Here is a 115,343-nt window from a genome sequence, read left to right as displayed (position 1 = left end):
CTTATCCGACCTACAGTGAATCAAATGATGCCCAACCGTAGGCCGGACAAAGCATTCGCACCGCATCCGGCACTGCTACCAAACTCCAGCACCGCAGTAATGTCGGATGTGATGCTTACGCATCTTATCCGATCTACAGTGAATCAAATGATGCCCAACCGTAGGCCGGATAAGGCGCTCGCGCCGCATCCGGCACTGCTGCCAAACTCCAGCGTCGCAATAATGTCGGATGCGATGCTTACGCATCTTATCCGACCTACGTATTTGGTGTTACGCGAGGCGAATTTTTAACATTCCCATAAGTTACGCTTATTTAAAACGTCGTGAATTTAATGGCGTAAATCCCTGCTATTTATTCGTTTGCTGAAGCGATTTCGCAGCATTTGACGTCACCGCGTTTACGTGGCTTTATAAAAGACGACGAAAAGCAAAGCCCGAGCATATTCGCGCCAATGCGACGTGAAGGATACAGGGCTATCAAACGATAAGATGGGGTGTCTGGGGTCATATGAACGAACAATATTCCGCGTTGCGCAGTAATGTCAGTATGCTCGGCAAAGTGCTGGGAGAAACCATCAAGGATGCGTTGGGAGAACACATTCTTGAACGCGTAGAAACTATCCGTAAGTTGTCCAAATCTTCACGCGCTGGCAATGATGCTAACCGCCAGGAGTTGCTCACCACCTTACAAAATTTGTCAAACGATGAGCTGCTACCCGTTGCGCGTGCGTTTAGCCAGTTCCTGAACCTGGCCAACACCGCCGAGCAATACCACAGCATTTCGCCAAAAGGTGAGGCTGCCAGCAATCCGGAAGTGATCGCCCGTACCCTGCGTAAACTAAAAAACCAGCCAGACCTTAGCGAAGAAACTATCAAAAAAGCGGTTGAATCGTTGTCGCTGGAACTGGTTCTTACCGCACACCCAACCGAAATCACCCGCCGCACACTGATCCACAAAATGGTGGAAGTGAACGCCTGCTTAAAACAGCTCGACAACAAAGATCTCGCTGACTACGAACATCACCAATTAATGCGCCGTCTGCGCCAGTTGATCGCTCAGTCGTGGCATACCGATGAAATCCGCAAACTACGCCCAAGCCCAATTGATGAAGCCAAATGGGGTTTTGCAGTAGTAGAAAACAGCCTGTGGCAGGGCGTGCCGAATTACCTGCGCGAACTGAATGAGCAACTGGAAGAAAACCTGGGCTACAAACTGCCGGTAGAATTTGTTCCGGTTCGTTTTACCTCGTGGATGGGCGGCGACCGCGATGGCAACCCAAACGTCACCGCCGACATCACCCGTCACGTACTTCTGCTCAGTCGCTGGAAAGCAACTGACCTGTTCCTGAAAGATATTCAGGTTCTGGTCTCCGAGTTGTCGATGGTTGAAGCAACACCTGAACTGCTGGCGCTGGTCGGTGAAGAAGGTGCTGCAGAGCCGTATCGCTATCTGATGAAAAACCTGCGTTCTCGCCTGATGGCGACCCAGGCGTGGCTGGAAGCGCGCCTGAAAGGTGAAGAACTGCCAAAACCGGAAGGCCTGCTGACACAGAACGAAGAATTATGGGAGCCGCTCTACGCTTGCTACCAGTCACTTCAGGCATGTGGCATGGGGATTATCGCCAACGGCGATCTGCTCGATACTCTACGCCGCGTGAAATGTTTCGGCGTACCGCTGGTGCGTATTGATATCCGCCAGGAGAGTACTCGTCATACCGAAGCATTGGGTGAACTGACCCGCTACCTCGGCATCGGAGACTACGAAAGCTGGTCAGAGGCCGACAAACAGGCGTTCCTGATCCGCGAACTGAACTCTAAACGTCCGTTGCTGCCCCGCAACTGGCAACCAAGCGCCGAAACGCGCGAAGTGCTCGATACGTGTCAGGTGATTGCCGAAGCGCCGCAAGGCTCCATTGCCGCCTACGTGATCTCGATGGCGAAAACACCGTCTGACGTACTGGCTGTCCACCTGCTACTGAAAGAAGCGGGAATTGGATTCGCGATGCCGGTCGCACCGCTGTTTGAAACCCTCGATGACCTGAACAACGCCAACGATGTTATGACCCAACTGCTGAATATCGACTGGTATCGCGGTCTGATTCAGGGCAAACAGATGGTAATGATTGGCTATTCCGACTCAGCAAAAGATGCGGGCGTGATGGCGGCATCCTGGGCGCAGTATCAGGCACAGGATGCGTTAATCAAAACCTGCGAAAAGGCGGGTATTGAACTGACGCTGTTCCACGGTCGCGGCGGTTCCATTGGCCGCGGTGGCGCACCAGCACATGCAGCACTGCTTTCGCAACCGCCGGGAAGCCTGAAAGGCGGCCTGCGTGTGACCGAACAGGGCGAGATGATCCGCTTTAAATACGGTCTACCGGAAATCACCGTTAGCAGCCTGTCGCTGTACACCGGGGCGATTCTGGAAGCCAACCTGCTGCCACCGCCAGAGCCGAAAGAGAGCTGGCGTCGGATTATGGATGAACTGTCGGTCATCTCTTGCGATGTCTATCGTGGCTACGTGCGTGAAAACAAAGATTTTGTTCCTTACTTCCGTTCCGCTACGCCAGAACAGGAACTGGGCAAACTGCCGTTGGGTTCACGTCCGGCGAAACGTCGCCCAACCGGCGGCGTCGAATCACTGCGCGCCATTCCGTGGATCTTCGCCTGGACGCAAAACCGCCTGATGCTTCCCGCCTGGCTGGGTGCGGGTACAGCGCTGCAAAAAGTGGTCGAAGATGGCAAACAGAACGAACTGGAAACCATGTGCCGCGACTGGCCGTTCTTCTCAACACGTCTGGGAATGCTGGAGATGGTGTTCGCAAAAGCGGATCTGTGGCTGGCGGAATACTATGACCAACGCCTGGTCGACAAAGAACTGTGGCCGTTAGGTAAAGAGTTACGCAATCTGCAAGAAGAAGACATCAAAGTGGTGCTGGCGATTGCCAACGATTCCCATCTGATGGCGGATCTGCCGTGGATTGCCGAGTCTATTCAGCTACGGAATATATACACCGACCCGCTGAACGTGTTGCAGGCAGAGCTACTGCACCGCTCCCGCCAGGCGGAAAAAGAAGGTCATGAACCGGATCCCCGCGTAGAACAAGCGTTAATGGTCACTATTGCCGGGATTGCGGCAGGTATGCGTAATACCGGCTAATCTCTCCCTCTATCAACCCTCGTGCAATAGTGCGAGGGTTTTCTGAAATACTTCTGTTCTAACTCCCTCGTTTTCAATATATTTCTGTCTGCATTTTATTCAAATTCTGGATATCCCTTCAGATATCCTTAAGGTTTTGCCGATACATTCGGCGCTATTTTTTCGAGACAGGTTCTTACTATGCATTCCACAGAAGTCCAGGCTAAACCCCTTTTTAGCTGGAAAGCCCTGGGTTGGGCACTGCTCTACTTTTGGTTTTTCTCTACCCTACTACAGGTCATTATTTACGTCAGCGGCTACAGCGGTACTAACGGCATGCGCGACTCGCTGTTGTTTAGTTCGCTGTGGTTGATCCCGGTATTCCTCTTTCCGAAGCGGATTAAAATTATCGCCGCGATAATCGGCGTGATGCTGTGGGCGGCCTCTCTGGCGGCGCTGTGTTACTACGTCATATACGGTCAGGAGTTCTCGCAGAGCGTTCTGTTTGTGATGTTTGAAACCAACACCAACGAAGCCAGCGAGTATTTAAGCCAGTATTTCAGCCTGAAGATTGTGCTTATCGCGCTGGCCTATACAGCAGTGGCAGTTCTGCTATGGACACGCCTGCGCCCGGTCTATATTCCGAAGCCGTGGCGTTATGTTGTCTCTTTTGCCCTGCTTTATGGTTTGATTCTGCACCCGATCGCCATGAACACGTTTATCAAAAACAAACCGTTTGAGAAAACGTTGGATAATCTGGCATCGCGCATGGAACCCGCCGCGCCGTGGCAATTCCTGACAGGTTATTATCAGTATCGCCAGCAACTTAACTCACTGACGAAACTACTGAATGAAAATAACGCATTACCGCCGCTGGCTAATTTCAAAGACGAATCGGGCAACGAACCGCGCACCTTAGTACTGGTGATTGGCGAATCAACCCAGCGTGGACGCATGAGCCTGTACGGTTATCCGCGTGAAACCACGCCTGAACTGGATGCGCTGCATAAAACCGACCCAAACCTGACCGTGTTCAATAATGTGGTCACATCGCGTCCGTACACCATTGAAATCCTGCAACAGGCGCTGACTTTCGCCAACGAAAAGAATCCGGATCTGTACCTGACGCAGCCGTCGCTGATGAACATGATGAAACAGGCGGGTTATAAAACGTTCTGGATCACCAACCAGCAAACGATGACCGCCCGCAACACCATGCTGACGGTATTTTCGCGCCAGACCGATAAACAGTACTACATGAACCAGCAACGCACACAGAGTGCGCGTGAATACGACACCAACGTGCTGAAGCCGTTCCAGGAAGTGCTGAAGGACCCCGCGCCGAAGAAACTGATCATCGTTCATCTGCTGGGTACGCACATCAAATACAAATATCGTTACCCGGAAGATCAGGGCAAGTTTGATGGCAATACCGATCACGTGCCGCCGGGATTAAGCGCAGAAGAGTTGGAATCGTATAACGATTACGACAACGCCAACTTGTACAACGATCACGTAGTTGCCAGCCTGATTAAAGACTTTAAAGCTGCTGATACGAATGGTTTCCTGGTTTACTTCTCTGACCACGGTGAAGAGGTTTATGACACACCACCGCATAAAACTCAGGGGCGTAATGAAGACAACCCGACGCGCCACATGTACACCATTCCGTTCCTGCTGTGGACGTCGGAAAAATGGCAGGCGACTCATCCGCGTGATTTCTCGCAGGATGTCGATCGTAAATACAGCCTGGCTGAACTGATCCACACCTGGTCGGATTTGGCGGGCTTATCTTACGACGGTTACGATCCAACCCGTTCGGTGGTGAACCCGCAATTCAAAGAAACCACCCGCTGGATTGGTAACCCGTATAAGAAAAATGCGCTGATCGATTACGACACTCTGCCGTATGGCGATCAGGTGGGTAATCAGTAATTATCTACCAGGTGCTATTTGCCGGATGCGACGCTTGACGCGTCTTATCCGGCCTACAGATCGCGGCGGTAGGCCGGATAAGGCGTTTACGCCGCATCCGGCAATACAACTGCCGCAATGTTTACATCTCACTCCCATCAGGCCACACTTTTCAGGTGGCCTTTTTTCATAATGCCAGTTACTGTTTTCCCGTCTACATACCTGAGGGAATAACATGTATCACGACGTCAACTATCTGCTCTCCCGCCTAATCAACGGCCCGCTGTTACTCCGCCAGGTTTACTTCGCGAGCAGCAACGGCCCGGCCCCCGATCTCGCGTATAAGGTCGATTTTCCACGGCTGGAAATTGTGCTGGAAGGCGAGTTTGTTGATACCGGTACAGGTGCAACGTTAGTTTCCGGCGATGTACTGTACGTTCCCGCTGGCGGGTGGAATTTCCCACAATGGGAAACACCCGCCACGACATTTAGCGTTCTGTTTGGCAAACAGCAACTCGGCTTCAGCGTCGTACAGTGGGATGGCAAACAATATCAAAATCTGGCAAAGCAACACGTCGCCCGACGTGGCCCACGTATTGGCTCGTTCCTGCTACAAACGCTCAATGAAATGCAAATGCAGCCGCAGGAGCAACAAACAGCCAGGCTTATTGTCACCAGTTTGCTTAGCCACTGCCGCGATTTGCTCGGCAGCCAAATTCAGACAGCCTCTCGCAGCCAGGCACTTTTCGAAGCCATTCGCGATTACATCGACGAACGTTATGCCACCGCGCTGACCCGCGAATCTGTCGCGCAGGCGTTCTACATTTCACCAAACTACCTATCGCACCTGTTTCAAAAAACGGGGGCTATTGGCTTTAACGAATACCTGAATCACACGCGACTGGAACATGCTAAGACGCTACTGAAAGGCTATGATCTGAAGGTAAAAGAAGTGGCTCACGCCTGCGGTTTTGTCGACAGCAACTACTTCTGCCGTCTGTTTCGTAAAAATACCGAACGCTCGCCGTCGGAATATCGTCGGCAGTACCACAGCCAACTGACAGAAAAACCAACTACTCCAGAATAAGGTGCGTTTGCTGCGGCGCAGAAAGCACCTTACGAACAGCACTCATCACCCGATGAGGTTCGCGTAGAAAAGCGTAGATACCGCATTGTACATAGCGACAATGTTCAAAACGCTCGGCACCAGAAAGCTCGATATCTGTAATCAACAACACAACATCCGCGCGACGGATATTCTCGTCCGATAAGCGGTTCTCCGTCCCCAGCGCCCCCTGAGTTTCAATGCTGACGCTCCACTTTTCCTGCTGACACAACTTTTCCAGCCGTTCTGCCGCCATATAGGTATGTGCCACACCGCTAACGCAGGCGGTAACTGCAACCAGATATGCCATCCTACCCCCCAACCGTAACCTGAAAACCAGCCTGTTTAGCCATTTCACGCATCAATGCCACATCGGCTGACGACGGTGCCGGTATATCTTTCATCGACCATTCGCGCCCCAACAGACGGTATTTCGGTTCACCGTACTGATGAAACGGCAACAGGTGGATCTGCCTGATATTCAAAGGAATCAACACATCCAGCGCCTGCTGCATATTCTCTCTGCTGAGCGTATAGCCGGGGATCAGCGGCAAACGAGGGATCACATTGATACCTTCACTCACCAGCAAACGCAGATTCTCCAGCATGCGCGGCAGATTCATTTTCACCACGTCCCGCGCTCTTGTCGGGTCCATAATTTTTAAATCGAACAACACTTCATCGCACAATTTCGCCAGCGGTAGCAACCTGCTTGCTGGCGCGTCTCCGGCAGTTTCGATGGCACATGACACGCCCCACAGCCGCAGTCGTTGCAAAAAACGGGTAGCAAACTCCGCTTGCACCAACACTTCACCGCCAGAAAGCGTGACACCACCGCCAGACGTGCGAAAGAAAATGTCATCCTTCATCACTTCCCGTTCCAGAGCGTCGAGGCTGATATCACGACCAATCCGCTCAAATGCGCCGGAAGGACATTCATCTGCATCACGTAAACATTTCGCGCAATGCAGACATTTCGCCTCTCTACGCACCGTCTGGATTTTGCCGGAGATCGACTCCGGATTAGCACACCACGGGCACAGATGTGGGCAGCCTTTAAAAAAGACCACCGTACGAATACCCTCACCGTCATTCAGCGAATAACGCTGAATGTTAAAAATACGCGCCACATCCTCGCGGCGCGTTTCCACAACGTTACAACTGATGCGCTGTACGGCGGATAATGTCATCCTGAATTTCCTTCGAGAGTTCGACAAAGAAGGCGCTGTATCCGGCAACGCGTACCACCAGCCCCGCATAGTCCTGCGGGCGCAATTGGGCTTCACGTAACGTGTCGGCATTCACTACGTTAAATTGAACGTGCTGCAACTTAAGCTGAGTAAATGCACGTAAGAAGTCAGCCAGTTTGCGTAATCCCGCTTCACCTTCCAGGGTAGCCGGAGTGAATTTCACATTCAGCAACGTACCGTTAGAAAGCAACGTGTTATCAAGTTTACTTACTGACTTCAGCACCGCCGTTGGCCCTTGTCCGTCCTGACCCAACATTGGTGACAAACCACCATCAGCCAGTTGTTCTCCGGCGAAGCGGCCGTCTGGCGTCGCGCCAACCACCGACCCCAACGGGACGTGAGCAGAAACGGTATACGACCCCGGCGTGAAGTAGCCGCCGCGCGGGTTCTGGTATTTTTCCACTTCTTTGCAGTAATGGCGCAGCAATTCGGCGCTAATGTTATCCACCTCGTCGATATCGTTGCCGTACTTCTCAAAGCGGTTAATTAAACGAGCACGGATTTTTTCGCCTTCTGGCGTTTCGAAGTTTGCTTTTAATACCGACAACAATTCGTCAAAACTTAAACGTTGTTGATCAAAAACCATCCCTTTCAACGCATGGAGTGAATCACTCAGGTTAGCGATACCAATCCCCTGCACGCCGGAAAAGTTATAACGCGCGCCGCCGTCGGTAATATCGCGGCCTTTTTCCAGACAATCGCTGATAAACGAAGAGAGCAGCGGCACTGGTGCCCAGTCACGATGGCCGATATCGCAAATATTGCTGCCTTCAACCATCAGAGTGATGTAGTGGCTGATCTTCGCGCGAATTTGTTCCAGCAAACCGTCATAACTCAATGCGGAATTACCTTCATTCTCATGCAGGCAGATTTCCATCACTTTCAGCAGGTTAAACATCGCGATATCGTGCAGACCGTAGGTTCTGCCCGGAATGGATAATTCCACGCAACCGACCACTGAATAGTCGCGCGCATCTTCCAGCGAAACACCACGGTTGAGGAACGCGGGCACCACCACTTCATCGTTGAAGATTTGCGGAATACCAGTACCAAGACGAATGGTTTCTGCGGTTTTCATCAGGAACGGCGTGTCAATCAAGGCGTTAGTGCGCACACCGAGATTTGGCTGCGGCAACTGTACGCTTTGATAGGCGTCGAGACAGAGAAACGAAAGCACATTCACCGCGCTACGTCCGTTTTCCGTTAAACCACCGAGCAGTGCGGTATAGCCGGTCGGGAAACCTGCGAAATAGCGCGCGCTGCTGGTGGAACGTAACAGCACAATGTCATTACATTTCACCCACAGGGACTCGAGCAGTTCTTTCAGGAACGCCGGATCTTCACCCTGGGTCAGCGAGGCCTGATAGAACGACAACATATACTGATCGAAGCGCCCTAACGACAGCGAACTGGCGTTAGATTCATATTGCAGAATGATGTTCATGTACCAGAACAACTGGCACGCCTGCCAGAACGTCTGCGGCTTATGTTCGGCGTTATGACGGGAGATCTCCGCAATAGTCAGCAATTCTTCCCGACGTTGGGCATTAACGCAGCTTGCTGCCATCGTTTCTGCCAGTTCGGCGTAACGCAAAATATGTTTCTGCGAGGCTTCCAGCAATAACAGCGCAGCCTGATAAAAGTGATTATCCGGCTGTTGCTGGCAATGTTGCTGCATCTGCGCCACCAGCTCACCCAGCCCGTGATTCAGCAGGCGTGGGTAATCAATAATGATGTGCCCCTGGCCTTTATCCGTCTGGTTGATGCTGAAAATCTGCGTACTGGTCGCCGCTTTAACTTCGTCCGTCATCTGCCCATTGATGAAATCTTTCATCGAGCGTTTTTCCCAGTACGGGAACAACTCTTCGCGATAGATACGTTTATCTTCTTCACTAATGGCGAAGCGATCCTGCGGGCGTGTCGGGAATTGATCCAGCTCTTTCAGCAACCAGTAAGGATCCATTTCCGGCGACATAATCCCGGCGCGCGGTTTTACGGTGCGGTTACCGGCAATCAGTTCTTCATCACGAATCGAAATTTCAACATGTTCAAGGATATACGCTGTCGCTTTCGCCCGGCGCAATATCACCGGTTCGCCTTCGGTTTGCCGATGGCTGGCGGTATAAAGCAGCGCCCGCTCCAACGAGATTTCACGGGTATTGGCAAACAGTGCAGTTTTAAGGCGAGAGATACGATTCGTCATGAGGAACTCCTGTGGGAAAGCGAACCCGCCCTTGCGGGCGGGATAAGAACTTAAGCGGTTTGCGCCAGGTGAGCTTCAATTTTGCTCATAATGGCGTCAGCGCGTTTTACTGCGTCGCTGATGTTGACACGCACGATGGTCTTGCCAGCAAAACGCTCTTCAAACTTGATGCCGATATCTTTGGTCAGAATCACCATATCGGCGCTCGCCACGTCTTCCGCAGTCAGTTCGTTTTCCAGACCAATCGACCCCTGGGTTTCTACTTTCACTTCCCAGCCTTTTGCTTTCGCGGCACTTTCCAGCGCCTCTGCCGCCATATAGGTATGGGCAACACCTGAAGGACATGCGGTTACTGCAATAATTTTCGCCATGGCTCGTTCCTCAATTAATTAATTTCAAAATCCAGATCCAGGTCGTCTTCCTTCTCATCAGTTGAAGACCCATTTTTACGCGCCAGACTTTTCAGCACGTTAACGCAGATAGCCGTCGCTACAGCCCCAACAGCCACTGCCGCGATGTAACCCAACTTGCCTTCAACTACCGGCAGCACAATCAGACCACCCCAGCCTGCATAGCACTGCGCACCAACCAATGCCGCGGTGACCGTGCCACAAACAGTGCCCACCATGATGGAAGGGATCACACGCAACGGATCGGCGGCGGCGAAAGGAATCGCCCCTTCAGTGACACCAACACAGCCCATCACCAACGCCGCTTTACCGGTTTCACGTTCTTCTGCGGAGAAGTTTTTGCGACCAATCAGCGTCGCCAGCCCCATCCCCAGCGGCGGAACACAGATCCCTACTGCCGCGATCGCCACCACGGTATAAACACCCTGGGCGACACAAATCAGCATGAATGCATACGCCACTTTGTTAACCGGACCGCCCATATCGAACGCCAGCATCAGCCCCATAATGACCGCCAGCATGATAATGCTGCCCTGCTGCATTCCCTGAAGCCACTGGGTCAGAGTGTTAGTCAATGCGCCCACAGGCTCGCCCAGCCCCCACATCATGACGCCAGCGGTAATTAAGGTGCCGACGATCGGAATAATGAAGATTGGCATGACAGAACGCAGAACTTTATGCACCGGGATTTTCTTCAGGTAATGCACCACGATGCCGCCGATAATCCCGGCGATCAGCGCGCCAAAGAAGCCTGCACCAAAACTGTTACCGACCCAGGCACCAATAGCGCACGGAGCCAGCGCGGAACGTTCCGCAATGGAATAACCGATGTAAGCAGCAAGGAAAGGCACCATCAGCGTTAAGCCCGCGACGCCGATATCAAACAGTTTTTTCAGATTCGGATCGGCTACGGCATCTGGCACCGCACCTTTGCCGTACAGCATGACGGAAACCGCCAGCAAAATACCGCCCGATACTACGAAGGGAATCATGTGTGAAACGCCCGTCATTAAATGCTGACGAGTGTTTTTCAGTATCTGCACCAACTCATTCATAAGCTGCTCCTGGGCTTGCAAAAGCCCATGTCCATATTTTTTTGATGGGAGAAACAATAGGCAATCGCAAGCGGAGCAAACAGTGGATAAAAAGGCCATTTACTGGACTTTTGTAATGTCAGTACAAAAATGCGATCCGCCTCATAACTTGCGTTATCTCGGAATCATGCCGGAGTGGCGCGTCTTGTGAGACGCGTCGCAAATTGACGGTTACATTACATTTGTCCAGCTTTTGACAGATTTGTCACATGGCAGGCCGTTACCGTGCACTCTTATCCTGTAAACAGAAAACCTTACCGGGAGAGAGGCAATGGCCCTGATTGTGGAATTTATTTGTGAGCTACCTAATGGCGTACATGCACGTCCGGCAAGCCACGTTGAAACGCTGTGTAATACTTTTTCATCGCAAATTGAGTGGCATAACCTGCGTACCGATCGCAAGGGCAACGCCAAAAGCGCGCTGGCGCTGATTGGCACCGATACACTGGTGGGCGATAACTGCCAGTTACTGATTTCTGGAGCCGACGAACAAGAAGCACACCAGCGTTTAAGCCAATGGCTGCGCGATGAATTTCCCCACTGTGACGCGCCGCTGGAAGAAGTAAAATCTGACGAACTGGAGCCGCTGCCGGTTTCACTGACTAATCTGAATCCGCGCATTATCCGCGCCCGCACCGTGTGTAACGGTAGCGCAGGCGGCATCCTGACGCCGATTTCCTCTTTAGATCTCAATGCACTGGGTAATCTTCCTGCCGCTAAAGATGCTGACGCCGAACAATCTGCACTGGAAAACGGCCTGACACTGGTACTGAAAAACATTGAGTTTCGTCTGCTGGATAGCGACGGTGCCACCAGCGCAATACTGGAAGCCCACCGTTCGTTAGCGGGCGATACCTCTTTACGTCAACACTTACTGGCGGGTGTCAGCGAGGGATTAAGCTGTGCCGAAGCGATTGTTGCCAGTGCGAATCACTTTTGCGAAGAGTTCGCCCGTTCCAGTAGTAGCTACCTGCAAGAGCGTGCGCTGGATGTGCGCGACGTCTGCTTCCAGTTACTCCAGCAAATTTACGGCGAACAACGCTTCCCGGCACCGGGTAAATTGACGCAGCCAGCCATTTGTATGGCGGATGAACTAACCCCCAGTCAGTTCCTCGAACTGGATAAAAATCACCTCAAAGGTCTGCTACTGAAAAGCGGCGGCACCACCTCACACACGGTGATCCTTGCCCGTTCATTTAATATTCCGACGCTGGTCGGCGTGGATATCGAGACCCTTAGCCCGTGGCTGCAACAAACGATTTATATCGACGGCAACGCCGGGGCGATTGTGGTCGAACCGACAGAAGCGGTGGCGCGTTATTATCAACAGGAAGCGCGCGTACAGGACGCTCTGCGTGAGCAACAACGTGTCTGGCTGACCCAGCAAGCCCGCACCGCTGATGGTATTCGTATCGAAGTTGCTGCTAACATCGCTCACTCGGTAGAAGCACAGGCTGCGTTTGGCAATGGCGCAGAAGGCGTTGGTCTGTTCCGCACTGAAATGCTCTATATGGATCGCACCAGTGCACCGGGCGAAAGCGAGTTGTACAACATTTTTTGTCAGGCGCTGGAATCCGCCAACGGGCGCAGCATTATTGTGCGTACTATGGATATTGGCGGCGATAAACCCGTTGATTATCTGAATATTCCCGCAGAAGCCAACCCATTCCTTGGTTATCGCGCGGTGCGTATTTATGAAGAATACGCGTCACTGTTTACCACGCAATTACGGTCGATCCTGCGCGCCTCTGCTCACGGCAGCCTGAAAATCATGATCCCGATGATCTCCTCAATGGAAGAGATCTTATGGGTGAAAGAAAAGCTGGCGGAAGCCAAACAGCAACTGCGTAACGAACACATTCCGTTTGATGAAAAGATCCCACTCGGCATCATGCTGGAAGTACCGTCGGTCATGTTCATTATCGACCAGTGCTGCGAAGAGATTGATTTCTTTAGTATCGGCAGTAACGACCTGACGCAGTATCTGCTGGCGGTGGATCGTGATAACGCTAAAGTCACCCGTCACTACAACAGTCTGAATCCGGCATTCCTGCGGGCGCTTGATTACGCCGTTCAGGCAGTGCATCGCCAGGGTAAATGGATCGGCCTGTGCGGAGAACTGGGGGCAAAAGGTTCCGTACTGCCGCTGCTGATCGGTTTAGGGCTGGATGAACTTAGCATGAGCGCACCGTCAATTCCGGCGGCAAAAGCACGCATGGCGCAACTCGACAGCCGCGAATGTCGTCAGTTGCTTAACCAGGCGATGGCCTGCCGTACTTCACTGGAAGTGGAGCATCTGCTGGCGCAGTTCCGTATGACGCAACAGGATGCGCCGCTGGTTACCGCCGAGTGCATCACGCTGGAAAGCGACTGGCGCAGCAAAGAAGAAGTGCTCAAAGGCATGACCGATAACCTGCTGCTGGCAGGACGCTGTCGCTATCCGCGGAAACTGGAAGCCGATCTGTGGGCGCGTGAGGCCGTCTTCTCTACCGGACTGGGCTTTAGTTTCGCCATTCCACACAGCAAATCAGAACATATTGAGCAGTCGACCATCAGTGTGGCTCGTCTGCAAGCACCTGTGCGCTGGGGCGATGATGAAGCACAATTCATCATTATGTTAACCCTGAACAAACACGCTGCGGGCGATCAGCATATGCGCATTTTCTCGCGCCTCGCTCGCCGCATCATGCACGAAGAATTCCGTAACGCGCTGGTTAACGCCGCTTCCGCCGACGCTATCGCCAGCCTGCTGCAACATGAACTGGAACTGTAAAAGGAAACATCATGGAACTGTATCTGGACACCGCTAACGTAGCAGAAGTCGAACGTCTGGCACGCATATTCCCGATTGCCGGAGTGACGACTAACCCGAGCATTATTGCTGCCAGCAAGGAGTCCATCTGGGATGTACTGCCGCGTCTGCAAAAAGCGATTGGTGATGAGGGCATTCTGTTTGCTCAGACTATGAGCCGCGACGCACAGGGCATGGTAGAAGAAGCGAAACGTCTGCGCGACGTTATTCCGGGAATTGTGGTGAAAATTCCGGTAACATCCGAAGGTCTGGCAGCAATTAAATTGCTGAAAAAAGAAGGCATTACCACGCTGGGAACCGCAGTCTACAGCGCCGCACAAGGGCTATTAGCCGCACTGGCTGGCGCAAAATACGTGGCCCCCTATGTAAACCGCGTGGACGCTCAGGGCGGAGACGGCATTCGTACCGTACAGGAGCTGCAAGCGTTACTGGAAATGCACGCGCCAGAAAGCATGGTGCTGGCAGCCAGCTTTAAAACACCGCGTCAGGCGCTGGATTGTTTGCTGGCAGGATGTGAATCCATCACACTGCCCTTAGATGTAGCGCAACAAATGCTTAACACCCCTGCGGTAGAGTCAGCTATAGAGAAGTTCGAGCACGACTGGAATGCCGCATTTGGCAATACTCATCTCTAAAGGAGCAATTATGGACCGCATTATTCAATCACCAGGTAAATACATCCAGGGCGCTGATGTAATTAATCGCCTGGGCGAATACCTGAAACCGCTGGCAGAACGTTGGTTAGTTGTTGGCGATAAATTTGTATTAGGTTTTGCTCAGGCAACCGTCGAGCAAAGCTTTAAAGATGCCGGGCTGGTTGTTGAAATCGCACCCTTTGGCGGTGAATGTTCGCAAAATGAAATCGATCGTCTACGTGGCATCGCAGAAACCGCACAGTGTGGTGCAATTCTCGGTATTGGCGGCGGTAAAACCCTTGATACCGCCAAAGCACTGGCACATTTCATGGGTGTTCCGGTAGCAATCGCTCCGACTATCGCCTCTACCGACGCACCGTGCAGTGCGCTGTCTGTTATCTACACCGATGATGGTGAGTTTGACCGCTATCTGCTGCTGCCGAACAACCCGGAACGCGTCATTGTGGATACCAAAATTGTTGCTGGCGCACCTGCACGTCTGTTAGCGGCGGGTATTGGCGATGCGTTGGCAACCTGTTTTGAAGCACGTGCCTGTTCCCGCAGCGGCGCAACCACGATGGCGGGCGGTAAATGTACTCAGGTAGCACTGGCTCTGGCTGAACTGTGCTACAACACCCTGCTGGAAGAAGGCGAAAAAGCGATGCTTGCCGCTGAACAGCATGTGGTGACTCCGGCGCTGGAACGTGTGATTGAAGCTAACACCTATTTGAGCGGCGTGGGCTTTGAAAGCGGCGGCCTGGCGGCGGCGCACGCGGTGCACAATGGCCTGACGGCCATTCCGGATGCGCATCACTATTATCACGGTGAAAAAGTGGCATTCGGTACGCTGACGCAACTGGTTCTGGAAAACGCACCAGTTGAGGAAATCGAAACCGTAGCTGCGCTGTGCCATGCTGTCGGCCTGCCAATTACCCTGGCACAACTGGATATTAAAGAAGATATCCCGGCGAAAATGCGGATTGTCGCAGAAGCATCTTGTGCAGAAGGTGAAACTATTCACAACATGCCTGGCGGCGCCACGCCAGATCAGGTTTACGCCGCACTGCTGGTAGCCGACCAGTATGGTCAGCGTTTCCTGCAAGAGTGGGAATAACCTACGCCAAACTCCCGGCTTGTCCGGGAGTTTTTTATCCGCTTCTGGACATTTTCTCCACAGAACAATCGTTAGCCCGGAAGGTCGAATCTGTGACTCTTATTTTCACGGACGAAACAGATGAAAGCTTCACTGGCGTTGGTCAGCCTTCTAACGGCATTTACCAGCCACTCCTTAAAATCTCCCGCCGTTCCACCAACCGTGGTACAAATCCAGGCCAACACCAACCTTGCCATCGCAGACGGTGCCAGACAGCAAATTAGCAGCACGCTATTTTACGATCCGGCGTATGTGCAGCTTACCTATCCTGGCGGTGATGTCCCGCAGGAACGCGGCGTATGTTCTGATGTAGTGATCCGCGCATTACGCAGCCAGCAGGTAGATTTGCAGAAGCTGGTTCATGAAGATATGGCGAAGAATTTTGCCGAGTACCCGCAAAAATGGAAGTTAAAGCGCCCGGACAGCAACATCGATCACCGTCGGGTACCTAATCTGGAAACCTGGTTTATCCGCCACGATAAAACACGCCCCACCAGCAAGAACCCCAGTGACTATCAAGCGGGCGATATTGTCTCCTGGCGATTAGATAACGGGCTGGCACATATTGGGGTGGTTTCAGATGGCTTCGCCCGCAACGGTACGCCACTGGTGATACATAACATTGGCGCAGGCGCGCAGGAAGAAGATGTGTTGTTTAGCTGGCAGATTGTCGGGCACTACCGCTATTTTGCTAAATAAGCGATAGCGCCCAGGGAAGACGCTCTTCAGATTTTTTTTACGCTGACGGCTTCTTTTTTCTTACGGCTTACCAGCGCCAGTGCCAGCACAATCAGCACAATACCGCTGCCTTCAACCGCGCCGGGGTTTTCACCAAGCAGCCACCAGGAAAAGAGTACGCCGCAAACAGGAACCGCCAGCGTGCTTAAGCTGGCAATACTGGCAGGTAAGTTTTTCAGTACAAATAGCCACAAACTCCAGGCCAGTGCCGTCGCCAGAATCGCACTGTAAGCCAGCGCCCAGAACACCGTGGGCTGCCAGTCAATTTCACGTTGCGGCACCAGCCAGGCGACCACACTCATCACCAGCGCCGCATAAAGCATCTGCCAGGATGTTAACGACAATAAATCCACGCGCGGATAGCGGGCATAAAGGCGTTTAGCAACAATCGCACTCGCCCCCCAACTGATGCCGGAGAGGATTGCCAGGATGGCGCTTTTCATCGAGGAGAAATTGAGTTGCCACGGCTGTAACACCAGCAATAATCCAACGGCGGCAATCAGAATAGCGAAATATTGCCCGCGTCGCAGGCGTTCACCAAGAAACAGCGCCGCGAGAATCACCACCCAGAACGGCATGGTATAGCTCAGGATTGCCACCTTCCCTGCTCCGCCGCTCACCAACGCCCATTGCGCCAGTCCCACCATCCCGCAGGTTTGTAACAGGGCAATAGCTAAAGTGTATTTAAACGGCGTCGGACGCATACCGCGACCACGTAATAAAAGGACGATGAATAAAACGAGAGCGCCAAAAATGCAGCGTAAAGCAGTAAAGTCGAAGGCACCGATGTAGCTGGTGACTTGCTTCATGAAAATCCAGCTATAACTCCAGATAAGTGTGAGCACAACCAGGCCACTGATTGCCAGTGGGTTGCTCTTTCCTGCGGCAGACATGAGAGATCCAGTGTGTAGTTTTCCTGTGGACACTATACGCTGGTAAAGAAACTTCAGCGACCGCCTGAAAGGCAGTCGCTGAAGGAGTTCAGATTACAGCAGGTCGAAACGGTCGAGGTTCATCACTTTCACCCATGCCGCCACGAAGTCTTTAACAAACTTCTCGTGGGCGTCGCTGCTGGCGTAAACTTCTGCCAGCGCACGCAGGACGGAGTTAGAACCAAATACCAGGTCCGCACGGCTGGCAGTGTATTTCACTTCACCCGTTTCACGGTCACGGCCTTCGAACAGCTCTTTCGATTCGTCGGTCGCTTTCCACTCGTAACGCATATCCAGCAAGTTCACAAAGAAGTCATTGCTCAATACACCCACGCGGTCAGTAAAGACGCCGTTTTTGCTGCCATCGAAGTTGGCACCCAGTACGCGCATCCCGCCGACCAACACCGTCATTTCCGGTGCAGTCAGGGTCAATTGCTGTGCTTTATCGATCAACAGAGATTCAGTTGTAGCCTCACCCGCCGCAGCACGATAGTTACGGAAACCGTCGGCAACAGGTTTGAGCAGCTCAAACATCTCAATGTCAGTCTGATCCTGGCGCGCGTCTACACGGCCCGGTGTAAACGGAACATTAACGCTGATACCCGCCGCACTCGCCGCTTTTTCAACACCAACGACACCGGCAAGAACAATAATGTCGGCAAGCGACGCTGTATGGGAGGATTTGTAGATCCCTTCCAGCACCGGCAATGCACGTGCTGCTGCGGCATTAACTTCCCAGTCGCGCTGTGGAGCCAATGCCAGACGCGCACCATTCGCGCCGCCACGTTTATCCCCACCGCGGAAGGTGGAGGCGGAAGCCCAGGCAACAGAAACCAGCTCGCTCACGGAGAGGCCAGATTCAGCAATCGCCGCCTTAAGATTAAGGATATCTTCCTCGCTCGGGTTGAAGAACGCATGTGGCAGCGGATCTTGCCAGATCAGATCTTCTTTCGGCACTTCCGGTCCGATGTAGCGAGATTTCGGCCCCATATCCCTGTGCGTCAGTTTGAACCATGCACGGGCAAAGGCTTCGTTGAACGCTTGTGGATCATCGAGGAAGCGACGTGAAATCTTCTCAAACTCTGGATCAAAACGCAGAGTCAGGTCAGTGACCAACATCGTCGGCTTACGTTTCTTCGACGGATCGAACGGATCCGGGATAATTTCCGGTGCATCGACTGCTTCAAACTGGATGGCACCTGCCGGACTACGAGTCTGTACCCACTCATATTTGAACAGGTTTTCGAAGAAATAGTTGCTCCACTGAGTCGGCGTTTGCGTCCAGACCACTTCCAGGCCTGAAGTAATGGCATCGGCACCGACACCGGAACCAAAATCACTTTTCCAGCCTAAGCCCTGGTTTTCGATCGGTGCGGCTTCCGGATCAGGACCTACGTGCGTTGCCGGGCCTGCGCCGTGAGTTTTACCTAACGTATGACCACCTGCGATCAGCGCAACGGTTTCTTCGTCGTTCATTCCCATATTGCCAAATGTCGCGCGAATAGCTGCAGCCGCAGAAAGCGGTTCACCGCTGGCATTTGGTCCTTCCGGGTTAACGTAAATCAGCCCCATTTCGGTTGCTGCTAATGGCCGTTTTGCCAGCTCTTCCGGATTACGGTGGGCAAGCCAGGTTTTTTCATCACCCCAGTTTACGTCGAGATCCGGTTCCCAGACGTCTTCACGACCGGCACCAAAACCGAAAGTACGGAAGCCAGAATTTTCCAGCGCCACGTTACCCGCAAGGATAAACAGGTCGGCCCAGGAGATTTTCTGACCATATTTTTGTTTGATTGGCCACAACAGACGACGCGCTTTATCCAGGCTGACGTTATCCGGCCAGGAGTTGAGCGGTGCAAAACGTTGCTGACCACGCCCCGCGCCACCGCGACCATCGATTGAACGGTAAGTCCCCGCGCCGTGCCAGGCCATACGAATAAACAGACCCGCGTAGCTGCCCCAGTCTGCTGGCCACCACGGTTGGGACTCTGTCAGCAGCTCTTTCAGATCTTTTTTCAGGCCGTAGTAATCTAGCTTGCTAAATTCTTTGCGGTAGTCGAAGTCCTCACCCAGTGGGTTAGAACGGTTAGAATGTTGGTTTAACAGGTCAACACGGAGTTGTTTTGGCCACCAGTCATGAGTGGTTGTTCCCGCACCGGCGCTCTGGTCATGACCGCCATGATGGAACGGACATTTTCCGCTAGCTGTTGTGTTATGGATATCGTCAGACGTGCTCATCAATATGCTCCCTCTACAGTGTTACCCTTAAGATACACAGCGTTAGAGAGAAGTTATAATTGAATTAATCCACGGATGCGATAGTTGGGATCTTACATATCATTAGTTAAAGAGATGTAGATCAAAATGATCTTAAATAAGCCTTTTTGATTATGTCCGATTACGGATAAATACTTTATACAAAGAGGCTTTATCGCTGTTTTCTCCCTGTTCCTTTAAGGAATAAAGGAGAAAAAGCGAGTCAATAGTTTTGCTGGTCTGCCCCCTCGCTTCGAGGAGGCATTTTGTGCTTTGTTTTAATTTTGTGATCACTGTGTGATTTTCACCGAAACAAAAACACTTATAAACCCGGTCTAACACCCAGCGTATGGCAAATCGCGTAACTCATTTCAGCGCGGTTCAGAGTATAGAAGTGGAAATCTTTTACCCCTTCACGGCTTAAAATTTTCACCATATCCATCGCGATATTTGCACCCACCAGTTTACGGGTTTCGGCGTCGTCATCCAGGCCGTCAAACATTTGTGCCATCCACGCCGGAATGCGCACGTTAGTCATGTCGGCAAATTTCTTCGCCTGTTTAAAGTTAGAGACCGGCAAAATGCCCGGAATAATTTCCACATCAATCCCCGCAGAGACACAACGGTCGCGAAAGCGCAGGTAGCTTTCGACATCAAAGAAGAATTGAGTGATAGCGCGGTTGGCTCCAGCATCCACTTTGCGTCTCAGGTTGAGTAAATCCGCCTGGGCGCTTTTCGCTTCCGGGTGAACTTCCGGATACGCCGCTACTGAAATATCGAAATCCGCGACTTCTTTTAACAGCTCCACCAGGTCAGAAGCATACATTTCCGGCTTACCGCTTCCCGACGGCAGGTCACCACGCAGCGCCACGATATGGCGAATACCGTTATTCCAGTAGTCACGGGCGATGGTGCGCAGCTCGTCGGGAGTCGCATCAATGCAGGTAAGATGCGGTGCAGCTTCCAGACCAGTACGCTCTTTAATACCTTTAATAATACTGTGCGTGCGGTCGCGCTCGCCGGAGTTCGCACCATAGGTCACCGAAACAAATTTTGGTTTCAGGCTGCTAAGACGATCGATGGAGTTCCACAGGGTCTGCTCCATTTCACTGGTACGCGGCGGGAAAAACTCGAACGAAACGTTAATCTGCCCCTGGACTTCTGCCAGACTCTGATTCAGGGCATCCCGCTGGCTGGCGTGAAAAAAGCTCATACCTTACCTCATCAATCGCTTGTAGTTATATGTTGTGTTGTGAACACCTATCCGTTTAGACGTCCAGATGTAAAGATGAAGGAAAAGCGGAGGAGCGTCAACCGAAAAATGACCAATGATGGTGAGGAAAAATCAGGAAAGATGAGAAAAATTCAGGATGGTAAGGAAAAGAAAATCCGGAATGCAAGGCAGACCGGATTACAGATGCAGGCTGACAACGTACTTATTGCTTCTTGCCGGATGTAGCGCAAACGCTTCATCCGGCCTATAACCAAATGATAAATCAATATATTTAGTTAGAAACCATAGACACGAAAACATGTGTACCAGGCATTATTAGATTCCTGAAATTACAACAACTGCGCCAGGCGGTTAATATCTGACTGAATCGCCCCGGCGGTGACGTCGCGCCCAGCGCCTGGCCCACGGATCACCAGCGGGTTATCGCGATACCAGCGGCTTTCGATGGCAAAGACGTTATCGCACGGCAGCAGTGATGCCAGCGGATGGTCTTCACGCACCGCTTCTACACCAACACGCGCTTTGCCATTGGCATCGAAACGCGCCACGTAGCGCAGCACCAGCCCCATTTCGCGGGCGGCTTCCAGTCGTTGCACCATCTGCTCATTCAGTTCATCGCCGTTTTCAAAGAAGTGATCGATGCTGCCGCCTTCACAATGTGCTGGCACCAGCGACTCCACGCGCACCTGGTCCGGTTCAATGTTGTAACCCGCTTCACGCGCCAGAATCACCAGTTTGCGCATCACGTCTTTACCGGAAAGGTCATCACGCGGGTCAGGCTCGGTTAAGCCCTGTTGCCACGCCTGATCCACCAGTTCGGTAAACGGCACGCTGCCGTCGAATTGCAGGAACAGCCAGGAGAGCGTGCCGGAGAAGATCCCGCTGATCGACAAAATAGTGTCGCCGCTGTCGATCAGATCGCGCACAGTGTGGTTGATCGGCAAGCCCGCGCCGACGGTGGCGTTATACAACCAGTGACGTCCGGTCTTTTCGAAAGCGTCGTGGATCTGGCGATATTTGTTGCTGTCGCTGGCTCCCGCCAGTTTGTTGGCGCTGATAACGTGGAAACCGTGACTGGCGAAATCGAGATACTGGTCAGCAAGCTGCTGACTGGCGGTAACGTCCAGCACCACTAAATCATCATACGGATGGGCGCGCATCCACAGGAACAGCGACTCTTCATCCTGCTCGACGGCTTCATCATTGAAGAAGGCTAACGCGCGGCTGGCGTCCAGGCCATCATAGCTCAACAGGCTGCGGCGGCTGTCCACCACGCCTGCCAGCACAAACTCAAATCCGGTACGCGCCGAGAGCGTACTTTGCTCACGAGAGAACAGTTCCAGCCAACGCGAACCGATATTGCCCTTACCGAACAGGACCAGGCCGATGCGTTTTTCCGCGCGGAAGACGGACTGATGCAGTCCCTGAATAAGGCTTTCGGTCGGGCCGGTGCGTAGTACTGCCACCAGACTGATACCGTCATCCGACTGCCAGGTAAATTCGACCAGCTGACCTTTCAGTTGCTGCCAGAAACGGTGGCAATGCAGTGGGTTACGGGTGACACCTGCGCCTACCATCGCTACCAACGCCAGCCCCTGACGCAGACGCAGTTCGCCTGGCAATCCTGCTTCATCGAGAATTTTCAGGGCGCTATCAGCCACTTCGGAGGTGTAGCAAAATTGCAGCAACTGGCGATCGTTATGCACGCCAACTGCCAGCGGACGCACCTGAGCACGTTTCAAAATCTGGTCGATTTCTTTATGTGCCAGTTTGAAATCCTGGCGGGTTGGCACCTGAAACTCAATCAAACAGACATCGTCGTGGCTGGTGACAATTCGCGCACCAGTGCCGGAAGCCAGTACACGTTCAATACGCGTAGAACCTTGATCCGGCGTATAGCTACAGCGCAGTTGCAGGTCGATTTCGCTACCAGAAACGGGCTGTAAGGTACGGGCGTGGAGAACAGGGGCTGCCAGACGCGCCAGTTCGCTGGCTTCATCAAGACGCAGCAATGGCAGCAGACAGGCATCTTTCACTTTGCGCGGGTCGGCGCTGTATACCCCGGCGACATCGCTCCAGATAGTTACGCGGGAAACACCCGCCAGCGCACCGATTTGGGTGGCGGAATAGTCGGAACCGTTACGCCCCAGCAGTACCGTTTCACCGGCGTTGTTACGGCTGATAAACCCGGTCACAACCAGACGTTTGCCCGGATGCTGCACCAGCAATTGTTGCAGCAACGGATAAGACAGGCCTTCATCAACCTGCGGTTGTGCGGCGCGTTCAGCGCGTAAAAATTCACGGGCATCGAGCCAAGCCGCAGGCAGTCCTTGTTGGTTAAGCACCGCGGACATCAAACGCGCCGACCACACTTCACCGTGGCCTACCACTTCCGCATATACTGCGTCGGTGATACCGCTGTCGAGCTGCGCCGCCAGACGTTCCAGATCGCTGACAAAGGCGCTGATGAGGCTATCGGCTTCTTCGGCGGGTAACAGGCCGCTAATCAGATCGCACTGATAACGACGTAGCGTTTGTTGAACCTGATGCGCAGAGAGACGATCGGTCTGGCTTAGTTTCAACCAGTTAATCAACTGGTTAGTGGTGCTACCCGCGGCGGAAACCACCATCATATCGTCGGGCTGAGAGTACTCCGCCATAATGCCCGCAACACGCAAATAACACTTCACATCAGCCAGACTACTGCCACCAAATTTATGCAGTTGACGACCTTTCGCCCCTGCCTGCGCAATCACACTCATTTTTACCCCTTGTTTGCAGCCCGGAAGCCATTTTCCAGGTCGGCAATTAAATCTTCGCCATCTTCAATACCGGTGGAGATACGCAACAGCGTCTCGGAGATCCCGGCGGCAGCACGCGCTTCTGGTGCCATGCCTGCGTGGGTCATGGTTGCGGCGTGAGAGATTAAACTTTCCACTCCCCCTAATGATTCCGCCAGCGTAAATAACGACAGCCCGCCCAGGAAGCGACGCAGCATCTGCTCATCACCATCCAGTTCAAAACTCAACATTGCGCCAAAGCCTTTTTGCTGACGCACGGCAATTTCATGCCCCTGATTTTCCGGCAGCGACGGGTGATAAAGTTTTTTCACCAGCGGTTGGGTTTGCAGATATTTCACAATCGCCTGCGCGTTGCGCTGAGCCAGGTCCATACGCGGAACCAGAGTTCGCAGACCACGCAGCAACAAATAACTGTCAAACGCACCACCCGTCACGCCAATATTGTTTGCCCACCAGGCCAGTTCGGTGACCACATCCGGATCTTTAGCAATCACCACGCCAGCCACTACGTCAGAGTGGCCATTCAGATATTTCGTACATGAATGCAACACCAGATCGGCACCCAATGCCAGCGGATTTTGTAATGCCGGGCTTAAGAAGGTGTTATCCACCACGCTCACCGCCCCAACTTCCCTTGCCAGATGGCAGATTTTCGCAATATCCACGACGCGTAACAATGGATTACTGGGGCTTTCTACCAACACCAGTTTGGGCTTTTCTGCCAGTGCCGCTTGTAATGCCTGCTCATCACCTTGATCAACAAACAGCACGCGATAACAACCACGTTTCGCCAGACTGTCGAACAGACGATAGCTGCCGCCGTAACAATCGTGCGGCGCAACCAACAGATCGCCCGGCTTCAAAAAGACGGTAGTCACCAGATGGATGGCTGACATGCCGGTATTAGTAAGCACCGCGCCAGCGCCACCTTCCAGTTCTGCCAGCGCACGCTGCACGACATCGCGCGTCGGGTTGCCGCGACGCGAGTAATCATGCGCACGCGGTTCATTAAATCCGGTAAAATTATAGGTGCTGGAAAGATGGATCGGTGGGACAACGCAACCATACTGTTCGTCGTCATTTAACCCGCTACGCACTGCGATGGTGGCCTGTTTACGCGTCATGTGATGAAGTTCCCTGGGCTGAGTCGGTGAAAAGACAGGCACCAGAGTAAACATTGTGTTAATGGACGTCAATACATCTGGACATCTAAACTTCTTTGCGTATAGATTGAGCAAATCAGAAATTGCCGTTAAAATTACATGCATTATCACGCTGACAGGCGCATTACACGATGTCACGGTAGCGCCTGTACGGTAAACTATGCGGGTTTATGACCAGTAACCTTATTAATTGTACGGTCTGGTCTCAATTTATTGACGAAGAGGATTAAGTATCTCATGGCTGAATGGAGCGGCGAATATATCAGCCCATACGCTGAGCACGGCAAGAAGAGTGAACAAGTCAAAAAGATTACGGTTTCCATTCCTCTTAAGGTGTTAAAAATCCTCACCGATGAGCGCACGCGTCGTCAGGTGAATAACCTGCGTCACGCTACCAACAGCGAACTGCTGTGTGAAGCGTTTCTGCATGCCTTTACCGGGCAACCGCTGCCGGATGATGCCGATCTGCGTAAAGAGCGCAGCGACGAAATCCCGGAAGCGGCAAAAGAGATCATGCGTGAGATGGGGATTAACCCGGAGACGTGGGAATACTAAAGCGGAAAAGAGCGGCGTGGGGAGTGCTGCCAAAGGCAAAATCGCCTGATGCGCTACGCTTATCAGGCCTACGTCATATTGCAATCTATTGAATTTGCACGAACTTGTAGGCCGGATAAGGCGTTCACGCCGCATCCGGCATAAACAACGAGCACGTTGTCAGCGGCTCAGATCTAACCCACCGCCTTTTTATACATGGACGTTTAACGATGAAAATCAGGCTACTCATCCCCAGCCTGCTGGTTTCTGCGCCAGCCTTTGCCTGGCAGCCACAAACCGGCGACATCATCTTTCAGATCTCTCGCTCATCGCAAAGTAAAGCGATCCAACTGGCGACCCATTCCGATTACAGCCATACCGGTATGCTGGTGATACGCAATAAAAAGCCCTACGTCTTTGAAGCCGTCGGCCCGGTGAAATACACCCCGCTGAAGCAGTGGATCGCCCACGGTGAAAAGGGCAAATACATTGTGCGCCGTGTTGAAGGCGGGCTGAATACCGAACAACAGCAAAAACTGGCGCAAGCGACAAAACGTTATCTTGGTCAACCGTATGACTTCAGCTTCTCGTGGAGCGACGATCGCCAGTATTGTTCAGAAGTGGTGTGGAAGGTGTATCAGAACGCGCTGGGAATGAGCGTGGGCGAGCAGCAAAAACTGAAAGAGTTCGATCTTAGCAACCCGCTGGTCCAGGCGAAGCTCAAAGAACGCTACGGCAAAAATATCCCGCTTGAAGAAACGGTGGTTTCACCACAGGCCGTTTTCGATGCGCCACAACTCACTACCGTCGCTAAAGAATGGCCGCTGTTTTCCTGGTAATGGGCCAATCACCTCGTGACTGGCCCCCAAAATCTAATTTTTATTGGTCTGAAGCTCTTGCGAAAACGCAGCCACGTCATTTTGACGCTGTCGTTCCATAGCGACCGCGCCAAAGTGCGTTAGCGTACAGAAAATAATGCAACAGATAACACCAGCAAGCAGAAGATAAAAACCGCCATCCCAACCTACCTGATCGACCATAACACCAAACAAACTTGTACCAAGCGTTGCGCCAAGAATATAACTCATAAAACCACGCAAACCGACTGCGGAACCCACGGCAAAACTGGGGACAATTTCCATTGTCTGCACAGAAGCCAGGAACTGCGGAACATAGATAAGGCAGCCTACGCAAGCAGCAAAAATGGTAATAGAGAGCAGAGAGTCGCTTTTCCAGTAGCCCAGCAGGCAGAAGAAAATCAATACCATACTGATAATCGCGGGTGGCATACGGCGACCATGAAATAATTTATCACTCAACCAGCCAGCAAATAACGTCGTTGGAATAGCCGCCCATTCAAAAATTAAAAATGCCGTGCTCATTTCAGTCTTCGTAAAATGTTTCACGCTTAACAGGTAAATGGGCAACCAACTGATAATTCCGAAACGCACCATATAGACAAAAACATCAACGAAAGAGACGAACCATGCATTCTTGTTTTTTAGCACATAGGTACAAAAAATTTGCCAGGCAGTCATATCTTCTGGCGCACGATCATCTTTTGCTTTAATGCTGACGTCGTCCGGAACAATTTCGCTTAATGGTGGTAAACCTTCACTTACGGGAGAACCTTTACCTGTCATCAGCACGACTATAGCAATGACAACTGATACAATCGCTGGAACAACATACGTTGCTATTTTCCAGTGTTCAGTACCCAATACGGCAAATGCACCACCAACAATCGGAGCAACAATACCGCCCCCCACATTGTGCGAAATATTCCAGACCGCACCGACGATGCCCCGTTCTTTACGAGGGAACCAGTTGGCTATTGTAATAAACGAAGGGCCAACGCCCATCCCTTGAAAGAGGCCATTCAGAATGACAAGTCCCGCAAACATCCAAAAAGCAAAACTAAAACCAAGCGCCACGTTAACGAGGGCGCAAAGAACTAAACCCACAGCCATATAGACTTTAGGATTAGCTTTTGCCAGGCTACTCATTACCCCTTTACTAATACCATAGGCGATTAGCATACAACTGCTAAGTAGCCCTATTTGAGTCGCAGACAGATTAAGATCTTGTTTTAAATAAGGTGTGGAGAGAACAAAGTTATTCCTGACAATATAATACGAAAGATAACCGATAAACACGCTAAATAGCGCCTGCATACGATAACGATTATAGGTATTCTTTATTTCACTTTCAGGAACCTTATGTGTTGCCACTTGAGGTTTCAATAGAGAAAGCATACATCACCTTCCAGTTCATAGAGTTATTTTAAACAGCAATGCTAGTTGCTACTCTCTGATGAGTATTTCAAAAGCCCTTGCTTCATTGGTTTTGAAGATAGTGAAGCAAGAGAGTTTAAGTTACAATACAAGGCAAATGAGTCAAAATTGACTCAAAAATACAAATATCATGTTCCATTTCTTTCCCATTTTCACATCCCAAAATAGAATTCGGCTCTTATTTAAGTCTTAACGGGTTACAACAGCCCCAATATAAAAATAATTCCTTTTATTAATTTTTTCAGTTTTTGATGTCAGTCACATATTTTGTATCTATACACGTGATCATTGAAGATACTTGATTTTACCCTATCGGAGGATCATGCTGCGCAACATGAAAGTTTTCATCACCGCTCAACAACAAGGAGGACTTAAACATTTTCATGATATCCTTCATGACAAGCACATTTACGCTCGCATTAAAGCCATTGTTCCGGCGCATGAAGGCTGGCGCAAAGAAACAATAGAATCCGGTCATAACCTGAATCCGATAGCGCAAGTGTGGAAATTAATTACCGAGCATACCCATAACAATCGCTATTTCCGCAAGATACACGTGTTCAGAGGTGCAATATTGATCTTTTTTTAACAAACGCTTCCGGATATAGTGACGCTGGCTACATCCAAATTAATGATAATTTCCGATACTGACACAAGTGTCTTGCTGTTCATTGAGTATATTAGCGAACGGATAATGATATGAATTACAGCGTAAGAGTTTTTCTCTCGTTAATAGGATTTTTGACATGATTCGTATTATACAACGAACACTAATCTGTTGGCTTTTATGCGTCAACGTCACCTCAGCACAAGAGCTGGTGATTGCTACAACGCTTTCTTCGGAAGCGACAGAGCACATTATCAGTCAATGGCAAAAGCAACCCCTGGCAACCCAAATCCGAACACTCAACCGAACCAGTGCATCCATTGAGCGCCTGCTTGAAAATCCATTGGGTGAAAATATTGATCTGGTATTGAGTTCATCCCCCATGTTGCTACAGCGATTACAAAGTAAAAACCTGCTCCAGCCATTTAATAATCAGATAGAAACAAGCAGAAAGTTAGTCCCCGACTCTATTCGGTCAACCACCGTTGCAGTTGCAGTATCGGGCTATGGCATCCTGATCAATGTAGCGCATCTGGAAGATAAAAATGAGCCAGTACCTACTTCATGGAAGGAATTAAGCAGGTCACGTTATCAAGGAACCTTATTAATGAGTAGCCCTTCGCGTTCAGATACCACTCATCTGATGATTGAAGATCTCCTGCAACAACAAGGATGGAATAACGGCTGGAGCACACTACTGAAAATAGGCGGCAATCTCGCGACCATTTCATCACGTAGTTTCGGTGTAGCAAATAAGATCAGCACAGGGTTGGGAGACGCTGGTCCGATAATCGACAATTACGCTAACGTACTGCTTAATAATTCAACCTTACGTTTCAGTTATTTCCCAAACTCTCGCGCAGCACCTATGTTTATTGCTATCACAAACGGCAGTGAACATTCACAGGAGGCGGGTCGTTTTATTAATTTCTTATTGAGCCCGGAAGGACAACAAGCATTGAGCGATTCTGACTCAGGAAAATATCCGGTATACCCACTGCCCTCCGGCACTCCTCTCGCGGAGCAACAACTACGATTATTTTCCTCCCCTTCCCTTGATTATCCGTTGATTATGCAACGCCAAAAGCTCGTGCAATTGTTATTTGATAATGCGATTACTTTTCGCCTTACCGAACTTCAAAACACCTGGAAATCATTATATGCCGCAGAACATCGGCTTAAGCGTAAATTGCCAGATGTGCGCGCATTATTAACAGCCGTTCCTGTTACCCCACAACAGGCTATTAATTCCATGTACCAGCAGCAATTCGAACTGCAATCAGGCTTTCGTGAAGCTCAGATCATGGCATGGCAGCAGTTTTTCCTGCATCAACAGCAATTAGTGAACATGCAACTCGAGTCATTAAAGTGAAACAACTACATACTATAGGGACGAGCTTACGCCTCGCCTTTGTTTTTAGTGCCGTTCTTACGCTATTCGTTAGCGTAGTTAGCCTCTATTCGTGGTATGAACAAAATTCTCAGGTTCGCTACGCGCTTGATGATTATTTCCCGCGGATTCAGGCTTCATTTCTTTTTGAAGAAAACCTTACCGCATTGGTAAATGAATTCAATGAGCTACAACAGACAACCAATACCGTTAATCGTCTTCAGGTGAGGGAACAAATTGAACAACGGCTACAAAAAATTAAGGCCATTAATCCCCATCTTGATTCAGTACATCAAAATGCGCTTAACCAACAGGTTGCCAGTAGTCACAGATTGCTTAGCAAGCTCGATAGCGCGGTGAATAACAACAATCAAGAAAAAGGAAAACTCGACGTTATATCCTCAAGAGTTAACTGGTTACATGATGATTTCAATAATGAGCTTAACTCTCTGACTCAGGATTTAAGTTGGCAACAATCGTCGTTGCTCAATCAACTCAGCCAACGAAAAGATCTGCACGAAAATCAGGATTTGCAAAATGCTCAACAAACTATTCAAAAAGAATTACAACTTGTTTTCGAACTTTCACATATAGAAACCCAGATCGTCAGCACACTAAAGGAGATGCTTAACACACATAGTGGAGATATAGATTCGTTAAAACAACATATTCAATACCTGAATTTTTTGAAGCACAGCATTGACGAAAATGTGAGATCGTTATCGTCTTATTCCAGTACCATCACATTACATCAGACGGTTTATTCCTTGTGGGAGCTTGGTACTCAACAAAATTATCTGCCCGGAACCCTCGCTGCCTGGCAGCAAGCTCAACAGACTCTCATGAGTACTATCGGGGATAAAGAGCGTGTATTTACGCAAATACGCAACCAATTAGAAACTTAATTAGGAAATAGCCACCAACAACTACAAACATTCAATCTACGATTGGAAAAAATAATGCAAATCAGCGGGCTACTGATTTTGTCGGCTATGGTTACCGCCTTGCTGTTCGTCATTCTGGTAAATTACCTCTACATTCGTCCCAGAATGATCCGCCGATTTCAGTTACTGAATGATGCCGTCGTCAAGTTAAGCAATGGTGAACTCGATGCTGATATCCCTGTCTCCGGCAACGATGAACTTGGGAGAATTGCCAACCTGCTCCGCCAGACCATTGAACAAATTAATCAGCAACAACGTCAACTGGGGCAGGAAATATGCGATCGAATAGCGACTGAAAAAAACCTTCGTACTGCACAAAGTGAATTGATCCAAACCGCAAAACTGGCCGTAGTCGGGCAGACAATGACAACACTGGCACATGAAATTAATCAACCACTTAATGCATTATCTATGTATCTGTTCAGTGCCAACCGCGCTTTAGAACAACAAGACGTTGGTTTGGTAAAAAATTATATCGTCACTATGCGATCGCTGGTCGAACGCATGGATAACATCGTTAAACGACTGCGCAACTTCGCCCGCCGTCGTGATAGTGAATTAGCTGGCGGCGCAATCAATTTACAGCAGGTAATTTATTCATCCTGGGAACTTCTGGCATTGAAACATCGACCACTGAAAGCCTCTCTTCACTACCCGGATCATTTCCCTGCTGTGTATGGCGATGATGTTTTAATTCAACAAGTTTTAGTTAATTTATTTACCAATGCCCTGGAAGCCTGTCTGGAAGAACCGCCCACAATAACCATTAACTTTGAAGAAGAAGCCACCACTGTAACGCTATATATTGCTGACAATGGAAAAGGCTGGCCTGTGCTTCTGGCTGATCGACTATTAACACCTTTTACCACTGACAAAGCTGTAGGTTTGGGTATTGGCCTTTCGATTAGTCATTCTATTATGCGTCAGTGCCAGGGAGAGTTACATATCGCGTCTACTCTCGACCACCATGCGCTGGTTATTCTACGTTTCAGGAAGCTTTAAGCATGACAGACACTCACCCAACAATACTGTTAATTGATGACGATAATGATGTTCTGCAAGCCTACAGCGCTCTCTTACAGCAAGAGGGTTATGTAGTATGTACCTGTAGCAACCCTTCAGAGGCCCTACAATTGCTGCAAAATACCTGGGAAGGCATCGTTGTGTGCGACGTTTGCATGCCAGATATTTCAGGCATTACGCTGCTGGAAAAAATAACGCTGATCGACCCTAATCTTCCTATTCTGATGATCACCGGTCATGGCGATGTTCCTATGGCCGTTGAAGCGGTAAAAAAGGGAGCGTGGGATTTCCTGCAAAAACCGGTCAATCCGGAACAATTTCTATCACTTATCGAAAAAGCACTGGCAGAGCGTGAAGCTTATCTGGAACAAAAAAAATGGCGACACACTCAGTTTAATCGACACTTAATCGGTAACAGCGGCTGGATCCGCCAGACACGCCAACAACTTGAAACACTGGCAGAAACCGATCTTCCCGTCTGTTTTTACGGCGAACCGGGTACAGGGAGAACATTAGCTGCTCATTATCTTCATCAATTTAGTTCTCGCAAAGAAAGACCTTTAATTGAACGCACACTCAGCGCTAATAGTCAGCAACCGTTGGAAGAATGGGTGAAAGAGGCAGAAGGTGGCACGCTGTTATTAAAAGAACTTGAACATTTAACACAAGAAAATCAGCGTCTCTTGATTCAACTCCAGGAACGCCCACAGGATCGATCGTTTCGTCTGATGGTTGTTAATCAAAGCCCTCTGGCTGAACTGGCCGCCGCACAGAAAATCATTCCCGCATTGTATTTTCTTTTTTGAATGCCCACCACTAAGCCAACGACCGGGGGATATTGAACCTATTTTTCACCATTATCTGACACTCACCTGTAAACGATTAAATCGCCAACAGCCGTTGCTGGGAAAAACGTTTTATAAACGGCTGATGGCGCGTGCCTGGCCGGGTAATATCATTGAATTGGTGAATGCGGCAGAACTGGTTGCAGTAGGTGTTTTAATGCTGGACGATTCGGTCAATTTGCAGATGATGGAGACTGATCCAGCACCGCTGGATGAACGAGTAGAAAGTTATGAAAGACAAATAATTATTGATGCTCTCAACTTCCACCAGGGTCGTATAAACGACGTTGCAGATTACTTTCAGATACCCAGAAAAAAGCTGTATTTGCGCATGAAAAAATACGGTATCGATAAAATGGATTTTCGCGATGAAAGGAAAGATAAAAAAACACAAACTCAATGAGTTATGTTGCTGATGAAAGTTTTCAGGCACAAAAAAAGCGCCGTGCGGCGCTTTTTTCGGAAATCCGGTCTTATTTGCTGCCCGGGATGCTGAAACGCTTGTTGAAGCGATCAACACGGCCACCGGTAGCAACATCACGCTGTTTGCCAGTGAAGAACGGGTGGCACTTGCTGCACACGTCGAGGTTCAGGTCATGACCAACGGTGGAGCGGATTTTCATTACGTTACCGCAAGAGCAGCTAGCAGTAATTTCTTCGTATTTCGGGTGAATATCTTTTTTCATGGGAAAACCTCGGTTTAAGGCCGCGTCGCTCTTCCAGCCCTAACGCCAGACACCACGCGATGTTTAAAGTATAGTTTCAATACGATCATTTCGTATCAAAGGCGCCGAATCATACAGAAATTAACCAGCGTATGCAAACTGATCCGCACTCCTCTACGGCAATGTGTATACTGTTCCACCGAATTTCAAGTCAGGATGATGCTATGCCCGTTGCCCACGTTGCCTTGCCCGTTCCGCTCCCTCGTACCTTTGACTATCTGCTGCCTGAAGGCATGACGGTTAAAGCCGGGTGTCGCGTGCGCGTGCCGTTTGGCAAACAGCAAGAACGCATCGGGATTGTGGTGTCGGTTAGCGACGTCAGCGAGTTGCCACTCAACGAACTGAAAGCGGTGGGAGAAGTGCTGGACAGTGAGCCGGTGTTTACTCACTCCGTCTGGCGATTACTGCTATGGGCGGCGGATTACTATCATCATCCGATTGGCGATGTGTTATTTCATGCCTTGCCGATTTTACTGCGCCAGGGGCGACCTGCGGCGAACACGCCAATGTGGTACTGGTTTGCCACCGAGCAGGGCCAGGCGGTGGATATCAACAGCCTGAAACGTTCGCCAAAACAGCAGCAAGCGCTGGCAGCATTGCGGCAAGGGAAAATCTGGCGCGACCAGGTCGCCACTCTCGAATTTAATGATGCCGCACTACAGGCGCTGCGCAAAAAAGGTTTGTGTGAACTGGCAAGCGAAACGCCAGAATTTAGCGACTGGCGAACGGGCTATGCCGTTTCTGGCGAACGTCTGCGGCTGAATACTGAACAAGCCACCGCCGTTGGCGCAATTCATAGCGCGGCCGATTCTTTTTCTGCCTGGCTGCTGGCGGGCGTCACCGGTTCCGGTAAAACGGAAGTCTATTTAAGCGTGCTGGAAAACGTTCTCAGCCAGGGCAAGCAGGCGCTGGTAATGGTGCCGGAAATCGGCCTGACACCGCAAACTATCGCCCGTTTTCGTGAACGATTTAACGCCCCCGTGGAAGTTCTGCATTCTGGTCTGAACGACAGCGAACGCCTTTCGGCGTGGCTGAAAGCGAAAAATGGCGAAGCAGCGATTGTGATTGGTACGCGTTCCGCACTGTTTACGCCATTTAAAAATCTCGGCGTGATTGTCATCGACGAAGAGCATGACAGTTCCTACAAGCAGCAGGAAGGCTGGCGCTATCATGCCCGCGACCTGGCGGTATATCGCGCGCACAGCGAGCAAATCCCGATCATTCTCGGTTCGGCAACGCCTGCACTGGAAACGCTATGCAACGTGCAACAGAAAAAATATCGCCTGCTGCGCCTGACACGTCGGGCGGGTAATGCGCGTCCGGCAATTCAACACGTGCTGGATTTAAAAGGTCAGAAGGTGCAGGCGGGGCTGGCTCCAGCGTTAATCAGTCGTATGCGCCAGCATTTACAGGCCGACAACCAGGTTATTCTCTTTCTTAATCGCCGTGGTTTTGCGCCTGCGCTGCTGTGCCACGACTGCGGCTGGATTGCCGAATGCCCACGTTGCGATCACTACTACACGCTGCATCAGGCACAGCAACATCTGCGCTGCCACCATTGCGATAGCCAGCGCCCGGTGCCGCGCCAGTGTCCGTCCTGCGGCTCTACGCACCTGATGCCGGTGGGGCTGGGCACTGAGCAGCTTGAACAGACGCTTGCGCCGATGTTCCCTGGTGTAGCCATTTCACGTATCGACCGCGACACCACCAGCCGTAAAGGCGCGCTGGAGCAGCAACTGGCGGAAGTGCATCGCGGTGGCGCGAGGATTTTGATTGGTACGCAAATGCTGGCGAAAGGTCACCACTTTCCGGATGTCACGCTTGTGGCATTACTGGACGTCGATGGCGCGCTATTTTCTGCCGATTTTCGCTCAGCAGAACGTTTTGCCCAGCTTTACACTCAGGTCGCTGGTCGTGCGGGGCGTGCAGGTAAACAGGGTGAGGTGGTGCTGCAAACACACCATCCGGAACATCCTCTGTTGCAAACGTTGCTCTATAAAGGCTACGACGCCTTTGCCGAACAGGCGCTGGCCGAACGGCGAATGATGCAACTGCCACCGTGGACCAGCCATGTGATTGTGCGCGCAGAAGATCATAATAATCAGCACGCACCGCTGTTCCTGCAGCAGTTGCGCAATCTGATCCTCTCCAGTCCGCTGGCGGATGACAAACTGTGGGTTCTCGGCCCGGTTCCGGCACTGGCACCCAAACGAGGCGGTCGCTGGCGCTGGCAGATCTTGTTGCAACACCCTTCCCGCGTGCGCTTGCAGCACATCATTAATGGCACTCTGGCGCTTATCAACACAATACCGGATTCACGAAAAGTGAAATGGGTGCTGGATGTCGATCCCATTGAAGGCTAAACCGCTCACGATGCGAGGCGGATCGAAAAATTAAATATTCATCACACTTTTCATGAAAATTCTGTAACCGTTTTCACGCACTATCTGCTAAAAATGTTGCCGATATGAAGTAAACATGGATGTAGTACGCCTGACGTGCCAGGCGAGGAGTGAGTGTGAAAGCGAAGAAGAAGCAGGAAACTGCCGCAACCATGAAAGACGTTGCCCTGAAAGCAAAAGTCTCTACAGCGACCGTTTCCCGAGCATTGATGAATCCCGATAAAGTCTCCCTGGCCACTCGTAATCGGGTTGAAAAAGCCGCTCGGGAAGTGGGTTATTTACCACAGCCAATGGGACGTAACGTTAAGCGTAATGAGTCCCGTACAGTTCTGGTAATTGTCCCGGATATCTGTGATCCCTTCTTTAGCGAAATTATTCGCGGTATCGAAATTACGGCGGCAAGTCACAGATATCTGGTGCTGATTGGCGACTGCGCACATCAAAATCAGCAGGAAAAAACCTTTATCGATTTAATCATCACCAAGCAAATTGATGGCATGTTGCTGCTGGGTTCAAGGCTGCCGTTTGATGCCAGCATAGAGGAGCAACGTAATCTGCCGCCTATGGTGATGGCGAACGAATTTGCGCCGGAGCTGGAGCTGCCGACGGTTCATATCGACAACCTGACCGCGGCATTCGATGCGGTAAATTACCTGTATGAACAGGGACATAAACGGATTGGCTGTATTGCTGGTCCAGAAGAGATGCCGCTGTGTCACTATCGCCTGCAAGGCTACGTTCAGGCGCTGCGTCGCTGCGGAATTATGGTTGATCCGCAATATATCGCCCGAGGCGATTTCACCTTCGAAGCCGGAAGTAAAGCCATGCAACAGTTGCTCGACCTTCCGCAGCCGCCTACTGCCGTCTTCTGTCATAGCGATGTGATGGCGCTCGGCGCACTTTCACAGGCCAAACGTCAGGGGCTGAAAATCCCTGACGACCTTTCCATCATCGGTTTTGATAACATCGACCTGACGCAATTCTGTGATCCGCCGCTGACAACCATTGCGCAGCCGCGTTACGAAATCGGTCGGGAAGCTATGCTGTTATTGCTTGATCAAATGCAGGGGCAAACGGTCGGCAGTGGCTCACGTTTAATGGACTGCGAGCTTATTATCCGGGGATCGACGCGCACATTGACTTAAAGTAAACCTTTAAGACTTCCGTGACTGGTCAAAGGCCCGCCGCTTAAGTAACATGGCGGGCTGACGAACGAATAAATACAGCGAAACGATAGTGGCACAACGAGATTATGTACGCCGCAGCCAACCGGCACCTTCGCGGCGAAAAAAGAGCACCTCACGGAAAAAGCAACGAAATCTGCCTGCGGTTTCTCCCGCAATGGTCGCTATTGCTGCCGCCGTTCTTGTGACCTTTATCGGTGGTCTGTACTTCATTACGCATCACAAGAAAGAAGAGTCCGAGACGCTGCAAAGCCAGAAAGTGACCGGAAATGGACTACCTCCGAAACCGGAAGAACGCTGGCGTTACATAAAAGAGCTGGAAAGTCGCCAGCCTGGTGTGCGTGCGCCAACAGAACCTTCTGCCGGTGGTGAAGTGAAAACGCCGGAACAACTGACACCGGAACAGCGCCAGCTTCTTGAGCAAATGCAGGCCGATATGCGCCAGCAGCCAACGCAGCTAATTGAAGTTCCGTGGAATGAGCAGACGCCGGAACAGCGCCAGCAAACGCTACAACGCCAGCGTCAGGCGCAGCAGTTAGCAGAACAGCAACGTCTGGCCCAGCAGCCACGTGCAACAGAACAAAGCTGGCAGCAACAGACACGTACTGCGCAAGCCGCGCCAGTACAGTCTCAGCCGCGGCAGTCTAAACCTGCGTCCACTCAGCAACCGTACCAGGATCTGCTGCAAACGCCTGCGCATACTGCTGCACAGCCGAAACCACAGCAGGCTGCGCCCGTTGCTCGTGCCGCAGACGCGCCAAAACCGACGGCAGAGAAAAAAGATGAACGCCGCTGGATGGTACAGTGCGGTTCGTTCAGAGGCGCGGAACAGGCAGAGACGGTGCGTGCTCAACTGGCGTTCGAAGGTTTTGACTCGAAAATTACCACCAACAATGGCTGGAATCGTGTGGTCATTGGCCCGGTGAAAGGCAAAGAAAACGCAGACAACACCCTCAATCGTTTGAAGATGGCGGGTCACACAAACTGTATTCGGCTCGCCACCGGGGGTTGAAACCCTCAAAATCTCCCCCATCTATAATTGCATTATGCCCCGTACTTTTGTACGGGGTTTGTACTCTGTATTCGTAACCAAGGGGTCAGCTCGTGACAACTATAGTAAGCGTACGCCGTAACGGCCATGTGGTCATCGCTGGTGATGGCCAGGCCACGTTGGGCAATACCGTAATGAAAGGCAACGTGAAAAAGGTCCGCCGTCTGTACAACGACAAAGTCATCGCGGGCTTTGCGGGCGGTACTGCGGATGCTTTTACGCTGTTCGAACTGTTTGAACGTAAGCTGGAAATGCATCAGGGCCATCTGGTTAAAGCTGCCGTTGAACTGGCAAAAGACTGGCGTACCGATCGCATGTTGCGCAAACTTGAAGCACTGCTGGCGGTCGCGGACGAAACTGCATCGCTTATCATCACCGGTAACGGTGACGTTGTGCAGCCAGAAAACGATCTTATTGCTATCGGCTCCGGCGGCCCTTACGCCCAGGCGGCGGCGCGCGCGCTGTTAGAAAACACTGAACTTAGCGCCCGTGAAATTGCTGAAAAGGCGTTGGATATTGCAGGCGACATTTGCATCTATACCAACCATTTCCACACCATCGAAGAATTAAGCTACAAAGCGTAAGGATCTCCCATGTCTGAAATGACCCCACGCGAAATCGTCAGCGAACTGGATAAGCACATCATCGGCCAGGATAACGCTAAGCGTTCTGTGGCGATTGCACTGCGTAACCGCTGGCGTCGCATGCAGCTCAACGAAGAGCTGCGCCATGAAGTGACCCCAAAAAACATCCTGATGATCGGCCCGACCGGCGTCGGTAAAACTGAAATCGCCCGTCGTCTGGCGAAGCTGGCGAATGCGCCGTTCATCAAAGTTGAAGCCACCAAATTCACCGAAGTGGGCTATGTCGGTAAGGAAGTGGATTCTATTATTCGCGATCTGACCGATGCCGCCGTGAAAATGGTACGCGTCCAGGCTATCGAGAAAAACCGTTATCGCGCTGAAGAACTGGCAGAAGAGCGCATTCTCGACGTGCTAATCCCTCCGGCCAAAAACAACTGGGGACAGACCGAACAGCAGCAGGAACCGTCTGCAGCACGTCAGGCATTCCGCAAAAAACTGCGTGAAGGCCAGCTCGATGACAAAGAAATCGAGATCGATCTTGCCGCAGCACCGATGGGCGTTGAAATTATGGCACCCCCGGGAATGGAAGAGATGACCAGCCAGTTGCAGTCTATGTTCCAGAACCTGGGTGGTCAGAAGCAAAAAGCGCGTAAGCTGAAAATCAAAGACGCCATGAAGCTGCTGATTGAAGAAGAAGCGGCGAAACTGGTGAACCCGGAAGAGCTGAAGCAAGACGCTATCGATGCCGTTGAACAACACGGGATCGTGTTTATCGACGAAATCGACAAAATCTGTAAGCGCGGCGAATCTTCCGGTCCGGATGTTTCTCGTGAAGGCGTTCAGCGCGACCTGCTACCACTGGTAGAAGGTTGCACCGTTTCCACTAAACACGGGATGGTCAAAACTGACCACATTCTGTTTATCGCTTCTGGTGCGTTCCAGATTGCTAAACCGTCTGACCTGATCCCGGAACTGCAAGGTCGTCTGCCGATCCGCGTTGAGCTGCAGGCACTGACCACCAGCGACTTCGAGCGTATTCTGACCGAACCGAATGCCTCTATCACCGTGCAGTACAAAGCACTGATGGCGACTGAAGGCGTAAACATTGAGTTCACCGACTCCGGTATTAAGCGCATCGCGGAAGCCGCATGGCAGGTGAACGAATCTACCGAAAACATCGGTGCACGTCGTTTACATACCGTTCTGGAGCGTTTGATGGAGGAGATCTCCTACGACGCCAGCGATTTAAGCGGTCAAACTATCATCATTGACGCAGATTATGTGAGCAAACATCTGGATGCGTTGGTGGCAGATGAAGATCTGAGCCGTTTTATCCTATAATCGCGTTCAATCATTTTCATCATTGTTTGATGGGGCTGAAAGGCCCCATTTTTATTGGCGCGTATTATGACTGAACAACAAATTAGCCGAACTCAGGCGTGGCTGGAAAGTTTACGACCTAAAACCCTCCCCCTCGCCTTTGCTGCAATTATCGTCGGGACGGCGCTGGCATGGTGGCAAGGTCACTTCGATCCGCTGGTCGCTCTGCTGGCACTGATTACCGCCGGGCTGTTACAGATCCTCTCTAACCTCGCCAATGATTACGGTGATGCCGTTAAAGGCAGCGACAAACCTGACCGTATCGGACCACTACGCGGGATGCAAAAAGGGGTCATTACCCAGCAAGAGATGAAACGGGCGCTCATTATTACCGTCGTGCTCATCTGTCTCTCCGGGCTGGCACTGGTTGCAGTGGCGTGCCATACGCTGGCCGATTTTGTCGGTTTCCTGATTCTTGGCGGGTTGTCGATCATTGCCGCTATCACCTACACCGTGGGCAATCGTCCTTATGGTTATATTGGCCTTGGCGATATTTCCGTACTGGTGTTCTTTGGTTGGTTAAGCGTGATGGGGAGCTGGTATTTGCAGGCGCATACCCTGATTCCGGCGTTGATCCTTCCGGCTACAGCATGTGGCCTGCTGGCTACTGCGGTACTGAACATTAATAATCTGCGTGATATCAATAGCGACCGCGAGAATGGCAAGAACACGCTGGCTGTACGCTTAGGTGAAGTGAACGCACGCCGTTACCATGCCTGTCTGCTGATGGGGTCACTGGTGTGCCTGGCACTGTTTAATCTCTTTTCGCTGCACAGCCCGTGGGGTTGGCTGTTCCTGCTGGCGGCACCGTTGTTAGTGAAACAAACCCGTTATGTGATGCGTGAAATGGACCCGGTGGCGATGCGTCCGATGCTGGAACGCACTGTTAAAGGGGCATTACTGACTAACCTGCTGTTTGTTTTGGGGATATTCCTAAGCCAGTGGGCAGCATAACTGACAAATATCAATTAACAATTGATGATTTTGCCAACAACCCACATAGCGCGATATACTGAAAATTCTCGCAGCAACTGAATGTTAAGCCTATGAAATACGATACTTCCGAGCTTTGTGACATCTATCAAGAAGATGTCAACGTCGTGGAACCGCTGTTCTCCAACTTTGGTGGACGGGCGTCGTTTGGCGGACAAATCATCACGGTAAAATGTTTCGAGGACAACGGGTTGCTGTACGATCTGCTCGAACAGAATGGCCGTGGTCGTGTTCTTGTCGTCGATGGCGGTGGTTCTGTTCGTCGCGCACTGGTCGATGCTGAACTGGCGCGTCTGGCGGTACAAAATGAATGGGAAGGTCTGGTCATTTACGGCGCGGTGCGTCAGGTAGATGACCTGGAAGAGTTGGATATCGGCATCCAGGCGATGGCGGCAATTCCGGTTGGTGCCGCTGGCGAAGGCATTGGCGAAAGCGATGTCCGCGTCAATTTTGGCGGTGTTACCTTCTTCTCCGGCGACCATCTTTATGCCGACAATACCGGGATTATTCTTTCAGAAGATCCGCTGGATATTGAATAAGTATCTGCCATGCGTTAAAAGGGGAATTAAATTCCCCTTTTTTATACATGGACGTATTCATGCAGAATATTATTCTTTTATTTATATATTTATTACTTATAGCCGTTAACCATTTCCGCTACAAATTTCTTTTATCTGGCAACGCGGGTGAAATGATTTTATATTTTGCTAACGTATTTTTTAACCCACTTGCCTTATCATTTATTATCGCCACAATCATCTGTATAACGATAAAAAAAAGAAGCAGCCGCAGCTTTATTCGCGGCACTTGTTGGTTAATGGGATTATTTCTTATCTATAGCAGCTATACGGTGTGGGAACGACACAGCATATGGGATTATACTTTCCCGGAGCCAGGTATCACCGTCACGGTTCCGAGCAAACAGTGGGTTGCCAATATAGTAAAACAAGGACCAACCCTGGTGACCCGGGATGCCCATGCTATTTTAGCTATTGTTGCCTTCTCACAAAATGAACTCGGTGTGCATTCAATCGAGGAACTTACCGCGACTCAAAACGGAACTGCAGAAATGCATGTTTGTGATGTTCAGGGATTTGCCTGCGCTTATCAGGAAGGAGTGCAAACAATGAGTGATGGCAAAGTAAGACATGCTATTTTCATGACTCTACTGGATAACACTAATTTGATACAACTGGTCGCAGCTATCGACCCAGATTATTTGGACGAATATCAAGAAGAAGTAATGAAAATGATGCTTTCTGCTCGTCAATGATCTGATGTGCATGTTAATAATAATGGATTGATATGAGATACGTTATCTTATTAATACTATGGATAATAACTGTTTTTCTTAGTCATCTTCAGCACAGTAACTTGCTTACTGGAGATCCTGGGATGGTTGGCGAGTATATCGGTTCAGTACTTCTTGGGCCGTTATTACTTCCCGTGCTCGTGTCAGGTATTCTGTGCACATTCACTAAAAAAACGCGTAACTTCGCCAGTTTTACTCGCGGGTGCTGTTGGGTATTGGGAGTCCTGCTTTTATCCAACGTCGGCAATACGTTTCGTCTGTTCACCCCGTGGCACTATACGTTTGAGAAGGCAGCTATTTCCGTGACTGTCCCAAACCGACACTGGAATACGGTTTCTATTAGTACTGATAAAACCATTGATATAAGAAGTGAAGATAATAGCGTCTTTATTTCTGCTTTCCGCCTGCCCGCAGGACGTAGCGCCGATGACTCGCTGGAAGAGTTAAAGAAGATGCAGCGAGACAATCTCAAGGATCAATACAATGAAGAAACCTTCCAGTTTCATGATTGTAATGCCAAACATTTCACCTGTAAGTATCAGGATGTGTTGATAAATTTTGATGGTCAGCAGAAAAGAACCATCAGTGTTTATCTTGAAGACACCCCCAGGGCTGTGGGGATCATTGCATTAATGGAGCCAGATACGGCAGATAAATATCGCCAACAGGCGATGGAGATTATGTTGTCTGCTAAAAATACAGTGAAGTAAAAAATAAGGCGCCTTGCGGCGCCTCTGCGTGGAAGAGATTAAACCTCTTCCATGCGACCCAGCAGGGCCTGCAGACGTTCCTGCCAGCCGTTCTGCTGTTCTTTCAGATGGTTGTTCTCACGCTCCAGCTCTTCGCGCTGATGCTGGGCATTTTGAACTTCCTGCGACAGTGAGTTGTTTTTTTCTTTCAGCTCTTCGATTTCCATCTGCAACAGAGTGATGGTATCAATCGCCTGCTGTACTTTTGCTTCCAGTTTCTCAAACACTTCTAATGACATTGTCATACCTCTCCTGAATTGCAAGGCGTTGATGGATAAAAAATCCTCGTCCCGATTACCGGTGACGCCTTAATAAATACGAGCGCACTTTAGTTAGCTCCGATTGTATGAAGCCGCGCCATCGCTGTCCAGCGGCACGCCTTGCAGATTACGGTTTGCCACACTTTTCATCCTTCTCCTGGTGACATAATCCACACCAATCGAAAATGTTAATAAATTTGTTGCGCGAATGATCTAACAAACATGCATCATGTACAATCAGATGGAATAAATGGCGCGATAACGCTCATTTTATGACGAAGCACACACATTTTAAGTTCGATATTTCTCGTTTTTGCTCGTTAACGATAAGTTTACAGCATGCCTACAAGCATCGTGGAGGTCCGTGACTTTCACGCATACAACAAACATTAACTCTTCAGGATCCGATTATGAGTCAAACATCAACCTTGAAAGGCCAGTGCATTGCTGAATTCCTCGGTACCGGGTTGTTGATTTTTTTCGGTGTGGGTTGCGTTGCAGCACTAAAAGTCGCTGGTGCGTCTTTTGGTCAGTGGGAAATCAGTGTCATTTGGGGACTGGGGGTGGCAATGGCCATCTACCTGACCGCAGGGGTTTCCGGCGCGCATCTTAATCCCGCTGTTACCATTGCATTGTGGCTGTTTGCCTGTTTCGACAAGCGCAAAGTTATTCCTTTTATCGTTTCACAAGTTGCCGGCGCTTTCTGTGCTGCGGCTTTAGTTTACGGGCTTTACTACAATTTATTTTTCGACTTCGAGCAGACTCATCACATTGTTCGCGGCAGCGTTGAAAGTGTTGATCTGGCAGGCACTTTCTCTACTTACCCTAATCCTCATATCAATTTTGTGCAGGCTTTCGCAGTTGAGATGGTGATTACCGCTATTCTGATGGGGCTGATCCTGGCGTTAACGGACGATGGCAACGGTGTACCACGTGGGCCGTTGGCACCGTTGTTGATTGGTCTACTGATTGCGGTTATTGGCGCATCTATGGGTCCATTGACGGGCTTTGCCATGAACCCAGCGCGTGACATCGGTCCGAAAGCCTTTGCCTGGCTGGCGGGCTGGGGCAATGTCGCCTTTACCGGCGGCAGAGACATTCCTTACTTCCTGGTGCCGCTTTTTGGCCCTATCGTCGGTGCGATTGTAGGTGCATTTGCCTACCGCAAACTGATTGGCCGCCATTTGCCTTGCGATATCTGTGTTGTGGAAGAAAAGGAGATCACAACTCCTTCAGAACAAAAAGCTTCACTGTAATGTGACTACGGGACAATTAAACATGACTGAAAAAAAATATATCGTTGCACTCGACCAGGGCACAACCAGCTCCCGCGCAGTCGTGATGGATCACGATGCCAATATCATTAGCGTCTCACAGCGCGAATTTGAGCAAATCTACCCAAAACCAGGCTGGGTAGAACACGACCCAATGGAAATCTGGGCCACCCAAAGCTCCACGCTGGTGGAAGTGCTGGCGAAAGCCGATATCAGTTCCGATCAAATTGCAGCTATTGGTATTACTAACCAGCGTGAAACCACTATCGTCTGGGAAAAAGAAACCGGCAAACCGATCTATAACGCCATCGTCTGGCAGTGCCGTCGTACCGCCGAGATCTGCGAGCATCTCAAGCGCGATGGCATGGAAGAGTACATTCGTAATAACACCGGTCTGGTCATTGACCCATACTTCTCCGGCACCAAAGTGAAGTGGATCCTTGACCATGTAGAAGGCTCTCGCGAGCGTGCACGTCGTGGCGAGTTGCTGTTCGGTACGGTTGATACCTGGCTTATCTGGAAAATGACTCAGGGCCGCGTTCACGTGACCGATTACACCAACGCATCCCGTACCATGTTATTCAACATCCATACTCTGGACTGGGACGACAAAATGCTCGACGCGCTGGATATCCCGCGCGAGATGCTGCCAGAAGTGCGTCGCTCTTCTGAAGTGTACGGCCAGACCAACATTGGCGGCAAAGGCGGCACTCGTATTCCGATCGCTGGGATCGCGGGTGATCAGCAGGCGGCGCTATTCGGTCAGTTGTGCGTGAAAGAAGGGATGGCGAAGAATACCTACGGCACCGGCTGCTTTATGCTGATGAACACCGGCGATAAAGCGGTGAAATCAGAAAACGGCCTGCTGACCACCATCGCCTGTGGCCCAGGCGGGGAAGTGAACTATGCGCTGGAAGGTGCGGTGTTTATGGCGGGGGCATCCATTCAGTGGCTGCGTGATGAAATGAAGTTGATTAGCGACGCCGACGATTCCGAATATTTTGCGACCAAAGTACAAAACACCAACGGTGTATATGTCGTTCCGGCCTTTACCGGCTTGGGCGCACCGTACTGGGATCCGTATGCACGCGGGGCGATTTTCGGTTTGACTCGTGGCGTGAACGCTAATCACATTATCCGCGCGACACTGGAATCCATTGCCTATCAGACGCGCGATGTGCTGGAAGCAATGCAGGCTGACTCCGGTATTCGCCTGCACGCCCTGCGCGTGGACGGCGGCGCGGTGGCGAATAACTTCCTGATGCAGTTCCAGTCGGACATTCTTGGCACTCGCGTTGAGCGTCCGGAAGTTCGCGAAGTTACCGCCTTAGGTGCGGCGTATCTCGCCGGTCTAGCGGTTGGCTTCTGGCAAAATCTCGACGAACTGCAAGAGAAAGCGGTGATTGAACGCGAGTTCCGTCCAGGCATCGAAACTACCGAGCGTAATTACCGTTACGCAGGATGGAAAAAAGCGGTTAAACGTGCGATGGCGTGGGAAGAACACGAGGAGTAATGTCAGGCATCTGACCGATTGCCTGATGCTGATCGCCTGATGCGACGCTGACGCGTCCTATCAGGCCTACGAGCCGATGCCATTTTGTGTAGGCCGGATAAGGCGTTCACGCCGCATCCGGCATGTCGCAGACTATGGCTCCGTGCGGGGGCAATCCCCGCACACATCAATAATCCGCCCCCTCCCCTGTGCTACACTTCGCGCCATTCCTTACTGCTTAGAGTTTGCTATGAGACGAGAACTTGCCATCGAATTTTCCCGCGTCACTGAATCTGCGGCGCTGGCTGGCTACAAATGGTTAGGACGCGGCGATAAAAATACCGCTGACGGTGCGGCAGTAAATGCCATGCGTATCATGCTCAACCAGGTCAACATTGACGGCACCATCGTCATTGGTGAAGGTGAAATCGACGAAGCGCCGATGCTCTACATTGGTGAAAAAGTCGGTACTGGTCGCGGCGATGCGGTGGATATTGCTGTTGATCCGATTGAAGGTACGCGAATGACAGCGATGGGCCAGGCTAACGCGCTGGCGGTGCTGGCTGTAGGCGATAAAGGCTGCTTCCTCAATGCACCGGATATGTATATGGAGAAGTTGATCGTCGGACCTGGTGCCAAAGGCGTCATCGACCTGAATCTGCCGCTGGCGGATAACCTGCGCAATGTTGCAACGGCACTCGGCAAACCGTTAAGCGAACTGACGGTAACGATTCTGGCGAAACCACGCCACGACGCGGTTATCGCAGAAATGCAACAACTCGGCGTACGCGTGTTTGCTATTCCGGATGGCGACGTCGCCGCCTCCATTCTTACCTGTATGCCGGATAGCGAAGTTGATGTGCTGTACGGCATTGGCGGTGCGCCAGAAGGTGTGGTTTCTGCGGCGGTGATCCGTGCATTAGATGGTGATATGAACGGCCGTCTGCTGGCACGCCATGATGTCAAAGGTGATAACCTGGAAAATCGCCGCATTGGCGAACAGGAACTGGCACGCTGCAAAGCAATGGGTATTGAAGCCGGTAAAGTGCTGCGTCTGGGCGATATGGCGCGTAGCGATAACGTCATCTTCTCTGCCACCGGCATCACCAAAGGCGATCTGCTGGAAGGGATTAGCCGCAAAGGCAATATTGCCACCACTGAAACGCTGCTGATCCGTGGTAAGTCACGTACCATTCGTCGCATTCAGTCGATTCATTATCTGGATCGTAAAGACCCGGAAATGCAGGTGCATATTCTCTGATCGATTTGATCGATTGAGCCTTCCAGTCCTTCGGGACTGGAATTTTTTTGTTCGGAGAACGAAGATAAGGCAAGTCAATCAAAACAGGAGAAAAACATGGCTGATTGGGTAACAGGCAAAGTCACTAAAGTGCAGAACTGGACCGACGCCCTGTTTAGTCTCACCGTTCACGCTCCCGTGCTTCCGTTTACCGCCGGGCAATTCACCAAACTTGGCCTTGAAATTGATGGCGAACGCGTTCAGCGTGCCTACTCCTATGTGAACTCGCCCGACAATCCCGATCTGGAGTTTTATCTGGTCACCGTCCCCGATGGCAAATTAAGCCCGCGACTGGCGGCGCTAAAACCGGGTGACGAAGTGCAGGTCGTTAGCGAGGCGGCAGGGTTCTTTGTGCTGGATGAAGTGCCGGATTGCGAAACACTTTGGATGCTGGCGACCGGTACGGCGATTGGCCCCTATTTATCGATTCTACAATTGGGCAAAGATTTAGATCGCTTCAAAAATCTGGTACTGGTTCACGCCGCACGTTATGCCGCCGACTTAAGCTATTTGCCTCTTATGCAGGAACTGGAAAAACGCTACGAGGGAAAACTGCGCATTCAGACGGTGGTCAGCCGGGAAACGGTAGCGGGTTCACTTACCGGCCGGATACCGGCGTTGATTGAAAGTGGTGAACTGGAAAATGCGGTTGGCCTGCCAATGAACAAAGAGACCAGCCATGTGATGCTGTGTGGCAATCCGCAGATGGTGCGTGATACGCAGCAACTGCTGAAAGAGACCCGGCAGATGACGAAACATTTACGTCGTCGACCGGGCCACATGACAGCGGAGCATTACTGGTAAGCGGTTACTTATCGATAAACGGCACGATGAGTAGATCCGCATTCAACTTATTGATCATTCCGCGATATGCTGGCATCAAACGGTTGATAAACGAGTGGTGATGACCACAGACAAGGAGGTCGCACTGCTCTTTTTGCATAATTTCCAGCAGTGTTTCTGGCATTTCTCCGCGCTCAATGCGCAGTTTCGTCTTCGGCCACTGAATATTTTTCGTCAGTTTATACAGTTTGTTATCCGACTTATCTTTCAACAGTTGAAGAATATCTTCTGTTGCCGGAAAGTAGATACCCGGATACAACTCGCTTAAGCCATCATCGATATGAATTAACGTCAGGTGGGCATCGTTATGTCTGGCGAGATCCAGGGCTTTGTTCACCAGTAAGGCATCTTCTTCATTCCCGGAAATTGCCACGCCAATGTGTTTATAAGACATGTTTAACTCCATTAACCAAGTGAACGCAGTGATAACTCAAAAATAATCATCTCGGCCTGGCATGAGAAGGTGAAGGCCGCATCAAGCTCAACCTGCCCCTCCAGATCTTTAATCTTATAAGCCACGCTGGCCCCTTCATCCGCAGAGGATGCGGCAGCAGCAAGCTCTTTCAGTTTAGTCATAAAGGACTCTGCTTCTTCGCGGGTGGCAAAAAAGCGCGAAAGTTTGCTGGTACAGTTATCGTTATCAATAACCGTACCGATATCAATCGCACATCCTTTAGTACTGCATTTATCTACGACATCTTTCATAGGGCACCTCTGTATATTCGCCTCTCTGTCGATTGCCACTTAAGAATAATGCGCCGTTAAGAGAAGAACAAACAAGTAATGATCTTATGGATTACCATTTTTTTTGATATTGCTTAAGATGAGGAAATGAAGAAGATTTTCCGGGCATCGTCATTTGCAACGTGGAAATAACGATCCCGGATAAAAATAGCAATAAGAGATATATTAAGGACTAATGGCTTGATTTATTCTCGGACTTATACTTTACGTCCTGGGTGTCTTTTCCGTATTTATTTGCGCTTTGCGTGCCGACAAATGCGCCAAGATCAATAAGCATCATCACCAGAATCAACGTCGGAATAAAACGCCCTACCGCCCATTGCCAGACGCCCGGTAAAATCGCCCAGTTACCCGCCAGAAGCATCCACGCTACAATCATCAAAAATGCCCATGCGCCAGAACGGCCGCGATCGTGCAGCCGTTTCACCGTCACTGCCGCTGTCGGCCATAACAGGCACACAAGGCAAAACGCGGCGGTCTGGATATCGAGTAATTTTTTACCTGCCAGTGAGAAAAGCACCAGCATCCCAACGATCCAGAGGCCAATCCAAATCCAGAAATCACGGCGTCCAATACGCCCTTTAAACGAGAATAACCATTGCTGTATGGTCATGTAAGTTCCTTGATGGTTGTCTTTTCCAGGATTCTACCCTTTTGACAAGGGCGACAGATATCGTTTTAATCGAACCCAGTCATAACAAAAGGTACTGCCGATGAAGTCAGGGTGTTCACTGTTTTTTCTCTTATCTGTTGTGTTATCCGTTAGTGCAACGGTGCACGCACAATCGCCTAGCACGGCAACGACAGCGCCCTACCTGCTGGCTGGTGCCCCCACTTTCGATCTCTCCATCAGCCAGTTTCGAGAAGACTTTAACAGCCAGAATCCCAATCTGCCACTGAACGAATTTCGCGCCATCGACAGCAGCCCCGACAAAGCCAACCTGACTCGCGCCGCCAGTAAAATTAACGAGAACTTGTATGCCTCTACGGCGCTGGAGCGCGGCACTTTAAAAATCAAAAGTATTCAAATTACCTGGCTACCAATCCAGGGACCAGAGCAAAAAGCCGCTAAAGCAAAAGCCCAGGAATACATGGCGGCAATGATCCGCACGCTTACCCCGCTGATGACCAAAACACAGAGCCAAAAAAAGCTGCAATCACTCCTTACTGCGGGGAAAAACAAACGTTATTACACCGAGACAGAAGGCGCATTGCGCTATGTTGTCGCGGACAACGGCGAAAAAGGGCTAACCTTCGCTGTTGAACCGATTAAGCTGGCGCTATCTGAATCGCTTGAAGGGTTGAATAAATGACAAAAAGCAAAGCCTTTGTGCCGATGAATCTCTATACTGTTTCACAGACCTGCTGCCCTGCGGGGCGGCCATCTTCCTTTATTCGCTTATAAGCGTGGAGAATTAAAATGCGACATCCTTTAGTGATGGGTAACTGGAAACTGAACGGCAGCCGCCACATGGTTCACGAGCTGGTTTCTAACCTGCGTAAAGAGCTGGCAGGTGTTGCTGGCTGTGCGGTTGCAATCGCACCACCGGAAATGTACATCGATATGGCGAAGCGTGAAGCTGAAGGCAGCCACATCATGCTGGGCGCGCAGAACGTGGATCTGAACCTGTCCGGCGCATTCACCGGTGAAACCTCTGCCGCTATGCTGAAAGACATCGGCGCACAGTACATCATCATCGGTCACTCTGAACGTCGTACTTACCACAAAGAGTCTGACGAACTGATCGCGAAAAAATTCGCTGTGCTGAAAGAGCAGGGTCTGACTCCGGTTCTGTGCATCGGTGAAACCGAAGCTGAAAACGAAGCGGGCAAAACTGAAGAAGTGTGCGCACGTCAGATCGACGCGGTGCTGAAAACTCAGGGTGCTGCTGCATTCGAAGGTGCAGTAATCGCTTACGAACCCGTATGGGCAATCGGTACTGGCAAATCTGCAACTCCAGCGCAGGCTCAGGCTGTTCACAAATTCATCCGTGATCACATCGCTAAAGTTGACGCTAACATCGCTGAACAAGTGATCATCCAGTACGGCGGTTCTGTAAACGCCTCTAACGCCGCCGAACTGTTCGCTCAGCCGGACATCGACGGCGCACTGGTTGGCGGTGCTTCTCTGAAAGCCGACGCCTTCGCAGTGATCGTTAAAGCTGCAGAAGCCGCTAAACAGGCTTAAGTCTGACAGGTGCCGGATATCACATCCGGCACTTAACTCGCCTTAACGCAAAATCTCACACTGATGATCCTGAATTTCCTCGGCTGAAGCACGATTCAGCGTCAGGAGATTTCGTTGCGTCGCCAGCAATACAAACGAGTTATCACTCTGTCGTACCATCGCCAGCCCGTAACTTCCCATATGTTCCCGTGCCCCAGGCACTTCTTCCGCTAACATCATAAACGGACTACGTTGTACTAATTCGCTTTCAGTTACCCGACGCGCCAGGTATTCATGCCCCTGTAATCCGCCCGGCAGCGGCAACCAACGACTACTGATGTTCGCCAGATTGTTATCCAGTTGTTCGCGTACATCTGGACGAATACAAGAAATATGAATATGAAAATGATTTTGCGTGCGCCCGGTGCGGGAGTTAATCGCCAGAGATACCGCACGATCGGGAACCTGCTGACCGTATTTTTGGCTCATAAAATCACGCGCCTGCCAGGCCAACCAAAAGAAGTTAGGCGTTGAAGGATCGGTCAACAAAGGGCTTTCAGTACCGTTAATACGATACGTTGGCATCAACAGATATTGCAGTGGGCCGTTAATGTCTTTTAAAACCACATACCCGGCATTAGGTTTTACCTCCACACATGGCGAAGGGTTTTGGTTTTGCTGCTGATTGGGCAAACATTGCTCAAGGACAATCTTACGTAATACCTCCGAATCACCGGTAAATTTCCAGTAGCCGAAACCCGCAGCAACGGCGATAACTATCATCACCAAAATGAAAATAACCGTTTTTTTCATCGTTTTTTCCCTGTACCTCAAAGAGATGCAAGGGTAACGCAAAATCGTGACAAATAAAAAACCCGGTCGCAAGATGCCTCCGGGCCTGGTTACCTTCAACAAAATTAACGTTTGCTGATTTGGTCGAACGTACCACCGTTAGAAAAATGCTCTTTTTGCGCCTTCGTCCAGCCGCCAAACTCTTCATCGATGGTAAACAATTTCAGCTTCGGAAAAGCGTTTTCATATTTTTTCGCTATCTCCGGATCGCGCGGACGGTAATAGTTTTTGGCTGCAATCTCCTGACCTTCTGGGGTATAGAGATATTTCAGGTAGGCTTCTGCGATCTCTTTGGTGCCTTTTTTCTCCGCCACTTTATCGACAACCGACACCGTCGGTTCCGCGAGAATAGACTCGCTCGGCGTGACGATTTCGAATTTATCTTTCCCCAATTCATTCGTTGCCAGCAGTGCTTCGTTTTCCCAGGCTATCAGCACATCACCAATACCACGTTCGACGAAAGTATTAGTAGAGCCACGCGCGCCGGAATCCAGAACTTCAACGTTTTTATACAACGACCGCACGAAATCCTGTGCTTTCGCTTGATCGTTATTATTGTGATGCAGCGCGTATCCCCACGCTGCCAGGTAGTTCCAGCGTGCGCCACCAGAGCTTTTCGGGTTAGGCGTGATCACTGAAATACCGGGTTTAACCAGGTCGTTCCAGTCATGGATTTGCTTCGGATTACCCTTGCGCACCAGGAAGACAATGGTGGAGGTGTACGGCGCGGAGTTATCCGGCAGACGTTTGATCCAGTTTTTATCAATTCGACCACGTTCAGCAATCGCATCCACGTCGTAAGCCAGCGCCAGCGTCACTACATCAGCATCTATGCCGTTAATCACCGACGTTGCCTGTTTACCTGAGCCGCCGTGCGACTGACGAATCACTACGTTATCGCCCGTTTGCTGCTTCCAGTGGGCACTGAACGCTTTGTTGTATTGTTCGTACAACTCGCGCGTAGGATCATACGAAACGTTAAGAAGCTGAATATCCTTTGCCATAACGCTGGTCGCCGCCAGCAAAAATGTAAACCCTACGCCCCACTTGTTCATCGCCCGGTTCTCTTATGTTGTGTTGTGATAAGCAAAGCGTGCCAGAACGTGAATCAAACATTAAAGAATAAAAAAAGATTGGATATAACCTGAGGGTATATATGGGGGAGTAAAAAAGGCGGAATGAATCCGCCTCAAATTGCTGACAATGTACGCTTGTTCATGCCGGATGCGGCGTAACCGCCTTATCCGGCCTACAAAAATTTGCAAATTCAATAAATTGCAGAATTCATATAGGCCTGATAAACGAAGCGCATCAGGCATTTTTGCTTTTGTCATCGGTTTCAGGCAAAAGAAAGCTGCCTTTTCCCGATATCATTAATACAGTTTTTTCGCGCAGTCCAGCCAATCACCTTTGAACGGACGCTTCATGTTTTCGATAGCGTCGATGATGTCATGGTGAACCAGTTGTTCGTTCTGAATACCTACGCAACGACCACCGTAGCCTGCCAGCAGCAGATCAATCGCATATGCGCCCATACGGGAAGCCAGAATACGGTCATAAGGCACCGGAGAACCACCACGCTGGATGTGGCCCAGCACGGTTGCACGAGTTTCACGACCGGTTTCTTTCTCGATGAAATGCGCCAGTTCATCGACATCGCACATGTGTTCAGTGATCGCCACAATCGCGTGTTTCTTACCTTTCGCAATACCCGCTTTGATTTCGTTTACCAGATCTTCACGGCTGAATTCGACTTCCGGTACAACAACAAATTCACAACCACCGGCGATTGCTGCAGCCAGAGTCAGGTCGCCACAGTAACGACCCATTACTTCCACCACTGAAATACGCTGGTGAGAAGAAGATGTATCACGCAGACGGTCGATCGCTTCTACAACAGTGCTCAGTGCAGTGAAGAAACCGATGGTGTAGTCAGTACCTTTGATATCGTTGTCGATGGTGCCTGGCAGACCAATGCATGGGAAACCCATTTCGGTCAGACGCATTGCACCCATGTAGGAACCGTCACCGCCGATAACAACCAGCGCATCGATGCCACGTTTTTTCAGGTTTTCGATAGCCACCGCGCGGATGTTTTCGTCGCGGAATTCAGGGAAGCGCGCAGAACCGAGGAATGTACCACCACGGTTGATCATGTCAGACACACTGTAACGGTCAAGCTGAACCATACGGTCTTCATACAGGCCCAGATAGCCGTCATAAATCCCCATGACTTCCAGACCTTCCGACAGCGCCGCACGTACGACACCACGGATTGCTGCGTTCATGCCAGGCGCATCACCGCCACTTGTCAACACACCGATTTTCTTAATCATGACTACCTCTGAACTTTGGAATGCAAAATGAAATCTGTTGCCGGAAGTCGATTCTGCATATCGAACACCAAACGAATATGCAGATAGTATAACAACCACTGCCTGCTGAATTGATTCAGGTCAGGCCAAATGGCGGTAATTTATACACAAAATGCGGGTCTGGCTCTCTTTTCGCAAGCATTATGATAGCTCAAACCGTTTACCTTCCCTGGGCACGACGGAACAAGGGTCCTGATGAATAATGACATCCGAGCCTGGAAAACGCCGTAAAATAGCCTGCTCTACCTGATCAGCCACCATATGCGCCTGAACCAGAGGCAGAGAGTCTTCCATTTCCAAATGAATCTGAATAAAGCGAGTCGGCCCTGACTGCCGCGTGCGAAGATCGTGAGCGCCGCTTACTCCCGGCCAGGAAGTCACGATATCAATAATTTCCTGCCGCTCCTCATCGGGTAACGCGCGATCCAGCAATGACTGTACCGCCTCATACCCCATGCGTAACGCACTATATAAAATATAGATGCCAATACCCAAAGCAAACAGGGCATCTGCGCTATGCCAGCCGTACCAGGATAATGCAAGTGCCAGCAAAATCGCGCCGTTCATCATAACATCAGACTGATAATGGAGCATATCTGCACGCACCGCCTGACTTTGTGTACGGCGAACCACCCAACGCTGAAACGAGACAAGAACGATGGTGCAAACTAACGCGACAATTGTGACGATAATACCGACACCAGGATCATTCATTGGCGTCGGTGAAATCAGATGTTGGATCCCGGTTAAAAACAAAAACAACGCCGAACCAGAGATAAACATACTTTGCGCCAACGCAGCCAGAGATTCCGCTTTACCATGACCAAAAGTATGTTCGTCATCCGCCGGTTGCAACGAATAACGCACCACCAATAAATTGGTCAGTGACGCACCAATATCCACCAACGAGTCGACAAGCGCGGCGAGAATACTCACCGAACCGGTATACCACCATGCAAAAATTTTAATCAGCAATAGCAGCGAAGCCATCGCCGTCGCAGCAATCGCCGCCCGACTGACCAGCCGTCCATAAGATTGATTCATAAATACTCCCGCTATCAACTGACGGTAGTATAACGGAAGCAAATCATCTGCAATGCATTAAGCAACAGGCAAATTGAGGATAAAAAAACCCCCACATCATGTGGGGGAAGACAGGGATGGTGTCTATGGCAAGGAAAACAGGGTTTACTACTGGGAACGTGAGTTGCTACTACTCAATAGCTTCAACGATGAACTTTTTTGCCATTGCGTCACGTCGCGCAACTGCTCCATTCGCTGTTGATGTTTCTCGTTTAAAACCGCTTGCTGCTCCGGCGTTAACAGGTGATACATTTGGTTGCGGACTTTAGCCATCTCAACCTGGCGAGCGATCTGCTCTTTCGCCATTTTTTCTGCCTGAGCGCGCACAGCGTTTTCATCAAAATTTTCTGCGGTGACAAGGCGATGCATTGTCTCCACTTCGCTAACATTAACAGGAGGCTGTTCGTGCCGGGCCTGTTGCATAAGATCTCGCATCTGCTGACGCTGATGTTCGGTTAAACTTATGCCGTCGAACATATGGCTCTGCGTACTGCGCTGCGCAAGTTCTTCGCCCGGATGCCAGTTATCGCCTGAACCGACTTCAGCAGCGTGGCTTAGTGAACTGACTGCCAGCGTTGAGGCCATGACGGCAACGGTAACTATGCGCATCATTTGCTCCCAAAATCTTTCTGTCGCGATTCAACGATAGAGAGTTTACGATTCAGGCTGCAAACATGCGTCAGGGGGTGTAAAACAACGTAAAGTCATGGATTAGCGACGTCTGATGACGTAATTTCTGCCTCGGAGGTAATTAAAGAATGAATAAAATCTTGTTAGTTGATGATGACCGAGAGCTAACGTCCCTGTTAAAGGAACTGCTCGAGATGGAAGGTTTCGACGTGATTGTTGCCCATGATGGAGAACAGGCGCTTGATCTTCTGGACGACAGCATTGATTTACTTTTGCTTGATGTGATGATGCCGAAGAAAAATGGTATCGATACATTGAAGGCACTTCGCCAGACACACCAGACGCCTGTCATTATGTTAACAGCGCGCGGCAGTGAACTTGATCGCGTTCTTGGCCTTGAGCTGGGCGCGGATGACTATCTCCCGAAACCGTTTAATGATCGTGAGCTGGTTGCACGTATTCGCGCGATCCTGCGCCGTTCGCACTGGAGCGAGCAACAGCAAAATAGCGACAACGGTTCACCGACGCTGGAAGTAGATGCGTTAGTGCTGAATCCAGGTCGTCAGGAAGCCAGCTTCGACGGACAAACGCTGGAGTTAACCGGTACTGAATTTACCCTGCTCTATTTGCTGGCGCAGCATCTGGGCCAGGTAGTTTCTCGCGAGCATTTAAGCCAGGAAGTGCTGGGCAAACGCCTGACGCCTTTCGACCGTGCTATCGATATGCACATCTCCAACCTGCGCCGTAAGCTGCCGGATCGCAAAGACGGGCATCCGTGGTTTAAAACGTTGCGTGGTCGCGGCTATCTGATGGTTTCTGCTTCATGATAGGCAGTTTAACCGCGCGCATCTTCGCCATCTTCTGGCTGACGCTGGCGCTGGTGTTGATGCTGGTTTTGATGTTACCCAAGCTCGATTCACGCCAGATGACCGAGCTTCTGGATAGCGAACAGCGTCAGGGGCTGATGATTGAGCAGCATGTCGAAGCGGAACTGGCGAACGATCCCCCCAACGATTTAATGTGGTGGCGTCGCCTGTTCCGTGCCATTGATAAATGGGCACCACTTGGTCAGCGTTTATTACTGGTAACCACCGAAGGCCGCGTGATCGGTGCTGAACGCAGCGAAATGCAGATCATTCGCAACTTTATTGGTCAGGCGGATAACGCCGATCACCCGCAGAAGAAAAAGTATGGTCGCGTGGAACTGGTCGGGCCGTTCTCTGTGCGCGACGGTGAAGATAATTACCAGCTCTATCTGATTCGCCCGGCCAGCAGTTCTCAATCCGATTTCATCAACTTACTGTTTGACCGCCCGCTATTACTGTTAATTGTCACCATGTTGGTCAGTACGCCGTTGCTGTTGTGGTTGGCCTGGAGTCTGGCAAAACCGGCGCGCAAGCTGAAAAACGCTGCCGATGAAGTCGCTCAGGGGAACTTACGTCAGCACCCGGAACTGGAAGCGGGGCCACAAGAATTTCTTGCCGCAGGTGCCAGTTTTAACCAGATGGTGACTGCGCTGGAACGCATGATGACCTCCCAGCAGCGCCTGCTTTCTGATATCTCTCACGAGCTGCGCACGCCGCTGACGCGTCTGCAACTGGGTACGGCGTTACTACGCCGTCGTAGTGGCGAAAGTAAGGAACTGGAGCGCATTGAAACCGAAGCACAACGTCTGGACAGCATGATCAACGACCTGTTGGTGATGTCACGTAATCAGCAGAAAAACGCGCTGGTAAGCGAGACCATCAAAGCCAACCAGTTGTGGAGCGAAGTGCTGGATAACGCAGCGTTCGAAGCGGAGCAGATGGGCAAGTCGTTTACCGTTAACTTCCCGCCAGGGCCGTGGCCGCTGTACGGCAACCCAAATGCCCTAGAAAGTGCGCTGGAAAACATTGTCCGTAATGCCCTGCGTTATTCCCATACGAAGATTGAAGTGGGCTTCGCGGTAGATAAAGACGGTATCACCATTACGGTGGATGACGATGGTCCTGGCGTTAGCCCGGAAGATCGCGAACAGATTTTCCGTCCGTTTTATCGCACCGATGAAGCGCGCGATCGTGAATCTGGCGGTACGGGTCTGGGGCTGGCGATTGTCGAAACCGCCATCCAGCAGCACCGTGGTTGGGTGAAAGCTGAAGACAGTCCGCTGGGCGGTTTACGGCTGGTAATTTGGCTGCCGCTGTATAAGCGGAGCTAAACACCGCGCAGGGCAGCTTTTATAAGCCGGATAAGGCGTTTACGCCGCATCCGGCATTTGAGCGGATGCCTGATGCGACGCTGGTTGCGTCTTATCAGGCCTACTCTCCGCTTTTTATTTTCCCCACAAACGCCGCGAAAAATCTTCAATCTTGCCGCTAAGTCGGCGCTTCTGCATCGTCCGCGTCCAGCTTTTCGACAGCCCGGCAGCGGAGAGTAAACGGTGATACTGCTCATCATCAAACGGCATATGCCACGCAATGGCTATTGCCTCCTGCACGGTGACATCACTGACGCGGGAAACCAACTCCAGCGGCGCATCTGCAGATATCAACCCCGGCGCAATCACGCTATATAACCAGCCAGTTTTTCCGGCATTTTGCATCAACTGCGCCATATCGCTGATGTCAAAATGATAATTGAGTTTAAAGCACGGTGACCGCGGTTGGGTAACCTGAATCAAAGCCTCGCCCCAGCGGAAAATATCGCCAATATAAACATTGCTTTCCGTCAGACCGTCGGTTGAGAGGTTTTCACCAAACGCAGGCGCAACAAACAAATCCGCCTGTTCCGGAAATTCCCGCGCCCAATAAAGATAATGTTCACGAGGATAGTGACACAGCGCCCTGTCTGGTCCACCATGAATTTTCTTCTCTGCCTGCTCGTCACCTTCCAGCCCCAGCTCTGTCAACATCAACTCGCCATCGACCTGGATTTTCGCAATCGCACTTGGACGGCTTTCCGGATATTCCCGAACCTTGCCTGCGTATACATCAACTGGATATCGCATCTGTTCCCTCTCCACCGAGAAATTTCCCCATTAGACCATATTTATTTTACGTCAGGCGCGCAAAATGAGAGCACGGTTCAAATGATGACGCCTTAGAAATGTTATCAATGAGATGAATTTGAAACGCCATTTCATTATAAGGAGTGTTCAACGTGACCGAGCAAACACAGTTTTCTGGCGTCTGGTGTCCTTCCATTACGCCAATGGATAAAGACGGTAATGTGGATCTTAACGGGCTGAAGCGACATCTGCAGCGATTAAGGGGAGCCAACATTGATGTGATATTGCTGATGGGCAGCATTGGTGAATTTGCCTCTTTCACCCTCGAAGAGAGACTCATGCTTATCCGCGAGGCGCGTACCATGAGCACATTAAAAATGGTCGCTAACGTTTCTTCCACCTGCACTCACGATGTACTGGTGATGGCACAAGAAGCGTATCGCACAGGCTATGATGCAGTGATGATCCTGCCGCCTTACTACTACGGCCAGACGGCGAAGCAATTATTAAGCTATTTCCGCCATCTGGGTCGCGAGTTACGGGGAAAATGGTTCGCATATAACTTCCCGGCGCGGACCGGTTGTGATTTAACCCCAGACCTGGTCGCCACGCTGGCGAGTGAATTTCCTCACTTTGCCGGGATTAAAGACACTGTCGATTGCCAGTCACACACCCGCAGCATGATTCAGGCAACACAGTCTGTTCGTTCTGATTTTGCTGTACTTTCGGGCTATGACGAGTATTACATTCCTAATCTGCTAGCCGGTGGCGCGGGGATAATATCCGGCCTGAACAACGTTATGCCGGAACTGTTTGTCGAAGCCCGTGAAACCTTCAAACGCGGCGACCTGGCGGCTTTACAAGAGATTCAGCAACAGATTGGCACTTATATGTCCATCTACGCCATTGGTGAGGATTTTGTCACTACTATCAAGACGGTGGTATCGCGTAAGTTTGGTTATTGCACTGGAGTATCACGCAATGCGGGTGGCGAGTTAAGCGAAAGTGAATGTCGAACAATTGACGAGGTCTTTGTCAGATAACGCAAGAAGCCGGATGACGACAAACCATCCGGCCCCTTGATTTAAATGAATGGGGGATTATTTCACCGCACCTAATATTTCGATCTTCGCCACTCTGGCTTTAACTTTACGCGACCAGACAGAAGTCAAAATCGGCACCAGAATCGAAGTCACAATCACCGACGTTGCCACCAGTGAGGTTGCTGCTGGAGCCATAGGTTTAAAGGCCGGGATCATTTCTGCAATCAGTACCGGCGTAGCCACCGCAGCACCGGCAGAACTGGAAGCCGCAATTCCGGCAGTACCATCGCCACCACCAATCAACTTATCAGCAATAATCAATGGAATACCGGTCACGACAATCACCGCCACACCCAGCAAGATCCCCAGCAAACCAGTCTGAGCAATCACGGTTAAATCAATGGTATTGCCCAATGCAAAGGCAAAGAACGGGATCAGCGTCTGGACTGCTTTGCTGAAAAATTCTCGCAACTCAGGGTCAAGGTTCCCTAACGCAAAGCCTACGAGGAAAGGTAATACCGCACCGACAAAAACATGCGGTTCGAACGAGGCAATTCCGGCGGTTCCCAGAATAATCATCGTCATGAGCGGCCCGGACTCCAGCGACATCAACACAAACGCTCCGGCCTCTTCTTTGGTGCCATACTGTTGCATGATCGAAGCGTAAAGCCCGCCGTTGGTCATATCCATTGCCGCCACCAGCGCCAGCGTTGAAAGTCCGGCAAAGAATCCGACTTCAACGCCATGTTCGGGAATAATGCGCGAGGCAATTGCCGCAACCACCCATGCAACAGCAATTTTGGTTACCACCAACGTGCCGGATTTACGCAACACCGTTCCCGTCGCGCTTAATTTGATCGACGCCCCCATGCAGAAAAACCACACCGCCAGAATCGGCACCGTGCCGGTAATCATCCCGTTAGTGAATGAGCCAAAGTATTTTCCCGCCCCTGGCGAGAAGGTGTGACACAGTGCGCCAAGGAACAACGGGATGAGCATCATCCCCCCTGGGATTTTCTCTATCGTGCGTTTTATCTGCATTTTCATCACCTATCGGCATATTTTTATAGGCTGATGCATACGTCCTTCACGGTGCATCAGTGTTGATGGAAACGAAGATAGACATTCAACAGAGCAATAAAAGTGATCAAAACCACACCAATTGAAACGTTGTTTTATTTTTATAGGATCATTGTTTTTATTTTGAAATTGATCACAAAAAAACCACCGCTATCTGCGATGGTTTGTTTTTTATGCTGGCAAATGGCGTTAACGCCTCATTGCAGCAGGCAATATGCGATTATTTTTTCGCGGCGAAACGTGCCGCTGCTTCGTCCCAGTTCACCACGTTCCAGAACTCTTTAATGTAGTCCGGACGGCGGTTCTGGAATTTCAGGTAGTAAGCGTGTTCCCACACATCCAGACCCAGAACAGGGAAGCCGGAAGCGCCAGAGATAGCTTCGCCCATCAGCGGGGAGTCCTGGTTAGCAGTAGAAACCACCGCCAGTTTATCGCCTTTCAGCACCAGCCATGCCCAGCCGGAACCAAAGCGGGAAGCTGCCGCTTTCTCAAATTCTGCTTTGAAGTTATCAACGGAACCGAAATCACGTTCGATAGCCGCTTTCAGATCGCCCTGCAGGGTGGTGCCTTTTTTCAGGCCTTTCCAGAACAGGCTGTGGTTAGCATGGCCGCCTGCGTTGTTGCGCAAAACGGTTTTCTTGTCTGCTGGCAGTTGATCCAGCTTAGTGATCAGCTCTTCAACCGGCAGGTTGGCAAATTCTGGCAGGCTTTCCAGCGCCGCGTTAGCGTTGTTGACGTAGGCCTGATGGTGTTTGGTGTGGTGGATTTCCATGGTCTGCTTATCGAAGTGCGGTTCCAGGGCATCGTAAGCATACGGCAGGGATGGCAGGGTGTAGCTCATATTCATCTCCAGTATTGTCGGGCGGCCGATTGTTAATGCCGCGTAAGCAGTTGGTTCATTATAGTTAATTAAATGATATTGAAAATGATTATCAATGCCGTACTTTTCGTAAGGATATGGTTTTGCAGGAAAATGCCAGAGATGTGAGCCAAATCACCCACTTAATGCCGTGATTGCCAGTAAATCGGCAACGGCGGCAACAGGCGAAAGGTTAATCGACAGCACGATTTTTACACTCATCTCGTCGGAGATGTGACGCGACGAAAAATGATGAGGATAAGAAAATGAGTAACGCGATTACGATGGGGATTTTTTGGCATTTGATCGGCGCGGCCAGTGCAGCCTGTTTTTACGCTCCGTTCAAAAAAGTAAAAAAATGGTCATGGGAAACCATGTGGTCAGTCGGTGGAATTGTCTCGTGGATTATTCTGCCGTGGGCTATCAGCGCCATGCTACTACCTGATTTCTGGGCATATTATAGCTCGTTCAGCCTCTCTACCTTGCTGCCGGTATTTTTGTTTGGCGCAATGTGGGGGATTGGTAATATCAACTACGGCCTGACCATGCGTTATCTCGGCATGTCGATGGGGATAGGTATCGCCATTGGCATTACGTTGATCGTCGGTACACTGATGACGCCAATTATCAACGGCAATTTCGATGTGTTAATTAATACCGACGGTGGGCGAATGACGTTGCTCGGCGTGCTGGTAGCGCTGATTGGCGTGGGAATTGTGACCCGCGCCGGGCAATTGAAAGAGCGCAAAATGGGCATTAAAGCCGAAGAGTTCAACCTGAAAAAAGGGCTGGTACTGGCGGTGATGTGCGGCATTTTCTCTGCAGGGATGTCCTTTGCGATGAACGCCGCAAAACCAATGCATGAAGCGGCTGCCGCGTTGGGTGTTGATCCATTGTATGTCGCTCTGCCAAGCTATGTTGTCATCATGGGCGGCGGCGCGATTATTAACCTCGGTTTCTGTTTTATTCGTCTGGCAAAAGTGAAAGATTTGTCGCTAAAAGCCGACTTCTCGCTGGCAAAACCGCTGATCATTCACAACATATTGCTCTCGGCGCTGGGCGGTTTGATGTGGTATCTGCAATTCTTTTTCTATGCCTGGGGTCACGCCCGCATTCCGGCGCAATATGACTACATCAGTTGGATGCTGCATATGAGTTTCTACGTTCTGTGCGGCGGTATCGTCGGTCTGGTTCTGAAAGAGTGGAACAATGCGGGTCGCCGTCCGGTAACGGTGTTGAGCCTCGGCTGTGTGGTGATTATTGTCGCCGCCAACATCGTTGGTATGGGCATGGCGAATTAATCTTTCTGGGAACAGAGATGACGCCACTGGCTGGGCGTCATCCCGGTTTCCCGGGTAAACACCACCGAAAAGTAGTTGCTGTCTTCAAAGCCACATTCTGTCGAGATATCACTGATTAACAGGCGGCTATGCTGGAGAAGATATTGCGCATGGCACACTCTGACCTGCCGCAGATATTGATTGATGGTCATGCCGGTCTGCTGGCGAAATTGCTGACGCAGGACGCGTTCACTGCACGATGCCTCATCACAAAATTTATCCAGCGCAAAGGGACTTTTCAGGCTGGCCACCAGCCGGGTAATCAGCTTATCCAGCAACGTTTCGCTGGATGTTGGCGGCAACGAATCACTGGTGTAACGATGACGCTTCAAAAGCATCACCAACTGCCCAAACAGTAACTCCGCCATCTCGTTGGCGAACGGTGCATGCTGACTGCTTTCGTGCTCAAGCTGACCGATAACCTGCCGCGCCTGTGCCATGCCTACGCTACCTAAACGCCAGTGTGATTGTCCTGCGCTGGCGTTAAATCCCGGAATAGCCCCCTGCCAGTCAAGACTAAGCGTCAGTCGCTCCGGGCAATAAATAATGTTCTGCAACACCAGATCGTTAACAGAAGCGTAGGAGTGTTTATCATCAGCGTGAATATAAAAGAGATCGCCACGGGTAATGCGATAAGGGCGATCGTTGAGCACATGCAGACCATTACCGCGCCAGACGATCACCAGTTCACAAAAATCATGTGTATGTTCGGCAAAGACATCCTGCGGATAACGATCAGCAACAGCGACCGCCTGCTGTTCGCTGGCAAAAAAATCTTTTTTGCGAAGGATTAACTGATGAACCACCGTGCCACCTCAGCCAGAAAACGCATTTGATTATTCATAATCTGGCGTGGAAATACGTTGAGAAGATTCGCGTTATTGCAGAAAACCATCCCGCCCCTGGCGAATATCACGCGGTGACCAGTTAAACTCACGGCGAAACAGCGTCGAAAAGTGGTTACTGTCGCTGAACCCGCAGCGATATGCGATTTCGGTCACGCTGGCCTCGCTATGACGTAACAGATGACGCGCCTTCACCAACCGTAAACGGTTAAGGTAACGCTGGGGAGTCAAACCGGTTTGCTGTTTTAGCTGACGATGCAAAGTGCGTAGTGACAGAGAAAACTTATCCGCCACCGTTTCCCAATTCACCTCGTCGGCAAAATGCTCCTCCAGCCAGGCCAGGAGCAAGTTCAGACGTGATTCACGACTTTCCATACTCTCCTGCAAACTGTTTTTACGCAGCAAGAGCAGTAATTGCATAAACAAAATCTCGCGACTGGCTTTCGAGGGTAAATCACTCGCCCTTTCATGCTGTTCCAGTTGCGAAACCAGTTGCCGCACCTGCTGCAATACGCTTTGGCTCACGCGCCAGTGAGACGGATATTGCCCGTCCAGCTCTTGCGGAAGAAGCTGATGCAGCCCGGCGAGAAACTGAAATCGATCCGGTGAGCGATACAGCACATTGGTCAAACACAGATTGTCCGTATGTTCGTATAAATGCCGATCATGATCGCGCACGAAGCAGATTGTGCCACCGGAGATGGTATAAGGCTGCCCATTGAAAACGTGGATACCCGTGCCATGTTCAACAATCACAATCTCATGAAAATCATGGTGATGCTCAGGGAAATCAGCTTGCGGAAGCCGGGGTTCTATCGCCACGGACGCGTGACCAGACGGAAAAAAATCCACACTTTGTAATACGGTCATACTGGCCTCCTGATGTCATCAACATGGCGGAATAGTAATCAAGCGGTTTGGTTCTTACCTTAAATTTTTGACGGCAAAACTCGTAAAAAATGTCGATTTTTCAAGATACAGCGTGAATTTTCAGGAAATGCGGCAAACATCACACCACCACAATTCAGAAAATTGTGAACGCTATCACGTTCATCTTTCCCTGGTTGCCAGTGGTGTATTTTCCTGTCAGTAACAAGAAGGTAGCGAACTCGGGCGCTTTTTAGACTGGTCGTAATGAAATTCAGCAGGATCACATTATGACCTTTCGCAATTGTGTCGCCGTCGATCTCGGCGCATCCAGTGGGCGCGTGATGCTGGCGCGTTACTCCCGTGAATGTCGCAGCCTGACGCTGCGTGAAATCCATCGATTTAACAATGGACTGCATAACCGGAACGGCTATGTCACCTGGGATGTGGATAGCCTGGAGAGCGCCATTCGCCTTGGGCTAAACAAGGTTTGTGAGGAAGGGATTCGTATCGATAGCATCGGTATTGATACATGGGGCGTGGACTATGTACTACTCGACCAACACGGTCAGCGCGTGGGTCTACCTGTTGCTTATCGAGATAGCCGCACCAGTGGTCTGATGGCGCTGGCACAACAGCAATATGGAAAGCGCGATATTTATCAGCGTAGCGGCATTCAGTTTTTGCCCTTCAATACGATCTATCAGCTACGTGCGCTGACAGAGCAACAACCTGAACTTATTCCACACATTGCTCACGCTCTGCTAATGCCGGATTACTTTAGTTATCGCCTGACCGGCAAGATGAACTGGGAGTACACAAACGCCACCACCACGCAACTGGTCAATATCAATAGCGATGACTGGGATGACTCCCTGCTGGCGTGGAGCGGTGCCAACAAAGCCTGGTTTGGCCGCCCGACGCATCCGGGCAATGTCATTGGTCACTGGATTTGTCCGCAGGGTAATGAAATTCCTGTGGTCGCCGTTGCCAGCCATGACACCGCCAGCGCGGTTATCGCTTCGCCGTTAAACGGATCACGCGCCGCTTACCTCTCCTCCGGAACCTGGTCATTGATGGGCTTCGAAAGCCAGACGCCATTCACCAATGATGCGGCGCTGGCAGCCAACATCACCAATGAAGGCGGTGCGGAAGGCCGCTATCGAGTGCTGAAAAATATTATGGGCTTATGGCTGCTTCAGCGGATGCTTCAGGAGCGGCAAATCAACGATCTCCCGGCACTTATCGCTACGACACAGGCGCTTCCGGCCTGCCGCTTCATCATCAATCCCAATGACGATCGCTTTATTAATCCTGACGCGATGTGCAGCGAAATTCAGGCTGCGTGTCGGGAAACGGCGCAACCGATCCCAGAAAGTGATGCTGAACTGGCGCGCTGTATTTTCGACAGTCTGGCAGTGCTGTATGCCGATGTGCTGCATGAACTGGCACAGCTACGCGGTGAAGATTTCTCGCAACTGCATATTGTCGGCGGCGGCAGCCAGAACGCACTACTCAACCAGTTGTGCGCCGATGCCTGCGGTACTCGGGTGATCGCCGGGCCTGTAGAAGCTTCAACGCTCGGCAATATCGGCATCCAGTTAATGGCGCTGGATGAACTCAACAATGTGGATGATTTCCGTCAGGTGGTAAGCGCCACTGCGAATCTGACCACCTTTACCCCTAATCCTGACAGTGAAATTGCCCACTATGTGGCGCAGTTTCGCTCTACACGACAGACTAAGGAGCTTTGCGCATGACCACTCAACTGGAACAGGCCTGGGAACTGGCGAAACAGCGTTTCGCGGCGGTAGGGATTGATGTCGAGGAGGCACTGCGCCAACTTGATCGCTTACCCGTTTCAATGCACTGCTGGCAGGGCGATGATGTTTCTGGTTTTGAAAACCCGGAAGGTTCGCTGACTGGAGGGATTCAGGCCACCGGCAACTACCCGGGAAAAGCGCGCAATGCCGAAGAGCTGCGTGCCGATTTGGAACAGGCTATGCGGCTGATTCCGGGGCCGAAACGGCTTAATTTACATGCGATCTATCTGGAGTCAGACACGCCAGTCTCGCGCGACCAAATCAAACCTGAACACTTCAAAAACTGGGTTGAATGGGCGAAAGCTAATCAAATCGGTCTGGATTTTAACCCTTCCTGTTTCTCGCATCCGCTAAGCGCCGATGGCTTTACGCTCTCACATGCCGACGACCGCATTCGCCAGTTCTGGATTGATCATTGTAAGGCCAGCCGCCGCGTTTCGGCCTATTTTGGCGAACAACTCGGCACGCCATCAGTGATGAACATCTGGATCCCGGATGGCATGAAAGATATCACCATTGACCGCCTTGCCCCGCGCCAGCGTTTGCTGGCAGCACTGGATGAAGTGATCAGCGAAAAGCTGGATCCGGCGCACCATATCGACGCCGTAGAGAGTAAATTGTTTGGCATTGGCGCGGAGAGCTATACGGTTGGCTCTAATGAGTTTTATATGGGTTATGCCACCAGCCGCCAGACTGCGCTGTGCCTGGATGCCGGACACTTCCACCCGACTGAAGTCATTTCCGACAAGATTTCCGCCGCCATGTTGTATGTGCCGCAGTTGCTGCTGCACGTCAGCCGCCCGGTACGCTGGGACAGCGATCACGTCGTGCTGCTGGATGATGAAACCCAGGCGATCGCCAGCGAGATCGTTCGTCATGACCTGTTTGACCGGGTACATATCGGCCTCGACTTCTTTGATGCCTCCATCAACCGCATTGCCGCGTGGGTCATTGGTACACGCAATATGAAAAAAGCTCTGCTGCGTGCGTTGTTAGAACCGACAGCCGAACTGCGCAAGCTGGAAGCGGCAGGCGATTACACCGCGCGACTGGCGTTGCTGGAAGAACAGAAATCGTTGCCGTGGCAGGCGGTGTGGGAAATGTATTGCCAGCGTCATGATACGCCAGTGGGTAGCGAGTGGCTGGAAAGCGTGCGGGCTTATGAAAACACGATTTTGCGTCAACGCGGGTAAATACCGCTGAATGCGGCACAAGTGACTTATCCGATCTACAGGTCAGCAACAGTTATATGCCTGATAAGACGTATCAGGCATTGAGTGCCGGATGCGGCACAGGTGCCTTATCCGGCCTACAGGTCGTGCATCCGACAACACCGAATTTACAGGAACACAGAACATGCAAAACATTACCCAGTCCTGGTTTGTCCAGGGAATGATCAAAGCCACCACCGATGCCTGGCTGAAAGGTTGGGACGAGCGCAACGGCGGCAACCTGACGCTGCGCCTGGATGACGCCGATATCGCGCCTTATCACGACAATTTCCATCCACAACCGCGCTATATCCCGCTCAGTCAGCCAATGCCTTTACTGGCAAATACACCGTTTATCGTCACCGGTTCCGGCAAATTCTTCCGTAACGTCCAGCTCGATCCCGCTGCCAATTTAGGCATCGTAAAAGTCGACAGCGACGGTGCGGGATACCACATTCTCTGGGGGCTAACCAACGAAGCCGTTCCGACCTCCGAACTTCCGGCTCATTTCCTCTCCCACTGCGAACGCATCAAAACCACCAACGGTAAAGATCGGGTGATCATGCACTGCCATGCCACCAACCTCATCGCCCTCACCTATGTGCTGGAAAACGACACGGCGGTTTTCACCCGCCAACTGTGGGAAGGCAGCACCGAGTGCCTGGTGGTATTCCCGGATGGTGTCGGCATTCTGCCGTGGATGGTGCCAGGCACGGACGAAATCGGCCAGGCCACCGCGCAAGAAATGCAAAAACATTCACTGGTACTCTGGCCATTCCACGGCGTCTTCGGCAGCGGTCCGACGCTGGACGAAGCGTTTGGCCTGATCGATACCGCAGAAAAATCGGCGGAAGTGTTGGTAAAAGTGTATTCGATGGGCGGCATGAAACAGACCATCGGCCGTGAGGAGTTGATAGCCCTCGGCAAACGTTTCGGCGTTACGCCACTGGCTAGCGCGCTGGCGCTGTAAGGAGTAAACATGATCCGCAAAGCCTTTGTTATGCAGGTAAACCCCGACGCCCACGACGAGTATCAACGTCGGCATAACCCGATCTGGCCGGAACTGGAAGCGGTATTGAAATCTCACGGCGCGCATAACTACGCTATCTATCTCGATAAAGCGCGAAATTTGCTGTTTGCCAGCGTGGAAATTGAATCTGAAGAACGCTGGAATGCGGTTGCCAGCACTGACGTTTGCCAACGTTGGTGGAAATATATGACCGACGTTATGCCCGCTAATCCGAATAACAGCCCGATCAGTAGCGAGCTACAAGAAGTGTTTTATCTGCCGTAATCCATTGCGGTGCCGGACACCCCTCCGACACCGTAATTACAACTGATTAATATAGATTTTGCTAACGCAATTTATCCAACATCTCCCTGGTCAATTAAAAACGCCAGCTCACACCAGTGACAAACATAAAACTCTCATAACGATCGATCATTGGGCTGTCGGTAATCTCGTCCGGCAGCTTCGGCCAGAAACGCACTTCTGCTGGCGTAATCAGGATGATTGCGCACGTAGGTATCAATCTTGTTCAGTAACCCTTTCGGCATTGTAATATTGATTCGTTCAGCCCGACCTTCGAACTGATTCATATTGATATCTACCAGCAGCCATTGCCCGCCAATAAAGTCCTGCACCCGCTGAGCCAGATGTTTTGGTAGCAATCACGATAGCGCGATTTATATAGGCCGTCAGGTGGATAAAGTTGACTCAGGAATGTCGCTCGGAAGAAGAATAATGGTGTGCAGTAACTTGTTGAAAAGATGCGAGGATACTCGCAATTTAGTTCAATAAATATTCAGCTATTCAAGACGTAAACATTTGAACCGATAAGACGCGCAAGCGTCGCATCAGGCAATGAATACCCGATGCAACCCGTTTTTCACATCAGAACAGCCCCAACGGTTTATCCGAGTAGCTCACCAGCAGACACTTAGTTTGCTGATAATGCTCCAGCATCATCTTATGGGTTTCACGCCCAATACCCGACTGCTTGTAGCCGCCAAACGCCGCATGTGCCGGGTAAGCGTGATAACAGTTGGTCCACACGCGCCCAGCCTGAATGCCGCGCCCCATCTTATAGGCCAGATTGCCGTTACGACTCCAGACGCCTGCGCCCAGGCCATATGGCGTATCGTTGGCAATCTCCAGCGCCTCGTCCATCGTCTTAAATGTCGTCACCGCCAGCACCGGGCCAAAAATCTCTTCCTGGAAGACGCGCATATTATTCTGACCAAACAGGATCGTCGGTTCGAGGTAGTAGCCGTCTTTCAGTTCCCCTTCCAGTAGCTTACGCCGCCCGCCGGTAAACACATCCGCACCCTCTTTTTTACCGATATCAATGTAATTGAGGATGGTTTCCAGTTGCCCGTGAGAAACCTGCGCGCCCATTTGCGTCACGCTGTCGAGCGGGTTACCGCTACGAATGCTTTCAACACGACGGATGGCGCGTTCCATAAAGCGTTCGTAGATAGACTCCTGCACTAAAGCACGACTCGGACAGGTACAGACTTCGCCCTGGTTGAAGGCGAACAATGCAAAGCCCTCCAGCGCCTTGTCGAAGAAAGCATCTTCTTCATCCATGACATCAGCAAAGAATATATTTGGCGACTTACCGCCCAGCTCCAGCGTCACCGGAATAATGTTCTGGGTAGCGTACTGCATAATCTGCTGACCGACTTCCGTTGAGCCGGTAAATGCCACTTTAGCAATGCGTTTTGAGGTCGCCAGATATTCGCCAATTTCGCCACCAGCGCCGTTGACCACGTTGACTACGCCTGGCGGCAGTAAATCACCCACGATTTCCATCAGCAGCAGCACCGAAAGTGGAGTGAGTCGCGCCGGTTTCAGCACCACACAGTTGCCCGCCGCCAGCGCCGGAGCCATTTTCCAACTCGCCATCAACAGCGGGAAGTTCCACGGGATAATTTGCCCCACCACACCTAACGGTTCGTGGAAGTGATAAGCCACAGTTTCGCTATCCACTTCACTGATCCCGCCTTCCTGCGCCCGAATACACGAAGCGAAATAGCGGAAATGGTCAATTGCCAGCGGCACATCGGCAGCACTGGTTTCACGAATGGGCTTGCCGTTATCCCAGGTTTCTGCCGTCGCCAACAGTTCCAGATTTTGCTCCATCCGATCGGCAATCTTAAACAGAATCGCCGCGCGATCCTGCACCGAGGTATGCGCCCATTTATCTTTCGCTTTATGGGCTGCATCCAGCGCCAGATCGATATCGCGTTTGCCCGAAGACGCCACTTCGCACAGAAGCTGCCCGGTCACTGGCGTCAGGTTCTGGTAGTACTCGCCGTCGGCGGGCGCGACCCATTCGCCGCCGATAAAGTTGTCATAGCGGTTTTTTAACTTGAGGGGGAAACCATATTCGCCGGGCTTAATCTGTGCTGAAGGGGGATTGTTGGTCATGGTAGTCTCCTTGCTGTGTGAGGTATAACAAGGGTAGACATGGTTGGTGAAATCTTCGCCAGCCGGTGATAGCTTTACGACGGCAATCACAAATTTACAGGCAAGGATTACAGAGATAGTTGATAAAAAACGGCTGACAATTTGCCAGCCGTTACGGGAAGGTGATTACATCGCAGCGCGATAAATCGCCATAATTTCTTCGTGAGTTGCCTGAATCGGGTTAGTAAAACCGCAGGCGTCTTTCAGGGCATTGGTCGCCAGCACCGCAAAATCTTCCTCTTTTACGTTCAGGTCACGCAGACCCGCAGGGATATTCACTTTCTTCGCCAGTTCACGAATAGCGTTAATGCAGGCTTCTGCACCTTCCGCGTCGTTTTTACCCGTCACGTTCACGCCCATTGCCGCCGCGCAGTCACGCAGACGCGCACCGGCAACTTTGCTGTTGAACACCTGAACATGCGGCAGCAGAACGGCATTGCATACGCCGTGCGGCAGGTTGTAGAAACCGCCTAGCTGGTGCGCCATCGCATGAACATACCCCAGAGAGGCATTGTTGAACGCCATACCCGCGAGGAACTGAGCGTAGGCCATTGCTTCACGCGCTTTAACGTTGCTGCTATCTTCTACTGCTACTGGCAGGTTTTCGGCAATCATGGTCACTGCTTTCAATGCGCAAGCGTCGGTGATCGGCGTTGCCGCAATAGAAACATACGCTTCGATGGCGTGCGTTAAGGCGTCCATCCCGGTAGCGGCAGTCAGTGATTTCGGCATACCGATCATCAGCGAGGAGTCATTGACAGAAAGCAGCGGAGTCACGTGTTTATCCACAATCGCCATTTTGATGTGACGCGCTTCGTCGGTGATGATGCAGAAACGGGTCATTTCAGACGCAGTGCCCGCAGTGGTATTGATGGCAATCATCGGCAACTGCGGTTTTGCAGAGCGATCAACGCCTTCGTAATCGCGAATATCACCACCGTTGGCTGCCACCAGCGCAATACCTTTTGCGCAGTCGTGCGGAGAACCACCACCTAAGGAAATCACGCTATCACAATTATTTTCTTTTAGTAATTTCAAACCTGTCGCGACATTTTCCGTGGTTGGGTTCGGCTGGGTGCCATCATAAATAACGCTAAAAATATTGCGTTCTTCCAGTGCTTTTTGCACATCACCCGCCATGCCTAATTTCGTTAACATATTGTCAGTAACAATTAATGTACGGCGAAATCCATATTCTGCCATCATATTCATTGCATCATTCAATGAATCAGCACCGATGACATTCACTGAAGGAATAAAAAAGGTTGAAGCTGCCATAAAACACTCCTGGAAGAGTAAAAAGGGCTGGCAGATTACAAAGTATTTTCATTCGAAAATATGATCGACATTCCCGTTTATTAAAATATTTTTAATAAAAAGCACGTTATATTCATCATACAACGTGCTTCCTTAATATTAATAAGAACTTTGTATTAATTCATATTTATTATGAATTAATTATTTCCTTATTTTTCGGGAAATAATAATGCGTCACGTAATAAATGATCATTTCCACGGCGACGCGTAAAGCCAATCCGGTCAAAATATTCCAGAATTTGAATCGCCAGTTTTCGGCCAACGCCTAAGCGATCGCGGAAATCCGCCGCGCAGGTCGAGCCACACTCCTGATCGAGATCACGGATCATATTGGCAAACTCGACAATTCGATCATTGCGATAGTAACGATCTTTGACGATCGCCGTAATTATCCCCTGCTGTGCCGCCTGGCGCAGCGTCAGGCGCATTGCCTGCTCGTCGGTCCCCGTCTCTTTTGCCAGGTCGCGTACCCACCACGGCTCGTCGCCAAACAGCGGTTCCACTTTTTGCCAGATAGCCTGCTGCTCTTCGCTAAATCCGGCTTTGTGATCCGGCAGATGCAGCCAGCCGTGATGGCTGTGGATCTCGCCGCTTTCGCGCATCTTTTCAATCAGCAACAGTACCAGGGCTTCATCTTCCATCGGCAACGCCATGCGCCGCAGACGTTCGCGTCCCGGCCCTGGTTCGTCGCGATGCTGTTCATGATAAGCCGCTAATGTGTCGAGAATTTTACGCTGCCAGCGAGCAGCAACCGGTGCATTCAGCAAGCTATAACCGGCCTGAATATAGCCCGGCTGTTGCAGCAATTCGCGCATCCCTTCGCCGTTGAGCTGACGCGCCCATGCAAAATCCGCGAGATTCACCGCACCGCGCTCCAGGTGAACAGCCAGCGCTTCGGCATCATTCTGCACCCGTGCCAGTGACGCCAGCCATTGCAGATATTCCGGCTTACGTTTACCGCGGCGCGGCGGGTTGAGCATCACCACGCGGGCACCCGCCAGCGTATTGCGGGCCGAGATATCGCGTAGCACTAAGCGATCGTTATCCGCCAACCATAGCGGCGTGTCGAACACCAGTTCGGCAAGGTTATCTTCCAACAGCGAAACACGCCCCGTAACGTGGCTGGCGGCGTGGTGAATATGCAGCGGCTGCCACTGGGTCAGCGGCGTATGGGTTTGAAGCTCGACAATCACCCGCGTGAACGGATCTGGCGGCACATCTGCCAGCAGCCAGTCGCCTCGATTAATCTGTTCTTTCTCCGCATCACCGGCGATATTAAGCGCAATACGCTGCCCAGCATGGGCGGTTTCTGTTGGTTGATTTTGCGCATGGAGAGCACGCACGCGCATCGGTTTATTTACCCCCGTCAACCATAATGAATCGCCAACATTCACTTCCCCACTTAACGCCGTACCCGTCACCACCAGCCCGGCACCTTTTACGGTAAAAGCACGGTCGATAGCGAGGCGGAAACTGTGCTGACTGGCGTGTTCACGTTCCGGCAACTGAAGCAGATGTTCGCGCAGAGCATCAATTCCCCTTCCTTCAGTCGCTGCGGTGACAAACAGTTTTGCCTCAGCAAAACCGTATTTCCGCAGCACCTCCTTTACCTGGCGTTCAACCTCATCAACGCGCGCTTCGTCCACGCGATCGGCTTTGGTCAGCGCGACCGTCAGCATCGGGTTACCGGTAAGCTGCAAAATCGCCAGATGCTCACGGGTCTGTGCCATCACTCCGTCATCGCACGCCACCACTAACAGCGCATGATCGATACCACCAACGCCCGCCAGCATGTTGGAAAGAAACTTTTCATGGCCGGGAACATCAATAAATCCAGGAACGCGTCCATCCGGCTGCGGCCAGTAGGCATAGCCGAGATCGATGGTCATACCGCGCTTTTTTTCTTCCGGCAGACGGTCGGCATTTACGCCAGTAATCGCCTGTAATAATGTCGTTTTGCCGTGGTCAACGTGTCCGGCAGTCGCAATAATCATTTCAACAACATCTCCAAAAACCGTTGCTCATCTTCAAGGCAGCGTAAATCCAGCCACAGACGCCCGTCGTAAATGCGGCCAATCACTGGCACCGGCAATTCACGCCAGCGGGCGGCTAATGCCTCAAGGTGGCTACCGCGTCCATCATGAGGTGTAAACGTTAATGCCGCGCTCGGCAGGCGATCAACAGGCAGCGAACCACTGCCGATCTGCGACAAGCATGGCATAACTTGTACCGCAAACTCCGCGCCGTAATGTGCGGCAAGGGGAGCCTGTAAACGTTGCGCCTGGATTTGAATGACCTCTGCGCTGCGGGTAAGCAGACGCAGGGTCGGTAATTTTTCTGTCAGAGCCTCAGGGTGTAAATAAAGACGCAGCGTGGCTTCCAGCGCCGCGAGGGTCATTTTATCTGCGCGTAATGCACGCTTCAGCGGGTGACTTTGCAGCCGGACGATCATCTCTTTTTTACCGACGATAATCCCTGCCTGTGGCCCGCCTAACAGCTTGTCGCCGGAGAAGCTCACGAGGCTGACGCCCGCGGCAATCAACTCCTGTGGCATCGGCTCTTTCGGCAAACCGTACTGGCTAAGATCGACCAGCGAACCGCTGCCTAAATCAGCCACTACTGGAACATCCAGCTCTCTACCGAGCACCACCAACTCCGCTTCGTCTACCGCTTTGGTGAACCCCTGAATGCTGTAGTTACTGGTATGCACCTTCATCAACAGCGCGGTATTTTCATTCACCGCCTGACGATAATCATTAGCGTGGGTACGGTTGGTGGTTCCTACTTCATGCAGGGTACAACCTGCCTGACGCATTACGTCAGGGATACGAAACGAGCCACCAATCTCCACCAGTTCACCGCGAGAAACCACCACCTCTTTGCCGCTGGCAGTTGCTGCCAGCATTAACAGCACCGCCGCCGCATTGTTATTGACGATGCAGGCATCTTCCGCGCCAGTAAGGCGGCACAACAACTGTGCCAGCGCGCGATCGCGATGCCCACGTCCGGCGTCATCCAGATCATATTCCAGCGTCACCGGTGAACGCATAACTTGCGCAACAGCTTCCACCGCCGCTTCCGCCTGCAATGCCCGACCAAGATTAGTATGCAGCACCGTTCCCGTCAGGTTGATCACCGGACGCAGCGCGCTCTGCGCCTCTTTCGCCAGTCGGGCGTTGACTTCTTGCGCCCAGTTCTCACACCACGCGGGTAGCGTCTGACTGTCGCGAATTACTTCTCGCGCTTCGTCAAGCATCTGACGCAGCAACTCCACCACGCGAGTGTGGCCATAAGTATCACGTAAAGAAAGGAAGGAACTATCACGCAATAAGCGATCAATAGCGGGAAGCTGACTATAGAGGGAACGCGTTTCGGTTGTCATAGGAAACCAGGCTCATCAAGGCCCTCTCACACGGAGAAGGGCGTTTAACATAACCGCAGATTGTAACGTGAGAAGTGTCTGGAGGACATATCGCGCATCAAGCCTTTGGCGGTTCGGTGCGAGCGAAGCTTTCGCGGCTAAAGAGATTCTCGACCAGTTTGACTAAGTGTAGGCGGTCCACACACCAGCCTGGCGCAACGCGGCGGAAATTGAGATACCCGACGGCACAGGCAATAGCGATAGTCGCCAGATTGACCGTATCGGTTTTGAGCGTGCCATCGACCAGATATCCTTCCAGCACATCCAGACTGCGGTTGATTTTCTCCCGCTGGCGTAACAGCTCATCTTCAGACTGCTGCGCCGCCGGGCGCGCCTGCTCACGCACCGAAGCCAGCCCGGCATCCATAATGCCATCTGCCAACGCCTCAATCTTACGCACTCGCAACGACTCTAGCGGATCGCGCGGCAGCATCGCCGGAGCAACGTTCATTAATTCGATATATTCGGCAATGATTGGCGAATCAAACCAGCATTCGCCCTCTTCGGTCACCAGCACCGGCACTTTCCCTAACGGGTTAAATTTCGCCACGCCGTTGTCTACGTTATAGGGCAGTTCATTGATAAATTCGAAAGTAATGCCCTTTTCTAACAACAGAATAGAAAGTTTGCGTACAAACGGGCTGGTGTAGCTACCGATGAGTTTCATTATGTTTCCTTTTTGTTAACAAAATATGAGTATGACCCAGGGTTAAAAAAAAGGGCAGATGTTATTGATATGAGCGTGATGACAAACACAAGATGGCCCGATACGTACACATACCGGGCCTTGTAAATGAAACGATCTTTTTAAATATCAGAATGAATAGCGGATATTCGCATTGATAGCATTATCGACGTTGTACTTACCAAATGCTGATTTCTCAACGGTCAGGCCGATACGGGTATTGTCTTTAATGCGTGTATCAATCCCAATGTTGGCTAACATACGACCATCTTTACCGTTGTACACGGTGGACTCACCAGCAAAATCACGGTAAGTAGTGGTGCCAGAATTCCGCAGGTCAAACTGATAACTTAAACCTGCCTTCGCTGTAACCTGCCAGTCGTGACCATCCAGCGTTTTTCCGAATTCCACACCAGTACGGCCAATCAAGGGGTTTGCCGTTTTACGCTTCATGCTGATATCCATGCCGTTGTATTGCCAGTTAAAGGTATTGCCTGACAACGTGCCGTAGACCAGTTCAACCTGCGGTTCAATAAAGACATCAGGCTTCCACTGATAGTGCCAGCCGGTTTCTGCGCCTAAATACCAGGAGTGGGCAGTATCGTCTGCCTTTAATCCCATCGTTTGCAGCAAATAGTCGTTGCTGTGATGGACATATTTACCGATTACGTCAACATACACGCCTGAATCAAACAATGTCGATGCGTACAGTCCACCACCTACGGAACGGGTTTTCCCCTGATAACTTTCCGCGCTGGCTTTACTATCGGTAAAGGTCATCATGACGCCTGTAAAGAGGTCTCCCCCCTCAAAATGATGCTTTCTGTCGGCACCAACCTGCAGATGCATGTGGCGATCAGAGAATCCCCCCTCACCTGAACCAGAAGTGGTCATAAACCGTGCCCAGGCACCGGCTTCTCCTTGGGTATCGCGTAGATCACCCATACGTCGGTTAAGGTTATTCACCTCAGATAGGAAGTTTCTGTACCGGATATCCATAAAGCGCTGACTTTCACTGAGTGCAGCATTATTACGCTGAACATCGAATCCTTTCAGACGCCACTGTGTGGCACTGTCAGTATTTACCACCTCAATATCAGGGGTCATTGAGTGAAAACCCATTTGTTGAGTCACAGTTTTAAACGCCTGGGTATTGTTGGTTCCATTTTCTGCCGTGATCAACGGAATATCGCCGACAGACATTTCGTTAAGCGGTTTAGTCGGTTTCACATACAGAATATTGTTCTCTGTGATTAACTTATCAACAACCGTAATATTTAGCCGGACTCTCAAAAAATGCATGGAACTAAAACGGGTCTATTTACAGATATACAAGCACATCTTATTTCATTCGAAACTTCAAAAGTTACTTTGGTATTACACCGAAACAGTTTTCTCTCAAGGTAAAAAGAAAAAATTAAATGTCCACTTTCTGGTATCAGGGGAGCGTTTATATGCTCAGTGGACTAGACAAAAAGGACACGAGTTTCGCAGGCCGAACAGCGAATACTCATGTCCTGTATTTGCAACTTTTTTAGCTCTCAACCACATTTATGCGACTCAATACCCAACATTCAATGATCCAAATAAAGATAATGCATCCAACTGGTCATTCTCAGCAGCACCTTCCGCATTACTGAAACATGGCTGAAATGGTCGGAGTAAACCGCCACCTGGGCGTAGATGCCATCAGGTAAAGCATCAATATCAGCGTTAGGGTCCAGTTCGATGGTTCCCAGCACACCGTCAGTTCCAGGCACGACCGTTAATGATTGCAGTACCCCCTGCGCCTGGTACGAACCTCCAGGCACCACCGGCAAGATACTGGTCAGTTTGCCGTGGAATACCTGCCCCGGCAGCGCGTTAAATACCACTTCCGCATCATCGCCGGGTTTCAGACGCAACAGCGAGTTTTGCCGGAACTGGGCGACAATTTGCCGTTTTTGCTCAGGGATAAAGACCATCACCGGACGCAGCGGCAAAGCTGCCGCGTAAGTGCCTGGACGGATTAGCACCTGAGTAACATAGCCATTGCTCGGTGCACGAATAATGGTCTGCTCAAGGTTATATTTCGCTTCGGTAAGTTGCGCCCTTAAGCTGACAATCTGCGACTGCTCGCCGTTGACCATGCTGTCGAGTTGGCTCTGGATCTGCGCCTGCTCCGCCACGGAACCTTTCACCAGCGCATCCTGGGCGAGAAAATTTTGCCGCGCGTCGTCGATGTCACGTTCCGAAAACGGATTCACCGCCGCCTGGCTACCTTTCAGGTAACGTTGATAATTTTTAAACAGCCGGTCGCGCTCCGCTGAAACCTGAGTGGTGTTAGCCTGCGCTTCAGTGAGCTGCGCTTGCAGCGTCTTAATATTATGTGTCGCCGTCATCAGGTCGGCCTGAAGTCGGTCTACCCGCGCCTGATAACGCACCGGGTCGAGCTTAAAAAGCACCTCGCCCTTTTGAATAAGCTGATTATTTTTGTCCGTGACTTCAGTAACAATCCCTGTGACCTGGGGCGTGATGGGGATGGCAATCACCGCCTTTTGCGCCATAAAGGTGTAGGGATGGTTATAGTTCATCAATAAAATCAAACCACTCACCAGAAACACGCCACCGAGCGCCGCCGTCGCCAGCGTCCACTGATTCACCGGAATACGGAAGATTTTAAATATCGCCCACGCCAGCGCCACGTAAGTTAAGACAATCAACAGATCCATGATTAGATCTCCGGAAACGTGGAGTAGTCAGGTTTTTTCTCAGCAGCGAGTTGCTGCTCCAGCCGGGAGATGCGATCAGAAAGCGCGGCAATTTCTGGGTCAGGCGTTTTCTCTTGCGGTGTAATATGCGACTGCATCCCCCAGCCGCGCTCCGGTTGGTAAAGCGTGGCCCAGATCCACAGGAACGGCCAGATAATGTGGAGTGTAAATAAGCTGACCCACCCTGCGGTATGAATGGCGTCGGCATGAGGATGGTTGCGTTTTTTGGCAATCAAATAGGGGATGTCATGTATCGCGATGATTCCATAAAAGATCACCAGAAAGACGAAAATCAGCACTCCCAACGCGAAATAGTTTAGAAACATAGCTGCCTCGGATTCACGCTTATCAGAGTTGTTATGGGCTGGCAGCCAGATGGGCGTCGGGCTGATTATTTGACAATAATCCGGGTTTGCGATTCTCGCCATCACACCGAAGAATAATTTTAAGCGGTGATGAGTTACTCAGTGACATAGCGGCCTTAAGGCAGAGCCAGAACATGCCGTAGATCACATCGGGTGAACGACTTAAGAAAATATCTTGTGATTTAGATCACAAAGATTCAACAAACCATCAAAGAAAAAACGTGACAAACCTCACATTTAAATGCCATTTTTAGCGAAAATCACCGTCTTGTTGTTTTTTTACACAAGTATTTTGTGATGAATATCACGTCAATTACCTCTCTACCCCCTATATTTATGTGATTGATATCACACAAAAGACCGTCGACTGGACAGTTAACCGATTCAGTGCCAGATTTCGCAGTATCTACAAGGTCCGGCTACCTCTGCCGCCACATTAACAAAAAACCTCGGGCTTCCAGCCTGCGCGACAGCAAACATAAGAAGGGGTGTTTTTATGTCATCCGATATTAAGATCAAAGTGCAAAGCTTTGGTCGTTTCCTCAGCAACATGGTGATGCCAAATATCGGCGCGTTTATCGCGTGGGGTATCATCACCGCGTTATTTATTCCAACAGGGTGGTTACCGAACGAAACGCTGGCGAAGCTGGTCGGGCCGATGATCACTTATCTCCTGCCGCTGCTGATCGGTTATACCGGTGGTAAGTTGGTAGGTGGTGAACGTGGCGGCGTGGTCGGTGCTATCACCACCATGGGCGTTATCGTCGGCGCAGATATGCCGATGTTCCTCGGTTCTATGATTGCAGGCCCGCTGGGCGGCTGGTGCATTAAGCATTTCGACCGCTGGGTAGATGGTAAGATCAAATCCGGTTTTGAGATGCTGGTGAACAACTTCTCTGCCGGTATCATGGGGATGATCCTCGCGATTCTGGCATTCATGGGGATTGGTCCGCTGGTTGAAGCCCTGTCTAAAATGCTGGCTGCGGGCGTTAACTTCATGGTTGTCCATGACATGCTGCCGCTGGCGTCTATCTTTGTTGAACCGGCGAAAATCCTGTTCCTTAACAACGCCATTAACCACGGTATCTTCTCGCCGCTGGGTATTCAGCAGTCCCATGAGATGGGCAAATCCATCTTCTTCCTGATTGAAGCAAACCCGGGTCCGGGTATGGGCGTTCTGCTGGCGTACATGTTCTTTGGTCGTGGTAGCGCTAAACAGTCTGCGGGCGGTGCGGCAATCATCCACTTCCTGGGCGGTATCCACGAAATCTACTTCCCGTATGTGCTGATGAATCCGCGTCTGATCCTCGCCGTTATCCTCGGCGGTATGACTGGCGTGTTTACGCTGACTATTCTGGGCGGTGGTCTGGTTTCTCCGGCATCTCCGGGTTCTATCCTCGCGGTACTGGCGATGACGCCAAAAGGTGCTTACTTCGCTAACATCGCGGGTGTATGTGCGGCAATGGCGGTTTCCTTCGTTGTCTCTGCCATTCTGCTGAAAACCAGCAAAGTGAAAGAGGAAGACGATATTGAAGCGGCAACTCGCCGTATGCAGGACATGAAAGCTGAGGCTAAAGGCGCGTCTCCGCTGTCTGCTGGTGATGTGACTAACGACCTGAGTCACGTGCGTAAAATCATCGTTGCCTGTGACGCTGGTATGGGTTCCAGTGCAATGGGCGCAGGTGTGCTGCGTAAGAAAATTCAGGATGCCGGTCTGTCACAGATTTCCGTCACTAACAGCGCGATCAATAACCTGCCGCCAGATGTGGACCTCGTCATCACTCACCGTGATCTGACCGAGCGCGCTATGCGTCAGGTTCCGCAGGCTCAGCATATTTCGCTGACTAACTTCCTCGACAGTGGCCTGTACACCAGCCTGACCGAACGTCTGGTTGCTGCCCAGCGCCATACTGAAAACGAAGAGAAAGTGAAAGACAGCCTGAAAGACAGCTTTGACGATTCTAACGCCAACCTGTTCAAACTGGGCGCGGAGAACATCTTCCTCGGTCGTAAAGCGGCAACTAAAGAAGAAGCTATTCGCTTTGCTGGCGAACAACTGGTGAAAGGCGGTTACGTTGAGCCGGAATACGTACAGGCAATGCTGGATCGTGAAAAACTGACCCCGACCTATCTGGGTGAGTCTATCGCCGTGCCGCACGGTACGGTTGAAGCGAAAGATCGCGTGCTGAAAACTGGCGTCGTGTTCTGTCAGTACCCGGAAGGCGTGCGCTTCGGTGAAGAAGAAGATGACATTGCCCGTCTGGTGATTGGTATTGCTGCCCGTAACAACGAGCACATTCAGGTTATCACCAGCCTGACCAACGCGCTGGATGATGAGTCCGTCATTGAGCGTCTGGCACACACCACCAGCGTGGATGAAGTGCTGGAACTGTTGGCCGGTCGTAAGTAACCCATTCCCACCCTCTCCACATGGAGAAGGTGTGGCTAATTGCCTGATGCGCTACGCTTATCAGGCCTACAAAACAAAGTGCAATTTATTGAATTTACTCGTTCTTGTAGGCCGGATAAAGCGTTTACGCCGCATCCGGCAATATCTCGGCCCCTCTCCTCATGGAGAGGGTTTGGGTGAGGGAAATGCCTCACCCCAGCCCTCTCGGATAAAAACATTGATGAAGGTTAATACTATGAAAGCATTACATTTTGGCGCAGGTAACATCGGTCGTGGCTTTATCGGTAAACTGCTGGCTGATGCGGGTATTCAACTGACATTTGCCGATGTCAATCAGGTGGTACTTGATGCCCTGAATGCCCGTCATAGCTACCAGGTTCATGTGGTCGGTGAAACCGAGCAGGTCGATACCGTTTCCGGCGTTGATGCCGTCAGCAGTATTGGTGATGACGTGGTGGATTTAATCGCTCAGGTCGATTTAGTCACTACCGCCGTTGGTCCGGTCGTGCTGGAACGAATTGCTCCGGCGATTGCTAAAGGGCTGGTGAAACGCAAAGAACAAGGTAATGCATCCCCACTGAACATCATCGCGTGTGAAAACATGGTTCGCGGCACCACTCAGTTGAAAGGCCATGTAATGAATGCCCTGCCGGAAGAAGCAAAAGCGTGGGTTGAAGAACACGTTGGCTTTGTCGATTCCGCCGTTGACCGCATCGTGCCACCTTCTGCTTCTGCAACCAACGATCCGCTGGAAGTGACGGTAGAAACCTTCAGCGAATGGATTGTCGATAAAACTCAATTCAAAGGCGCGCTGCCAAACATCCCAGGTATGGAGCTAACCGACAACCTGATGGCATTTGTTGAGCGTAAACTCTTCACCCTGAATACGGGCCATGCTATAACCGCGTACCTCGGAAAACTGGCGGGTCATCAGACCATTCGTGACGCAATTCTCGATGAGAAAATCCGTGCGGTGGTAAAAGGTGCGATGGAAGAAAGCGGCGCGGTGCTAATCAAGCGCTACAGTTTTGATGCTGATAAACATGCTGCGTATATCCAGAAAATCCTCGGCCGTTTTGAAAACCCGTATCTGAAAGATGATGTGGAGCGTGTAGGCCGTCAGCCGCTGCGTAAACTGAGCGCCGGAGATCGTCTGGTAAAACCGCTGCTGGGTACGCTGGAGTACGGTTTACCGCACAAAAACCTGATTCAGGGTATTGCTGCCGCCATGCACTTCCGCAGTGAAGAAGATCCACAGGCTCAGGAACTGGCTGCGCTGATTGCCGACAAAGGGCCGCAGGCTGCGCTGGCACAGATTTCCGGGCTTGATGCCAACAGCGAGGTTGTCACAGAAGCGGTAACCGCTTATAACGCAATGCAATAATGGTGGACCAGGCGCAGGGGTCCCTGCGCCCGAATAACAGATTGTCAGATATGCAGGCAACAATGGAACAAACCCAGGCCTTTGAAAACCGTGTGCTTGAGCGTCTGAATGCTGGCAAAACCGTGCGAAGCTTTCTGATTACCGCCGTCGATCTCCTGACCGAGGCGGTGAATCTTCTGGTGCTTCAGGTATTCCGCAAAGACGATTACGCGGTGAAGTATGCTGTAGAACCGTTACTCGACGGCAATGGCCCGCTGGGCGATCTGTCCGTGCGCTTAAAGCTGATTTATGGGCTTGGCGTAATCAGTCGCCATGAATACGAAGATGCGGAACTGTTGATGGCACTGCGGGAAGAGCTGAACCACGACGGCAACGAGTACGCGTTTACCGATGATGAAATTCTTGGGCCATTTGGCGAACTGCATTGCGTGGCGGCGCTACCACCGCCGCCACAGTTTGAACCAGCAGACTCCAGTTTGTACGCGATGCAAGTTCAACGCTATCAACAAGCTGTGCGATCAACAATGGTCCTTTCACTGACAGAGCTGATTTCCAAAATCAGCTTAAAAAAAGCCTTTCAAAAGTAAGCAATGCTCGCTTACTGCTGCCCCTCTACCTGCTTCGGTCGATAAAGCCGACGATAATATTCCAGGCGTTGGAGATATAACGGCACGCTTTCCTCAGGTATATCGGACGGGATCGCGTTACGAGGGGGAAGTTTATTCAGATACTCCCGGAACGCCTGGCTAGATGCCATGAAATCTACGGCTTTATCGATAAAAAGCGGAACGTTTTCACCTATTTTGCCCATCATAATATCTCCGAATTACCCCGCGCCGGGAATGCGCGGCCGCCAATTTTAGTTTAGATCCCGGTAAAAATGGCATTAAGGAAAACGTGCGAAATCTACAACGTTTGTCCTTGCTTGCTTATTACTTTTTATTAATCAATAAATTACATTCTTTTCTGAACGCAAAATTGGTTACCCAGCAAAACTATTACAATACCATCGGTTGTGAACAAAGCACCCCGTCACGCATACTAGGACTATAAATTTATCTTTATCAGAAGCCATCACATGAAAGAAGTCGAAAAAAACGAAATTAAACGTCTTAGCGATCGCCTGGACGCCATCCGTCACCAACAGGCCGACCTGTCGCTAGTTGAAGCCGCAGACAAATATGCCGAACTGGAAAAAGAGAAAGCCACGCTGGAAGCTGAAATTGCTCGTCTGCGTGACGTTCACAGCCAAAAACTCAGCAAAGAAGCACAAAAGCTGATGAAAATGCCTTTCCAGCGTGCGATTACTAAAAAAGAGCAAGCGGACATGGGCAAACTGAAGAAGAGTGTTCGTGGGCTGGTGGTGGTGCACCCAATGACCGAGCTGGGCCGTGAAATGGGCCTGCAAGAGATGACAGGGTTCTCAAAGACCGCGTTTTAAGTTCCTTTCTGGTCGCTGTAATCACAGCCTCTCACGATTTACTCGCTCCTGCTGGCACATGCAGGAGCATGTACCTCTCATCAAATGAGATGTCTTTCTTAACATAAAATGTTTCAGTTTCCCCACTAGTTTGAGTGATTTTTGCAGGCTAAAATCTGAAAATGCGTTGCGCAATAACGTGCGATATATAAATCATAGTAATAAATCGCCGTATAATGACGCGTAATTATTTATATTTTTCCATCAGCATAGCAAACCTCATCACAAAACATCATTTATATGAATACAAAACTTCCCTATTCCCGTCAGCCTAAAATCTTGAACATTTGACATTGATTAATATCGCTCATTAAAATCCGTGCGATCAATATCGTTCGCTACAAAATGAAATCATTCGTCATTTAATGACATGTTCGCAATACCAATTATTTCAAAACTCTTCCATAAATTTTTATTGCGAATACATACACCGCAAGCATTCATCAGAAAAATGTTTGCGGTGTAATTATCAACATATTGGGGTTATGAAAAGGAATTCATCCTATGAACATAAAAAAAACACTTTTAAACGTGTTAACAATATTGTCATTCTGTACATTAACAGGCTGTGATTATATTGCGAAAGCGAACCTGATCGATGATTTAACCAAACAGCAAGAGTTGCAAAAAAGTAAAATAGAGGCGCTTGAGAAACAACAAGAGCAATACAACCACAAAATAGAACTATTTGAAAAACAACAGAATAACATCACAAACAGCACAAAACACTTGCCAGCATCGTAAAGGCTGTCAAAAACAAACAGGACGAATTTGTCTTCACTGAATTTAACCCAGCACAAACACAATACTTCATTTTAAATAACGGCTCAGTCGGTTTAGCAGGACGCATACTATCTATTGATGCCGTAGAGAATGGCAGCGTTATTCGGATTTCGCTGGTTAACCTGTTAAGCATTCCCGTATCAAATATTGGCTTCCATGCTACATGGGGTAATGAAAAACCCACTGATGCCAAAGCCCTGGCGAAATGGCAGCAATTACTTTTCAACACCACTATGAATTCCACTCTTCAATTAATACCTGGTCAATGGCAAGACATTAATCTGACATTAAAAGGCGTTTCGCCTAATAACCTGAAGTATCTGAAGTTGTCCATCAATATGACCAATCTTCAGTTCGGCATCATTCAACCTGCTGAAACTCGGCAACGAAAAAGCAAAAAATAAATGCGGCTTCTGCGCTTATATCAAGGAATAGAGAGCATCAATAATGAACAAAATCTTTAAAGTTATCTGGAACCCTGCAACGGGGAGCTACACTGTCGCCAGCGAAACGGCTAAAAGCCGTGGTAAGAAATCCGGGCGCAGTAAGCTGTTAGTTTCTGCATTGGTTGTTGGTGGGTTGTTGTCGTCGTTTGAGACCAGCGCAGGAAATCAGGCGGGTAAAGGTGTTGATACATTATCTACCTCGATAGGTGATATTTGGATTGCAATTGGTGAAGGTTCTCAAGCATCAACAGATGCATATAAAACATCTTCTATTGCAATTGGTCCTAAGGCTAATGCGCTAGCTTCAGGAGCAACAGCTATCGGCTATAACAGTTCTGCAGGGAATTGGGCTCTGGCTTTGGGACTAGACACGAATGCATCAGGCGACAGATCGACAGCAATGGGTAACTCTGCAACAGCCACTGGCCAATTTTCTTTGGCTCTCGGCGGGGGAACTACATCAACTGGTCAAGCTTCCATTGTAGTGGGAAGAGACTCGTCCGCAATAAATGACTACGCTACTGCGGTTGGCTACAAATCTAATGCAAATGGATTATATAGCCTTGCAATAGGTATGGAGACTAAAGCCACCGGAAATGACAGCCTCGCATTAGGCAGAAAAGCACTCACCAGCGCAGCAAACGCGATTGCTATGGGTGCTGAGAGCGAAGCCGCTGAAAATGCTACCGCTATTGGTAATAAAGCGCATGCAAAAGGGGAGAATAGCATCGCGATGGGCCCCGGAAGCCTTGCCAACAATGCTAATTCTATAGCACTGGGTAACGGCAGCCAGTCTCTGGCTGATAGCACAATCACCATAGGTCAAGGCAGCAAAACTAATGGCACTGATGCTATCGTTCTGGGTAATGGTAGCCAGTCGAGCGGCTTAAGCTCTATTGCCTTAGGTAATGCCAGTGTTGTAACTGGCGATAATAGTATTGCACTTGGTAGTAATACCAGTGTCAACGGAATTAACGCCGTCGCGCTGGGGGCTGGTTCGATTGCAGATCTGGACGATAGTGTTTCTGTCGGCAATGACTCATTAAAACGCAAGATCGTAAATGTGAAAAATGGCACGATCAAATCTGACAGTCACGATGCCATTAATGGTTCACAGCTTTATGCGATCAGCGATTCGGTAGCTAAAAGACTTGGTGGAGGCGCATCGGTAAATGTTGACGACGGTACAGTTAAAGCTCCCGCCTACAATTTAAAAAATGGTAACAAAAATAACGTTGGCGACGCGCTTACTGTACTTGATGAAAACACCCTGCAATGGAACCAAGCTAAAAGCCAATACAGCGCTGCTCATGGTAACTCAACTACCAGCGTAATCACCGATATTGCGAATGGCACGATTTCAGACACCAGTAAAGATGCGATTAACGGTTCACAACTGAAAGCCACCAACGATAATGTGACCACCAACACCACCAACATCACCAACCTGACCAATGATGTCGCGGATATCAACACCACAATCACAGGCCTGGAAGATGATGCACTGCAGTGGAATGGTACTGCGTTCAGCGCCAAACACGGCACTAACACCACCAGCAAAATCACCAACGTCATGGCCGGTAGCCTGTCAGACACCAGTACCGATGCCGTCAACGGCGCGCAACTGAAAACGACAAACGATAACGTTGCCACCAACACCACCAACATCACCAACCTGACTGATGATGTCGCGGATATCAACACCACAATCACAGGCCTGGAAGATGATGCCCTGCAGTGGAATGGTACGGCATTCAGCGCCAAACACGGCACTAACACCACCAGCAAAATCACCAACGTCATGGCCGGTGACCTGTCAGACACCAGCACCGATGCCGTCAACGGCGCGCAACTGAAAACGACAAACGATAACGTTGCCACCAACATCACCAACCTGACTGATGATGTCGCGGATATCAACACCACAATCACGGGCCTGGAAGATGATGCCCTGCAGTGGAATGGTACTGCGTTCAGCGCCAAACTCGGCACTAACACCACCAGCAAAATCACCAACGTCATGGCCGGTGACCTGTCAGACACCAGCACCGATGCCGTCAACGGCGCGCAACTGAAAACGACAAACGATAACGTTGCCACCAACACCACCAACATCACCAACCTGACCAATGATGTCGCGGATATCAACACCACAATCACAGGCCTGGAAGATGATGCCCTGCAGTGGAATGGCACGGCGTTCAGTGCCAAACACGGCACTAACACCACCAGCAAAATCACCAACGTCATGGCCGGTGACCTGTCAGACACCAGCACCGATGCCGTCAACGGCGCGCAACTGAAAACGACAAACGATAACGTTGCCACCAACACCACCAACATCACCAACATCACCAACCTGACCAATGATGTCGCGGATATCAATACCACAATCACGGGCCTGGAAGATGATTCCCTGCAGTGGAATGGTACGGCGTTCAGTGCCAAACACGGCACCAGCACCACCAACAAAATCACCAACGTCATGGCCGGTGACCTGTCAGACACCAGCACCGATGCCGTCAACGGCGCGCAACTGAAAACGACAAACGATAACGTTGCCACCAACACCACCAACATCACCAACCTGACTGATGATGTCGCGGATATCAACACCACAATCACAGGCCTGGAAGATGATGCCCTGCAGTGGAATGGTACTGCGTTCAGTGCCAAACACGGCACCAGCACCACCAACAAAATCACCAACGTTGCAATAGGTGACATCAATGCCAACAGTACCGACGCGATTAACGGCTCTCAACTCTACAGCTTAAGCAGTTCCGTCGCGACGTACCTGGGTGGCAATGCCGCAGTTGATGCCAGCGGTGCGTTAACCGGACCAACATATAATATTGACGGAACCGATTACAGTAACGTTGGTGATGCCCTGAACGCGATTAATACATCGATGGGTAATTCACTTGGTGATGCCCTGCTTTGGGACAGTCAAACCGGGGCATTTAGCGCCAGCCATAGTGGCAGCGCCAGCCAAATCACGAATGTAGCGGCAGGTGCGGTTGACGCAACCAGCAGCGATGCCGTAAACGGCTCGCAACTCTACACCATGAGTAACTCTGTCGCTGATGCTCTGGGAGGCGGTTCTACGGTGAATACAGATGGCAGCATCAGCGCGCCATCATACACAATTGCGAATGCCGATTACGATAATGTGGGCGACGCTCTGGACGCGATCGACTCAACTCTCGATGATGCCCTGCTCTGGGATGCAACCGCAGGTAACAATGGCGCATTCAACGCCAGCCACAACGGCACTGCCAGTGTAATTACTAACGTGGCAGACGGTCTGGTTGATGCTAACAGCAACGATGCAGTCAACGGTTCTCAGTTGTACGCCACAAATATGATGATCAACAACTTTGCCGGCGATACCAGCAATACCTATACAGAAGAAAATGGCACAGGTATTAACTATATTCGTACAAATGACACCGGTTTAACCTTCCACGATGCCAGCGCCACAGGCATTGGATCTACTGCTGTCGGTTATAACTCCGTTGCTTCCGGTGCCAGTAGCATCGCGATTGGCCAGGACAGCAGTAGCACTATTGATACCGGCATTGCAATAGGTAGCAACTCCGTTTCTGACCGTGTCATTGTGAAGAGTTCTCGTTCTACCAGCGTGACGAAAAATGGTGTGGTGATTGGTTATGACACCACGGATGGTGAACTGCTGGGTGCCTTGTCGATTGGCGACGATGGTAAATATCGTCAAATCATTAACATTGCCGATGGTTCAGAAGCACATGACGCCGTTACCGTACGTCAATTGCAGAACGCTATTGGCGCTGTAGCGACCACACCAACCAAATATTTCCACGCCAATTCAACAGCAGAAGATTCGCTGGCCGTAGGAACTGACTCCCTGGCAATAGGGGCGAAAACAGCCGTTAATGCTGACGCTGGTATTGGCATAGGTCTGAATACGCTAGTACTGACCGATGCAATCAACGGTATTGCTATCGGTAGTAATGCACGCGTAAATCATGCGGATAGCATTGCGATAGGTAATGGTTCTCAGACTACCCGTGGTGCTCAAAGCAACTACACCGCTTACAACATGAACGCGCCACAAAATTCTGTGGGTGAGTTTTCTGTTGGCAGTGGACAGGGTCAGCGTCAGATCACTAACGTCGCGGCGGGTTCGGCTGATACCGATGCCGTCAACGTTGGGCAGTTGAAAGTCACGGATGCACGTGTGGAGCAAAATACCCAGAGCATTACCAACCTCAACACTCAGGTAACAAATCTGGATACCCGCGTCACCAATATCGAAAATGGTATTGGTGATATCGTAACCACCGGTAGTACCAAATATTTCAAAGCCAACACCACTGGCGCAGATGCCAATGCCCAGGGTACAGATAGCGTCGCGATTGGTTCCGGCTCTATTGCTGCCGCTGACAACAGCGTTGCACTGGGTACGGGCTCTGTGGCAGACGAAGAAAATACGATCTCTGTCGGTTCTTCTACTAATCAGCGTCGTATCACCAACGTAGCCGCCGGTAAAAATGCTACCGACGCCGTTAACGTTGCGCAGTTGAAATCTTCTGAAGCCGGCAGCGTTCGCTACGACACTAAATCTGACGGTTCTGTTGACTACAGCAGCATTACCCTCGGGGGCGGCAATGGCGGCACAACACGTATTAGCAACGTTTCCGCTGGCGTGGAAAACAACGATGCGGTGAACTACGCACAGTTGAAGCAAAGCGTGCAGGAAACGAAGCAATACACCGATCAGCGCATGGTTGAGATGGATCACAAACTGTCTAAAACTGAAAGCAAGCTGAGCGGTGGTATCGCTTCTGCAATGGCGATGACTGGTCTGCCTCAGGCCTACACGCCAGGTGCCAGCATGGCTTCTATTGGTGGCGGTACTTATAACGGTGAATCGGCTGTTGCTTTAGGTGTATCGATGGTGAGTGCCAACGGTCGTTGGGTCTACAAATTACAAGGTAGTACCAATAGCCAGGGCGAATACTCCGCCGCACTCGGTGCCGGTATTCAGTGGTAATTATCCATTAACGAATGGGTAAACCCTGATGCGCTACGCTTATCCGGCCTACAGGAGGATTCCACAAATTCCTGTAGACCGGATAAGGCGTTCACGCCGCATCCGGCAAAATAAGGTGCACCAGGTCAACAATCTGCGGGCAATTCTCTGATGAGGATTGCCCTTTTCTTTACCAGACACCTTCCTCACCCCAAATTGGCCCTACCAATTCTTCCCTTATCTGGCCTCTGGTTCACAGTTCATCAATTCAAACTCACATTAACGTTGCTATTGCACAACATTTAGTTAACCATTCATTGTCATTATCCCTACACAACAAAATTGGCAGTGCCACTTTTACACAACGTGTGACAAGGCGATGAGCAACAGACTCATTACACGATGTGCGTGGCCTCCAGGAGACCTGCAATGAATCTCTGGCAACAAAACTATGATCCCGCCGGGAATATCTGGCTTTCCAGCCTGATAGCATCGCTTCCCATCCTGTTTTTCTTCTTTGCGCTGATTAAGCTCAAACTGAAAGGATACGTCGCCGCCACCTGGACGGTCACTATCGCTCTGGCGGTAGCTTTGCTGTTCTATAAAATGCCGGTCGCCAACGCGCTGGCCTCCGTGGTTTATGGCTTCTTCTACGGCCTGTGGCCGATCGCGTGGATTATTATTGCAGCGGTATTCGTCTATAAGATCTCGGTGAAAACCGGGCAGTTTGACATCATCCGCTCGTCCATTCTTTCAATAACCCCTGACCAGCGCCTGCAAATGCTGATCGTCGGTTTCTGTTTCGGCGCATTTCTCGAAGGGGCTGCAGGCTTCGGCGCACCGGTCGCGATTACCGCAGCCTTACTGGTCGGCCTGGGCTTTAAACCACTGTACGCCGCCGGGCTGTGCCTGATTGTTAACACCGCACCGGTGGCATTTGGCGCAATGGGTATTCCGATTCTGGTTGCCGGGCAGGTAACAGGCATCGACAGCTTTGAGATTGGCCAGATGGTGGGCCGCCAGCTACCATTTATGACTATTATCGTGCTGTTCTGGATCATGGCAATTATGGACGGCTGGCGCGGTATCAAAGAAACCTGGCCTGCGGTCGTGGTTGCGGGTGGTTCGTTTGCCATCGCACAGTACCTCAGTTCCAACTTCATTGGGCCGGAACTGCCGGACATTATCTCTTCGCTGGTATCGCTACTCTGCCTGACACTGTTCCTCAAACGCTGGCAGCCGGTGCGCGTTTTTCGCTTCGGTGATTTGGGGGCGTCACAGGTTGATATGACGCTGGCTCACACCGGTTACACCGCAGGTCAGGTATTGCGTGCCTGGACACCGTTCCTGTTCCTGACCGCCACCGTAACACTGTGGAGTATTCCACCGTTTAAAGCCCTGTTCGCTTCGGGCGGAGCGCTGTATGAGTGGGTCATCAACATTCCGGTGCCGTACCTCGATAAACTGGTTGCTCGTATGCCGCCGGTGGTCAGCGAAGCCACCGCCTATGCAGCCGTGTTTAAGTTCGACTGGTTCTCTGCCACCGGCACCGCCATTCTGTTTGCTGCGCTGCTCTCTGTTATCTGGCTGAAAATGAAACCGTCTGACGCTATCAGCACCTTCGGCAACACGCTGAAAGAGCTGGCGCTGCCCATCTACTCCATTGGTATGGTGCTGGCGTTCGCCTTTATTTCGAACTATTCCGGGTTGTCGTCAACACTGGCGCTGGCTCTGGCACACACCGGCCACGCATTCACCTTCTTCTCGCCATTCCTTGGTTGGCTGGGTGTATTCCTGACCGGCTCGGATACATCATCTAACGCCCTGTTTGCCGCTCTGCAAGCCACGGCAGCACAACAAATTGGCGTCTCTGACCTGTTGCTGGTTGCAGCCAACACTACCGGCGGCGTCACCGGCAAGATGATCTCTCCGCAATCTATCGCCATCGCCTGTGCGGCAGTAGGCCTGGTTGGCAAAGAGTCTGATTTGTTCCGCTTTACTGTCAAACACAGCCTGATCTTCACCTGTATGGTGGGCGTGATCACCACGCTGCAGGCCTATGTCTTAACGTGGATGATTCCTTAATGATGGTTATACCCAGACGCCTGTCAGACGAGGTAGCAGATCGTGTGCGGGCGCTGATTGATGAAAAAAATCTGGAGGCGGGCATGAAGTTGCCCGCTGAACGTCAACTGGCGATGCAGCTCGGCGTGTCGCGTAATTCATTACGCGAGGCGCTGGCAAAACTGGTAAGCGAAGGCGTGCTGCTCAGCCGACGCGGCGGCGGGACGTTTATTCGCTGGCGTCATGATGCATGGTCGGAGCAAAACATCGTCCAACCACTGAAAACGCTGATGGCCGATGATCCGGATTACAGCTTCGATATTCTGGAAGCCCGCTACGCCATTGAAGCCAGCACCGCCTGGCATGCGGCGATGCGCGCCACGCCTGGCGACAAAGAGAAAATTCAGCTTTGCTTTGAGGCAACGCTCAGCGAAGACCCGGACCTCGCCTCACAAGCAGACGTTCGTTTTCATCTGGCGATTGCCGAAGCCTCACATAACATTGTTCTGCTACAGACCATGCGCGGTTTCTTTGATGTCCTGCAGTCCTCGGTAATGCAAAGTCGCCAGCGGATGTATCTGGTTCCGCCCGTTTTTTCGCAACTGACTGAACAGCATCAGGCAGTCATTGACGCCATTTTTGCTGGTGATGCCGACGGTGCGCGTAAAGCGATGATGGCGCATCTCAGTTTTGTCCACACCACCATAAAACGATTCGATGAAGATCAGGCACGCCGCGCACGCATTACCCGCCTGCCCGGTGAGCATCATGAGCATTCGAGGGAGAAAAACGCATGATTATTTCCGCAGCCAGCGATTATCGCGCCGCCGCACAACGCATTCTGCCGCCGTTCCTGTTCCACTATATGGATGGCGGCGCATATTCTGAATACACCCTGCGCCGCAATGTAGAAGATTTGTCCGACGTGGCGCTGCGCCAGCGCATTCTGAAAAACATGTCTGACTTAAGCCTGGAAACGACGCTGTTTAATGAGAAATTGTCGATGCCAGTGGCGCTGGCTCCGGTGGGCTTGTGCGGCATGTATGCGCGTCGCGGCGAAGTCCAGGCAGCAAAAGCGGCAGATGCGCATGGCATTCCGTTTACTCTCTCGACGGTTTCCGTTTGCCCGATTGAAGAAGTTGCACCAGCCATCAAGCGCCCAATGTGGTTCCAGCTTTATGTGCTGCGCGATCGCGGCTTTATGCGTAACGCGCTGGAACGGGCAAAAGCCGCGGGTTGTTCGACGCTGGTTTTCACCGTTGACATGCCAACGCCGGGCGCACGCTACCGTGACGCACACTCGGGTATGAGCGGTCCGAATGCCGCAATGCGCCGCTACTTGCAGGCGGTGACTCATCCGCAATGGGCTTGGGATGTGGGTCTGAACGGTCGTCCGCATGATTTAGGTAATATCTCAGCTTATCTCGGTAAACCGACCGGACTGGAAGATTACATCGGCTGGCTGGGGAATAACTTCGATCCATCCATCTCCTGGAAAGACCTTGAGTGGATCCGTGATTTCTGGGATGGCCCGATGGTGATCAAAGGGATCCTCGATCCGGAAGATGCCCGTGATGCAGTCCGTTTTGGCGCGGATGGCATTGTAGTTTCTAACCACGGCGGTCGTCAGTTGGATGGCGTGCTCTCTTCCGCCCGCGCACTGCCTGCTATTGCAGATGCGGTGAAAGGCGATATCGCGATTCTGGCGGATAGCGGCATTCGTAACGGGCTTGACGTTGTGCGTATGATCGCACTCGGTGCCGATACCGTACTGCTGGGCCGTGCTTTCCTGTATGCACTGGCCACGGCGGGCCAGGCGGGCGTAGCAAACTTGCTGAATTTGATCGAGAAAGAGATGAAAGTGGCGATGACGCTGACTGGTGCGAAATCAATTAGCGAAATCACGGAAGACTCGCTGGTTCAGGGGCTGGGTAAAGAGTTGCCTGCGGCACTGGCTCCGATGGCGAAAGGGAATGCAGCTTAAGGGTTAGATTAATATCTGCTATCCTGCCCCCGCACTAAGGGGGCAGTATGCTAAACATCGTACTTTACGAACCAGAAATTCCGCCAAACACTGGCAACATCATTCGTCTTTGCGCTAATACCGGCTTTCGTCTGCATATCATCGAACCGATGGGATTTGCCTGGGACGACAAGCGCCTGCGCCGCGCGGGGCTGGACTACCACGAATTTACCGCCGTTACGCGTCATCATGACTATAGCGCGTTTCTTGAGGCGGAAAATCCCCAGCGTCTGTTTGCCCTTACCACTAAAGGTACGCCCGCACATAGCGCCGTAAGTTATCAGGATGGCGATTATCTGATGTTCGGCCCGGAAACACGTGGCTTACCCGCAACCATCCTTGACGCCCTGCCCGCTGAACAAAAAATTCGTATTCCAATGGTGCCGGACAGCCGCAGCATGAACCTGTCCAATGCGGTGTCGGTGGTGGTGTATGAAGCCTGGCGGCAGTTGGGGTATCCGGGGGCGGTGTTGAGAGATTAGTTACTGTAGGCCGGATAAGATGCGTTAGCATCGCATCCGGCACGATCACAGGACATCAGATCCCATCGCCATACTCAAACGTATGGTGAATGCCGTTGAAATGCTGATCCATATCCATTGACGGTTTATCGCTGTCTGGTTTACCGACGATACGCGCCGGAACGCCAGCGGCAGTGGTATGCGGCGGCACTGGTTGCAGCACCACGGAACCTGCGCCAATCTTCGCGCCACGACCAACTTCAATGTTGCCGAGAATTTTCGCACCAGCGCCAATCATCACGCCTTCACGAATTTTCGGGTGACGATCGCCGCTGGTTTTACCTGTACCACCGAGCGTCACGGATTGCAGAATCGACACGTCGTTTTCAATTACCGCCGTTTCACCAACGACGATGCCCGTCGCGTGGTCGAGCATGATACCGCGACCAATTTTTGCCGCCGGATGGATATCGACCTGGAACGTCACAGATACCTGGTTTTGCAAGAAAATTGCCAGTGCACGGCGGCCCTGATTCCACAACCAGTGACCAATGCGATACGCCTGCAAGGCATGAAAACCTTTCAGATATAACAATGGCGTTGAGTATTTATCTACTGCCGGGTCGCGAGTACGCACCGCCTGGATATCGCAGGCCGCAGAAGCGATCATTTCCGGGTCGGCGGCATAAGCTTCTTCAACCACTTCGCGAATAGCAATGGCAGGCATAATGGGCGATGACAGCTTGTTCGCCAGCATATAGCTCAATGCACTCCCCAGGTTTTCGTGCTTGAGTAGCGTTGCGTGGTAAAAACTGGCCAGCATTGGCTCACAGTCCGCCAGCGTTCTGGCTTCAGCTTTAATATTGTTCCAGACAATTTCCAGTTCTTCACACGACATTGCTTACTCCACACGATGAGGTAATGACCGGCCCGTTCTGCGCGAGCCGGGTCATAGCGGTAACAAAAGTTCCCTGGGTTTAGTGGCTGCTGCGCTCGTCCTTGCGTGCACGACCTAATAGTGTCAATGCTGCCTCGCGCGCGTTTTTTCCGCAATATAATACTTGATAAATTTCCTCGGTTATTGGCATTTCAACGCCGAAGCGATGCGCCAGTTCGCGAACCTCTTTCGTATTGCGGTAACCTTCCACCACCTGACCAATCTTCTCCTGCGCACTTTGTACATCCATGCCCTGACCGAGCATCATGCCAAAGCGGCGGTTACGCGACTGGTTGTCGGTACAGGTAAGCACCAGATCACCCAGGCCTGCCATGCCCATAAAGGTGGCAGGCTCGGCACCCAACGCCGTGCCCAGACGCGACATTTCAGCCAGGCCACGGGTAATCAGCGCCGTTCGCGCATTCGCCCCAAAACCGATACCGTCAGACATCCCCGCACCAATCGCAATGACGTTTTTCACCGCGCCGCCAAGTTGCACGCCAATGAAATCCGGGTTGCTGTAGACACGGAAACTTTTGCCGCAGTGCAGCAGTTGCTGGAGATCGTCAGCAAAATCCTGGTCGGTAGAGGCCAGCGAAATAGCCGTTGGTAAACCTGCTGCCAGCTCTTTCGCGAAAGTGGGGCCAGAGATAACCGCCAGCGGAATTTGATCGCCTAACGCTTCGCGCGCCACGTCCTGTAACAGACGCCCGGTTTCCGCTTCCAGCCCTTTGGTTGCCCATACCAGGCGCGCGTCAGGACGCATCAACGGTTTAATCTGCCGCAGTACTTCACCAAAGACATGGCTGGGTACGACGACGAGAATATTACGGCTGGCTGCCAGCGCAGTGGCGAGATCACTTTCAAGGTGGAGCGTATCGGGAAAAGGCACATCGGGGAGAAACGCGGCGTTACAACGGTCGCGTTCAAGCGTCGCGATATGTTCAGGGTCATGGCCCCAGAGGACAACCTCGTGGCCATTTCTTGCCAGGGTGATGGCAAGAGCGGTGCCGTACGAGCCGGCACCGATCACAGTCATTGAAGCATTACGTTGGTTCATCAGGCATCCTGATGTTCTTCAGTACCTTCGCCAGCCTGCTGCTGTAAATAGTTCATGAACAGAGCATCGAAGTTAACCGGCGCAAGGTTCAGTTGCGGGAATGTACCGCGGGATACCATGCTGGTGATGCATTCACGAGCATACGGGAACAGAATGTTCGGGCAGTATGCGCCCAGGCAATGTGCCATCTGGGTGCCTTCGATACCCGCGATGGAGAAAATACCGCCCTGCTGAACTTCGCACAGAAACGCGGTTTCTTCGCCCAGGGATGCCGTTACGGTAACACGCAGTACCACTTCGTAAACGTCATCTGCCAGTTGGGAAGATGCCGTATCCAGATCAAGTTTAACTTCTGGCTGCCAATCTTTCTGGAAAACGTGCGGCGCGTTCGGCGCTTCGAAAGAAATATCCTTGGTATAAATACGCTGGATCTGAAAAGTCATTTCGGTGTTGTTTTGTTCTGACATGTGTAGAAAACCCTTAAGTGTTGTCCTTAAATACTGCGCAATGTAATGCCAACGTTCACACGTTATTTCAGCAGAGGATCCAGTCCACCACGTGCATCCAATGCATACAAGTCGTCACAGCCGCCAATGTGCTGTGCGTCAATAAAAATCTGCGGAACCGTGGTGCAGCCACTGCGTTTGATCATCTCTTCACGCTTAGCGGCGTTGCCATCAATCGGCAGTTCCTGGAAATTCACGCCCTTGCTGCTCAGCAATGCTTTCGCACGATGGCAATAAGGGCAGGTTTCTTTGGTATAAATTTCAACATTGGCCATAATTTAGCTCCTGTTTTTTACCTGTTGTTTTATGTTGCAGGGTAGCGACAAAATAGAATATCCCCAGAAGCTTATATCAATAAGTCACTGGGGCATAATTGCAGCTAACTATCAGCGGCATAAAAAACGACAGGTAAATTATTTGCCGCGCACCAGAGGCAAGTTCTCGCCAGCCCAGCCAGCTACGCCTTCTTTCAGCACAAATACTTGCGCAAACCCAGCTTTCGTCAGCGCGTTTGCTGGCTCCTGGCACTGCATGCCAGAACCGTCAACCACGATAACCGGTTTGTCTTTGTGCTTATCAAGCTCACCAACATTGTTGGCTTTGATTTCGGTCGGCAACAAATTGATAGAGCCAGCGATATGGCCTTTACGGAAGTCATCACGTTGGCGTAAATCCACAACCACAGCGTCTTCTTTGTTGATCAGACGCGTCGCTTCACCACGTGTAATCACCTTCACTTTCGAGGTCAGGCTTTTGAACGTAGTAACCAGGACCGCCACCAGTAACGCGATCCAGGCGATACTCAGCATGGGATGGCGGCCGACAAATTGCATAATTTCTTGCATGGGGGGTAACAACTCCCGACGTAGTGATTAAAAAAACCAGGAAAGGAGTATACCTGCGCGTTGCGGCAAATACAGCCAGCGCGTGCACTGGAATGCAATTTTGCGGGGCGCTACGAAAAAAAATCGCAAATCAGCCCCCGGCTTTCACTGTGCGGCGTCATAATTTGATCTTCAGAGGCTATTTTATCGATTCAGCTGTAGTAAAATTACGCAAATTTTGACTCTTGAGTATGAGGTTGTCGCAATGTCGGTTTCTAAAAAACCTATGGTACTGGTGATTCTGGATGGCTATGGCTATCGCGAAGAACAGCAGGATAACGCCATTTTTAGTGCAAAAACCCCGGTAATGGATGCACTGTGGGCCAATCGTCCGCATACCCTGATCGACGCTTCCGGTCTGGAAGTCGGTCTGCCTGACCGTCAGATGGGTAACTCCGAAGTAGGTCACGTTAACCTGGGTGCCGGCCGCATCGTGTATCAGGACCTGACTCGTCTGGACGTTGAAATCAAAGATCGCGCGTTCTTCGCTAATCCGGTGCTAACTGGCGCGGTAGATAAAGCGAAAAACGCGGGCAAAGCTGTACACATTATGGGTCTGCTCTCCGCAGGCGGCGTACACAGCCACGAAGATCACATCATGGCAATGGTAGAACTGGCCGCTGAACGTGGCGCAGAAAAAATCTATCTGCACGCATTCCTCGACGGTCGCGACACCCCACCGCGCAGCGCTGAAGCTTCTCTGAAAAAATTCGAAGAGAAATTTGCCGCACTGGGTAAAGGCCGCGTAGCGTCCATTATTGGTCGTTACTACGCGATGGACCGCGACAACCGTTGGGATCGCGTTGAAAAAGCTTATGACCTGCTGACTCTGGCGCAGGGCGAATTCCAGGCTGATACCGCCGTTGCCGGTTTGCAGGCCGCTTATGCTCGTGACGAAAACGATGAATTCGTGAAAGCGACTGTCATCCGTGCCGAAGGCCAGCCAGATGCAGCAATGGAAGACGGCGACGCACTGATTTTCATGAACTTCCGTGCTGACCGTGCCCGTGAAATCACCCGCGCGTTCGTTAACGCTGATTTCGACGGTTTCGCCCGTAAGAAAGTGGTTAACGTTGATTTCGTGATGCTGACCGAATACGCCGCCGACATCAAAACCTCAGTGGCTTACCCACCAGCCTCTCTGGTTAACACCTTCGGTGAGTGGATGGCGAAAAATGACAAAACTCAGTTGCGTATTTCCGAAACCGAAAAATATGCCCACGTCACCTTCTTCTTTAACGGCGGCGTAGAAGAGTCGTTCAAAGGCGAAGATCGCATGCTGATCAACTCACCGAAAGTCGCGACCTACGACCTGCAACCGGAAATGAGCTCCGCAGAACTGACCGAAAAACTGGTTGCGGCAATCAAGAGCGGCAAATACGACACCATCATCTGTAACTACCCGAACGGCGACATGGTAGGTCACACCGGGGTGATGGAAGCGGCAGTTAAAGCGGTAGAAACGCTGGATCACTGCGTGGATGAAGTGGCGAAAGCCGTTGAATCTGTTGGCGGTCAACTGCTGATCACCGCTGACCACGGTAACGCTGAACAGATGCGCGATCCGGCTACCGGTCAGGCGCATACGGCGCACACCAACCTGCCTGTTCCGCTGATTTACGTTGGCGATAAGAACGTGAAAGCGGTTGAAGGTGGCAAACTTTCTGACATCGCGCCGACCATGCTCTCTTTAATGGGTATGGAAATCCCGCAAGAGATGACTGGTAAGCCGCTGTTCATCGTGGAATAATCCCTCCCCATGAGGGGAAAGGCGATTAATACCATGACACGGGCCACGAAACCGCGCAGGTTTGCAGTCAGGCCCATCATTTACGCCAGCGTTCTTAGCGCTGGCGTATTGTTGTGCACTTTTTCCGCCCAGGCGGATGACCGCGACCAACTCAAGTCTATTCAGGCCGATATCGCCGCGAAAGAGCGCGCGGTACGCCAACAACAGCAACAACGCGCAAGCCTGCTCGCACAATTGAAAAAGCAGGAAGAGGCGATCTCTGAAGCCACCCGTAAGCTGCGCGAAACGCAAAACACGCTCAATCAACTGAATAAACAGATTGATGAGATGAACGCGTCAATTGCTAAGCTGGAGCAGCAAAAAGCCGCTCAGGAACGCAGCCTCGCCGCGCAACTGGATGCCGCGTTTCGTCAGGGTGAGCATACCGGTATTCAGCTCATTCTTAGCGGTGAAGAAAGCCAGCGCGGCCAGCGTTTGCAGGCTTACTTCGGTTACCTCAACCAGGCGCGACAAGAAACCATCGCTGAGCTGAAGCAGACGCGCGCAGAAGTTGCCATGCAGCGTGCTGAACTGGAAGAGAAACAGAGCGAACAACAAACACTGTTATATGAACAGCGCGCCCAACAGGCGAAGCTGACCCAGGCGCTGAATGAGCGTAAGAAGACGCTGGCAGGGCTGGAGTCTTCCATTCAACAAGGTCAGCAACAGTTAAGCGAGCTGCGCGCCAACGAATCTCGTCTGCGCAATAGCATTGCTCGTGCAGAAGCGGCAGCGAAAGCACGTGCTGAACGTGAAGCGCGCGAAGCCCAGGCAGTGCGCGACAGGCAGAAAGAAGCGACGCGCAAAGGCACCACCTACAAACCAACCGAAAGCGAAAAATCGCTGATGTCCCGTACCGGTGGTTTAGGTGCACCGCGTGGTCAGGCATTCTGGCCTGTTCGTGGGCCAACACTGCATCGCTATGGCGAACAGCTACAGGGCGAGCTGCGCTGGAAAGGGATGGTTATTGGTGCTTCTGAAGGCACTGAAGTTAAAGCGATTGCCGACGGTCGAGTAATTCTGGCTGACTGGCTGCAAGGCTACGGTCTGGTGGTGGTGGTTGAGCACGGTAAAGGCGATATGAGTCTTTACGGCTATAATCAGAGCGCACTGGTGAGCGTTGGCTCGCAGGTTCGCGCGGGTCAGCCAATTGCACTAGTGGGCAGCAGTGGCGGTCAGGGTCGGCCTTCACTCTATTTCGAAATTCGCCGCCAGGGTCAGGCGGTCAATCCACAGCCGTGGTTGGGAAGATAAGTTTTGTTTCCATTTCGTCGTAACGTTCTTGCATTTGCCGCTCTGTTGGCGCTTTCCTCCCCCGTACTTGCTGGCAAACTTGCCATCGTTATTGATGATTTTGGCTATCGCCCGCACAACGAAAACCAGGTGCTGGCGATGCCATCCGCTATCTCCGTCGCCGTGCTACCCGACTCGCCGCACGCCAGAGAGATGGCGACCAAAGCGCATAACAGCGGTCACGAAGTGTTGATTCATCTGCCGATGGCACCATTGAGTAAACAGCCGCTGGAAAAAAATACGTTGCGCCCGGAAATGAGTAGCGACGAAATTGAGCGCATCATTCGCAGTGCAGTCAATAACGTGCCCTATGCTGTGGGGATCAACAACCACATGGGCAGCAAGATGACCTCGAACCTGTTTGGTATGCAGAAAGTGATGCAGGCGCTGGCACGTTACAATCTTTACTTCCTCGACAGCGTAACCATCGGCAATACCCAGGCGATGCGCGCCGCGCAAGGTACTGGCGTGAAAGTTATTAAACGGAAGGTATTCCTCGACGATTCGCAAAACGAAGCGGATATTCATGTGCAGTTTAATCGCGCAATTGAACTGGCGCGTCGCAACGGTTCGACGATCGCCATTGGTCATCCTCACCCTTCAACGGTACGTGTGCTGCAGCAGATGGTTTATAACCTGCCGCCAGACATTACGCTGGTGAAAGCCAGCAGCTTGCTGAATGAACCGCAGGTCGATACATCGACTCCGCCGAAAAACACCGTGCCCAACGCGCCACGTAATCCGTTCCGTGGTGTGAAGCTGTGTAAACCGAAGAAACCGCTGGAACCGGTTTATGCTAATCGCTTCTTTGAAGTATTAAGCGAAAGCATCAGCCAGAGCACACTGATCGTTTACTTCCAGCATCAGTGGCAAGGCTGGGGCAAACAGCCCGAAGCGGCAAAACTTAACGCTAGCGCAAATTAAAGGCGCTACGCGTAATGCGATGGTGCGACCGTGTTTTGTCGCGCCATTGCCATAAGCGGAAAGACCACAGCAACGCCTGATAACCCACCTTCACGCTGCGCACATTAGTAATCAGGCGCTTATACATGCCGGAAGTAAATATCTCGGCAATCATCTGCTGGCGGGTAATAATATCCGGCTCTTTACGTACCGCATGGCAAACGCGCAATGCTTCATACGTTATTTGCTGATGAAATTCCGGATAAATCGTAATTTTGTCGGCGTACTGGCGATTTAATTTTTCCAGCAGACGCGTGATTTTAATATAGTGGCGTTGATAATTAAGGTTTTTATTCCCTTGTCTATTCAGACGACTCACTGACGAATTATGCAGATAATATTTATATAATGGTTGCTCGGTATATCGCGCGCGCAGCGCGTTAAACATAAATTCTGTTGTCCAGACAATATCCTGATGATGTAATCCGGCAATAAATTTAATGTTATTTTTTACAATAACATCGCGGCGATAAACGCCCATCCAGACAACGTGAGTCCAGCGGCGGGAAGAAAGCCCCATCCGCAGCCAGTCCGGGCCAGTTAACACGCCGGTTGAGCGAAGGCGATCGGTGGGAATAGATTGCCAGGTTTCCCCGGTATCACGAAAACACCAGTCAGCATTGCACTGCGCCACGTCGAGATCGTCCTCTAGCGCCATTGTCATCAGCGTTTCGTACATAGAGGGATAGACTTCATCATCGGCATCGACAAAAGCGACATATTTGCCCGTCGCCGCCTCAATCCCACGATTACGCGCTACCGATGCGCCAGCATTCGCCTGATGCAACAAGCGAACGTGCGGATAGTTTTCCGCGTAATGCTTTGCTATTTCAACAGAATTATCCGTTGAACCATCGTTAATAATAATAATTTCCAGAGCAGTCCAGGTTTGCGCAATTAAAGATTCCATACACGTGCGAAAATCATCGCCCGCATTATATAACGGGATAATAACACTAAGTTTATTGGTGCTGTTCATCATAAGTTACCGACGACCTCTGAAATTACCGTTCCTTTGTACAGGCTTTGCATTAAGAAACTATTAAGCCTGTGAGATATTATTTTTACGGGAGAGAGTAACTTCAGGTTAGAGAGATAATGAGAACAGCTATATAAGAGAACAGCGCAATTACTTATTCTTTATTGTACTGACAAGATTTTACATATTTAACGGATTATCCTCAGGAAAAAGGGCTGGAATGCCAGCCCTTTTTTGTGTTAATCCCAGCTCAGGATAACTTTCCCGGACTGGCCAGAACGCATGGCGTCAAAGCCTTTCTGGAAATCATTGATGGAGAAACGATGGGTAATGATTGGCGAGAGATCCAGACCAGACTGAATCAGCGCCGCCATTTTATACCAGGTTTCGAACATCTCACGGCCGTAAATGCCTTTAATGAACAAGCCCTTAAAGATCACTTTTGTCCAGTCGATAGACATGTCAGACGGCGGGATACCCAGCATCGCAATACGACCGCCGTGATTCATGGTGTCCAGCATGGTGCGGAACGCCGCTGGCGCACCGGACATCTCCAGACCAACATCAAACCCTTCGGTCATGCCGAGTTCTGCCATTACATCATTGAGGTTTTCTTTGGCAACGTTAACCGCGCGAGTGATGCCCATTTTACGCGCCAACTCCAGACGGTATTCGTTAACGTCGGTGATCACCACGTTGCGTGCGCCGACGTGTTTTGCCACCGCCGCCGCCATAATACCAATTGGCCCCGCACCAGAAACCAGCACATCCTCGCCAACCAGATCGAACGACAGCGCCGTGTGTACCGCATTACCGAACGGATCGAAAATCGCAGCTAAGTCGTCGGAGATATTGTCGGGAATTTTGAAGGCGTTGAATGCCGGGATCACCAGATATTCAGCGAAGCAACCCGGACGATTAACGCCGACGCCGATCGTGTTGCGGCACAGATGAGTACGACCACCACGGCAATTACGGCAATGACCGCAAGTAATATGGCCTTCACCGGAAACGCGATCGCCAATTTTGAAGCCTTTCACTTCCTGGCCAATACCAACCACTTCACCAACATATTCATGGCCTACGACCATTGGCACCGGAATGGTTTTTTGCGACCACTCATCCCAGTTGTAGATGTGAACGTCAGTCCCGCAGATGGCTGTTTTACGGATTTTAATCAGCAGGTCGTTATGTCCGAGTTCCGGTTCAGGAACGTCGGTCATCCAGATGCCCTCTTCCGCTTTCAGTTTGGATAACGCTTTCATCTCACATCCTCAGGCGATAACGCCCAGTTGTTTACCAATACGCGTGAACGCTTCGACCGCACGCGTAATTTGCTCAGGAGTATGCGCCGCAGACATCTGGGTACGAATACGTGCCTGACCTTTCGGTACGACCGGATAGAAGAAACCGGTAACGTAAATGCCCTCTTTTTGCAGCTCACGAGCAAATTTCTGTGCCACTACAGCATCACCAAGCATGACCGGAATAATGGCGTGATCGGCACCCGCCAGGGTAAAGCCAGCGGCTGACATCTGCTCACGGAACTGACGCGCGTTCGCCCACAGGCGGTCACGCAGTTCACTGCCCGCTTCGACCATCTCCAGCACTTTAATGGAAGCGGCGACAATGGCCGGTGCCAGCGAGTTGGAGAATAGGTACGGACGAGAACGCTGGCGCAGCCACTCAACCACTTCTTTGCGCGCCGCGGTGTAACCGCCGGAAGCACCGCCCAGCGCTTTACCCAGCGTGCCGGTGATGATATCGACACGGCCCATCACGTCGCAGTATTCATGAGAACCGCGGCCGTTTTCACCGACAAAACCGACAGCATGAGAGTCATCGACCATCACCAAAGCGTCGTATTTATCCGCGAGATCGCAAACTCCTTTCAGGTTGGCAATTACGCCATCCATAGAGAACACACCATCGGTGGCGATTAACACATGGCGCGCCCCGGATTCACGCGCTTCTTTCAGCCGCGCTTCCAGCTCCTGCATATCGTTATTGGCGTAGCGATAGCGTTTGGCTTTGCACAGACGCACACCGTCAATGATCGAAGCGTGATTCAGCGCGTCAGAGATAATGGCGTCTTCTGCGCCCAGCAGCGTTTCAAACAGACCACCGTTGGCGTCAAAACAGGATGAGTAGAGAATCGCATCTTCCATACCCAGGAATGCTGCCAGTTTCTGCTCAAGCTCTTTATGGCTATCCTGAGTACCGCAAATAAAACGTACTGAAGCCATCCCGAAACCGTGAGAATCCATTCCCGCCTTTGCCGCCGCAATCAGCTCAGGATGGTTCGCCAACCCGAGATAGTTATTGGCACAAAAGTTAATGACGTGGCTTCCATCAGCCACAGTGATGTCCGCTTGTTGCGCAGACGTGATAATGCGCTCTTCTTTAAACAACCCTTCCGCCCTTGCGGTTTCCAGGTCGTTAGTTAACTGCTGATAAAATTCTCCACGCATTGCGACTCTCCAGACAGGACAAATTCCCGCACATATTACCCAAACTTACAGGTCGCGACGAGATGACGCGTTAACACTTCTGTAAAATTTAGAATAAATAACGCCCATCATTCTCACTTTCGGTGAATGGCTGAAGCCAACGCCGTGTAGTGATATGATAGAAGTATTCGTGTCTGAGATTGTCTCTGACTCCATAATTCGAAGGTTACAGTTATGATCATCGTTACCGGCGGCGCGGGCTTTATCGGCAGCAACATCGTTAAGGCCCTGAATGATAAAGGCATCACCGATATTCTGGTGGTGGACAACCTGAAAGACGGCACCAAGTTTGTGAACCTGGTGGATCTGAATATCGCAGACTATATGGATAAGGAAGACTTCCTGATCCAGATTATGGCTGGCGAAGAGTTCGGTGATGTCGAAGCGATTTTCCATGAAGGCGCGTGCTCTTCCACCACCGAGTGGGATGGCAAGTATATGATGGATAACAACTATCAATACTCCAAAGAGCTGCTGCACTACTGTCTGGAACGCGAAATCCCATTCCTGTATGCATCTTCCGCAGCCACCTATGGCGGACGCACCTCCGACTTTATCGAATCCCGCGAATACGAAAAACCACTGAACGTCTACGGTTACTCAAAATTCCTGTTTGATGAATATGTTCGTCAAATCCTGCCAGAAGCGAACTCGCAGATTGTCGGTTTCCGTTACTTCAACGTTTATGGGCCGCGTGAAGGCCATAAAGGCAGTATGGCGAGCGTCGCTTTCCATCTCAACACTCAGCTTAACAACGGTGAATCACCGAAACTGTTCGAAGGTAGCGAAAACTTTAAACGCGACTTCGTCTACGTGGGCGACGTGGCTGATGTGAACCTGTGGTTCCTGGAAAATGGCGTTTCCGGCATTTTTAACCTCGGCACCGGTCGTGCAGAATCTTTCCAAGCCGTGGCGGATGCGACGCTGGCTTATCACAAGAAAGGCCAGATCGAATACATTCCGTTCCCGGATAAACTGAAAGGCCGTTATCAGGCATTCACCCAGGCAGATCTCACTAACCTGCGTGCTGCGGGTTATGACAAACCATTCAAAACCGTTGCCGAAGGCGTAACGGAATATATGGCCTGGTTGAATCGCGACGCATAAGAGCTTTGAATGAAAATACTGGTGATCGGCCCGTCTTGGGTTGGCGACATGATGATGTCGCAAAGTCTCTATCGTACGCTCCAGGCGCGCTATCCCCAGGCGATAATCGACGTGATGGCACCTGCCTGGTGCCGTCCGTTATTGTCGCGGATGCCGGAAGTCAACGAAGCCATTCCCATGCCCCTCGGTCATGGGGCACTGGAGATTAGCGAACGCCGCAAGCTGGGGCATAGCCTGCGCGAAAAACGTTACGACCGCGCCTACGTCTTACCCAACTCCTTTAAATCAGCATTAGTGCCTTTCTTCGCAGGTATTCCTCATCGCACCGGCTGGCGGGGTGAAATGCGCTATGGTTTACTCAACGATGTTCGCGTACTTGATAAAGAAGCCTGGCCACTGATGGTGGAACGCTATGTCGCGCTGGCCTACGACAAAGGCATTATGCGCACAGCACAAGATCTGCCGCAGCCACTGCTATGGCCGCAGCTACAGGTGAGCGAAGGTGAAAAATCGTATACCTGTAATCAATTTTCCCTCTCATCGGAACGCCCGATGATTGGCTTTTGCCCTGGTGCAGAGTTTGGTCCGGCAAAACGCTGGCCGCACTACCACTACGCGGAACTGGCGAAACAGCTCATTGATGAAGGTTATCAGGTGGTTCTGTTTGGCTCGGCTAAAGATCATGAAGCGGGTAATGAGATCCTTGCGGCATTGAATACCGAGCAGCAGTCGTGGTGTCGTAATCTGGCAGGGGAAACGCAGCTTGATCAAGCGGTTATCCTGATTGCGGCTTGTAAAGCCATTGTCACTAATGATTCAGGGCTGATGCACGTTGCGGCAGCGCTTAATCGCCCACTGGTTGCACTGTATGGCCCGAGCAGCCCGGACTTCACACCGCCGCTTTCCCATAAAGCGCGGGTGATCCGCCTGATTACGGGTTATCACAAAGTGCGTAAAGGTGACGCCGCAGAGGGTTATCACCAGAGCCTGGTCGACATTACGCCACAACTCGTGCTGGAAGAACTCAACACGCTGTTGTTACAAGAGGAAGCCTGACGGATGCGGGTACTGATCGTCAAAACATCGTCGATGGGCGATGTTCTCCACACGCTGCCCGCGCTCACCGATGCACAGCAGGCAATCCCGGGGATTACGTTTGACTGGGTGGTGGAAGAAGGTTTTGCACAAATTCCTTCCTGGCACGCCGCCGTTGAGCGGGTTATTCCGGTAGCGATACGTCGCTGGCGTAAAGCGTGGTTTTCAGCGCCTGTTAAAGCAGAGCGGAAAGCGTTTCGTGAAGCGCTACGGGCGGAAAACTATGACGCGATTATTGATGCACAAGGACTGGTAAAAAGTGCCGCGCTGGTGACACGTCTGGCGCATGGCGTTAAGCATGGAATGGACTGGCAAACTGCTCGCGAACCACTGGCAAGCCTGTTTTATAATCGCAAGCACCATATTGCGAAACAGCAGCACGCCGTAGAACGAACCCGTGAGTTGTTCGCTAAAAGCCTGGGGTATAGCAAACCACAAACCCAGGGCGATTATGCTATTGCGCAGCATTTCCTGACAAATCCACTACCGGATGCTGGTGAATATGCTGTATTTCTGCATGCCACGACCCGTGATGATAAGCACTGGCCGGAAGAGCACTGGCGAGAATTAATCGGCTTGCTGGCAGATTCGGGGATCCGCATTAAACTCCCTTGGGGCGCACCGCATGAAGAAGCTCGGGCGAAAAGGCTGGCGGAGGGATTTGATTATGTCGACGTATTGCCGAAGATGAGTCTGGAAGGAGTTGCCCGAGTGCTGGCCGGGGCGAAATTCGTGGTTTCGGTAGATACGGGGTTAAGCCATTTAACTGCGGCTCTGGATAAACCCAATATCACTGTTTATGGACCGACCGATCCGGGATTAATTGGCGGGTATGGGAAGAATCAGGTGGTTTGTAGGGCGGCAGATAAAGATCTTGCTCATTTGGCTGCAGATACAGTATTAAAAAAAATCAATTCCTGATTAACACATTATATATTATTTAAGATGGTGGATAAGCAATGTTAACAGCCTCGCTGGTGCTGCGTAATAAAGAGAACTGGAAACCATACTGGAATAAAGCGTTGGTATTTCTCTTTATTTCAACCTTTTTCCTTGATGGTATTACCCGTTATAAATATATCATATCAGTACTAATGATCATCACGGTAATCTATCAGGTTTCTCGTGCTCCAGGAACATTTAAAGCACTCTATAAAAATAATCTTTTTTATAGTGTCATAGCACTGTCACTCATTCTTTTATATGCCACTTTCATATCACCCGACCTGAAAGTAAGTTTTAAAGAGTTCAGTAATACGGTACTTAAAGGATTTTTGGCATATAGTTTACTTATACCCGCATTATTAAAAGATGAAGATAATGAAAGCATCGGTAAAATTGTACTATACTCATTAGTTAGCGGACTTGGGTTACGTTGCCTTGTTGAAATTATTCTTTACATTCAGGATTATAACAAAGGAATAATGCCATTTACGACATATGAACATCGCAGCATTTCAGATTCAATGGTGTTCTTATTTCCCGCATTATTAAATCTTTGGTTTATCAAGAAAACATCTTATAAAATAGGTTTTATAATTTTCAGTGTTGTTTTCTTGTTTCTTTTATTAGGAACACTCTCCCGAGGCGCATGGCTGGCAGTATTCATTGTTACTCTACTGTGGTTAATCTTAAATCGCCAGTGGAAATTATTAATGCTTGCCTCCATAATTATTACCATCGCTGCAGCTTGCGTATTTACCTATAAAGTTGATAATACCAACAAAGATAGACTTATTTATAAACTTCAGCAAACCGACAGTTCTTATCGCTATACCAATGGCACACAAGGTACGGCATGGACGTTAATTATGGAAAATCCGCTTAAGGGATATGGCTACGGCGATGATATTTACCATGCAATATATAATAAGCGTGTCGTAGATTTTCCGTCATGGACATTCAGGCAATCCATTGGACCACACAACATTGCTTTGTCAATTTGGTTTGCAGCAGGTTTAGCTGGACTACTCGCTTTACTTTATCTGTATGGCTCTATTATCAAAGAAACAGCTAATGCAACATTTAAAAAAGTTGTGGTCACTCCTTATAATGGTCAATTGCTACTATTTTTAACACTTATCGGCTTTTATATTATTCGAGGCAACTTCGAGGAAGTTGATCTTAAACCAATAGGCTTGATTGTTGGTTTACTGTTAGCAATGCGGAATAAATAAAAAAAGCCTGCCTGATATTAAGTTCAGGCAGGCTCTTCAAATCAAATAATTTTTTAACCGAACCAGTCTTGCATTTGTTCTTCAAAACACTGTGTTACATGTTCCCAGCTATATTTTGAGAAAACGAATTTCCGGGCATTTTCGGTAATCTGTGTTCTATTACTGTCTGCTAAAACCCGGTTGATATCAGCGAGAATACTTTCAGATGTCATAGGTTCAGCAAGGTGATAGCCCGTTATACCTTCCAGGACAAACTCGCGAATCCCCCCTTTTTGACTGGCAAGAACAGGCTTACCAGCCGCCATTGCTTCAACGGCTACCATGCAAAAAGCCTCTTCTACCTGAGAAGGAACAACCACCAGATCGGCTAAGTGGTAATAATTATGCATCTGCTCCGGCGGCTGTCCACCTGCCATAATACATTGCGCGCCAATGGCTTTCGCCTCATCCAGAACCTTTTTCTGATATTCAGCTTTTTCACCTTTTCTACTGGCATAAGGATCACCAACGATAACCAATTTTAGATTGTCTCGCTTCTCACGCAGATTATTAAAAGCCTCCATAAGCATCAGGCATCCTTTATCTGGTGATATCCTTCCTGCAAATAATAATACGGTATCATTGGCATCAATATTAAGCTTCTGTCTTAAATCTTCCGTAATATTTTGTGTATAAGATTCAGAACAAAAACCATTCGGCACAATAGCAATATCTGCATCAGGCATTTTTTCTGAATAGAAATCAAAAAGAAACTGGCTCGGTACAATTATCTTTGCATTTTTGTCTAACTGACTTGGTTCGAAAGCATTATGAAGATGCATGACGAGTTGCGCCTGGGGGCTTCTATCACGAATCTGTTTATAAAGTTTCATACTATTATGAATGACAATAACAGATTCTTTCAGATCAGCATTTTTAGGTTGGGTATTTAAAATACGCTGAGAATACGGCACAGGATCAAGTCGGGTCCACTTTTGGAAAAGACGTTTATAGATTCGACTAAAACCAATGTAGTGAATATCACATTTATCATTTACTTTTGTGTAGGTCGGGTAGCCCTCGTTTCGAATACAGGCAATAGTTGCTGACATCGAAAGTCTTTTTGCAACCTGATAAATCCATGTTTCGACCGCCGCAGCTCCTTTTGGTGGTATAGAAAATATTGGTGTAACGGTAAATATTATCTTTTTAATCATTATTAAATAACCCCAATATTTTATAAAACATCATAGCAACATAAAAAATATTAGTTTATTTTATCGAGCTACAAGAGCCTTCAATTTCTGATACTTTCATAAATGGAATAATATCATATTGAATTGCTGTATCATCTGACAAATTATAAATATTAATATCTTCTACATTATCACGCATAAAGCGGAAAAATGGTAATATTTTGAATAAATCCCTACTCAATTCTGAGGGCATGGGATTATTATTTTCATCATAGAATCTCGAGCAGCTACCAGTTAAATCCAGACCAGAACAAATAATCCGTGCATACTTCAGTGAATATGCTATTTGAATTGCAGCAAAGGCAATAGTGTGACATGAGCAATAACCAAGACTGATGTCCTTGCAAAATCCGACCAGACGACCTCTTTTAGACCAAGGTACAGAGATCAGCAGTTCTTTGTGAATCTGACTCAATATATTAAATTTGATCTTCTTTATAAAACCACCTTTTTCCCGGCGGTAAAAAGACCGTAATACAAGGCAGTTCTGGAGGATATAAAGTTTATCTTCTTCGGAAGCGTGTTCATAAACGTCAATGTTTACTATGGTATAACGACTTCTCTGGCTAAATTTATAAAAATCATCACGACGCTGATGTAAAAAGCGAACATCTGTAAGTACATATATAAAGGGAACAATATTATGACTTAACAGATATTGCGCTGAACCATTGACAGCAATAATATCCTTTGCCCGTAATATCGACAAAGGCGTCTTTTGCGATGTGGGACCAGACAGAAAAATAATAACATCATCAGATGTCTTATTTTCTATCAGGTTTTCAACATCCTTTTTGTCAATGTATCGAATATTCTTCATGATAAACCTGTGAAATAAATAACTCCGTGTAAAAATGCCTAACGAAGACAAGTAATTGCGGGATATTTCTATTTTAGCGTGCTGGTTTCCCTTTCAAACGCCGCATAAAATTGCGCATTTTTTTACGATATACTAAAAGATAATAACCTAGATCTTTAATCTCATTTTTAATACCGTAATGACGCTCTAAATCAATACGATCTTTCGCTTTACGCTGTGCTGAAGCACGTTTTCCTGAAAGATCAATAATTCTAACCTCACCATTTTTTATAATGAAGTTACCACGATGGGGATCACCAGAAACCATACCATGTTGATGCAATGAATTAATTGATTGCTGAATTTTATTTTTTAGTACATCATCAATATCGGGTATATCACACAACTCTACACCATCAATATACTCGATAATCATGATATAAGTATGGACGAATCGTAAGGTTTTTCGCTCAGCCAACAAATAAAAATCATTGAGGGTATTTAACCCTTCATTTCGTACTTTTTGGGTTTGCTCAAAAAGGCGTTCGTAATAATCACCTTTTAACAGCGACTTAAAGAAACGTTCGTTACGCTTAACTTTCGGGGAAAAGACCTTAAGTATTAATTTACCGTAATCGGTATCAATAAGCATGACTTTCGTATCATCAATAGAACGAAAAACTTTGATGATATTTATATTATAAGACAAGACGTCATTTAATACATTGAGATACTTTGAATTGCTTTCATCGGTAAAAACAACTAAGTCTTTGATCTTGTTCTTCTGAATCATGATAAACCAGTTAAATGTTATTTACGGTAATATTTTCGGCAAAGATAACAGACTCCTGCTATGATTCCTGAGATATAATGATGTTGCACTAACAGATGTTTATATCTTTTTTTAAATTCAATAATTGATTTTGCATCTCGCGGAGAGTCATCTTTCCAGGGGGAATTTTCTAACGCTATTTTATAGTATTTCACCGATGGATATATTGCCCATTTGTGCCACGGTTTAGTAGCACCTGTATAATGAATAAGAAGAGTACTTTCTGTAATCAACTTTTTATAGTTTTGATGTGTTTTATCTTTTAATTCACTTTTAATTGTATAAATTGTATTGTACTCACGAGGTAAAAATATTGTCATTCCCTTCAGTAAGACATTCATAACATCCTGGTCAGGATATTTATAAATATTATCTTTGCTCATAAGAATAGACAACGCTTTTTCTGTTAGTTTTGCGTCAACCCATTTTTTTAAGTCTAAATAAACGACACCAGAATTAAAGTACTGCCCCAGTAGTTCAGGATCAGACAACCTTGACACTGCCTTTTCCTGCATTGGCTCAACATCTTTAACAACAGCAGCCACCGCTCCGTTTAAATCCAGATACAATAGCGGGCTAATATCACCTTTACAAACAACATCCGCATCAAGATAAAGCAAACGATCAAGCGTTAAACCCAATAATTGAAATGCAAATAAGCGAAAGTACATTGCTCTTGACCAGACCTGTGTACAAGGCAAGCACTGAAGCTTATCAGTATTAATTCTATATAACGTGATTCTTAATTGGTATTGTTCTGCAAGTTTTGCGACTTTTTGAAAAAAATCATCATTGTAGATATCAGCAATAATATAAAAATCAAGATTAATATGTCGATTATTTAGAACAATTGATGTGATAGAAACGCCTACACCATCAAGATAATTAGCATCGACACCATAGGCAACATTTAAACATTCAGAAGTATTTATATCAGCTAGCCGAAAATCCCAGGCTTTAACTTTATCTATCTCTATGGCAGGAAATGAGTCCACAATGCTACCCTTATATCATTATTTTATAGTTTCCCAGTTTTAATGCATTATCTTTTTAATAAAATACAAAAGATAATTGCTAAATCCTTTTAGATATCTATGCTTTTTAAGCATATGTTTTGCGCTATACCTTAATTGATTGCTATTGTTAGGTTTCAGCAACGCCGTATTCTTCCATGG

Annotated in this window: 102 protein-coding genes and 5 pseudogenes (2 of these 107 only partly in view); 57 read left to right on the top strand and 50 right to left on the bottom strand. The window is 50.3% G+C overall.

Translation table 11 applies throughout. The features are described 5' to 3' along the window. The 4 genes from C1192_RS18020 to C1192_RS18005 form a co-directional block, all read left to right on the top strand. On the top strand, positions 1-291 hold the end of the coding sequence (locus C1192_RS18020; protein ID WP_158650418.1) for a hypothetical protein. 963 nt of this gene lie to the left of the window's left edge; 291 of the gene's 1,254 nt are visible here — the last part of the coding sequence; the start codon falls outside the window, past its left edge; its stop codon occupies positions 289-291. Between the two features lie 217 nt (positions 292-508). Next, positions 509-3,160 carry a phosphoenolpyruvate carboxylase gene (gene ppc, locus C1192_RS18015; RefSeq protein ID WP_001005558.1) on the top strand — a complete coding sequence of 884 codons (2,652 nt, stop codon included), beginning with the start codon at positions 509-511 and terminating at the stop codon, positions 3,158-3,160. Between the two features lie 180 nt (positions 3,161-3,340). Then, positions 3,341-5,074: a phosphoethanolamine transferase CptA gene (locus tag C1192_RS18010; protein WP_038354988.1), complete on the top strand. Its 1,734-nt coding sequence runs from the start codon at positions 3,341-3,343 to the stop codon at positions 5,072-5,074. A gap of 214 nt (positions 5,075-5,288) precedes the next feature. Next, positions 5,289-6,140 carry an AraC family transcriptional regulator gene (locus C1192_RS18005; RefSeq protein WP_000274587.1) on the top strand — a complete coding sequence of 284 codons (852 nt, stop codon included), beginning with the start codon at positions 5,289-5,291 and terminating at the stop codon, positions 6,138-6,140. Here C1192_RS18005 and C1192_RS18000 read toward each other — a convergent pair. Genes C1192_RS18000 through C1192_RS17980 form a run of 5 tightly spaced genes read right to left on the bottom strand, consistent with a single transcriptional unit; the run spans position 6,127 to position 11,076 of the window. Continuing rightward, entirely contained in the window at positions 6,127-6,468 is a 342-nt protein-coding gene (locus C1192_RS18000) for a PTS fructose-like transporter subunit IIB (RefSeq protein WP_000323857.1), read from the bottom strand. The two genes, C1192_RS18005 and C1192_RS18000, sit on opposite strands and share 14 nt — an antisense overlap. A 1-nt stretch (position 6,469) precedes the next feature. Further along, entirely contained in the window at positions 6,470-7,348 is an 879-nt protein-coding gene (locus C1192_RS17995; RefSeq protein ID WP_038354989.1) for a [formate-C-acetyltransferase]-activating enzyme, read from the bottom strand. Further along, positions 7,314-9,611: a formate C-acetyltransferase gene (locus C1192_RS17990; RefSeq protein ID WP_038354990.1), complete on the bottom strand. Its 2,298-nt coding sequence runs from the start codon at positions 9,609-9,611 to the stop codon at positions 7,314-7,316. Before C1192_RS17990 ends, C1192_RS17995 begins: the two co-directional genes overlap by 35 nt. Positions 9,612-9,661: 50 nt before the next feature. Continuing rightward, positions 9,662-9,982 (bottom strand): PTS fructose-like transporter subunit IIB, encoded by a 321-nt coding sequence (locus C1192_RS17985; RefSeq protein WP_038354991.1) that lies wholly within the window; start codon positions 9,980-9,982, stop codon positions 9,662-9,664. A gap of 14 nt (positions 9,983-9,996) precedes the next feature. Then, positions 9,997-11,076, bottom strand: coding sequence for a PTS fructose transporter subunit EIIC (locus tag C1192_RS17980; protein ID WP_038354992.1), 1,080 nt, complete (start codon positions 11,074-11,076; stop codon positions 9,997-9,999). A 310-nt stretch (positions 11,077-11,386) separates the two neighbouring features. Here C1192_RS17980 and ptsP point away from each other — a divergent pair, with 310 nt between their 5' ends. The 4 genes from ptsP (at position 11,387) to C1192_RS17960 (ending at position 16,414) form a co-directional block, all read left to right on the top strand. Beyond that, a complete protein-coding gene (gene ptsP / locus C1192_RS17975; RefSeq protein ID WP_001185149.1) occupies positions 11,387-13,888 on the top strand; it encodes a phosphoenolpyruvate--protein phosphotransferase in 2,502 nt (833 codons plus the stop codon). A gap of 11 nt (positions 13,889-13,899) precedes the next feature. Further along, complete coding sequence (gene fsa, locus C1192_RS17970) at positions 13,900-14,562, top strand: fructose-6-phosphate aldolase (RefSeq protein WP_000424828.1); 663 nt, start codon at positions 13,900-13,902, stop codon at positions 14,560-14,562. Positions 14,563-14,572: 10 nt separating this feature from the next. Next, positions 14,573-15,676 carry a bifunctional L-1,2-propanediol dehydrogenase/glycerol dehydrogenase gene (gene gldA, locus C1192_RS17965; protein WP_038354993.1) on the top strand — a complete coding sequence of 368 codons (1,104 nt, stop codon included), beginning with the start codon at positions 14,573-14,575 and terminating at the stop codon, positions 15,674-15,676. A 120-nt stretch (positions 15,677-15,796) separates the two neighbouring features. Continuing rightward, the gene (locus tag C1192_RS17960) at positions 15,797-16,414 is read left to right on the top strand and encodes a DUF1287 domain-containing protein (RefSeq protein WP_000647904.1); all 618 of its coding nucleotides are present in this window, start codon (positions 15,797-15,799) and stop codon (positions 16,412-16,414) included. Between the two features lie 26 nt (positions 16,415-16,440). Here C1192_RS17960 and yijE read toward each other — a convergent pair whose 3' ends face one another. The 3 genes from yijE to metF all read right to left on the bottom strand — a co-directional run bounded on the left by yijE (position 16,441) and on the right by metF (position 20,851). Further along, positions 16,441-17,346 (bottom strand): cystine transporter YijE, encoded by a 906-nt coding sequence (yijE, locus tag C1192_RS17955; RefSeq protein WP_038354994.1) that lies wholly within the window; start codon positions 17,344-17,346, stop codon positions 16,441-16,443. 93 nt (positions 17,347-17,439) lie between these two features. Further along, entirely contained in the window at positions 17,440-19,620 is a 2,181-nt protein-coding gene (gene katG, locus C1192_RS17950; protein ID WP_000107702.1) for a catalase/peroxidase HPI, read from the bottom strand. A 340-nt stretch (positions 19,621-19,960) separates the two neighbouring features. Then, the gene (gene metF, locus C1192_RS17945; RefSeq protein ID WP_000007531.1) at positions 19,961-20,851 is read right to left on the bottom strand and encodes a methylenetetrahydrofolate reductase; all 891 of its coding nucleotides are present in this window, start codon (positions 20,849-20,851) and stop codon (positions 19,961-19,963) included. Positions 20,852-20,959: 108 nt separating this feature from the next. Here metF and C1192_RS25190 point away from each other — a divergent pair, with 108 nt between their 5' ends. Then, complete coding sequence (locus C1192_RS25190) at positions 20,960-21,097, top strand: hypothetical protein (RefSeq protein WP_154663965.1); 138 nt, start codon at positions 20,960-20,962, stop codon at positions 21,095-21,097. A gap of 104 nt (positions 21,098-21,201) precedes the next feature. Here the strand turns inward: C1192_RS25190 and metL are convergent, their stop codons facing one another. Both metL and metB read right to left on the bottom strand, forming a co-directional pair. Next, entirely contained in the window at positions 21,202-23,634 is a 2,433-nt protein-coding gene (metL, locus tag C1192_RS17940; protein WP_038354995.1) for a bifunctional aspartate kinase/homoserine dehydrogenase II, read from the bottom strand. Between the two features lie 2 nt (positions 23,635-23,636). Then, on the bottom strand, positions 23,637-24,797 hold the full coding sequence (gene metB, locus C1192_RS17935) for a cystathionine gamma-synthase (protein ID WP_038354996.1): 1,161 nt from the start codon (positions 24,795-24,797) through the stop codon (positions 23,637-23,639). 276 nt (positions 24,798-25,073) lie between these two features. On the opposite strand from metB, the gene metJ reads away from it, so the two are divergent. Together metJ and C1192_RS17925 are read left to right on the top strand one after the other, a co-directional pair. After that, positions 25,074-25,391, top strand: a complete 318-nt coding sequence (metJ, locus tag C1192_RS17930; RefSeq protein WP_000852812.1) for a met regulon transcriptional regulator MetJ — start codon at positions 25,074-25,076, stop codon at positions 25,389-25,391. 209 nt (positions 25,392-25,600) lie between these two features. Beyond that, positions 25,601-26,209, top strand: a complete 609-nt coding sequence (locus C1192_RS17925; protein ID WP_001517521.1) for a YiiX family permuted papain-like enzyme — start codon at positions 25,601-25,603, stop codon at positions 26,207-26,209. A gap of 33 nt (positions 26,210-26,242) precedes the next feature. On the opposite strand, the gene pgtP is transcribed toward C1192_RS17925, so the two are convergent. Next, the gene (pgtP, locus tag C1192_RS17920) at positions 26,243-27,625 is read right to left on the bottom strand and encodes a phosphoglycerate transporter PgtP (protein ID WP_038354997.1); all 1,383 of its coding nucleotides are present in this window, start codon (positions 27,623-27,625) and stop codon (positions 26,243-26,245) included. Positions 27,626-27,998: 373 nt separating this feature from the next. Here pgtP and C1192_RS17915 point away from each other — a divergent pair, with 373 nt between their 5' ends. The 5 genes and pseudogenes from C1192_RS17915 (at position 27,999) to pgtA (ending at position 32,876) form a co-directional block, all read left to right on the top strand. Continuing rightward, positions 27,999-28,253 (top strand): hypothetical protein, encoded by a 255-nt coding sequence (locus tag C1192_RS17915; RefSeq protein ID WP_241482952.1) that lies wholly within the window; start codon positions 27,999-28,001, stop codon positions 28,251-28,253. Between the two features lie 157 nt (positions 28,254-28,410). Next, positions 28,411-29,643, top strand: coding sequence for an ABC transporter substrate-binding protein (locus tag C1192_RS17910; RefSeq protein ID WP_038354999.1), 1,233 nt, complete (start codon positions 28,411-28,413; stop codon positions 29,641-29,643). Then, positions 29,580-30,566 carry a hypothetical protein gene (locus C1192_RS25725; protein WP_241482953.1) on the top strand — a complete coding sequence of 329 codons (987 nt, stop codon included), beginning with the start codon at positions 29,580-29,582 and terminating at the stop codon, positions 30,564-30,566. Before C1192_RS17910 ends, C1192_RS25725 begins: the two co-directional genes overlap by 64 nt. Before the next feature lie 54 nt (positions 30,567-30,620). Beyond that, a complete protein-coding gene (locus C1192_RS25720; protein ID WP_241482954.1) occupies positions 30,621-31,607 on the top strand; it encodes a sensor histidine kinase in 987 nt (328 codons plus the stop codon). A 2-nt stretch (positions 31,608-31,609) separates the two neighbouring features. Then, positions 31,610-32,876 (top strand): annotated as a pseudogene (gene pgtA / locus C1192_RS17900) (two-component system response regulator PgtA). A 70-nt stretch (positions 32,877-32,946) separates the two neighbouring features. Here the strand turns inward: pgtA and rpmE are convergent. Continuing rightward, entirely contained in the window at positions 32,947-33,159 is a 213-nt protein-coding gene (rpmE, locus tag C1192_RS17895) for a 50S ribosomal protein L31 (RefSeq protein ID WP_000710770.1), read from the bottom strand. Between the two features lie 203 nt (positions 33,160-33,362). Between rpmE and priA the strand changes: the two genes are divergently transcribed. From priA to C1192_RS17850, 9 genes are all read left to right on the top strand, one after another. Beyond that, positions 33,363-35,561, top strand: a complete 2,199-nt coding sequence (gene priA / locus C1192_RS17890) for a primosomal protein N' (protein ID WP_001517517.1) — start codon at positions 33,363-33,365, stop codon at positions 35,559-35,561. A 191-nt stretch (positions 35,562-35,752) separates the two neighbouring features. After that, positions 35,753-36,745 carry a DNA-binding transcriptional regulator CytR gene (gene cytR, locus C1192_RS17885; protein WP_370567051.1) on the top strand — a complete coding sequence of 331 codons (993 nt, stop codon included), beginning with the start codon at positions 35,753-35,755 and terminating at the stop codon, positions 36,743-36,745. 91 nt (positions 36,746-36,836) lie between these two features. After that, a complete protein-coding gene (gene ftsN / locus C1192_RS17880) occupies positions 36,837-37,796 on the top strand; it encodes a cell division protein FtsN (protein WP_000068823.1) in 960 nt (319 codons plus the stop codon). 92 nt (positions 37,797-37,888) lie between these two features. Further along, on the top strand, positions 37,889-38,419 hold the full coding sequence (gene hslV, locus C1192_RS17875; protein ID WP_000208242.1) for an ATP-dependent protease subunit HslV: 531 nt from the start codon (positions 37,889-37,891) through the stop codon (positions 38,417-38,419). Between the two features lie 9 nt (positions 38,420-38,428). Then, a complete protein-coding gene (hslU, locus tag C1192_RS17870) occupies positions 38,429-39,760 on the top strand; it encodes an ATP-dependent protease ATPase subunit HslU (protein ID WP_001293343.1) in 1,332 nt (443 codons plus the stop codon). Between the two features lie 66 nt (positions 39,761-39,826). Further along, entirely contained in the window at positions 39,827-40,753 is a 927-nt protein-coding gene (gene menA, locus C1192_RS17865) for a 1,4-dihydroxy-2-naphthoate polyprenyltransferase (protein WP_016262743.1), read from the top strand. A gap of 92 nt (positions 40,754-40,845) precedes the next feature. After that, entirely contained in the window at positions 40,846-41,331 is a 486-nt protein-coding gene (gene rraA / locus C1192_RS17860; RefSeq protein WP_000872908.1) for a ribonuclease E activity regulator RraA, read from the top strand. Positions 41,332-41,390: 59 nt separating this feature from the next. Next, complete coding sequence (locus C1192_RS17855) at positions 41,391-42,065, top strand: hypothetical protein (protein ID WP_001301616.1); 675 nt, start codon at positions 41,391-41,393, stop codon at positions 42,063-42,065. A gap of 122 nt (positions 42,066-42,187) precedes the next feature. Beyond that, entirely contained in the window at positions 42,188-42,814 is a 627-nt protein-coding gene (locus C1192_RS17850; protein WP_000232687.1) for a hypothetical protein, read from the top strand. Positions 42,815-42,852: 38 nt separating this feature from the next. Here C1192_RS17850 and zapB read toward each other — a convergent pair whose 3' ends face one another. Then, positions 42,853-43,098 carry a septal ring assembly protein ZapB gene (zapB, locus tag C1192_RS17845; RefSeq protein ID WP_001296623.1) on the bottom strand — a complete coding sequence of 82 codons (246 nt, stop codon included), beginning with the start codon at positions 43,096-43,098 and terminating at the stop codon, positions 42,853-42,855. Positions 43,099-43,523: 425 nt separating this feature from the next. Here zapB and glpF point away from each other — a divergent pair, with 425 nt between their 5' ends. From glpF to fpr, 4 genes are all read left to right on the top strand, one after another. Beyond that, a complete protein-coding gene (gene glpF / locus C1192_RS17840) occupies positions 43,524-44,369 on the top strand; it encodes a glycerol uptake facilitator protein GlpF (protein WP_038355001.1) in 846 nt (281 codons plus the stop codon). A 22-nt stretch (positions 44,370-44,391) separates the two neighbouring features. Then, positions 44,392-45,900, top strand: coding sequence for a glycerol kinase GlpK (glpK, locus tag C1192_RS17835; RefSeq protein ID WP_001517514.1), 1,509 nt, complete (start codon positions 44,392-44,394; stop codon positions 45,898-45,900). A gap of 229 nt (positions 45,901-46,129) precedes the next feature. Continuing rightward, entirely contained in the window at positions 46,130-47,140 is a 1,011-nt protein-coding gene (gene glpX / locus C1192_RS17830) for a class II fructose-bisphosphatase (RefSeq protein ID WP_001250656.1), read from the top strand. Positions 47,141-47,236: 96 nt separating this feature from the next. Continuing rightward, complete coding sequence (gene fpr / locus C1192_RS17825; protein ID WP_000796325.1) at positions 47,237-47,983, top strand: ferredoxin--NADP(+) reductase; 747 nt, start codon at positions 47,237-47,239, stop codon at positions 47,981-47,983. A gap of 4 nt (positions 47,984-47,987) precedes the next feature. On the opposite strand, the gene uspD is transcribed toward fpr, so the two are convergent. The 3 genes from uspD to C1192_RS17810 form a co-directional block, all read right to left on the bottom strand. Further along, positions 47,988-48,416, bottom strand: coding sequence for a universal stress protein UspD (uspD, locus tag C1192_RS17820; protein ID WP_038355002.1), 429 nt, complete (start codon positions 48,414-48,416; stop codon positions 47,988-47,990). An 11-nt stretch (positions 48,417-48,427) separates the two neighbouring features. After that, positions 48,428-48,727 (bottom strand): DUF406 domain-containing protein, encoded by a 300-nt coding sequence (locus C1192_RS17815; RefSeq protein WP_000655993.1) that lies wholly within the window; start codon positions 48,725-48,727, stop codon positions 48,428-48,430. Between the two features lie 211 nt (positions 48,728-48,938). Next, positions 48,939-49,379 (bottom strand): DUF805 domain-containing protein, encoded by a 441-nt coding sequence (locus tag C1192_RS17810; RefSeq protein WP_000155271.1) that lies wholly within the window; start codon positions 49,377-49,379, stop codon positions 48,939-48,941. Positions 49,380-49,479: 100 nt separating this feature from the next. Here C1192_RS17810 and C1192_RS17805 point away from each other — a divergent pair, with 100 nt between their 5' ends. Beyond that, positions 49,480-50,079: a YiiQ family protein gene (locus C1192_RS17805; protein ID WP_038355003.1), complete on the top strand. Its 600-nt coding sequence runs from the start codon at positions 49,480-49,482 to the stop codon at positions 50,077-50,079. Between the two features lie 107 nt (positions 50,080-50,186). Next, on the top strand, positions 50,187-50,954 hold the full coding sequence (tpiA, locus tag C1192_RS17800) for a triose-phosphate isomerase (protein WP_001216325.1): 768 nt from the start codon (positions 50,187-50,189) through the stop codon (positions 50,952-50,954). 42 nt (positions 50,955-50,996) lie between these two features. Here tpiA and cdh read toward each other — a convergent pair whose 3' ends face one another. The 5 genes from cdh to cpxP form a co-directional block, all read right to left on the bottom strand. After that, the gene (gene cdh / locus C1192_RS17795; protein ID WP_038355004.1) at positions 50,997-51,746 is read right to left on the bottom strand and encodes a CDP-diacylglycerol diphosphatase; all 750 of its coding nucleotides are present in this window, start codon (positions 51,744-51,746) and stop codon (positions 50,997-50,999) included. 104 nt (positions 51,747-51,850) lie between these two features. Next, positions 51,851-52,840: a sulfate/thiosulfate ABC transporter substrate-binding protein Sbp gene (gene sbp / locus C1192_RS17790; RefSeq protein ID WP_016249376.1), complete on the bottom strand. Its 990-nt coding sequence runs from the start codon at positions 52,838-52,840 to the stop codon at positions 51,851-51,853. Between the two features lie 318 nt (positions 52,841-53,158). After that, a complete protein-coding gene (pfkA, locus tag C1192_RS17785) occupies positions 53,159-54,121 on the bottom strand; it encodes a 6-phosphofructokinase (RefSeq protein WP_001517511.1) in 963 nt (320 codons plus the stop codon). A gap of 180 nt (positions 54,122-54,301) precedes the next feature. Then, on the bottom strand, positions 54,302-55,204 hold the full coding sequence (gene fieF / locus C1192_RS17780; protein ID WP_001076732.1) for a CDF family cation-efflux transporter FieF: 903 nt from the start codon (positions 55,202-55,204) through the stop codon (positions 54,302-54,304). Positions 55,205-55,351: 147 nt separating this feature from the next. After that, on the bottom strand, positions 55,352-55,852 hold the full coding sequence (cpxP, locus tag C1192_RS17775; protein ID WP_001517491.1) for a cell-envelope stress modulator CpxP: 501 nt from the start codon (positions 55,850-55,852) through the stop codon (positions 55,352-55,354). Between the two features lie 149 nt (positions 55,853-56,001). Here cpxP and cpxR point away from each other — a divergent pair, with 149 nt between their 5' ends. Both cpxR and cpxA read left to right on the top strand, forming a co-directional pair. After that, on the top strand, positions 56,002-56,700 hold the full coding sequence (gene cpxR / locus C1192_RS17770) for an envelope stress response regulator transcription factor CpxR (protein WP_001033718.1): 699 nt from the start codon (positions 56,002-56,004) through the stop codon (positions 56,698-56,700). Continuing rightward, positions 56,697-58,070: an envelope stress sensor histidine kinase CpxA gene (cpxA, locus tag C1192_RS17765; protein WP_038355005.1), complete on the top strand. Its 1,374-nt coding sequence runs from the start codon at positions 56,697-56,699 to the stop codon at positions 58,068-58,070. Before cpxR ends, cpxA begins: the two co-directional genes overlap by 4 nt. Positions 58,071-58,184: 114 nt before the next feature. Here the strand turns inward: cpxA and yiiM are convergent, their stop codons facing one another. Next, complete coding sequence (gene yiiM / locus C1192_RS17760; protein WP_001270231.1) at positions 58,185-58,859, bottom strand: 6-hydroxyaminopurine reductase; 675 nt, start codon at positions 58,857-58,859, stop codon at positions 58,185-58,187. A gap of 152 nt (positions 58,860-59,011) precedes the next feature. Here yiiM and C1192_RS17755 point away from each other — a divergent pair, with 152 nt between their 5' ends. Continuing rightward, positions 59,012-59,902: a dihydrodipicolinate synthase family protein gene (locus C1192_RS17755; protein ID WP_038355006.1), complete on the top strand. Its 891-nt coding sequence runs from the start codon at positions 59,012-59,014 to the stop codon at positions 59,900-59,902. A 57-nt stretch (positions 59,903-59,959) separates the two neighbouring features. Here the strand turns inward: C1192_RS17755 and kdgT are convergent, their stop codons facing one another. Further along, positions 59,960-60,943 carry a 2-keto-3-deoxygluconate transporter gene (gene kdgT / locus C1192_RS17750; RefSeq protein WP_010376485.1) on the bottom strand — a complete coding sequence of 328 codons (984 nt, stop codon included), beginning with the start codon at positions 60,941-60,943 and terminating at the stop codon, positions 59,960-59,962. A 259-nt stretch (positions 60,944-61,202) separates the two neighbouring features. Further along, positions 61,203-61,823 (bottom strand): superoxide dismutase [Mn], encoded by a 621-nt coding sequence (gene sodA, locus C1192_RS17740; protein ID WP_010350891.1) that lies wholly within the window; start codon positions 61,821-61,823, stop codon positions 61,203-61,205. Between the two features lie 284 nt (positions 61,824-62,107). Here sodA and rhaT point away from each other — a divergent pair, with 284 nt between their 5' ends. Beyond that, the gene (gene rhaT, locus C1192_RS17735; RefSeq protein ID WP_001517487.1) at positions 62,108-63,142 is read left to right on the top strand and encodes an L-rhamnose/proton symporter RhaT; all 1,035 of its coding nucleotides are present in this window, start codon (positions 62,108-62,110) and stop codon (positions 63,140-63,142) included. Here rhaT and rhaR read toward each other — a convergent pair. Next, positions 63,139-63,987, bottom strand: coding sequence for an HTH-type transcriptional activator RhaR (gene rhaR / locus C1192_RS17730; protein WP_038355007.1), 849 nt, complete (start codon positions 63,985-63,987; stop codon positions 63,139-63,141). The two genes, rhaT and rhaR, sit on opposite strands and share 4 nt — an antisense overlap. Positions 63,988-64,059: 72 nt before the next feature. Beyond that, positions 64,060-64,896 (bottom strand): HTH-type transcriptional activator RhaS, encoded by an 837-nt coding sequence (gene rhaS / locus C1192_RS17725; RefSeq protein ID WP_016262736.1) that lies wholly within the window; start codon positions 64,894-64,896, stop codon positions 64,060-64,062. 287 nt (positions 64,897-65,183) lie between these two features. On the opposite strand from rhaS, the gene rhaB reads away from it, so the two are divergent. The 4 genes from rhaB to rhaM all read left to right on the top strand — a co-directional run bounded on the left by rhaB (position 65,184) and on the right by rhaM (position 69,221). After that, complete coding sequence (rhaB, locus tag C1192_RS17720) at positions 65,184-66,653, top strand: rhamnulokinase (RefSeq protein ID WP_038355008.1); 1,470 nt, start codon at positions 65,184-65,186, stop codon at positions 66,651-66,653. Next, positions 66,650-67,909 (top strand): L-rhamnose isomerase, encoded by a 1,260-nt coding sequence (gene rhaA / locus C1192_RS17715; protein WP_038355009.1) that lies wholly within the window; start codon positions 66,650-66,652, stop codon positions 67,907-67,909. Before rhaB ends, rhaA begins: the two co-directional genes overlap by 4 nt. A gap of 163 nt (positions 67,910-68,072) precedes the next feature. Beyond that, positions 68,073-68,897, top strand: a complete 825-nt coding sequence (gene rhaD, locus C1192_RS17710) for a rhamnulose-1-phosphate aldolase (protein ID WP_016262733.1) — start codon at positions 68,073-68,075, stop codon at positions 68,895-68,897. A gap of 9 nt (positions 68,898-68,906) precedes the next feature. Then, positions 68,907-69,221 (top strand): L-rhamnose mutarotase, encoded by a 315-nt coding sequence (rhaM, locus tag C1192_RS17705; protein ID WP_000619483.1) that lies wholly within the window; start codon positions 68,907-68,909, stop codon positions 69,219-69,221. Positions 69,222-69,315: 94 nt separating this feature from the next. Here the strand turns inward: rhaM and C1192_RS25715 are convergent. The 8 genes and pseudogenes from C1192_RS25715 to C1192_RS17670 form a co-directional block, all read right to left on the bottom strand. Beyond that, positions 69,316-69,408: pseudogene (locus C1192_RS25715) on the bottom strand (MipA/OmpV family protein); the annotation flags it as partial. After that, positions 69,389-69,586: pseudogene (locus C1192_RS17700) on the bottom strand (type II toxin-antitoxin system HicB family antitoxin); the annotation flags it as partial. The pseudogenes C1192_RS17700 and C1192_RS25715, both read right to left, overlap by 20 nt. A 235-nt stretch (positions 69,587-69,821) precedes the next feature. Continuing rightward, positions 69,822-71,360 (bottom strand): aldehyde dehydrogenase AldB, encoded by a 1,539-nt coding sequence (aldB, locus tag C1192_RS17695; protein WP_038355010.1) that lies wholly within the window; start codon positions 71,358-71,360, stop codon positions 69,822-69,824. A gap of 165 nt (positions 71,361-71,525) precedes the next feature. After that, complete coding sequence (gene yiaY / locus C1192_RS17690) at positions 71,526-72,677, bottom strand: L-threonine dehydrogenase (protein ID WP_038355011.1); 1,152 nt, start codon at positions 72,675-72,677, stop codon at positions 71,526-71,528. Between the two features lie 188 nt (positions 72,678-72,865). Next, on the bottom strand, positions 72,866-74,710 hold the full coding sequence (selB, locus tag C1192_RS17685; RefSeq protein ID WP_038355012.1) for a selenocysteine-specific translation elongation factor: 1,845 nt from the start codon (positions 74,708-74,710) through the stop codon (positions 72,866-72,868). Continuing rightward, entirely contained in the window at positions 74,707-76,098 is a 1,392-nt protein-coding gene (selA, locus tag C1192_RS17680) for an L-seryl-tRNA(Sec) selenium transferase (protein ID WP_038355013.1), read from the bottom strand. Before selA ends, selB begins: the two co-directional genes overlap by 4 nt. A 97-nt stretch (positions 76,099-76,195) precedes the next feature. Continuing rightward, a complete protein-coding gene (locus C1192_RS17675; RefSeq protein WP_038355014.1) occupies positions 76,196-76,804 on the bottom strand; it encodes a glutathione S-transferase in 609 nt (202 codons plus the stop codon). A 147-nt stretch (positions 76,805-76,951) separates the two neighbouring features. Next, a complete protein-coding gene (locus C1192_RS17670; protein WP_052463033.1) occupies positions 76,952-78,052 on the bottom strand; it encodes an autotransporter outer membrane beta-barrel domain-containing protein in 1,101 nt (366 codons plus the stop codon). 98 nt (positions 78,053-78,150) lie between these two features. On the opposite strand from C1192_RS17670, the pseudogene C1192_RS17665 reads away from it, so the two are divergent. Then, positions 78,151-78,243, top strand: a pseudogene (locus tag C1192_RS17665) (AraC family transcriptional regulator); the annotation flags it as partial. A gap of 153 nt (positions 78,244-78,396) precedes the next feature. Here C1192_RS17665 and C1192_RS17660 read toward each other — a convergent pair. Then, positions 78,397-79,533: an HlyD family secretion protein gene (locus C1192_RS17660; protein ID WP_001517476.1), complete on the bottom strand. Its 1,137-nt coding sequence runs from the start codon at positions 79,531-79,533 to the stop codon at positions 78,397-78,399. Positions 79,534-79,535: 2 nt separating this feature from the next. Then, entirely contained in the window at positions 79,536-79,898 is a 363-nt protein-coding gene (locus C1192_RS17655; protein ID WP_001517475.1) for a DUF3302 domain-containing protein, read from the bottom strand. A 535-nt stretch (positions 79,899-80,433) separates the two neighbouring features. Between C1192_RS17655 and mtlA the strand changes: the two genes are divergently transcribed. From mtlA to mtlR, 3 genes are all read left to right on the top strand, one after another. Then, positions 80,434-82,347, top strand: a complete 1,914-nt coding sequence (mtlA, locus tag C1192_RS17650) for a PTS mannitol transporter subunit IICBA (RefSeq protein ID WP_000093278.1) — start codon at positions 80,434-80,436, stop codon at positions 82,345-82,347. A gap of 235 nt (positions 82,348-82,582) precedes the next feature. Beyond that, the gene (gene mtlD / locus C1192_RS17645) at positions 82,583-83,731 is read left to right on the top strand and encodes a mannitol-1-phosphate 5-dehydrogenase (protein ID WP_038355015.1); all 1,149 of its coding nucleotides are present in this window, start codon (positions 82,583-82,585) and stop codon (positions 83,729-83,731) included. After that, entirely contained in the window at positions 83,731-84,318 is a 588-nt protein-coding gene (gene mtlR, locus C1192_RS17640) for a mannitol operon repressor MtlR (protein WP_000228285.1), read from the top strand. The genes mtlD and mtlR overlap by 1 nt, the downstream gene beginning before the upstream one ends. An 11-nt stretch (positions 84,319-84,329) precedes the next feature. Here the strand turns inward: mtlR and yibT are convergent, their stop codons facing one another. Beyond that, positions 84,330-84,542: a protein YibT gene (gene yibT / locus C1192_RS17635; RefSeq protein ID WP_010376448.1), complete on the bottom strand. Its 213-nt coding sequence runs from the start codon at positions 84,540-84,542 to the stop codon at positions 84,330-84,332. Between the two features lie 267 nt (positions 84,543-84,809). On the opposite strand from yibT, the gene C1192_RS17630 reads away from it, so the two are divergent. The 7 genes and pseudogenes from C1192_RS17630 (at position 84,810) to trmL (ending at position 96,023) form a co-directional block, all read left to right on the top strand. Further along, complete coding sequence (locus C1192_RS17630) at positions 84,810-85,172, top strand: YibL family ribosome-associated protein (protein ID WP_016262730.1); 363 nt, start codon at positions 84,810-84,812, stop codon at positions 85,170-85,172. 543 nt (positions 85,173-85,715) lie between these two features. Next, positions 85,716-86,398 (top strand): annotated as a pseudogene (locus C1192_RS17625) (SadB/YajI family lipoprotein). A 43-nt stretch (positions 86,399-86,441) separates the two neighbouring features. After that, positions 86,442-91,475, top strand: a complete 5,034-nt coding sequence (locus tag C1192_RS17620) for a YadA-like family protein (protein WP_103194812.1) — start codon at positions 86,442-86,444, stop codon at positions 91,473-91,475. Between the two features lie 408 nt (positions 91,476-91,883). Further along, a complete protein-coding gene (gene lldP / locus C1192_RS17615; RefSeq protein ID WP_001055313.1) occupies positions 91,884-93,539 on the top strand; it encodes an L-lactate permease in 1,656 nt (551 codons plus the stop codon). Further along, on the top strand, positions 93,539-94,315 hold the full coding sequence (lldR, locus tag C1192_RS17610; protein ID WP_001517469.1) for a transcriptional regulator LldR: 777 nt from the start codon (positions 93,539-93,541) through the stop codon (positions 94,313-94,315). Before lldP ends, lldR begins: the two co-directional genes overlap by 1 nt. Continuing rightward, entirely contained in the window at positions 94,312-95,502 is a 1,191-nt protein-coding gene (gene lldD / locus C1192_RS17605; protein WP_000586943.1) for a quinone-dependent L-lactate dehydrogenase, read from the top strand. The genes lldR and lldD overlap by 4 nt, the downstream gene beginning before the upstream one ends. 47 nt (positions 95,503-95,549) lie before the next feature. Continuing rightward, the gene (trmL, locus tag C1192_RS17600; RefSeq protein ID WP_000932355.1) at positions 95,550-96,023 is read left to right on the top strand and encodes a tRNA (uridine(34)/cytosine(34)/5-carboxymethylaminomethyluridine(34)-2'-O)-methyltransferase TrmL; all 474 of its coding nucleotides are present in this window, start codon (positions 95,550-95,552) and stop codon (positions 96,021-96,023) included. A 55-nt stretch (positions 96,024-96,078) separates the two neighbouring features. Here the strand turns inward: trmL and cysE are convergent, their stop codons facing one another. From cysE to C1192_RS17575, 5 genes are all read right to left on the bottom strand, one after another. Beyond that, on the bottom strand, positions 96,079-96,900 hold the full coding sequence (gene cysE / locus C1192_RS17595) for a serine O-acetyltransferase (RefSeq protein WP_001277564.1): 822 nt from the start codon (positions 96,898-96,900) through the stop codon (positions 96,079-96,081). A gap of 79 nt (positions 96,901-96,979) precedes the next feature. After that, entirely contained in the window at positions 96,980-97,999 is a 1,020-nt protein-coding gene (gene gpsA, locus C1192_RS17590) for an NAD(P)H-dependent glycerol-3-phosphate dehydrogenase (protein WP_001517467.1), read from the bottom strand. After that, positions 97,999-98,466 (bottom strand): protein-export chaperone SecB, encoded by a 468-nt coding sequence (gene secB / locus C1192_RS17585; protein WP_000003377.1) that lies wholly within the window; start codon positions 98,464-98,466, stop codon positions 97,999-98,001. Before secB ends, gpsA begins: the two co-directional genes overlap by 1 nt. A gap of 62 nt (positions 98,467-98,528) precedes the next feature. After that, a complete protein-coding gene (gene grxC, locus C1192_RS17580; protein WP_038355017.1) occupies positions 98,529-98,780 on the bottom strand; it encodes a glutaredoxin 3 in 252 nt (83 codons plus the stop codon). Positions 98,781-98,918: 138 nt separating this feature from the next. Continuing rightward, the gene (locus C1192_RS17575) at positions 98,919-99,350 is read right to left on the bottom strand and encodes a rhodanese-like domain-containing protein (RefSeq protein WP_001517466.1); all 432 of its coding nucleotides are present in this window, start codon (positions 99,348-99,350) and stop codon (positions 98,919-98,921) included. Positions 99,351-99,594: 244 nt separating this feature from the next. On the opposite strand from C1192_RS17575, the gene gpmM reads away from it, so the two are divergent. From gpmM to C1192_RS17555, 3 genes are read left to right on the top strand one after another with little or no spacing between them, the layout of a single operon-like run. Next, the gene (gene gpmM, locus C1192_RS17565) at positions 99,595-101,139 is read left to right on the top strand and encodes a 2,3-bisphosphoglycerate-independent phosphoglycerate mutase (RefSeq protein WP_038355018.1); all 1,545 of its coding nucleotides are present in this window, start codon (positions 99,595-99,597) and stop codon (positions 101,137-101,139) included. Positions 101,140-101,172: 33 nt separating this feature from the next. Then, a complete protein-coding gene (envC, locus tag C1192_RS17560) occupies positions 101,173-102,432 on the top strand; it encodes a murein hydrolase activator EnvC (protein ID WP_001517464.1) in 1,260 nt (419 codons plus the stop codon). A gap of 3 nt (positions 102,433-102,435) precedes the next feature. Continuing rightward, entirely contained in the window at positions 102,436-103,395 is a 960-nt protein-coding gene (locus C1192_RS17555) for a divergent polysaccharide deacetylase family protein (RefSeq protein ID WP_038355019.1), read from the top strand. Here C1192_RS17555 and waaH read toward each other — a convergent pair. The 3 genes from waaH to kbl form a co-directional block, all read right to left on the bottom strand. Next, on the bottom strand, positions 103,382-104,416 hold the full coding sequence (gene waaH / locus C1192_RS17550) for a UDP-glucuronate:LPS(HepIII) glycosyltransferase (RefSeq protein WP_000982071.1): 1,035 nt from the start codon (positions 104,414-104,416) through the stop codon (positions 103,382-103,384). The genes C1192_RS17555 and waaH overlap by 14 nt on opposite strands. A 236-nt stretch (positions 104,417-104,652) precedes the next feature. Next, positions 104,653-105,678 (bottom strand): L-threonine 3-dehydrogenase, encoded by a 1,026-nt coding sequence (tdh, locus tag C1192_RS17545; protein WP_038355020.1) that lies wholly within the window; start codon positions 105,676-105,678, stop codon positions 104,653-104,655. Positions 105,679-105,687: 9 nt separating this feature from the next. Beyond that, complete coding sequence (gene kbl / locus C1192_RS17540; protein ID WP_001213851.1) at positions 105,688-106,884, bottom strand: glycine C-acetyltransferase; 1,197 nt, start codon at positions 106,882-106,884, stop codon at positions 105,688-105,690. A 213-nt stretch (positions 106,885-107,097) separates the two neighbouring features. Between kbl and rfaD the strand changes: the two genes are divergently transcribed. From rfaD to rfaL, 4 genes are read left to right on the top strand one after another with little or no spacing between them, the layout of a single operon-like run. Then, the gene (gene rfaD, locus C1192_RS17535; RefSeq protein ID WP_000587764.1) at positions 107,098-108,030 is read left to right on the top strand and encodes an ADP-glyceromanno-heptose 6-epimerase; all 933 of its coding nucleotides are present in this window, start codon (positions 107,098-107,100) and stop codon (positions 108,028-108,030) included. A 9-nt stretch (positions 108,031-108,039) separates the two neighbouring features. Next, positions 108,040-109,086 (top strand): ADP-heptose--LPS heptosyltransferase RfaF, encoded by a 1,047-nt coding sequence (gene rfaF, locus C1192_RS17530; protein ID WP_000699256.1) that lies wholly within the window; start codon positions 108,040-108,042, stop codon positions 109,084-109,086. A 3-nt stretch (positions 109,087-109,089) separates the two neighbouring features. Beyond that, positions 109,090-110,046 (top strand): lipopolysaccharide heptosyltransferase RfaC, encoded by a 957-nt coding sequence (rfaC, locus tag C1192_RS17525; protein WP_016249406.1) that lies wholly within the window; start codon positions 109,090-109,092, stop codon positions 110,044-110,046. Positions 110,047-110,084: 38 nt separating this feature from the next. Then, positions 110,085-111,302, top strand: a complete 1,218-nt coding sequence (gene rfaL, locus C1192_RS17520) for an O-antigen ligase RfaL (protein ID WP_038355021.1) — start codon at positions 110,085-110,087, stop codon at positions 111,300-111,302. Positions 111,303-111,355: 53 nt separating this feature from the next. Here the strand turns inward: rfaL and C1192_RS17515 are convergent, their stop codons facing one another. The 5 genes from C1192_RS17515 to waaO all read right to left on the bottom strand — a co-directional run. Beyond that, positions 111,356-112,498, bottom strand: coding sequence for a lipopolysaccharide N-acetylglucosaminyltransferase (locus C1192_RS17515; protein ID WP_038355022.1), 1,143 nt, complete (start codon positions 112,496-112,498; stop codon positions 111,356-111,358). A 55-nt stretch (positions 112,499-112,553) separates the two neighbouring features. Further along, positions 112,554-113,357: a 3-deoxy-D-manno-oct-2-ulosonate III transferase WaaZ gene (gene waaZ, locus C1192_RS17510; RefSeq protein ID WP_038355023.1), complete on the bottom strand. Its 804-nt coding sequence runs from the start codon at positions 113,355-113,357 to the stop codon at positions 112,554-112,556. A 73-nt stretch (positions 113,358-113,430) separates the two neighbouring features. Next, positions 113,431-114,129 (bottom strand): lipopolysaccharide core heptose(II) kinase RfaY, encoded by a 699-nt coding sequence (rfaY, locus tag C1192_RS17505; RefSeq protein ID WP_038355024.1) that lies wholly within the window; start codon positions 114,127-114,129, stop codon positions 113,431-113,433. A 17-nt stretch (positions 114,130-114,146) separates the two neighbouring features. Then, entirely contained in the window at positions 114,147-115,163 is a 1,017-nt protein-coding gene (gene rfaJ / locus C1192_RS17500) for a lipopolysaccharide 1,2-glucosyltransferase RfaJ (protein WP_038355025.1), read from the bottom strand. Positions 115,164-115,202: 39 nt separating this feature from the next. Beyond that, positions 115,203-115,343 carry the end of a lipopolysaccharide 3-alpha-galactosyltransferase gene (gene waaO, locus C1192_RS17495; protein ID WP_038355026.1) on the bottom strand. It continues 879 nt past the right edge of the window, so only the last 141 of its 1,020 coding nucleotides appear in the window; the start codon falls outside the window, past its right edge; it ends in the stop codon at positions 115,203-115,205.

This window comes from Escherichia marmotae (assembly GCF_002900365.1).
Taxonomy (GTDB): domain Bacteria; phylum Pseudomonadota; class Gammaproteobacteria; order Enterobacterales; family Enterobacteriaceae; genus Escherichia; species Escherichia marmotae.
Note: the sequence above shows the minus strand (reverse complement) of the source record. Positions and strands in the feature narration are given on the sequence as shown.

Coding starts and splice junctions, on each gene's coding strand:
- ppc (WP_001005558.1), top strand. CDS start 509: ATGAACGAACAATATTCCGCGTTGCGCAGTAATGTCAGTATGCTCGGC.
- C1192_RS18010 (WP_038354988.1), top strand. CDS start 3,341: ATGCATTCCACAGAAGTCCAGGCTAAACCCCTTTTTAGCTGGAAAGCC.
- C1192_RS18005 (WP_000274587.1), top strand. CDS start 5,289: ATGTATCACGACGTCAACTATCTGCTCTCCCGCCTAATCAACGGCCCG.
- C1192_RS18000 (WP_000323857.1), bottom strand. CDS start 6,468: ATGGCATATCTGGTTGCAGTTACCGCCTGCGTTAGCGGTGTGGCACAT.
- C1192_RS17995 (WP_038354989.1), bottom strand. CDS start 7,348: ATGACATTATCCGCCGTACAGCGCATCAGTTGTAACGTTGTGGAAACG.
- C1192_RS17990 (WP_038354990.1), bottom strand. CDS start 9,611: ATGACGAATCGTATCTCTCGCCTTAAAACTGCACTGTTTGCCAATACC.
- C1192_RS17985 (WP_038354991.1), bottom strand. CDS start 9,982: ATGGCGAAAATTATTGCAGTAACCGCATGTCCTTCAGGTGTTGCCCAT.
- C1192_RS17980 (WP_038354992.1), bottom strand. CDS start 11,076: ATGAATGAGTTGGTGCAGATACTGAAAAACACTCGTCAGCATTTAATG.
- ptsP (WP_001185149.1), top strand. CDS start 11,387: ATGGCCCTGATTGTGGAATTTATTTGTGAGCTACCTAATGGCGTACAT.
- fsa (WP_000424828.1), top strand. CDS start 13,900: ATGGAACTGTATCTGGACACCGCTAACGTAGCAGAAGTCGAACGTCTG.
- gldA (WP_038354993.1), top strand. CDS start 14,573: ATGGACCGCATTATTCAATCACCAGGTAAATACATCCAGGGCGCTGAT.
- C1192_RS17960 (WP_000647904.1), top strand. CDS start 15,797: ATGAAAGCTTCACTGGCGTTGGTCAGCCTTCTAACGGCATTTACCAGC.
- yijE (WP_038354994.1), bottom strand. CDS start 17,346: ATGTCTGCCGCAGGAAAGAGCAACCCACTGGCAATCAGTGGCCTGGTT.
- katG (WP_000107702.1), bottom strand. CDS start 19,620: ATGAGCACGTCTGACGATATCCATAACACAACAGCTAGCGGAAAATGT.
- metF (WP_000007531.1), bottom strand. CDS start 20,851: ATGAGCTTTTTTCACGCCAGCCAGCGGGATGCCCTGAATCAGAGTCTG.
- C1192_RS25190 (WP_154663965.1), top strand. CDS start 20,960: ATGACCAATGATGGTGAGGAAAAATCAGGAAAGATGAGAAAAATTCAG.
- metL (WP_038354995.1), bottom strand. CDS start 23,634: ATGAGTGTGATTGCGCAGGCAGGGGCGAAAGGTCGTCAACTGCATAAA.
- metB (WP_038354996.1), bottom strand. CDS start 24,797: ATGACGCGTAAACAGGCCACCATCGCAGTGCGTAGCGGGTTAAATGAC.
- metJ (WP_000852812.1), top strand. CDS start 25,074: ATGGCTGAATGGAGCGGCGAATATATCAGCCCATACGCTGAGCACGGC.
- C1192_RS17925 (WP_001517521.1), top strand. CDS start 25,601: ATGAAAATCAGGCTACTCATCCCCAGCCTGCTGGTTTCTGCGCCAGCC.
- pgtP (WP_038354997.1), bottom strand. CDS start 27,625: ATGCTTTCTCTATTGAAACCTCAAGTGGCAACACATAAGGTTCCTGAA.
- C1192_RS17915 (WP_241482952.1), top strand. CDS start 27,999: ATGAAAGTTTTCATCACCGCTCAACAACAAGGAGGACTTAAACATTTT.
- C1192_RS17910 (WP_038354999.1), top strand. CDS start 28,411: ATGATTCGTATTATACAACGAACACTAATCTGTTGGCTTTTATGCGTC.
- C1192_RS25725 (WP_241482953.1), top strand. CDS start 29,580: ATGGCAGCAGTTTTTCCTGCATCAACAGCAATTAGTGAACATGCAACT.
- C1192_RS25720 (WP_241482954.1), top strand. CDS start 30,621: ATGCAAATCAGCGGGCTACTGATTTTGTCGGCTATGGTTACCGCCTTG.
- rpmE (WP_000710770.1), bottom strand. CDS start 33,159: ATGAAAAAAGATATTCACCCGAAATACGAAGAAATTACTGCTAGCTGC.
- priA (WP_001517517.1), top strand. CDS start 33,363: ATGCCCGTTGCCCACGTTGCCTTGCCCGTTCCGCTCCCTCGTACCTTT.
- cytR (WP_370567051.1), top strand. CDS start 35,753: ATGAAAGACGTTGCCCTGAAAGCAAAAGTCTCTACAGCGACCGTTTCC.
- hslU (WP_001293343.1), top strand. CDS start 38,429: ATGTCTGAAATGACCCCACGCGAAATCGTCAGCGAACTGGATAAGCAC.
- menA (WP_016262743.1), top strand. CDS start 39,827: ATGACTGAACAACAAATTAGCCGAACTCAGGCGTGGCTGGAAAGTTTA.
- rraA (WP_000872908.1), top strand. CDS start 40,846: ATGAAATACGATACTTCCGAGCTTTGTGACATCTATCAAGAAGATGTC.
- C1192_RS17855 (WP_001301616.1), top strand. CDS start 41,391: ATGCAGAATATTATTCTTTTATTTATATATTTATTACTTATAGCCGTT.
- C1192_RS17850 (WP_000232687.1), top strand. CDS start 42,188: ATGGTTGGCGAGTATATCGGTTCAGTACTTCTTGGGCCGTTATTACTT.
- zapB (WP_001296623.1), bottom strand. CDS start 43,098: ATGACAATGTCATTAGAAGTGTTTGAGAAACTGGAAGCAAAAGTACAG.
- glpF (WP_038355001.1), top strand. CDS start 43,524: ATGAGTCAAACATCAACCTTGAAAGGCCAGTGCATTGCTGAATTCCTC.
- glpK (WP_001517514.1), top strand. CDS start 44,392: ATGACTGAAAAAAAATATATCGTTGCACTCGACCAGGGCACAACCAGC.
- glpX (WP_001250656.1), top strand. CDS start 46,130: ATGAGACGAGAACTTGCCATCGAATTTTCCCGCGTCACTGAATCTGCG.
- fpr (WP_000796325.1), top strand. CDS start 47,237: ATGGCTGATTGGGTAACAGGCAAAGTCACTAAAGTGCAGAACTGGACC.
- uspD (WP_038355002.1), bottom strand. CDS start 48,416: ATGTCTTATAAACACATTGGCGTGGCAATTTCCGGGAATGAAGAAGAT.
- C1192_RS17815 (WP_000655993.1), bottom strand. CDS start 48,727: ATGAAAGATGTCGTAGATAAATGCAGTACTAAAGGATGTGCGATTGAT.
- C1192_RS17810 (WP_000155271.1), bottom strand. CDS start 49,379: ATGACCATACAGCAATGGTTATTCTCGTTTAAAGGGCGTATTGGACGC.
- C1192_RS17805 (WP_038355003.1), top strand. CDS start 49,480: ATGAAGTCAGGGTGTTCACTGTTTTTTCTCTTATCTGTTGTGTTATCC.
- tpiA (WP_001216325.1), top strand. CDS start 50,187: ATGCGACATCCTTTAGTGATGGGTAACTGGAAACTGAACGGCAGCCGC.
- cdh (WP_038355004.1), bottom strand. CDS start 51,746: ATGAAAAAAACGGTTATTTTCATTTTGGTGATGATAGTTATCGCCGTT.
- sbp (WP_016249376.1), bottom strand. CDS start 52,840: ATGAACAAGTGGGGCGTAGGGTTTACATTTTTGCTGGCGGCGACCAGC.
- pfkA (WP_001517511.1), bottom strand. CDS start 54,121: ATGATTAAGAAAATCGGTGTGTTGACAAGTGGCGGTGATGCGCCTGGC.
- fieF (WP_001076732.1), bottom strand. CDS start 55,204: ATGAATCAATCTTATGGACGGCTGGTCAGTCGGGCGGCGATTGCTGCG.
- cpxP (WP_001517491.1), bottom strand. CDS start 55,852: ATGCGCATAGTTACCGTTGCCGTCATGGCCTCAACGCTGGCAGTCAGT.
- cpxR (WP_001033718.1), top strand. CDS start 56,002: ATGAATAAAATCTTGTTAGTTGATGATGACCGAGAGCTAACGTCCCTG.
- cpxA (WP_038355005.1), top strand. CDS start 56,697: ATGATAGGCAGTTTAACCGCGCGCATCTTCGCCATCTTCTGGCTGACG.
- yiiM (WP_001270231.1), bottom strand. CDS start 58,859: ATGCGATATCCAGTTGATGTATACGCAGGCAAGGTTCGGGAATATCCG.
- kdgT (WP_010376485.1), bottom strand. CDS start 60,943: ATGCAGATAAAACGCACGATAGAGAAAATCCCAGGGGGGATGATGCTC.
- sodA (WP_010350891.1), bottom strand. CDS start 61,823: ATGAGCTACACCCTGCCATCCCTGCCGTATGCTTACGATGCCCTGGAA.
- rhaT (WP_001517487.1), top strand. CDS start 62,108: ATGAGTAACGCGATTACGATGGGGATTTTTTGGCATTTGATCGGCGCG.
- rhaS (WP_016262736.1), bottom strand. CDS start 64,896: ATGACCGTATTACAAAGTGTGGATTTTTTTCCGTCTGGTCACGCGTCC.
- rhaB (WP_038355008.1), top strand. CDS start 65,184: ATGACCTTTCGCAATTGTGTCGCCGTCGATCTCGGCGCATCCAGTGGG.
- rhaA (WP_038355009.1), top strand. CDS start 66,650: ATGACCACTCAACTGGAACAGGCCTGGGAACTGGCGAAACAGCGTTTC.
- rhaD (WP_016262733.1), top strand. CDS start 68,073: ATGCAAAACATTACCCAGTCCTGGTTTGTCCAGGGAATGATCAAAGCC.
- rhaM (WP_000619483.1), top strand. CDS start 68,907: ATGATCCGCAAAGCCTTTGTTATGCAGGTAAACCCCGACGCCCACGAC.
- aldB (WP_038355010.1), bottom strand. CDS start 71,360: ATGACCAACAATCCCCCTTCAGCACAGATTAAGCCCGGCGAATATGGT.
- yiaY (WP_038355011.1), bottom strand. CDS start 72,677: ATGGCAGCTTCAACCTTTTTTATTCCTTCAGTGAATGTCATCGGTGCT.
- selB (WP_038355012.1), bottom strand. CDS start 74,710: ATGATTATTGCGACTGCCGGACACGTTGACCACGGCAAAACGACATTA.
- selA (WP_038355013.1), bottom strand. CDS start 76,098: ATGACAACCGAAACGCGTTCCCTCTATAGTCAGCTTCCCGCTATTGAT.
- C1192_RS17675 (WP_038355014.1), bottom strand. CDS start 76,804: ATGAAACTCATCGGTAGCTACACCAGCCCGTTTGTACGCAAACTTTCT.
- C1192_RS17660 (WP_001517476.1), bottom strand. CDS start 79,533: ATGGATCTGTTGATTGTCTTAACTTACGTGGCGCTGGCGTGGGCGATA.
- C1192_RS17655 (WP_001517475.1), bottom strand. CDS start 79,898: ATGTTTCTAAACTATTTCGCGTTGGGAGTGCTGATTTTCGTCTTTCTG.
- mtlA (WP_000093278.1), top strand. CDS start 80,434: ATGTCATCCGATATTAAGATCAAAGTGCAAAGCTTTGGTCGTTTCCTC.
- mtlD (WP_038355015.1), top strand. CDS start 82,583: ATGAAAGCATTACATTTTGGCGCAGGTAACATCGGTCGTGGCTTTATC.
- mtlR (WP_000228285.1), top strand. CDS start 83,731: ATGGTGGACCAGGCGCAGGGGTCCCTGCGCCCGAATAACAGATTGTCA.
- yibT (WP_010376448.1), bottom strand. CDS start 84,542: ATGGGCAAAATAGGTGAAAACGTTCCGCTTTTTATCGATAAAGCCGTA.
- C1192_RS17630 (WP_016262730.1), top strand. CDS start 84,810: ATGAAAGAAGTCGAAAAAAACGAAATTAAACGTCTTAGCGATCGCCTG.
- C1192_RS17620 (WP_103194812.1), top strand. CDS start 86,442: ATGAACAAAATCTTTAAAGTTATCTGGAACCCTGCAACGGGGAGCTAC.
- lldP (WP_001055313.1), top strand. CDS start 91,884: ATGAATCTCTGGCAACAAAACTATGATCCCGCCGGGAATATCTGGCTT.
- lldR (WP_001517469.1), top strand. CDS start 93,539: ATGATGGTTATACCCAGACGCCTGTCAGACGAGGTAGCAGATCGTGTG.
- lldD (WP_000586943.1), top strand. CDS start 94,312: ATGATTATTTCCGCAGCCAGCGATTATCGCGCCGCCGCACAACGCATT.
- trmL (WP_000932355.1), top strand. CDS start 95,550: ATGCTAAACATCGTACTTTACGAACCAGAAATTCCGCCAAACACTGGC.
- cysE (WP_001277564.1), bottom strand. CDS start 96,900: ATGTCGTGTGAAGAACTGGAAATTGTCTGGAACAATATTAAAGCTGAA.
- gpsA (WP_001517467.1), bottom strand. CDS start 97,999: ATGAACCAACGTAATGCTTCAATGACTGTGATCGGTGCCGGCTCGTAC.
- secB (WP_000003377.1), bottom strand. CDS start 98,466: ATGTCAGAACAAAACAACACCGAAATGACTTTTCAGATCCAGCGTATT.
- grxC (WP_038355017.1), bottom strand. CDS start 98,780: ATGGCCAATGTTGAAATTTATACCAAAGAAACCTGCCCTTATTGCCAT.
- C1192_RS17575 (WP_001517466.1), bottom strand. CDS start 99,350: ATGCAAGAAATTATGCAATTTGTCGGCCGCCATCCCATGCTGAGTATC.
- gpmM (WP_038355018.1), top strand. CDS start 99,595: ATGTCGGTTTCTAAAAAACCTATGGTACTGGTGATTCTGGATGGCTAT.
- envC (WP_001517464.1), top strand. CDS start 101,173: ATGACACGGGCCACGAAACCGCGCAGGTTTGCAGTCAGGCCCATCATT.
- waaH (WP_000982071.1), bottom strand. CDS start 104,416: ATGATGAACAGCACCAATAAACTTAGTGTTATTATCCCGTTATATAAT.
- tdh (WP_038355020.1), bottom strand. CDS start 105,678: ATGAAAGCGTTATCCAAACTGAAAGCGGAAGAGGGCATCTGGATGACC.
- kbl (WP_001213851.1), bottom strand. CDS start 106,884: ATGCGTGGAGAATTTTATCAGCAGTTAACTAACGACCTGGAAACCGCA.
- rfaD (WP_000587764.1), top strand. CDS start 107,098: ATGATCATCGTTACCGGCGGCGCGGGCTTTATCGGCAGCAACATCGTT.
- rfaF (WP_000699256.1), top strand. CDS start 108,040: ATGAAAATACTGGTGATCGGCCCGTCTTGGGTTGGCGACATGATGATG.
- rfaC (WP_016249406.1), top strand. CDS start 109,090: ATGCGGGTACTGATCGTCAAAACATCGTCGATGGGCGATGTTCTCCAC.
- rfaL (WP_038355021.1), top strand. CDS start 110,085: ATGTTAACAGCCTCGCTGGTGCTGCGTAATAAAGAGAACTGGAAACCA.
- C1192_RS17515 (WP_038355022.1), bottom strand. CDS start 112,498: ATGATTAAAAAGATAATATTTACCGTTACACCAATATTTTCTATACCA.
- waaZ (WP_038355023.1), bottom strand. CDS start 113,357: ATGAAGAATATTCGATACATTGACAAAAAGGATGTTGAAAACCTGATA.
- rfaY (WP_038355024.1), bottom strand. CDS start 114,129: ATGATTCAGAAGAACAAGATCAAAGACTTAGTTGTTTTTACCGATGAA.